Genomic DNA, 115343 nt, shown 5'->3' on the forward strand with positions numbered 1-115343 from the left:
ACGTGGCTGAGAAGCACAGGCTGCTGGTCGAACGGACTTACGCCGCGATGTGGCGGGGCATCAAGGCGGTGAAGCCAGGCCGTGAGATCAACGTGATCGGACGGGTGATCGAGGCGTACGCAAAGCGGTTCGGGTACTCCGTGGTCCGTGATTTCACCGGCCATGGCGTCGGCCCGACGTTCCACAACGGCCTGGTGGTACTGCACCACGATGAGCCCGCCTACGACACGGTTCTGGAGCCGGGGATGACGTTGACGATCGAGCCGATGCTGAATCTTGGCGATCTGCCCTACGACATCTGGGACGACGACTGGACCGTGCAGAATAAGGACGGCAAGTGGTCGGCGCAGTTTGAGCACACGATGGTCGTCACGGAGACCGGCGTGGACGTGCTGACTCTGCGCGAGGACGAGAAGGACCAGACCGTCAAGTAACGCGGTCTCATTTCCTGGGGACGAATTCGCTGAAGGGCGTCGCCGGGACAGGGGTCTCAGGTAGCGTGTTGGGGTATGAACGTATCTGGTTCGGAGTCAGCGTCCACCGAGGGGCCGACACGCATCGTGCGCCCCGGCGAGAAAGTGCCGGGGGTGCGGGAGCTGGGGGTGGTCAATCACCTCATCGCGCGTCTCGGCGCGCGGGTGCAGGGCACGGAGACGATGGGGGTCTTTTCCACGATCGGGCGCGCACGTCGCCTGTTTAAGGCGTGGCTGGTGTACTCGGCGGCGATGATGCCGTTCGGCTACCTGTCACGCAAGGAGACGGAACTGGTGATTCTCCGTGTGGCTCATCTGAAGGGGTCAGAGTATGAAGCGGCCCATCACCGGAAGTTAGGCGCGTCGGTGGGATTGACTGATACTCAGATTGAGGCGATGGAGGGGGAGTCGCACGGCCAGACCCGTCGTTGGGGCGTGATCTTGGATGCGGTGGATCAGATTGTGACAGCCGGTGAGGTGGATGAGTCGACATGGTCGGCTCTGGCCAGTTACTTGTCTGACCGCGAGCTCGTGGCTCTGGTGATGCTGGTGACGAACTATTCGGGCCTGGCGACGGCGTTGTCGGTGCTGGGTACTCCGGTAGACAGGAAGAGGGGGCGGTGACGGTAGTTTTGCCTCTGGACGTGACCGTGAATGTGGGTTACTGTGTGACTGTCTGACCCATTGGGGGTATGGGCGGGGGTCGTGGGGAACAGCGGCTGTCTGGATGTAGTGAAGGGGTGGGGTGGGGCCTATGGTCCACCAGGATTCTGTTGTGGGCGATGACGGTTCGCACCGGCTGTTGGTGGTGCCGTGTGCCCTGGTCGTGTTGGTGCTGGTGCTAATGGTCACGGCGTGTTCGGCGGTGAGGGACGAAGCTGGCGCCGGTGGTTCGGCCGGGAAAGAGTGGCCCGCTGAGACTGCGGCAACCCAGCCGGCGGAGGGCAGAGTCGCCGAGCCGGTGGTGACGGAGGATGGTCGAATGATTCAGCCGGCCGGGCATACAGGGATCTGGTTTGAGACGGAGCCTGATGATCCTCTGGAGAAGCTGGTCTACGAGTCGCAGCGGTTCGTCGGTCAGCCGGTTGCGCTGGAACCGATCGGGGAACGGGCACTGCTGCCGCAGTGGGAGGACATGCCCGATCCGTGCCATCCGGAGGTCATCCGGAGGATGGAGGAGCTGGGGTTCGGAACGAGCGTAGATGACGTTGGTCATGGTTATGCGCACTGTTCTGGAATTGGCTCTTACGGTTTCGGCGCTAATTCGGAGATTATCGCTTTTGAGTGGGGTTTTGTAGGTAGCATTGAAGAGTTTGCAAATCATTCCGCCGTCCGAGATTCGCACTTCCATGGTTTCAGCAGTGTGTCCGAAGGTGATATGGCTGACATTCTAGGTTGTATCGGGGTATTTGATACTCCGAGTATGGGATACCCCTACACGTCGATGTATATGAATGGAACTGGTGTTGGCACTTGTAGTGAAGCTTTTAGCTCACTTCAGATTGCTATTAATGTCAATGGGGGAAATGTCGATGTTTAGGTATGATCCAGAAAATCTGAATCAAGTTGTGAAGTCTATAGTTGACGCGAAGTTTAGCATTAGGAAGGTTGATAAGCGTGGGCTTGCTGCTACTGCCTTCACAACCTCACCCGCGCTCGGTGCGGTGGCCACGCAGTACTCGGCGTACCTCGGCGCGCATCCTGGATCGCTGACTGTCGCGACCCAGGCTGCTACCACGAACGTGCAGTGGCTGCACGATTCGCTCGTGCCTTTGATCGAGGCGTTGACGGAACAGGAATATCTGTCGGTGGACACATTCACCGGCATGCTCAGTTACACGGATGCGCCAGACAAGGAAGTTCACTTCGGAATGCCGCCCAGGCCGGAGATCCCTGTCCTTGACCTGGCTTACGTGCCGCCGGTCGCGGCAATTGAAGCAGCGACTCCGCTGAAGGCGCTCACCGTAATGTTCGCCGGAGACGACAGCGGAATCATCGCAGCGTCGGAATCCTGGGCTTCCGCCAGCCGCCGGATGCTCCAGGCGTCTGAATCACTGCAGAGTGCGGCCGTGTTGATAGCCGGGACCACCGAAGGCAGCGCCTTCTCCATGGCAGAGCAGGCGATATCGACCATTGCGCGCCAATGCGCGACAGTCGCCGCCAACTCCACTGCGATGGCAACCTCCATGCTCGAACTGCCGCCCATTAGAGCTGCAGCACACGCACAACTCATTGCCATGGAAGCCGAGATTGCGGCCGAAGCCACCGCAGCAGGTGCTGTCACCGGTGGGACAGGTGCAGCCGTTATCGCCGCCAAATCTCAGGCACAGGTCGCGGCATTCGTTTCCGGGTATCTGCAGCCCGCGCTCGACACAGCACGTCCTCTGGTGACTAACCTGTCTGTCCCTGTGGTCAACCACACTGGCTCGGGAGCTCTTCATTCCGGCGGCGCGGCGACCATGGCCGCCCAGGAGACCATTACCCAGGTGGCAGGCGGGGCCGCTGCCCCCGTTGTTGGTCAGGCTGCCGCCCAACCCAATCCCGCGGTGCCACAGACAGGGCATGTCTCCGCTACTCCGGCTGGGGCCTCTCAGGCAGCGACTGTCAGTCAGGCACCAGCGGGTCCGGCTGGCGGAATCAGCAACGCATCCGGTGGTATCCAGGCAGCGTCGCCTGCCTCCGCTACCGCGGCACATCCGGCGTCGACAGGTACCGGCCCCGGCCAGAACATGAATGGTAGCCGACCTGTAGCTACGAGCGTCGCGCCGCCCGCCAATCCCCGAAATGTCGCCGGTGGTGTGATGCAACCTCTGCTACCCAGGGGCGTCAGTGTCGCTACCCCTGGCTCGCCATCCACAGGTCACACCACCGGTGGCGGACCCCACACGGGGCCGGGGACTACCCAGAACGGCGCTGGTGCCCGAGGCGTGGCCCAGGGCACGGGCGGGGCAGCGCCTGCCGCCGGCAACGGCACTCACGGTCATCGTGCCAGTGGCGCCGGTACTGCGCCTGTCGGCGCAGCCGGGCAGAACGGGGCCAGAACGGGCCAAGGTAAAGGTGCTTCGACGGGGGCCCTCTTCGGTAACGGGCAGAATAGACGCCAGAAAACCCGTCGTATGACCACCGGCAGCTCCCTGCTCGACACATACTTCCGCCGCCAGTTCTTGGGGGAGAAGTCGACAACCGTGAAGAAAGTCATCCGGTAGCCCGTGAGGGTCGGTGTCCCTGAGCTGAGACCCCGGGGCTGTGTCGGTCTGATGGCGTCAGAACCAACATGACCCTGGGGTACTAGTCAGTGCAGTCTGGCGGGGCACCGTACAACAAGGGGCCTGGAGATCAGTGAATGATCTCCAGGCCCTGTCCATCGCAGTCCTGTAGTGCCGGGAGCACCGCGCACTACAGTGGTCCGCTATTCCGCGTCGACCGCGTCCTCGCCGTCGACGATCTCCAACTGGTCACGCACCTGCTCCAGCAGCCAGGCGTTGGACAGTGAGGACGGGATGTTCAACGCAGCCATGACGGCTTTGTTGTCCTCGATCACGGCACCGGATTCCACCTGCGGCAGCTGGTCGTAGCCGGCAATAGCACGGATCTTGTCCATGCCCTCTGTGGCGTACATGCCCATGAAGTTCGCCGCCAGATCCGACACCCGCTCATAGGAGATCTGCGCACGACCACCCTCGATCTTCAATGAACCGTCGGTGAACGACGCCGGCAGTGTCATGCCCAGTCGGGAGTAGAACTTGTTGGCGATGTTCTCCGGATCAGCGATCACGCCGAACTGACCACCACGGTCCTGCACGGTCAGCGCAGTCTTGCCTTCGAGACCCGGCAGCTCGTCGCGCACAGCAGCGAATGCCTTCTCATCGTCATCGATGACCTCCTGCGCCTTGTCTTCCAGGCCGTAGATCTCGGCGAGTGCCTGCAGCTGCGGTTCCCAGCTGGCGTCCTCGTCCATGCCGGGCAGAACATCGGTGACCTTGGACAGCTCGTCGTAGGCGTCTTCCTTGATGCGGTAGGTGTCGCCGACGACCAGGTCGGGGTTATGCGAGACGACCTCCTCGAGGGGGAAGTCCTCGGACATCGGGATGCGTTCGACACCCTCCAGCTGCGGATTCTTCCAGTCTGCGTCCGCGTCGTCGCCACGCTCGACGATGACATCCGGAGTGATGCCCAGTGCCAGGAGATTGTCCACGGCGGTGCCGATGGCCACGACGGTCTCAGGGTTGGTGTTGTAGGTCGCCTCACCGTACATGTTCTCGATGGTGACCTCGGACTCCTCGGCGCCCGCGCTGTCGGAAGAGGCGGTGTTGTCATCCGAGCTGTTGTCGGAGTCATCGGAGGAGCAGCCGGCGAGGACGAGGCCGCCAGCGAGGACGGTGGCGGTCAACGTCCGACGGACGGTTCGCGCGCGGGAGCGACGGGCGGTGTGCAGCATGAAGGATGTTCCTCTCCTGTGCCCGGCGAGGGTGTGCGGACGCCGTGGGTGGCGCCCAACCGGGCGGTTGTTCCGGTGAAACGTCGATAACCGTAGGCTACGTTTACTTGTAGCAGGCCGTACCGAACCTACTACAGGTGAAACAGCCCAGACAAGAGCCCGCCCGGGTATGCGTTACCCCCGTTCACGCACCCAGCAGTATGTCGAGGGTGGCCTTCGCCCCCACTCCGTGCAGGGAATTCAGCGCGGTTGTGTAGCCGGACGTGAACTCCGCGGAGTCCACCAGGTCGCCGAAGATCTCACGGTCCCGAAGGAACGCCAGGACGTCCTCCCTGTTCTGTGCGGCAGCGGTAGCCACCCGGTCCGCCATACGGTCGACGACGGTGATCGGTTCACCGTCTTCGTCGACGCCCTCGGCGTAGCGGGCCCATGACGCGACGATGGCGGCTGACAGTCGGACCGGCCGCCCTGCTGCGAGGTTCTCCCGGACGACCGGGAGCAGCCACTTAGGGATTCGGTCCGAGCTTTCTGCGCACAGGCGGGACACGGTGTCCTTGACCGCGGCGTTGCCGAAGCGACGGATGAGCGTCCGACGGTAGGCATCGATGTCCACGCCGGGTAGCGGTTGCAGCGTCGGTGTCGCCTCGTCGGTCATGTAGGCCAGCAGGAACTCGCCGAAGCGGGGGTCTGCCATGACGTCGTGCACCATCCGATGTCCGGCCAGATAGCCGAAATAGCACAGGCCCTGATGGGACGCATTGAGCAGCCGCAGTTTCATCAGCTCATAGGGGACGACGTCATCGACGAGCTGGACCCCTGCGTCCTCGTAGCAGGGACGTCCCGCAGTGAAACTGTCTTCCAGTACCCACTGGGTGAAGTCCTCGGAGACCACCGGCCAGGCATCGCTGTAGCCCAGGGAGGCGACGTCGGAGCGGTCGTCATCGGTGGTCTCGGGGGTGATGCGGTCGACCATGGAGTTGGGGAAGGCAACGGCGTCGTCGACCCAGGCGCCGAGGTCGGCGTCGACGGAGCGGGCAAATGCGACGAATGTGTCGTGGGCGACGTTCCCGTTGCCCTGGATGTTGTCGCAGCTCATAATCGTGAACGGCCGGTCCCCGGTACGTCGTCGCTCGGCCAGTGCAGCGGTGACCAGTCCGAAGAACGTGCGGAGACTGTCGTAGTCGCCGGCCTGCAGTGCGTCACGGTCGTGTGCAATGTGCTCGGAGTCGTCGACGAAAGTGCCGCTGACGTGGTCGATGTTGTAGCCGCCTTCGGTGACGGTGAGGCTGACGATGCGGATCCGGGGGTCTGCGAGCATCGTCACCGCGGCGGCGGGGTCGTCGGGGGCGAAGACGTAGTCGATGATGCTGCCGATGACGCGGATGTCCTCGGTGCCGTCCGGCGCTTTCGTCGTGAGGGTGTAGAGGTGGTCCTGGCTGGCCAGGGCGTCGCGCATGCGTACGTCGGACGGCATCACGCCGAGGCCGACGATGCCCCAGTCCAGCGCCTGGCCCTGATTCATCAGGCGGTCGAGGTACATCGCCTGGTGGGCGCGGTGGAATCCGCCGACGCCGATGTGCACGATGCCGGGGGACACCTGCGAGCGGTCGTAGGACGGGACGGCGGTACGGCCGTCGGTGATGTCGGCGAGGGCGGGGAGTAGGGAGGTGGTCAGGGGGTTGGTGGTCAAGGGACGAGGCATGGCGGTGGATCTCCTTCAGAGGTGTCGGGGTCAGTTCTTTTCGGCCGCGGCGGCGGCCTGCTCGGCAAGGGGTTCGGGGACGTTGTCAGGCACACCGTCGAACCCCGGCTGGTTCCCCCGCAGGGTCAGTGAGAGGTAGGCGGCGACGAGGTACAGCGCGATCATGATCAGGGTCAGTCCGGTGGCCCCGACCAGTGGCAGGAAGACCGCAACCAGCAGGGGGCCGACGGCGACGGCGGCACCGACACCGAGGTTGTAGGTGGACATCGCCGCACCCGGATGCTCGGGGTCGATGGCCACGGCGATGGCAGAGAGGGGGACGTAGCCGGCCAGGGAGACTCCGAACAGGGCACCGAAGAACAGCGTGACCCCGTAGACCACCGGGTCGGAGACCCCCAGGGAGCGCCCGATCAACGGCGTGAAGTACACCGCAGCAAGCGTGACGGCGCAGGCGACCGCCCCCGCCCAGAACATGGTGGTGGCCCAGCCGAGGCGGTCCCCGATGCGTCCGTAGAGCGGGTTGAACGGCAGGTTGACCGCGTAGATCACCGTGGTGAGGATGAGGAACCAACCGAGTTTCCAGCCGAGTTCGTCGGTGAAGTAGGCGGGGAAGTAGACGGCCATGGCGTAGGTCGGCACGGAGTTGATGGTGCGGATGTAGGTCACCCGTCGCGCCCGTTTGTCGGTGGCCAGCAGCTTGAACCCGCGGGAGAGTGTGGCGCTGACTTCCTCGGGGTTGTCGACTAGCGGACGACGCCCGACAGGTTCACGGATGCCGACCAGGGCGATGGCGGCACCGATGATGACCAGGGAGAGCGAGAGCCAGAGCGTCTGGTAAAAGTCCAGGTTTAGCAGGGACAGTGACAAAGTGGCGGTCAAGGCACCGAGGGTGGGCAGTCCGGCGGAGAAGCCGACGTAGAACCATCCCACGCCGGTGGCCCGGTCCTCGGCAGGGGCCACAGCGGTGATCCACACGAGGAAGCCGTACGCGAACAACGGGTAGCCGAAGCCGCGGAGTCCATAGGTAATGAAGATCAACCAGGGGTTCGAGGTGGTCAGGGCCAGACACAGGAAAGCCAGTTCCAGTGTGACCCACACCCCGACGCCGAGCATCATCACCCGCCGCGGCCCCCACAGGTCAGACAGTGCCGCGGCAAAGAAGGCGGCGATCGCGACGGCGATACCGTAGACGGTGACCAGGGTGCCGACCCGGGAGGTGGAGAATCCGTGGTCGTCGCGCAGGAAGGGTTCGAGGATGTTGGTCTCCACGCCGTCGCCGATCATGAAGATGGTGAGTCCGATGAAGCCCCAGATCAGGGCACGGGGGACGCCGAGTCGGTCGAGGAGCCCGGTGGCCCGGGGCTGGGTGGTGAGGGTAGTCATTCGTGCTCCTGGTGTGGGGAGGCATGGGATGCGGGTCACATGTCGTGAGCCACTGCGGTCAACCTACCGCCATGATGTTAGAAAGTCACCACTTACAACAGAAAAATGTTTAAAACGGGGGTTACCTCACAACGCCTCCGTGCTATCGTGGCCTCTATGTCAGAGCCAATACCTGCGACGGGACCGGAGAAGCGCCCCGACAAACGCCGCGAGAACATCGTGGCGTATGTCACCCGCCACGGCACGGCCCGGGTCGAGGAACTCGCCCGCCATTTCGACGTCAGCCAGATGACCGTGCACCGCGACCTCGACAGCCTCGCCGCCGACCACTTGCTGGAACGCGTCCGTGGCGGGGCGCGTTCGGTCACTCCGTCGATGAGTGAACTCGGAGTCGGCCAGCGGCGGCAACTGCACCGGGACATCAAGAGCGGACTGTGCGCCCTCGCCGCAGAACTCATCGAGGACGGGGCGGTCGTCGCCATCGACGACTCCACCACGCTCGAACCGCTTGTCACCGTGCTGCCACAGCGCAATCCGTCGGCACTGATCACCCACTCACTGGCGGCGATGAGCCTGCACCGTCAACGTACCGGCGCCGCGAGCATCCGGCTTATCGGGTGCGGCGGCCAGTACATCCCTGAGACCGACTCCTTCCTCGGGGCGATGACCTCCGAACAGCTGCGCCGGTTGTCGGCGGACATCACTTTCGTGTCGACGACCTCGCTGCGTCCGGCACCGGGAGCTGCCGGCGGTTCTTCTGGCATAGCACTGTTCCACCCCGACACCGAGGCCGCCGAGACCAAACGTGCGCTGCTGGACATTGCGCCGGTCAAGGTTCTCGTCGTGGATTCGACGAAGTTCGGCGCACCCGGGGTGTTCAAGGTCGCTGACGTAGAGGAGTTCGACCACGTGATCATCGACAACGATGTCAGCGACGCCGACCAGGCCCTGCTGGAGGGGACCGGTGCGACCCTCCACGTGCTCGCCACGACCGAAGGAGAGAACTGAGATGGCTCTGGTACTGGGGATCGACAGCTCCACGCAGTCCTGCAAAGCTCTGCTCGTGGACGCGCAGACAGGTGAGGTCGTCGACGAGGGACGTGCAAGTCATCCCGACGGAACCGAAGTCGACCCGCGCGCGTGGGTGACCGCCATGGCACAGGCAACCGAGGGACTGCTCGACCGGGCCGACGCAGTCTCTATCGCAGGACAGCAGCACGGCATGGTGGCGCTCGACGCTGAGGGTGACGTCGTCCGTGACGCCCTGCTGTGGAATGACACCCGCTCGGCGCGCGCCGCCGAGGACCTCATCGGTGAGATGGGTGGGGAGCGCGCCTGTGTGAACCTCACCGGCAGCCGGTACGTCGCCTCTATCACCGCGACGAAACTGCGCTGGATGCGCGACCACGAACCGCACAACGCCACGCGCACCGCCAGCGTGCTTCTCCCGCACGACTACCTCACCTGGCACCTCTCCGGCTACGGAGAAAAGACCACCGACCACGGGGAGGCATCGGGCACCGGGTACTACAGCACCCGGGAGCGGTGCTGGCTTCCTGAACTCGCCGAACGTGCGTTGGGCCACGCGGTGGAGCTGCCGCGTCTGGCCGCCCCGAACGAGAAGGTGGGGGTGGTGGCAGCCTCAGCGAACGCGGCTGCCGCCGAGCGTCGCACGGTGATCGCGCCGGGCACCGGCGACAACCAGGGCGCCGCACTCGGACTGGCCCTGCAGCCCGGCGACGTGTGTGTGTCGATCGGCACCTCGGGGGTGGCTTCGGCGGTCGTGCCTGACAGCGTGCACGATTCGGCAGGCATGGTCACCGGATTCGCCGATGCTTCAGGACGCTACCTTCCCTTGGTGGCCACACTGAATGCTGCTCGGGTACTGGACATGGGGCGCCGCCTGCTGGGCGTGGATTGGGAGGAGTTCGAGCGACTGGCCCTGGCGTCCACGCCGGGAGCCGGTGGGTTGGTGCTGCAGCCGTACCTCGATGGGGAACGCACCCCGAACCGTCCCGACGCGTCCGGGATCCTGCAGGGCATCACGACCGCGACCACCCGGGAGGATTTCGCCCGTGCCACCGTGGAGGGACTGCTGTGCTCGATGAAGGACGCGGTGGAGGCCCTGGTCGGCGCAACCGGGGTGGAAGCCACCCGCGTCCTGCTGATCGGTGGGGGAGCCCGGTCCGCGGCAGTGCGCGCCGTGGCACCGTCCATTTTCGGTGTTGACGTGCTGGTTCCGGACCCGGCCGAATACGTTGCCCTCGGCGCTGCCCGCCAGGCGGCCTGGGCACTGTCGGGGGACCCTCAGCCGCCGGAGTGGACGGTGGCGGGAACGTCTCCGGCCTCGGCGCCCTTCAACGGCAGGACGGTGCGCTCCTACGCCCACCTGCGCACTGCGACGAAGGATTGGAACTGGGGCTTGGCGTAGGGTGGTCGCCGGTTGTCAGCCCCCATGCCATCCGAGTCACCCCTCAGGTCAGAAAAACGGCCCTTCCGTGACCTGAGGGGTGACTCAGATGACCTGCCCGGCGGGGACGGGCTGATCTCCTCGGGGCTGCCGGGAAGTACAGCTAGGGGTATGTCCCGGTGAAGAACTCCCGGATCGCCCCGGGGCCGTCGTAGCGGGCGCCGTTGTCGTTACCCCAGCGTCCGGTCGTCGTGGGAAAGGAGTGCCCGCTGTGGTCGACGGAGATCAGGCGTACGGGAAACTCACCGTCCCAGGTGGTGATCTCCGCGTCGCCGTCGCGCACCCGGTCGGAAACCTCAGCGGACACCCCGTTGCGCTCGGCGAACCACTCCGCGCTGGCCTGGGCGGAACGGACCTCGCCGCGGCTCTCGGCGAAGATCCCTGCACCGACCACGACCTCGCCACCGTCGAAGGGATTCATCGGATCCTCACGGCTCTGAATGAAGATGACGGGCACCGGCTCGCCGGAGTCCGTGCAGGCGTTGTTGTCATCGACCGGGACGTTCGCGTTCACCGAGGCGATGCCTGAGACGAGGTCGGGAGCTTCGTAGGCCAACCGCTGCACCATGTGCCCTCCGCTGGAGAAACCTATTGCGAAGGTCCTGGAGACATCGACCGTGTCATGGCCGAGATCATGGTGGATACCGTCGACAACGTGGCGCATCAGCCCCACATCGTCGAGGTCCTTCTCCTTGGCCGGCCAGTCGCCGGCGACGCGGCACTCGTTCCAGTTGTTGTCGTGGCCGTCGATGTAGGCCACGATGAAGCCGTGCTCCTCGGCCTCGCGCTCCAGGTCGGGACCGATGCCGGAGCGGATCCCGTCGCCGGTGTCCCCGGTGCCGTGCACGACGAGGACGACGGGCATCGGGCCATCGGACGGCCCGGCGTCGGGGGTGTAGACGTTCCAGGTGCGTTCGATGCCGTCGAGGGTGGTGGCGTGGTGCGTGTAGGAACCTTGGGACACGGTGTCATTCCTTTCCGCCGTGACGGTGCCGCTGTCGGTGGTGGAGGGGACGCCCGACGTGCAGGCGCTGAGGAGGAGCGCCAGGGCCAAGCCGACACCGGCGCCGGTGACGGCACCTCGACGGCCCCGTGCCCGGTCGGTGCGCTTCATCGGTTACGCGCCGAAAAAGATGACCCGGTTACCGTCCGGATCGGTGAGCTGCAGAATCCGTGCGCCGCCACCTGGTTGCGGACCGTCGTGTTCGATTCCCAGCGAGGTCATCCGTGCGGCGACGGCGTCGATGTCGGTGTCCCCGAGCACCACGCTCGACGCTCCGGCGCGACCGGGTTCCGACCAGACCTGCAGGCCGGCGCTCTCCCCGATGTGCCATTCGATCAGCCCGGGCATCGGCGCGGCATCCGGCTCCCGCTCGAAGACACCGCTGTACCACCGGTGGGCCCGGTCAAGGTCGGAGACGGTGCAGTGGGCGAGCACGCGGGTGATCATGGCGGACTCCTGCCCTGGTGACGGTGGCTTCGGGCACCCTGCACCTCAACGATACGACAGCGGTGCGACGGCTGTCACCGGTCAGTTCTCCGCGTGGTAGGCCACCTGCGCCACGGCGAGGTCCTGCCACCCCATGCCCACGGTCTTGAGGAACACCGGCCCACCAGCCTCGACCGGGCCGTGATTCACCAGGTGTCCCAGCGTGTGCAGGTCAGTGGCGCTGATCGTGCCGTTGTCCACGGCGATACGGACGTCGCCGGCTTCCCGCAGGGCGGTGTCGACGTCCTCGACGTAGGTGGTGGCGCGGGAGAGGAGGGTGTCGTCGGTCTCCCGGGCGTCCGGTTCGTGCGATCCCATGGCGACGACGAGGGCATCGTCGTTGACGAGGGACCCGTCGAAGAGCGGCTCCCGGGCACTGGTGCAGCACAGCACCAGATCGGCGTCCCGGAGTTCGGCGGTGCGGTCAGTACTGGCGGTGGCGGTGACACCGTCCTCGGTCAGGCGGGCGACGAGGTCGGTGACCTTCTCCTCACGACGTCCGACGACGGTGACTGTACTGATCTGGCGCACGGCCGCTGCGGCATGGACGTGGTGGTAGGCCTGCGGTCCGGTTCCGAAGAGGACGACGTTCAGAGCCTTGTCCGCGGCCAGGTGCCGGATGCCCACGGCGGAGAGCGCCGGGGTGCGGATCTCGGTCAGTGAGCTGCCTTCCATCACCGCCGTCGGCTCGAGGGTGGTGCCGTCGAACAGCAGGTAGAGGCCCTGGATCTTCGGCAGGCCGACCGCCGGGTTGTCGGGGGCGACCGAGGCGACCTTCACTCCGGCGGTGCCGGCGATCTCGGCGGGCATGAGCAGGAAGCTGCCGTGGTCGAGGGGGACACTGCTGCGCGGGTGTGCGGACGAGGTGTCGAAGCCGTCGCGCAGCGTCTGCTCGATCGCGTCGACGGCGGCGGTCATCGGTACCCGTTCACGGACGGTGTCGGCGGAGATGAAGGGGATGTGCATGGTGGTCCTCGTACGTGTTACTCAGAATCGGTCGGGGGACAGGTCGGCGAGAGACTCGGCGGAGGTCTCCCCCGAGGCTAGTTCGGCGATGAGCCGGCCGGTGGTGGGGCCGAGACTTATTCCCAGCATCACATGGCCGGTGGCGACAAGGACCTCCGGGTGGTTGGCGAGCGGTCCGATCATCGGTACACCGTCCGGGGTGGTCGGACGCAGACCCGTCCACGGGTTGAGGGCCCGGCCGTTGTGGTCGAAGGCAGCGTCCTGGGCGCGGTGAATCCAGTCGGCGAAGTACTCACGGGATCCCGACAGGATCCCACCGGCACGTACCGCGTCGATCGTCTCGTCGATACCGGAGAAACCCATTGTCCCGGCCAGTCGGACACGGTCGTCGAGGGGGGTGATCGCCACCTTCGCCTCGGCGAGGTAGACCGGCGCGGTCGGACCGTCGTCGACGAGGGGCAGGTCGTAGCCGTAGCCTTTCCCCGCCTGGAGCGCGATACGCTCGCCGATCCCGGAGAGCAGCTCGTTGGTCCACGCTCCGGCCGCGACGACGACCTTGTCTGCCCGCAGCCGCCGGCCGCCGACCTGGACGGTGACTTCGACCCCGTCGCTCCCGCGCCCGGCGCTGGCGGGACTGGTGACCAGTGACGCAGTCTCGCCGAGTCGGAGCTCGACCCCGTCGCGTTCGCAGGCGGCCGCGAGCCCGCGGACGAAGGAGGCAGGATCCACCGACTGGTCACCCTCGGACTGGATACCGGCGACGACCTTGTCGGAGAGGGACGGGGCGTAGGTGCTGAGGTCGTCGCGGCTCATGTGACGCCAACTGAATCCGGGCAGTTTGCCGTCCAAGGTCTCGAGCTCGTGCACCCTGCCCTCGACTTTGTGAGGATCGGTGAAAAGCATGGTCAGCGGGTCGCTGTGCCGTTCGAACTCCACGCCGTCGGCGGTGAGGTCATCGAACAACGGCAGGGAGCCGGCGCTGAGACGGGCCAGTATCTGTGCACCACGGGAGAACCGGGATTCGGTGCAGTGCTGGAGCGTGCGCAGCAGGAAGGCGAGGAAGTGGGGGTCCGCCGACGGGCTGATGTAGAGCGGACTGTCCTTCCTGGTCATCCATTTCAGCGCCTGAGGGAGGATTCCGGGCGCCGGCACAGGCGTCGACATGCTGGGAATCAGCCACCCGGCATTGTGCCCGGATGCGCGGGCGGCGAGGGGTTCGGGGTCGATGACAGTGACGTCGAACCCGGTTTTCCTGAGGTAGTAGGCGCTGGAGAGGCCGATGGATCCGGCGCCGAGGACGATCGCGGTACGGGAGGTCATGAGGTGGCAACCTCTCTTTCGCTCGGGTCTGGGGCAGGGTCTGTGTCAGGGTCGGCGTCGCGGTCGACGGGCAGGGGAGGTGAGTTCGTCGCCCGGGCCCACAGGAGGCCGATGATTCCGCCGATGACCGCGGGCAGGATCCAGCCGGCGTCGTCGGAGAACAGGGGGAGGAAGGAGAACGTGTCGTTGATCTGGTCGGTGAGGATGCCGGCGGTCTTCACTGCGTCGAGCACGGCGACGATGCCCGCACCGATGACGGCGCCGACGTAGACGGGGCGGCGTCCGCCGAAGAAGCGGTCCAGCAGAGCCAGGACGATCAGTGTCATTCCCAGCGGGTAGAGCAGGAAGAGGATCGGCAGGGCGGTGTCGAGGACGGTCTGCAGACCGAAGTTTGCGATCACCAGGCCCAGTCCGGCGTGGACGAGCACCCACTGGTGGTAGGACAGCCAGGTGAACTGTCGGGAGAAGTAGTCCGCCACGGAGGTGATGCAGGCGACGTTGGTGGTCAGACCGGTCAGCAGGACGACCGTGCCGATCATCGCGAGTCCGGGCGTACCCAGCAGGGTGCGGGCGGACTCCGCGAGGACGGTGCCACCGTTGTCCGGACGTCCGATGGCGTCGACCCCGGAGCCGCCGAGCCAGGCGGTGGAGATGTGCAGCAGCGCCAGTCCGACGGCGGTGATGACGCCGGCCTTGAGGAAGACGGAGGTGGTGCCTCGGCGGGACGTCACGCCGAGGGTGGCGATCTGCTGGATGAAGACTCCGGCGAACACCAGTGCGGCGAGCACGTCCATGGTCAGGTAGCCCTCGGTGAGGCCGAGGAGGAAGCCACCGTCGTCGTATGGGGAAACTGGATCATGCAGGTCGCCCATCGGTGAGACCAGTGAGCGCACGATGATGATGACCAGCAGGGCCGAGAACACCGGGGTGAGGAACTTGCCGATCCTGTCGACGAGTTTTCCGGGGCTCAGTGACAGGTAGACCGACACCGCGGTGAACACCACGGAGAACACCGGCAGGATCCACGCACTTGTCGCGATGTCGGCGGGGAGGTTCGGTTTCACCGTGATCTCGTGCACCACCGAGGTGGTGCGGGGAATGACGTACAGCGGGCCGAGGGTGAGAAAGAGCAGGAAGCAGAAGACCGCGGCGAAGGCGGGGCTGATTCGGCTGGCGAGCCGGAAGACGTCCCCGCGCACGCTGGTCAAGGCGATGATGGCCAGCAGGACCAGGCCGACGCCGGTGATGAGGAAGCCGCTCATCGGCTCCCACATCGCGTTGCCCGCCGCCTGGCCGACCATGGGGGCGAAGATGATGTTGCCCGCTCCGAGGAACATCGCGAACAGCAGCAGGCCCAGGGCGAGTATCTGGAACCGTGAGAGTTGTCGGTCACCGGTCTGTCTCATGACGGTGGCATCCTTCCGGGGAGGTGTGTGGTGTCACTCATTCAAGCAGTGCGGGTGTGACACAGACTTCGTTGAATCATCTATGGTTGAGGCGGAATCTTTGGAAGGTTAGACAAGTCATGGTGGTCTGCCATGGAGTGAGGAGCAGCACCGTGCAGGGGAGCCGGAACGGTATGCCGTTGGGGCGCGTGGTTGCGGCGCTGGATCCCCTCGTGACGGCAGCGACGGGGACACCTGACTGCACGGCGGAATCGGGGACGCCAGGAGCTGCGGCGGCAGGATTGTCGAGCCGGGTGAACTCGGTCGCCATGGTCGACCCGGAGGACGTCAGTGCGCAGGTCGAGCTCCGTCAACCGGTGCTACCGGAGGTGGACCTCGTCGCCATGGTCGGTGTCACCGAAGAGCTGGCGGCGCAGTGGCTGGAATCCCTGCTGGACAGGCCGGTCGGGGTGTTGGTCAAAGAGAACATCGTCGGACGTCGGTTGTGCGACGCCGCAGCACGACTTTGTGTGGTGGTCATCGCGGTCGACCCCCGGGCACGCTGGGACGTCGTGCTCTCACGCCTTCGTCGACTACTGGACGAGGACCGTCCGGAGGAAGGGTCGGTCCGGGACTCCAGCGCGCGGGCATCGGTAAACACCCTGTCTGAACTGGCGAATCTTATCGCCGACGGCGTGCGGGGGATGGTCACCATCGAGGACCGCACGAACCGGGTGCTCGCCTATTCACCGTCGGAGAGCACCGCCGATGAAATGCGCACACGGGCGATCCTCGGACGGGCCGCCTCGCGGGAGGTTATGGAGATGTTCTCGCGCCGGGGTGTGCTCACCACATTGGCGGGTACCACCACCGTGGTGGAGCTGCCGGCCGAACCGTCGATCGGGATGAATCGACGCCTTATCACCGGGATCCACGGTCCTGACGGGGATCCGCTGGGATCGGTGTGGGTGCAGCAAGGAGAGCGGGAGTTCGCGGACGACGCTGAAACACTGCTACGTGGTGGCGCGGTGAGCGCCGCCGCGCTGATGGTGCAGGCGCGGTTGTCGGCTTCGTCGGCGGAGGAGGTGATGACCCGGCGCCTCTTCGGCGAGGACGGCGGGGTCGACGGCAGGACGGCAGGTTCGCTGTTGCAGTTCCCGCCGACGGGCAGCTACACGGTGATCGGCTTCGCTACCGGTGAGGCTGCAGGCTCTGCAAAGGCTGAAGACACGGCTGGTGTCGCAAGTGCCGCGGATGACGAAGCGACGAGAGGAGTGTCGCGTGGGGCCATGGAGTTCCTCGGACGGCGACTTCAGCTCCACGTGCAGGCGTACGCCGCCGGCGGCCGGGTGAGTCTCGTCGGACACCGTGCCTATGTACTGGTGCCCGAGGACGGCGACACCGGCGGCAGCCGGCTCATCGGTTGGGTGGAGCAATTGTTGCGACGGTTCGACGGCGATGAGACAGTGAGCACCCGTCGGGTACGCGCCGCGGTAGCCACGCCCGTGGACGGCCTCGACGCGGTGGCGGCAGCACGCTGTGAGGTCGACCGGGTGCTGGACTCACCGGCGGTTCACCGGCAGCGGGTGACGTCGCTGACGAAGTCCCGGACGACGGTGCTGCTGGGGGAGATCTTCCTACTGCTGTCTATGCGTCCGGAACTCGAGGATCCCCGGCTTACAGTGGTCAGGGAATACGACGAGACGCACGGGACATCGCTTATCGAAAGCCTGGTGGCGTATCTGCATGCTGGCATGAACGTCCGTGATGCGGCGAGGGCGCTGACCGTCCACCCGAACACCCTGCGGTACCGGATTGAACGGGCCGAACAGCTTTCCGGCCTGGACCTGCAGGATGCCGGCGACAGATTGTTGACGACCCTGCAGCTGGAGTTGCAGCGCTAGGCGGGGGCATTGAAGCTGAACCCCGTCCACGTGGTGAAGTCCGGCAGCGACACCTCGTCCGGCGGTGTGCTCGTGATGAGAGCCAGGAACTCTTCGGCGGCCGGGGAGAGCGAACGGGTGGTGTCCACCAGCACACCGATTCTGCGGGTGACTGGCTCTCCCCGGAACGGACGGAGCGCGACGCCTGGCACGCGGGTCATCGGGATGACGAAGCCGGGGACCGCAGAGATCCCGAGGTTCGCCGCGCACAGGCCTGTGACCGCGGAGATCGTCCCGGCGGTCACTGTCTGGGACGGGTGGATCCCCCGTGCCGCCAATTCGCGGTCGGTGATGCGTCGCACGGAGCTGGCCTCGGTGAAGGAGACGAAGGAGCGGCCCGCCAAATCGTCCCAGTCGATGCCGGGTTTCTGTGCCAGCGCATGGGTGGCGGGCAGGATGCAGGCGAAGCGCTCCTCGGCGATGGGGGAGAAGTCGAAGTGGTCCGGCAGGCTTCCGATGAGTTCCGGGTCCTCGGCGGTGATGGCGAGGTCCACGGAGCCGTAGCGGCATTCCTCGATGATGTTGGCCGCCATGAGGTCCTGGAGGTTGATGCTGACGTTGGGGAAAGAGCGTCGGAAACGGTCGATGAACGGGGGCAGGAGTGTCGCCGCCAGTGACGGCAGAGTCGCCAGCCGGAGATGGCCGTTGGGACCGCTGAGGTAACTGGCGACGTTGTTCATCTCACGGTCATAGGTCTGCAGGATCACCAGTGCGGCGCGGAGGAACTCGGTGCCGGCGTCGGTGAGGGCGAAGCTGCGTGTGGTTCGCTCGAACAGTCGGGTTCCGGTGGCTTTCTCCACCTGCGAGACGATCCTGCTCAAGGAGGACTGGGACTGGCTCAATCGTTCGGCGGCGGGGGTGAATCCGCCCTGGTCAGCGACGCAGGCGATGACCCGCATCTGGCCCACCGTGATGTCAGTTATCCGCATACTGCAAGAATCTATGCAATATTGTTGTTTGACGCAACTAAATGGCATTGTTCATACTGAGGTCGTCCACGCGATCCAGGTCACAGCCTGGCACCGGCTGCCGCAAGATCACCGGGTCGCAGTTACGTCGATAGGAGAGCCACGTGCTTGCTCTGTTCGGATTCCTCACGGTGGGGATCTTCCTGGCGCTGACCCTGTTCACCCGGACCTCGGTCCTGGTGGGCCTGGTGCTCGTGCCGATCATCTTCGCGGTCCTCGCCGGACGAGGCCGCGACCTCGGAGACTTCATCGGCGACGGCCTGCTGCAGGTCGCCCCCATCGCGGTGATGATGACCTTCGCCATCCTGTTCTTCGCCGTCATGATGGAGGCAGGCCTGTTCGACCCGCTGATCCGCCGGATGGTCAGCTGGGCCAAAGGCGATCCCGTCAAGATCGCCATCGGCACCGCAGTCGTGACGATGTGTGTCCACCTCGACGGCGACGGCGCGGCGACCTTCCTGATCACCCTGTCGGCCTTCCTGCCGATCTACCGGCGCATCGGTATGCGACCGCTGGCACTCACCGCCATCGTTGCCCTCGGCGCCGGCCTGATGAACATCCTGCCCTGGGGCGGTCCCACGCTGCGTGCCATGGCAGCGCTGGACATGACCGCGGCAGAAGTATTCACCCCGATGATCATCCCCATGATCGCCGGCGGGGTGTGGGTCCTTTTCGCCAGCTACCTCATCGGACGCATGGAGCGCAAGCGTCTCGGAACGATCTCGCTGGACGCTCCGGTGCCAGTGGCTGTGGGCTCTGGTGGCGACGAGATCCCCGCACAGGACGGGACCGTTGATGTTCCCGCGGAGCAGGATCACACTGACCATGCTGACCATGCCCGGCGCGACCACGGTGTCCCGCGGTGGCGTATGGCGGTCAACCTGATCCTCACCCTGACGCTGGTGGTCGTGCTGTTCACCCATGCGGTCCCGATGGAGGTCTGTTTCATCGTCGCCTTCACCATCGCTGCCTGCGTGAATATCCCGAAGTGGAAGGACCAGCAACAGCTGTTCCGTGAGCACGGAGCCAACGTGGTGCTGGTGACCTCCATGGTCTTCGCTGCCGGCGTGTTCACCGGCATCCTCGGTAACACCGGGATGATCGAGAACATGGCCCAGAGCCTGGCAGATGTCATCCCCGAGAGCTTCGGCGGAATCCTGCCCGTCCTTGTCTCGGTCGTGTCGATGCCGCTGAGCCTGGTGTTCACCCCCGACGCGTTCTACTTCGGCGTGCTCCCGGTATTCGCACACACCGCCGAGGTCATGGGCGTCGACCCGGCGATGATCGCCCGCGGTGCCATCGCCGGGCAGATGACCACCGGCTTCCCGCTCAGCCCGCTGACCGCCTCCACATTCATCCTGATCGGCATGGCGAAGGTGGAACTGGGCAAACACCAGCGCTTCACATTCCTCTGGGCATGGGGCACCACTCTGGTGATCACCGTGACCGCGATCATCACCGGCGCACTGACGTTCTAGCTTTCTAGGAGATATCTTCGATGCCAACCATCAGAATCGGATCCGGCGCAGGGTTCGCCGGTGACCGTCTCGACCCGGCCGTCAAACTCGCGAAAGACGGGGGCCTCGACTACCTCGTGTTCGAGTGCCTCGGGGAGCGCACCGTCGCAGCAGGGCAGCTCCGCCGGCTCAGTGACCCGGACACCGGGTACGACCCGCTGCTGGAGACCAGAATGCGCGCCGTCCTGCCACACACCGTGGCCCAGGGAACAACCGTGGTGACGAACTCGGGCGCCGCGAACCCTGAAGCCGCCGCCCGTCTGATCGCCCGCGTCGCCGCCGAGGTGGTGCCGGACCGGACGGTCACCGTGGCCTACCTGACCGGCGACAGCGTCCTGTCCGAGATTCGCTCCGCGGACCCGGACGTCTGGGAGACCGGCGAGCCGTTGTCGTCCGACGACACCGGACTGGTCTCCGCGCACGCCTACCTCGGCGTCGAGCACGTCCTGCCGGCCTTCGGAGCAGGTGCGGACGTCATCGTCACCGGACGGTTGGCCGACCCCTCCCTGTTCCTGGCACCGATGGTCCACGAATTCGGCTGGCAGCTCGACGACTGGGCGCGGCTGGGCGCCGGAACCTTCGTCGGCCACCTGCTGGAATGCGCCGGGCAGGTCACCGGAGGCTACTTCGCCGACCCGGTGACCAAACCCGTGCCCGGCATGGAAGACCTCGGGTTCCCCTTCGCCGACATCAGCGCTGACGGCACCGCGGTGCTGGGCAAACTCGCCGACACCGGCGGCATGCTCACCCGGCAGACGGTGCGTGAACAGACGCTTTACGAAGTAGCTGACCCATCGGCCTACCTCACCCCGGACGTGACCGCCGACTTCTCCGGCGTTCACCTCGACGAGGTGGGACCCGACGCCGTGCGGGTCAGTGGGGCGACTGGACGGGCCCGCACCGGGACACTGAAAGTCACTCTGGGTTTCCGGGGCGGCTGGCTCGGCGAAGGACAGATCACCTACGCCGGGCCCCGCGCCCGCCAGCGCGCGGAGATGGCCTGGGACATCGTCCGGCACCGGCTGCAGCACGTTCACGGCATCGACCCGGCGACCGTCAGCGTGGAGTTCATCGGCGACGGCGCAGCCTTCCGCGGCATGATGCCGACGGCGGACCGTCCCGACCCGCCGGAGGTCCGCCTGCGCGTGGCCGCACGCGTGGACACCGCCACCCAGGCCCGCGCGATCGGCTGGGAGGTTGAGGCGCTCTACTGCGCCGGACCCGCCGCCGGCGGGGGAGCACGTACCGCGAGCAGTGAAGTCCTCGCCATCCGCTCGGCACTGCTGCCGCGCGAACGAATCGCCGCCCAGGTCACCACCGTGAAAGGAGACCGCTGATGAACATGCTCGACGACTACGCCGACGCGCGCACCGGCGACAAGGGTGACACCCTCATCGTCGCCGTCCTGCCCCGCACCCCTCACAACTACCGGCAGCTGCGCGCACACCTCACCGCACAGGCCGTGGCAGAGCACTTCTGCTGCGATGTCCGGGACGTCACCGTCCGGGAGGTGGCCACCGTCGAATCCTTCGTCTGCGAACTGCGCGGCGTGCTCGGCGGCGGCGTTACCGGCTCACCGGTGCTCGACGGGCACGGAAAGACACTCAGCTACCACATGCTCACCCTCCCCATCCGTGAGCACGACGACCGAGAAGGAGAACAACGATGACGGATTCGCCTCACTCCACCCGCTCCACCCGTCCCACCAGCCTCGCAGCGAAAGTCGTCGCGACACCGGAGAAGGCCGTCCGCGACATCGCCGACGGCGCCCGGCTCGCCGTCGGCGGCTTTGGGCTCAACGGCATCCCCGAAAGCCTCATCGCCGCCCTCGTCGACACTGGTGTCAGCGACCTGGAGATCTACTCGAACAACTGCGGTGTCGACGACTGGGGCCTGGGCCTGCTGCTCAACAACCGCCAGGTCCGCCGTGTCGTCGCATCGTACGTGGGAGAGAACAAGGAGTTCGCCCGCCAGTACCTCGCCGGCGAACTCGAAGTTGAACTGACCCCGCAGGGAACCCTGGCCGAGAAGCTACGTGCCGCCGGTATCGGCGTCCCCGCCTTCTACACGCCCGCCGGGGTGGGCACACCCATCGCCGACGGCGGGCTGCCGTGGAAGTACCGGGAGGACGGCTCCGTCGCCGTCGCCTCCCCGCCCAAGGAGGTCCGCGAGTTCAGCGGACGCCGGTACGTCCTGGAAGAAGCACTGCCAGCGGACGTCGCCCTGATTCATGCCGAGATCGGCGACACCGAAGGCAACCTGGTGTTCGCGAAATCCGCGATGAACTTCAACCCGCTGTGCGCTATGGCGGGAAGGATCACCATCGCCGAGGTAGAGCGACTCGTGGAACCCGGCGAGATCGATCCGGCACAGGTCCACCTGCCCGGCATCTTCGTGCAACGCATCGTGGAGACCGGTCCGCAACACAAGAGGATCGAGAAAAGGACCGTGCGGGCAGAGAGCGCAGGGAGCGCAGACGGCGCAGATTCAGTGGAGGAGGAGAAGCGATGAGTTGGACGAAAGAACAGATGGCGGCACGCGCCGCGCAGGAACTCGAGGACGGGCAGTACGTGAACCTCGGCATCGGCATGCCCACGCTGATCCCGAACCATCTGCCCGACGGCGTGCACGTCGTCCTGCACAGCGAGAACGGCATCCTCGGCACCGGACCGTACCCCATTCCGACGGAACTGGACCCCGATCTCATCAACGCGGGCAAGGAGACGGTGACCGTCAACCCGGGCGCGGCCTTCTTCGACTCCTCCCTGTCCTTCGGCATGATCCGTGGGGGACACGTGGACGTCGCCGTGCTCGGCGGAATGGAGGTCTCCCGCCACGGGGATCTGGCCAACTGGATGGTGCCCGGCAAGATGGTCAAGGGCATGGGTGGGGCCATGGACCTGGTACACGGTGCGCGGAAGGTGATCGTGCTGATGAACCACGTCTCCAGGGACGGTTCGCCCAAGATCCTGCCTGAATGCACGCTGCCGCTGACCGGGCAGGGCGTGGTGGACCGCATCATCACGGACCTGGCGGTCATTGACGTGGTCCGCGACGGTGGAACAGGTGTGTCTGGGATCAGCGGGCGTCTGGTACTGCGGGAGGTCGCGCCGGGTGTGACGACGGATGATGTTGTGGCGGCGACGGGTGTGAAGTTGGAGCAGTAGCTGTCGCGATCCTACGGTATCGAGATACTGCGGAGCCGGGAAGTAAAGCTAGGTTTTATGAGGTCAGGTGATGCGGAGCGAGGAAGAAGCGCACCGTATAAAGTGTCACGCTGTGACAGCTCAGACAGGTGTTGGCCGTTATGACGGCTCTGACCGCTACCGCCATATGATCGCCACCATCCGCTCCGGCGGCCAGTCGGGTGTCGACAGGGGAGCACTCGATGCTGCCCGAGCTGCTGGTATTCCCGTCGCAGGCTGGTGCCCCGCCGGTGGATGGGCCGAGGACCGCTCGGAACCGCCGGGACTACTGACGGACTACCCGGAGTTGACGGAGACTCCGTCGTCGGAGACGAAGCAACGCACGGAGTGGAACGTCCGCGACAGTGACGCCACACTCATACTGACGGCCATGGGCGGGACGTCGCCGGGGACCGACCTGACGGTGGGATTTGCCCGCCATTGGCAGCGTCCCCACCTCGTTCTTGACGCCTTGGTCTGGCGTCAGAGCGACATGGCGGTAGTGGCACACGATGTGTCGGAGTGGCTGCGAGGACAGGGGAGCGGACTCGGGGTCAATGTCGCGGGACCGCGTGCCAGCGAATGGGCGAGGGCGTATGAGTCCAGCTACCGCCTGGTCGCGGCGCTCCTGGACGTCGGTGCCTAGTAAACCTCACCGCCACGATAGGCTGTGCATACTCTTATATTTTCGATACTAGGTGGGAGAACGCACTGTGACTGGCCCGGAATTCCAGAGCTCTCAAGGCTCCGATAATGCACGCTCTGCGGGTACCACCGGGGGACGGTGGTCCGGGGAGAATATCCAGGGGACCCCTTACGGTAACCCCACGGCGGCGGACCAGGCCCAGGCGTACAGCGCCCCTCAGGGACCCGGGAACGGCATGCCCGGGTACCCCGGCCAGTACGGCAACGCGGGCCAGCCCGGTCCCTACGCGGGTGCCGCAATGTACCCGGGGTATCCCACCCCGCCGCCGTCCACCAAGAAGAAGGTCGTGGCGGCGCTGCTGGCGTTCTTCCTGGGCGGCACCGGCGCCCACAACTTCTACATCGGCAATAAGGGCCGCGCGATCGCCCAGCTGATCTTCCTCATCGTCACCTGGGTGATCGTGATCGTGGGCTATTCGCTCATCATCGCCGGTACGGGTACCGAGATGGTCGCGACTTATTCCGGTGAGACCTACTACGTTGATGAGGACCCGGACATGATCATCGGTGGTGGACTTCTCGCGATCCTGGGCTACCTGATGATGGGAGCTCTCTGGATCTGGACGATGGTTGAATTCATCATGATCCTTACCAGCAGCGGCCGCTACGGGCGGGACCGCGAGGGTTACATGCTGGCGTAGCGGGTCCCGCCATGCGGTGGGGGAGCAGAGGGGCTGTACCGGGTGTTGTCCGCCGCGAACCCACTAGGTCAGTGTCGGCAATCCGTCCTTGTAGATCAATCCGTGCACTCCGGTGGTGATGTCGACCACCTGGGACAGCGCGAAGTCTGACGCAGCCGAGAGGTAGGCGTATGCCACCGCTCGCTCGATGCCGAGGTCGGTTTCCAGGAAGTCTAGGGCGTTGACGACCGCGCGGCGCATCGCCACGTTGAGGTCCCGGTCCGAGCCGTTGACTAGTCCGTCCGGGTCGGACAGGCCGATCGGTATCCAGGCGTCCTCGGTTTCCCCGAAAGGGTAGGAGAAGGCGACGGACGGGGTCGACCGGTCACCTCTCTTACACACCGTGAGTCGGAATGTGGTGCGCAGGGACCCCTCCATGGCTGTCAGTGCGACTTCCCCGTCGCCCATGCCGTGGTGCGGGTCTCCGGTGTAGAACAGTGCCCCGTCGGTGAAGACCGGCAGGTAGAGGGCCGACCCCACGGCGAGGTGCCGGATGTCGATGTTCCCGCCGCCCAGGGTCGGGGGAATGGAGTTGCGGCTCTCGGCGGTGGCGTCGCCGTCGTCGGTGGTGGCCACACCCATCATGCCCATGAACGGGCGCAGCGGGAAGCTCAGCTCCAGCTCGCCGGAGGTCATGATTCCCCGTCCGTCCTGCGCCCGGGTGAACACCGAGACGTTCTCTCCGCGGCCGTCGGCCCCCACCGGCGGCATGACCTCGTCCAGGTCGATGCCGTCCGGCGCCTTGCCGTCCGGCATCGCCCGGAGTGCGCCTTTGCCGTGCCGGCTGGACACCACGCCGTAGGGAACGCGGAGGGTCGTCTCCAACGTCTCGACCTTCAGCACGTCGCCGGGTTCGGCGCCCTCGACGAAGATCGGCCCGGTGACGATGTGCGGGCCGTCCTTGTCGAAGTCACGGGGCGTGCGGTCGTAGTTCGCCGCAATCTCGCGGGCGTCGTCGAGCACGTCAGCCCGGTCCACCCCCTTCTCTCCGAACCAGGAGTCCGGGTCGCGGCCCTGGTCCTCGAGGATCCCCTCATGACTGACGGTGTCCACCGTCACCGTCTCACCTGACTTCATCCGCAGCACTGGTTCGCTGTCGGTGGAGGGCAGGTAACCCCAGAGGACCATGTCGACCTCGGAGGCGAGGTAATGGTCTGCCTGCAGGGAGCCGGAACCGGGCTGAAGGATCTCGCCGGGGATGCCCGGACTGGTGGAGCTGGCCGCGGCGGCCGGGGCCCCGTCGTGACTGCAGCCGACGAGGGTGCTGCCTGCACCGGCGGCTCCGACGGCACTTGCGATCTGTAGGAAACGGCGGCGTCCGAAACTTCGGCTGAGTCGGTCGGCGGTGTCTGCGGGGGAGGGGACTCCTCGGGAAACGGTCATGGCCACCGACGGTATCGGCGGGCTGTTGTCTGGCTGTTTCGCGCCGGTGTCGCCGGTGTTGCACCGGATTCACCCCACCGGAACCCACGCCGCCGGCACGTGCTGGGCGTGGTAGACCAGGAAACTCTCGGTGGAACTCCCCGGTGCGGCGGGCCCCGAATAGGGAGACACGTACTCCCACACGATGCGTCCGGACGGGGTGACCTGGAAGATTCGCCCCTGCATTCCTTCGGTGACGAGAGTGTTTCCGTTGGGCAGGCGTTGGGCGTTGCTCACGAAGGCGCTGAAGAACTCCCACGGCTGACGGCCGGAGTCCTCGGCGGTGTACTGCCACACGATCTGCCTGGTCAGCGGGTCGATCTCGAGTACCCGCGATCCGGAGTAGATCCCCAGTGCCACAGGGGGGTACCCCGCACCTCCCTGGTTGTCGAAGACCAGGAGGTTGCCGGCACCGGGCAGGTCCTCGGCGATGATGTGGGGGTTGTGCTGTCCGGAGATCTGGTCGAGTGGGCGGGGGACCCGGCGTTGCAGGATGCGTTCGTGGTGGTCTCCCGGAGCGCTGTCGAAGGACGGCCCGAGGCGCCACAGGACGGCGTCGCTGCCGCTGACGCGGTCGACCACGGCGACGACGTTGGCCTTGCGTGAGCTGATGATCACGTTGCCGGGGGTGAACGGTGAGGTCGGGTCGTCGTCGTGCAGGCGGTTGGGGCCGATCACGCTGGCGGTGTTAATCTCCGCGTAACCCCAGGGGGTGTCGGCGTGTCGCCGGGACGTCGCTCGCAGGTCCTCCAGGCCTTCCTTGCTGAGTCCGAGTTCGTCGAGGTGGTCGCCGAGCAGCCACTGCCACACCAGCGTCCCCGAGGGGTCGACCTCGTAGAGTCCCTGGTCGCCGACGGTGTGGTCGCCGAGGAAGGGAACCACGCGGGGGACGGTGACCAGGTACAGCCGGTTGCCGTTGTCGAGCAGCGTCCAGTCGTGGTTCTGGCGGGCGGCCCCGCCAGGGGCCTCGGTGCCCCATTCCCAGCGCACCTCGCCGTCCCAGGAGAGTTCGCCGACGGTGCGGTTGGGGTAGATCCCGCCCCGGGGCTCGTCCACGGCGGGGAGGTCGGAGAGCTGCAGGCCGACCCGGCCCAACTCGCCGTCGACGAGGGCGGGGTCGATGATCCGGGACGGCACGCCGGGGTGCTCCCACCGGTGAACGACCTCACCGTGGTGGTCGATCAGCCGGGTGACCCCGTCGGGCGCGGCGAAGAGGACGTAGCCGTCCTCGACCTGGTCAGGCTCGTGGACGGTGACTCCGGTTGTTCTCAGGTGTGTCATGGGCCACGAAGCTACCCACCCTGACGCCGTCACGTGAATCGATTGGATCACGGTGAGTGAAAGGATTCACGCGCACCGCACCCGCGTCCTAGATTGATCGGCACCTGAGACCGGCAACAGAAAGGAACCGACTGTGCCGACAGTGCCGACCGAGCCGACACCTGCCTCCGGGGCACGACGCGTCACGCTGGCCGACGTCGCAGCACGTGCGGGCGCCTCGACCACCGCGGTGAGTTACGTCGTCAGCGGCAGCCACCGCCCGGTGTCCGATGCCCTGCGTGCACGCATCGAGGCCGCGCTCGTGGAACTGGACTACCGTCCCGACCTCGCGGCCCGTGCGCTACGCACCGGGGCGTCGACGCCCATGGTGGGCCTGCTCGTCCCCCACGTCACCATGCCCTTCTTTTCCCAGGTTGCCGACGCCGTCGAACGGGAGGCCGGACGGCACAACCATCTCGTGCTGTTCGCCAACACCGACTTCGACCCCGACAAGGAGGCGGAGGCGGCCGCCCGCCTGATCGCCGCCGGGGTCTCCGGACTCATCGTCCTGGGGGAGGGGGACGCCGACGCCACCGCCGCGGTCTGTGACCGTGCCCGTGTGCCGGTGGTGTGGGTGCACAACGACCGTGGGCTGACGGGACTGGGTACCGCGGAACGTCCCTCGCACGGCCATGTCGGTGCCGACCACGTCCACGCCGGTGCCGTCGCCACCGAGCACGTCCTGCGTGGCGGTGCCCGGCACCCCGTCTTCGTCGGCGGGTTTACCGTCGAGGAGACGGGCCTGGTGCGACGGGACACCGTCCGCCAGCGCTTCGAGGGGTTCCTCGCCGCGCAGGAGGCCGGTGACCCCACGGCACGCATCGTCACCGACCTTTCCGCCGGGGACGCCTACCGCGCGGTCTCCCGATACCTCGTCGACCACACGCCGGACGCCTTCGTCGTCGGCACCTTCGGTCAGGCGGAGGCCGTGGTGAAGGCTGTGGTCGACGCAGGTCACTCCGTGCCCGACGACATCGACGTGGTCACCTTCGACGGCGGACCGGTCACCGGTCACGAACTCTTCCCGTTGACCACCGTGCGCCAGGACCTCGACGCGGTCGCGGTCAACGCGTTCGCGTCGATCACCGGCACGCCCGGGTCCTCCCGGACCCCGGTGGGGTTCACCCTGGTGCAGGGTGCCAGCACGACAGCTCCGGCACGGTCGTCGGGAGGTGCCGAATGAGTCGTGCACGCAGAGACCAACTCGCCACCGTCGGCTGGCTGGTGACCTCACTGGTGCTGATGGTCGCCGTCTGGCAGGTCGTCGCCACCGTGGTCATCGCCGACGAGCAGATGTTCCCCGGCCCGGTCACCGTCCTGGCGGCGGCGCGGACGATGCTCGCCAACGGTTACATCGCCGCGAACGTCTGGCCGTCGCTGACCCGGGTGCTGGTGGGCTTCATCCTCGGCGCTGTGGGAGGGGTGGTCCTGGGCATCGCCACCGGACGGGTCCTGCTGCTGCGCCGCTTGCTCGGCCCGGTGCTGATCCTGCTGCGACCCGTGCCGGCGATCGCGCTGGTGCCCGTCGCGATCGTGTGGTTCGGGATCGGGGAGGAGTCCAAGTACGCCGTCATCGCCTACGCCGTGGGCCTGACCGTGTGGCTCAACACCCACGCCGGGGCCGAGGCCGTGCCCGAGACCTACCTGCGGGCCGCGCGCTCACTGGGGGTGTCCCGGCCTCGCCAGTTCCTGTCCGTGGTGGTCCCCGCCGCGTCGCCGTTCATCGTGACCGGGCTGCGGTTGGGCGCCTCGGTGGCGTTCATCAGCCTCATCGCCGCCGAGCTCACCGGAGCGTCCTCCGGCATCGGTTTCCAGCTCCAGGAGTCCCGCCAGTACCTGGCCACCGACGCCATGTTTGTCAGCCTGATCACCCTCGGCGTGCTCGGCGCCGCCGTCGACCTGGCGATCAGTACCGCAGGCCACCGCCTACTCAGATGGGAGAAGTCATGAGTGCACCGGGTGCGGTGGAGATCACCGCCGTGGAGAAGCTCTTCTCGCCGACCTCCGGGCTCGGCGAGACCACGTTGTCGCTGGAACCGGGCTCGTTCCACAGCCTCGTGGGCCCCAGCGGCTGCGGGAAGTCGACGTTGCTCAACATCGTCGCCGGGTTCACCTCGCCGGACACCGGTGACGTTCTGCTCGACGGCCGCCCGGTCACCGCCCCGACCCCGGAGGTGGGCGTGGTGTTCCAGCAGTACGCCCTGTTCCCGTGGCTGAGCGCCCGTGCCAACGTGGAGATCGCCCTGCAGCGGCTCGTGCCGGGAGCGGGGCTCCGGGCCCGGCGGCGACGTCGTGACCTTGCCCTGGACTACCTGGACAGCGTGCGCATGGCCGATCACGCCGACAGTTTCCCCGCCCAGCTCTCAGGTGGGATGCAGCAACGCGTCGCGCTGGCCAGGGCACTCGCCGCCGAGCCTGCCCTGCTGCTGATGGACGAACCCTTCGGCGCGCTGGACGCCACCACCCGTCGCCACACCCAGGAACTGCTCATGCGGGTGTGGGGGAAGCGGCGCACCACCGTCCTGTTCGTCACCCACGACGTCGACGAGGCACTGCTGCTCAGCGACACCGTGCATGTGATGTCTCCGTCACCCGGCGCGGTCGTCGACAGTCATACCGTGCATACCCCGCGCCCGCGCGACTCCACCCGTCCCGACAGCGAGCAGACCCGTTTGCGCGGCATGATCCTGCGCACCATAGACCACTCCATCGCTCAGTGAATATAAGGAAAAACGACGATGACCACCACCGCACTTCCTCGAGTCTCCCGAACAGCCGTGGCGCTGTTGGCGACTGCGTCCCTGCTCCTTTCCACCTCGGCCTGCTCCGGCGGGGACGGGCACGGCACCGGGGCGTCCGACGCCGCGATGTCGCTCAAGCTCGGTTGGTCGGAGGGGTGGACGGCACCACAGGTCGCCGTCGCCGCCGAGGAGGGCATGTGGGGTGACCATGACCTCGACGTCACCACCACACCCTTCGATAGTGGACGGGCCGCCCTCGAGGCTCTGCTCGGTGGTGGGGTAGACGCCGCCGTGCTTACCGAGTTCCCCCTCGTCGCGGCCGCTCTGCGCGACCAGGGCGTGACGGCGGTGGCGAACTTGAGTAGTTACGACAGCTACCGGATCATCGGTTCAAAGAAGGCCGGAGTCAGAGACGACGCAGGTGACGCAGACGTCGGGATCGCCTCGCTATACGGCAAGCGGGTCGGCGTGACCCTCGGCACAAACATGAACTTCATCCTCGACGAACTGCTCGAGTCCAACGACATCGAGGCCGAGATCGTCAACATCGGGCCTACGGACTTCGCCACGGCACTGCAGAAGGGTGACATCGACGCCGGTTTGATGTTCGATACCTTCTATGCGCCCACGAAAAAGGCGTTGGGCGATGACTACGTCGACATCGCGGTGCCCCCGGAGCTATACACCGGCACCATGCTTCTCGTGGTGAAGAACGACCTGGTCGAGGGTGGCCCTGACCGACTCCGCGCGCTCGTCGACGGTGTCCATGATGCCACCGGGTTCATCGGGGGCGAGCCGGATGCGGCACGCGAGATACTCACGAAGCGTCTCGTGGGCGGCGGAGCCACCGTCGATGAGGAGACTGTGCGTGAGCGATGGGACGAGTATGACTACACGCCTGGCCTCGACGACTCCGTGCGCGAACTGATGGTCCGGGAGGCGGAGTGGATCATCGACGAGGGGAACGGCGACGCGGGGCCCGACATCGGGACGAAGATCGACGGCGTGCTCGGCATCGACGCCGCCGACACGGTCTAGCGGGAACCGATAGTGGCCCTCGAGACGGTGTTCGCCTCGTGCTCCAGGTCGTCGATCTGCCGGTTGAGTTCCTCGGCGTGGACTGCGGCCTCCTGCTCGGTCTCCGCGGCGGGGTTGGACCCCCACATCGGCCGGCCGTTGCTCTCCGGCAGAAAGCGCAGTGCGACCAGTCCGATCACACCGGCGAGCATGAGGTAGAACCCGGGCCACATGAGGTTGCCGGTCGCGGCAATCAGCGCTTCCATCACCGTGGACGTCGTGCCACCGAACAGTGAGATCGAGACGTTGAAGGCGATGGCCAGCGCTCCGGCCCGGACCACGGTGGGGAACAGCGAGGGCAGGGTGGACGGCATGATCGAGCTGAAACAGATCAGAGACAGTCCCATGATCAGCAGTCCGATAAACACGCACGCCAGGTTGTCGACCCGGATAAGCAGGATCGAGGGCACCGACAGCAGGATCAGTGACAGGCAACCAGCCAGGACGACGGGACGGCGCCCGACCCGGTCAGAGAGCTTTCCGAAGACGGGGATCAGGACCAGGCACACCGCCATCACGGCGATCTCCAGGACGTTGGCGGTCAGGCTGGAGATCTCGTAGCCGCCTTGCCTGCTGCCGACCTCATCGAAGTAGGACGGCATGAAGGATGTCAGCATGTAGTTGGTGACATTCCAGGCAATCACCAGGCCGCAGCAGACCAGGATCGACGGCCACAGGGAGAGGATTTTCTTTGCCTCGTTGCCCTCGAAGTCCCGTGCTGCGTGGGACTGGCTCTCCGGGATGTTCTTCGCGGCTTCCTGTTGTTCGAAGGCGGGCGTGTCTTTGAGCTTGGTGCGCAGGTAGATGCCGACGAACCCGAGCGGCAGGGCGACGAAGAAGGGCAGGCGCCATCCCCAGGACTGCATTTGACCGTCGGACAGGACGGCTTCCAGGATGACGGCGACGGACGCTCCGAGGATGTAGCCGCCGAAGGTGCCGACTTCGAGCAGGCTACCGAAGTAGCCGCGCTTGCGGTCGGGCGCGTACTCGGAGATGAACGTCATCGCGTTGGAGTACTCGCCTCCGGTGGAGAAGCCCTGCAACAGGCGGCAGGCCAGCAGCAGGAACGGCGCCAGCATGCCGATGGCGGCGTAGGACGGGATGACACCGATGAGGAAGGTGCTGGTCGCCATCATGATCATCGTGATGGCGAGGACGCGGTTACGTCCGATCCTGTCGGACAGTGGACCGAACACCAGGCCACCGATGGGACGGACGAGGAAGGAAACGGCGAAGAGTCCGGCGACGATGATTTTGCCGGCGGGTCCGGAGTCCTCCGGAAGGAACACCCCCTCGATGGTGAGGGCGAGGTAGCCGTAGACGCCGAAGTCGTACCACTCGGTGACGTTTCCGATGGCGGCGGCATTGATGGCGCGTTTGACGGTGGCGGGTTCGGTGACGGTGACGTCATCTGCCTTCCACCGCCGGGCGGGGATCTGTGTCTTCGGGGGAGTTCCGAACATGGTCGGGTTCACTGTCCTTCCGGGGCCGGTGTGGGGGTTCGCGCGGGTGGGTCTGGGGCGTTTTCCTTTCCTTGGATCCTTGGATCCTTGGATCCTTGGATCCTTGGATCCTTGGATCCTTGGATCCTCGGATCCTTGGAGGCTTGGAGCGTCCGGGCACCGCTCAGGTGCCTGATCGTTATGACGGACGTCGAGACTATAGCGTGCTTACTTATGTAGTCAAGCTGGAGGAGTGGACTATGGTGTCATTTACGCAGTACACCTGAGGGAGGGGCTCGCGTCATTAAGGTCGGGAACGGAGCTGAGTCAATGAGGTCACGTGCCGGTCACTCGCGCTGTCACCTGTGCGAGGTACGCCGTAGCCCCGGGGGTACTATCGTTCACCGAAGGAAGGCGCGCTGCTGTACGAGGGTTTAAGCTCTGAGCCGAGACGCTGAAAGAATCAGCTCTCTCCGACTTTCCGAAAGGTAAATTCTCATGGATCTCAGCATCGTCAGCTCCCTCGGCGACGGCATCTCCACCCTCCTCCACGGCCTGTGGCAGGGCTTCAAGCGGTTGATCGACAACGTCGGCGGCAGTGCGGCGACGGCCGAAGGCATCATCAGCAGCGGCGAGCACAACCAGGATGTCGCCGGTTCCATCGCCGACGTCATCGGCAGCTCGGGATCTTCCGAGTAGTCCGGACAATCCGGGAACGGCACGCGAGGGGTGCACCCTTTTCTACCGGGTGCGCCCCTGTTCTGCGTCCGCGGCAGCCCAGCGAAACCCCCTGTTCAGCAATCGCATGACGCCGCGGTACGCCCAGGGGAGATTCACCTGTGCCCAGCGCCCCAATCGGATATCGCCGCTGGTGTAGAGCAGGTACCTGCCTTTCCGCGTCCCGTCGACGATCTTCTGCGCAGCCTCCACCGGCGTCGCAGCATGCCCCTGGAAGATCTTCTGGACCTTCTGTACCCGGTCGGCGGTCTGGTCTACCCCGTCAATATCGATGGTACGTACCAGGGGAGTGTCCACGGCTCCGGGAACCGCGACGTGCACGCTCACGCCGTGCGGGGCGAGATCAAAGCGTAGGACCTCGCACATGCCCAGCACCCCACCCTTGGACGCGGAATAGGCTGCGTGCCAGGGCAGTCCGATGATCCCGGCTGCCGAGGACACGCAGCACAGGCGGCGTGGTCGCGCCCGTCGGCCCGCCCCGACTTTCCCTGCCTCCGTCATCGCCGGGACAAGTGTTTCAACAATATGTACCGTACCCATCAGGTTCACGTCGATGACCTTCGCCCACTTCTCATGTGGCAAGGTGCGGGGGTCACCCCAGATCGCGATGCCGGCGACATGGAAGACCTCGTCCGGGGCTCCGAATTCGCCGGTGATCCGCGACGCCCAGGAGCGCACCTCCTCGAACTCGGTGATGTCCAGGACCTGGTCGTCCAACAACGCCCCCGGCCGGATGTCGGTGATGTCGCGCGCCGTCGCGTCCAAGCCGACTTCGTCCCGGTCGGTGATCATCACCTCGTGCCCCTCGCGCGCCAGGAGTAACGCCACCTCGCGTCCGATACCGGACGCCGCTCCCGTGACCACACACCGCATCGTCGTTCCCTTCCGGCGACCGGTGCCGGCCCGGCCCCACACTAGGTTCCCCTACAAACCTAGCGCAGATCCAACCCCAGGACGGCGTTCTCCACCAGTTCGCTCAAGGACGGGTGCGGCCAGTACTGCCTGGTGGCGAACTCGGCGAGATCCAGGTCGAACTCGATGGCGGTCACCAGCAGCTGAATCAGCGTTGCGGCCTGCGGGCCCATGATGTGGGCCCCCAGCAGGCGGTGCGAGTCAGCGTCCGCGATCAGCTTGCAGAATCCGGTCGTGTCCTCCATCGCCCACCCGTAGGCCACGTCGGCGTACTCCTGCACCTTCACGGTCACGGTACGGCCGTTCTCCTGCGCCCATGTACGGGCCTCGTCCTCGGTCATGCCGACGTAGCCGATCTGGGGATGGGTGAAGATTCCGCCCGGGACGTTGTCGTGCTTGAAGGCCTCCAGGCTGCTCTCTGACGTGGCGTCAGCGGCCACGTTGTGGAAGACCGCACGAGCCTCCTGGTTCGCCACATGCTTGAGCTGCAGCTCATTGGCGGCATCACCCAGAGCCCACACCCCCTCGGCGGTCGTCCGGCCGTAGTCGTCGACGAGGATTCTGCCGTCCTCGGCCAGGTCCACGCCCCCGGCCGAGGCATTCAACAGGTCGCCGTTGGGCACGCGCCCCTGGGCGAGCAGCACCTCGTCGCAGTCGATCTCCCGACCGTCGTCCAGCGTCAGAGTGACGAGGCCGCCGTCGGCGCGGGCACCGGTGACCGTGTGCCCCAGCAGGTTCGTCCACTGCGACCCCGCCAACTCGGTGAACCGCGAGGACACGGTCGAATCAAAACGGCGCAGCAGAGACTCCGACCGGTTGATGACAATCACCTCCACGCCCAGTGCCGAGAAGATGTGGGCGAACTCCACCGCGATGATCCCGCCACCCAGGATCACCAGCGTGCGCGGCAGCTCGTCCATCCTCATGATGTCGGCGTTCGTGCGGTAGGGGATACCTGATTCCCCGATCACCTCCGGCACCCACGTCCGGGTCCCTGTGGCCAGGACGATCTGGTCGCCGGTGATTGTCCGGGCGCCGGCTCCCTCGCCGATGCGTAGGGTGCGCTCGCCGACGAAGGACGCGATGTCACTGAACAGGGTGATATTCGGGGTCTCGTCGCCGCGTCGGTATTCCTCACCGCCCCGGGAGATCGGGTCGATGCGCTTTCCGAAGACCCGCTCCTTGAGGTCGTCCCAGTTCACCCGCCAGCCGGCCACCGGCATCGGCGCGGCCGCCGCCCCTCCGATCGGATACAGGTTGTAGCGGTCGGCGTCCGTCAGTTCACGGGCCACATCGGCGGCGTAGACGTACATCTTGGTCGGGATACAGCCGACGTTGATGCAGGTGCCGCCGAAGACACCTTTCTCGACAACGGCGATCTTCCGGTCGTTGAGGTCTTCGGGGATCGAATTGCCTGAGCCGGTGCCGACGATGATGAGGTCAAAGTGTTCGGGGGAGTCAGTCATGGCACCGATGGTACGTCCACCCACGCGTCGACGGCTGCAAAGGCCGCGGCCCTGACGTCGGGACGTGAGAGGAAGACGTCGTGCATCGCCCCGGGGATCACGCGTACCTCACAGTGCGGGTCCACCAGGTGTGCGGCCGACTGCATCTGTGACGGTTTCAACACGGTATCCGTCACGAAAGCCTGCCGCTCCGGGACCGTGGCACCGGTACCGTCAGGCACCATCTTCCCGGCGCTGTGGGCGTCCGAGCACAAGAGCAGCGTGGGGACACCGGTGGAGAAAGATCCGCTGTGCAGCTTATTGATCTCCCGGCTGACGCCCACCAGCCAGCTGACCTGTTTCGGACGGGGCAGCGGCGGCTTGAGTTCCAGGTCGTAGTCCCACTCGCCGTGCCTGGAGACATGCAGGCTCTGCCCGTAGGTCGGGTTGATCCCGCCCGGGACATGCCAGGTCGGCCAGAATCGGGCGACATGGGGGAAGACCCGGCGGATGATCAAGTTCGTAACCCGGTCGAACTGCAGGTCCAGCCACGGGCTGTTCAGGATCACCGCGTCGATGCTGTCGTATAACGCCGCGCGCGCGGTGTCACCGAGCTGAGTTGCGGTGTGCAGGCGGGAGACGAACATCGTCACATCCAGTCCGCCGGTCGAATGCCCGACCAGGGTGGTCGATCCGTGCCCGGCGCTGAGCAGTGACAGGGCGACGGCAAGGTCCTCGTCGTAGAGCGACTGGGAGGTCACATGGTGCCAGGTCTGCCCGTCGCGGTGCGACCGGCCGCACTTGCGCAGGTCAAGGCCGTAGACGGCGTAGCCCAGTTCGTGGAAGTGCTCGGCGACGTGGGTCTGGAAGAAGAAGTCGGTCATTCCATGGACGAACAGGACGGCGGGACGCTCCCCCCATTCCGGTGTGTCTGTCGGCCGGTAACGGACAAGCGTGCAGCACACCGTGCCCGGTGCGCCGTCGGGTTCATTGTCTGGGTCGATGCCGAATTCAATGGTGTGCCGCGTGTATCCGTCGCCCAGAATATCCGGCTCAAAGTCCAGTTCATGGACGCTTTGTCCCAGTGGGCGGGAAAGGACGGTGGCGACATTCTGGCGGCTGAGAGCATTCACGGGATGCCAGTGTAATGCCCCTGACCGCCTGCGTTCGCGCATCGGAACCGGTTCAGAAGAGGGCAGGACGGTCACACGCGCAGAGGGGCGGGTTGTACCAGTAGCCACAGTGGCACGTATCATCGCACCATTGTGGACGCCGCGTGTGGCTTATGGCAGTGCCCAGAGGGTCACCGGCTGCGGCGAACAAGCAGCGATGAAAAGGATTGAGCTTAACGTGTCACCTTCCCAGAATGATCACGTCGACGTCGCCCTCATCGGCGCCGGTGTCATCTCCACCACCCTGTCCGTGATGCTGCGTCAGCTCCAGCCTGACTGGAGCCAGCTGATCATCGAGCGTATGGACGTCCCCGGTGCAGAGTCCTCCTCGCCGTGGAACAACGCCGGCACCGGCCACTCGGCCCTGTGTGAGCTCAACTACACGCCCGAGGTCAACGGCAAGATCGACATCTCCAAGGCTGTCGGCATCAACGAGAAGTTCCAGGCCTCCCGCCAGTTCTGGTCCTACCTCGTGGAGAACGGCACCCTCGGTGAGCCCAGCGAGTGGATCAACCGCACCCCGCACATGTCGTTCGGCCACGGTACTGCGCAGGCGGACTACATCAAGGCCCGCTATGAAGCGTTGAAGGACCACCCGCTCTTCCCGGATATGCAGTACACCGACTCGGAAGAGGTCTTCAGCGAAAAACTTCCGCTGATGGCGGACGGCCGTGACTTCTCCGAGCCGGTTGCGATCTCCTGGACCGACGCGGGCACCGACATCAACTACGGGGCGCTGACCCGCCAGTACCTGGACGCCGTCACCGCCGAAGGTGTCGAGGTCCGGTACGGCAACAATGTCACCAACATCACCCGTGACGGCGCCGGCTGGAAGCTCGAGGTGAAGAACCTGCACAACGGCGACACCTCCACCGTGCGCGCGAATTTCGTGTTCGTCGGTGCCGGCGGTATGGCCCTGCCGCTGCTGCAGAAGGCCGGTATCCCGGAGATCCGCGGCTACGCCGGATTCCCGATCTCCGGTGAGTGGCTGCGGTGCACCAATGACGAGGTCATCGAGCAGCACTCCGCGAAGGTCTACGGCAAGGCTGCCAAGGGCGCTCCGCCGATGTCGGTGCCGCACCTGGACACCCGCATCATCGACGGTAAGAAGGGCCTGCTCTTCGGCCCGTACGCCGGCTGGACGCCGAAGTTCCTGAAGAACGGCTCCTTCCTGGACCTGTTCAAGTCCCTGCGCCCGGGCAACATCCCGTCCTACCTGGGCGTGGCTGTCCAGGAGATGGGTCTGACCAAGTACCTGGTCGAAGAGGTGCTCAAGGACCAGGCGGCCCGCGTGGAGTCGCTGCGTGAGTACATGCCCAACGTCAACGGCGATGACTGGGAGCTTGTCACCGCCGGGCAGCGCGTCCAGGTGATCAAGCCGATCGGTGCGCCGAAGTTCGGTTCGCTGGAGTTCGGTACCGCTCTGGTCAACTCCGGCGACGGCAGCATCGCCGGCCTGATGGGTGCGTCTCCGGGAGCGTCCATCGCCCCCTCGGCGATGATCGAGGTGTTGGAGCGTTGCTTCGGTAACCGGATGGCTGACTGGGCTCCGAAGCTCAAGGAGATGATCCCGTCCTACGGTGGTCGGATCTCCAAGGACACCGCGCTGTTCAACGAGCAGTGGGAGCGCAGCCAGAAGGCTCTGAAGCTCGACAAGTAGCAGGGGACTAGACTCCAAGCCCATGAGTCTTGTGTTGACCGGCGTGCCGGTGCTCGTGGTGGACGGACCGGACGCCGCCGTCGCAGCGGAGCTGCTTCGTGACCAGGGGGCCGTCCCCACCATCGGTACGGCCACAGGGGACACGCGTGTCGCTCTGGTGCGGGTGCCTGCGGGCACACCGCCCGCTGCTGCTGTCGAGGCTCTGGCCTGGGCGACGGCGCACGGCGTACCGGTCGATGACCGCCGTGGGGCAGCCGTGTCTGCGTTGGATGCGGAAGCACTCCCTGCACACAGCGTGCACAGTGCCGCGGAGAGCACTGCCGGCAGTGTCACTCTCGTCGGTGGAGGTCCGGGGGACGCTGAGTTGGTCACCGTTGCCGGGACCCGGGCGGTGCGGGCGGCCGACGTCGTCCTCACCGACCATCTCGGAGCTGTCGCACTCGCCGAGGAAGCCGCAGAGCGGGGTGCTGAGGTCATCGACGTCGCGAAGATCCCGTATTCCACCCAGGTTCCGCAGGAGCGCATCAACGCGCTCATGATCGACCGGGCGAAGGCCGGCAAGCACGTCGTGCGCCTCAAGGGCGGGGACGCGTACATCTTCGGTCGGGGCCACGAGGAGGTCCAGGCGTGTGCCGCGGCGGGGATCCCCGTACGCGTGATCCCCGGGGTGACCTCGGTGACGTCCGCACCGGCGGCGGCAGGGATCTCCCTGACACACCGCGGGCTGAACCACGACGTCACCGTGGTCTCCGGTCACGTCCCTCCGGGACATGCGAAATCACTGGTGAACTGGTCGGCTGTCGCCGGGCTCACCGGCACGCTGGTTCTGATCATGGCGATGCGCCATGCCGGGGCGATTGCCGCGGAACTCATCGACCGTGGACGGGACGGAGAAACCCCGGCGGTTGTCGTCGAGCAGGCGTCCACCCCGCAGCAGCGCGTCACGGAAGCAACGTTGGTTACCCTGGGTGAGACGATCGAGCGCGAGGGACTGGGCTCGCCGGCGATCATCATCGTCGGTGAGGCTGCGGCACGGCGGATCGACGTTACGGGACAGCTCAACTGATCCGTCGCACCGTCCCGCTTCCCCGGAGCCAATCGCCCAGGTAGGGCAGTGTGAACTGGACCTTGCCCCACCCGGCGGGAGAGATCAGGTCCCGGTCGATCAGCTTTGCCCGCGGGTCGCTGGCAGCACGTTGGGTCTTGCCCAGGCGTTCGGCGATCGCGGCGGTGGCGACCGGGTCGTCTGTGCCGCCGCGTCCGTGCGCCGCCAGTGCAGCCATTGCCTCGAGGTACTCCCGCTGAACGGTGGGTACCCCCTTCAGTGACGGGTGGTGCACCTGAGCACCCATTGTCGCCACCGCCTCCTCCCTGATCGAGTCAACCTGCTGTACGGAGATCGAGTCTGCGTCGGCGCGGCGAGCGACGTTCCACGCCAGGGAGCCGACGAGCTGCACAAGGTAGGGGTAGCCGGCGGCGAGGTGGACGGCAGAGGCGAGCCCGGTGGTATCGAATGCCAGGCCGGAGTCCCGCGATGAGGTTGCGAGTACGTCTGCGGCGTCCTCACTGGTGAGCGGTCCCAGATCGTAGCGGTGCGCCCGGCGCATGAAGGTCGTCCCCGGCAGGTTGAGCAGTGTTTCCACCCCGTGGGTGAGACCGGCCATGGCCAGGGAGATTTCCAGATCGTCGCGGATGAGGTTCTGGTAGGTCACGGCGAGCCTGCTCAGTGCGTCACGGTCGGCGTCCTGGATCTCGTCGACGGTGATCAGGACTCCCGTGCCGGAGACCATCGCGAGTAGGTCGCGGAGACGTGAATCTAGCGTGGGGCGCGGAAGATCACGCTCGTCGGGGCCGGTGACGGAGGTGGTCACCGTGCCGAGCCCGGTGATCCCCACACCGGTTACCCGGCGCGTCGTCGGTGGACTGAGCTCCTGGATTTTCGCCGGTATCACCGAGTCGGTGAGTTCGGCCACGATGTCCCCGCGGGCTGAGGCACGCAGGACCAGCCAACCCTGGGTGGCGGCGATATCCTCGAGCTCGTTGAGCAGGACAGTCTTGCCGATCCCGCGGGATCCGGTGATCACCAGTGTGCGTGCGGCGGCGCCGGGGCCGGAAGCCAGGGCCTCGGCGTAGTCGTCGAGGATGATCCGTCTGCCGGCCCAGTACTGCGGCGACGCTCCGAAGGTCGGACGGAAGGGGTTGGTCATGACACCGAGTGTAGCGTCGATGCATCTGCGGGTTGAGAATTTGAGAATTTGAGAACAATCGGTCGATTGAGAATTTGAGAATTCCCTGCCCTGATGGCCACTGATGAGGGGAAGTGTTACCACTTCAGGGTGGTAACACTTTTGGTGACCTGGGCTTTTGCAGGATATGGGACGCCGAAAGTGGTAACACTTCCTGGGTTCGGCCCGACGGCCACCAGTCGCCGCCTACACCACCAGCGTCAACGAGTCTTTCGCAGAGAGCCCCTCGTTGACCTCCACGGTCAACCCGGCACGTCGTGCGATGTCAGCCACCCCGGCCACGTCACCGGGGGTCGTCAAGTCCGTATCGGCGGAGGCCAGCTCCCGGGCCAGCAGACCCTTGTAGTGCTTGTTGAAGTGACTGACAACCTTGCGGGAGCCGTCCTCGCGCACAGACTCGACCCGCACGGTCACCGCCCCGGGCAGCCGCCCCAACTGCTGGTAGCCGCCGGACCGTAGGTCGACGACCGTGCCGGGAACCTGTTGCAGTGCCTCGGTGACGGCCGAACCCCAGCGGGCCTTCATCGTCGGCAGTGCGTCGACTGCCGCACCGGAGTACGGCAGTTTCGTCCCGGCGGACAACCGGTAGTGCGGCACCGGGTCGTCCGCCGCCAGTAGGCCGAACAACGCCGAACCCACCCCCAGTCGCGTGCGTGCGGAGGGGGCGAGGGTGGAGACGTCGAGGGCATCGTAGAGGACCCCCGTGTAGCGCATGATCGCCGGGACAGTCGGTGCTTCGCGCAATCGGGTGTTCGCTTCGGCCTCACTGCGGAGCTTCTCCGAGATCCCGAGAATCTGCAGCGCATCGTCGGGGTGGAGGACGCGGAGATCCTCGATGTTCCGCCGCCGGACCTTGTTGAGCGAGGGGAAGGAAAGTGCCTCGATGTCCAGCGCGGGGCCGTCGCCACCGGATGCCTTGGTTTCGGACGGGGGGAGCAGGATAAACATGCGCTACACCCTAGCGATACACACATAGTGCTTTGAACTAGAGTACCGGTCATGATCACCCGGATGTCGTCTCTTTTCCTGCGCACGCTGCGCGATGATCCCGCCGACGCGGAGGTCCCCAGCCACAAGCTTCTGGTTCGTGCGGGGTATATCCGGCGGGCGGCTCCGGGCGTGTACTCGTGGCTGCCGCTGGGGCTGCGGGTGCTGCGCAACGTAGAGAAGGTCGTGCGGGAGGAAATGGGTGCCATCGGCGCCCAGGAGATCAGCCTACCGGCCCTGCTGCCGCGGGAGCCCTATGAGACGACGGGGCGCTGGACGGAGTACGGCGACGCGCTGTTCCGTCTCAAGGACCGCAAGGGACAGGACTATCTCCTCGGCCCGACCCACGAGGAGTTGTTCACCTCGCTGGTGAAGGGGGAGTACAGCTCCTACAAGGATTTCCCTGTCACCCTCTTCCAGATCCAGACGAAGTACCGGGACGAGGAACGTCCCCGTGCGGGCATCCTGCGGGGCCGTGAGTTCATCATGAAGGACTCCTACTCCTTCACGATGGACGACGAGGGACTCGAGGAGGCTTACCAGGCACATCGCCGTGCCTACCAGGCCGTCTTTGACCGGCTCGGCGTAGAGTACGCGATCTGTGCGGCTACCTCCGGCGCGATGGGCGGGTCGGCGTCCGAGGAGTTCCTCGCGGTTTCCCCGAACGGTGAAGACACGTTCGTGCGTGCCTCCGACGGCGACTATGCCGCCAATGTCGAGGCCGTCGTCACCCCGCACCCCGAGACGCGGCCGGTGGAGGGTTTGCCGGAGGCGACGGTCTACGAGACTCCGGATGCGACGACAATGGACACGCTGGTTGAGTGGGCGCGGGCTGAGGGCATTACCGTGGACGGTCGCGACGTTAAGCTCGCGGACACGCTCAAGTGCCTGGTCGTCAAGGTGACCGAGCCCGGCGCGGAGCCGGAGCTGACCGGTATTCTGCTGCCGGGCGATCGCGACGCCGACATGAAGCGGTTGGAGGCGTCCCTGGAGCCGGCGACAGTGGAACTCGCCGAGGACAAGGATTTCGAGGTCAACCCGTTCCTCATCAAGGGATACGTGGGCCCCAAGGGGCTGGCAGACAATGGCGTGCGGGTGCTCGCGGATCCGCGCATCGTGACCGGCACGTCGTGGATCACGGGTGCGGACAAGAAGAACCACCATGTGGTCAACATGGTGGCGGGCCGGGACTTCACGCCCGACGGATACATCGAGGCGGCGAATGTCCGCGAAGGTGATGCCGCACCCGAGGGAATGGGCACGTTGACGTTGGAGCGTGGTATCGAGATCGGGCATATCTTCCAACTCGGCCGCAAGTACACCGAGGCCTTCGACATGCAGATCCTCGACGTCAACGGCAAGCGTTCGGTCCCCACCATGGGATCCTACGGGCTGGGTGTCTCGCGCCTCATTGCCGTGTTGGCCGAGCAGATGCACGACGAGAAGGGACTGCGGTGGCCCAGTGAGGTCGCCCCCTATGATGTCCACGTGGTCATCGCGAACAAGGATGCCGCCGCCGGCGAGGCCGCGGAGAACCTGGTCGACCGGTTGGCTGACGCGGGGCTGGAGGTTCTTTTCGATGACCGTCCGAAGGTGAGCCCCGGCGTGAAGTTCAAGGACGCTGAATTGCTGGGGGTCCCTCTGGTATTCGTGGTCGGGCGCGGGTTCGCCGACGGCACGGTGGAACTGCGGAACCGCCTGACGGGTGACGTCGACAACATCGCCTACAACACCGCTGTGGATCTCTTCCTGGAGCGTCGCGGGCGGTAGTGCTCGGAGGCGTGTTAGTCTGCGTCCTGCACCAGGGTGGTCCGTGAAGGACAGCCCGTGACAGGACGCGGGAGGTGAGAATCTCGGACCGCTCGACATGGAGGATGTCCCCGGGCCAGCTGCAGGAACACCTGAAGCTGCGTGCCAGGGCACGACGCATCCCCGACAAGAAGAAGCAGCACGATCGAAGGGCCTGCCGGAACACCCGGCGGGCCCTTCCCGCATGGTCGGCCCCCTCTACTCGCCCCGTCTATTCTCCCCGGACGCTGACGGCCAGCGGATCCTCGCCCAGCGCGTCCTCCAGGGCAGCCTCGGATCGCGCTGACACGGCACACAGCATGGCGACCAGCGCCCGGTCGTTGTCGCTGATCTCGTCGACCGCGCGTCGCAGCGATACCGTCACCGCGTGGACGGACTCGAGGAGGACAGACGCCGCAGTCGCGGCGTCAGTAGGCGGGGTGAAACCGTCAGGTGTGCTGTAACCGGCGTCGGCGGCGACACCGGAGGCAGGTGTCACGGTGTCGCGGATGGTACGCATCCGGGTGCTGACGGTCGTGACGGTGTCCCGGTTCGTCCCTGCGACGGGCAGCACGACCCCGGAGAGATACACCGCCTGGTTGACCAGTTCCGTGGTCGCGGCGAGTCCGGCAGCGGTGTCCTGGGAGTCGGTGTCGAATCCGGCGTCGATCATCTCCTGATCGATCGCGGGGCCACCGGCTGAGCTGTCGTCGACGGTGGCGAGCGCGGCATGCAGCCCGGTGAGTAGGACGGCGCGGTCGCGTTCCCCGTCGTCGTCAGGTGCAGTGTCACTGGCGGCGTCGTCGCCGTCGATGAGCTGGAGCATCCGTGACCGCACGTCCTCAACCGCAGGGGTGTCCGCAAGAGCCTCAAGGGTGCGTGCCCCGCAGTCTTCCGGGGGTTGGCCGTCCCGGTCTGTGCCGCACTGGCGCACGATCTCCCCGGAGATCGCCTCGGACTGGTCGGCGAAGATTCCCGTGCCTCCGGCGACAGGTGTGCCGTCGAGGGCGTCGAGCTGTTGGACGAGCGACTCCAGGTTCTCGTCCGGCCGGGGCGGTTCAGTCGAGCATGCGGTGAACGATACTGTCGCGACGGTGAGCGCCGCACTGGCGGCAAGTACCCGTCGGACGACGGGACGACGCCGCGGCATCGCGGAGGCGGGGGCGGGTGAGGAGACGTGCACGGTCCCATAGTGCCATCCCGGGTCGGTGATAGGGTTCACGGCATGGCTTTCCCTTCTGAACAGGACCTTGCCGAGGTCGTCGGCCCACTGGCCGCAACGCTCGGTCTCGACCTCGAATCGATCACCGTGACCAGGGCGGGGGCGAAATCCGCGGTCCGCGTCGCCGTCGACGCCGACGACCGGCCGGACCTCGACCAGCTCGAGGAACTCAGCAAGGCGGTGTCCGGGGAACTCGACGCCCGTGAGTCCTCGGGGACGTTGAACTTCGGACCGGGCTACACCTTCGAGGTGACCACACCGGGGCTGGAGACTCCGTTGACCGAACTGCGGCATTTCCGCCGGAATGCGGGCCGTCTGGTGAGTATCGACGGGACGCAGGCGCGTATCGCTGCGGTGGATGGGGACACCGGCGAGATCTGGCTGATTCGTCCCGGAGAGAAGAAGAAGGAAGCTCCGCAGGTCGAGGCCCGCGGATTGGCTTCGGCAGCGGGAGCTTTGGTAGAAGTTGAGTTTTCCGAACCCCCGGTCGATCAACGTGACCTGGTGGGCCTTGATCCCGAGAAGTACCGTGCGCTACGAGCGCAGAAGGACGACAAGTGAAAATTGACCTGAGTGCCCTGACCGCCCTGGAGAACATCGAGCACGTGCGCAGGAGTGCACTGCTGGGCGCGATCTCCGCGGCACTGCTGGACTCCTACCGCGAGCTGACCAAGGTGGACGGGCCTGCCCGCGTGGAGATCGACCGTACCGACGGGACGGTCACCGTCCTGCGCCTGGAGAAGGACGAGGACGGCAATACCACCGGTGAGTTCGACGACACTCCGGAGGATTTCGGTCGTGCCGCCGCGAAGGCGGTCCGGGACGCGATCCGTGGGCAGATCAATATCGCCCGGGCGGACACGACGTACACCAAGTACGCGGACCTGGAGGGCACCGTGGTCTCGGGTGTGGTGAACCGGGACGCGCGAGCCAACGACCGCGGTATCACCGTGGTCCACCTCGGCACCGAAGCCGACGGGCAGGACGGTCTGATCCTCGCCGCCGAGCACATGCCCGGTGAGAAGCTGGAGCACGGTGACCGGGTGAAGTGCTATGTCACCGCTGTGAACCGTGGCCAGCGTGGCGTACAGATCCTGCTGTCACGGACCCACCCGGAACTGGTGCGGGGACTGTTCGCGCTCGAGGTTCCTGAGGTTGCCGATGGCTCGGTGGACATCACCGCGATCGCACGGGAGGCTGGCCACCGGTCGAAGATCGCGGTGACTTCCACGGTCAACGGCCTCAACGCCAAGGGTGCCTGCATCGGCCCACGCGGCCAGCGGGTGACCGCCATCATGGAGGCACTCGGAGGCGAGAAGATCGACATCGTCGATCACTCCGCCAACCCGGCGGTGTACGTGGGCAATGCGCTGGCACCGGCGAAGGTTGTCCGCGTCGACGTCACCGATCATGACATGCAGGTCGCCCGGGCCGTCGTGCCGGACCACCAGCTGTCCCTGGCGATCGGCAAAGAGGGGCAGAACGCACGCCTGGCTGCACGGCTGACCGGATGGAAGATCGACATTCGCCCGGAATCTGCCCCTGACGACAGCACTGACAGCGTCGATGACGCTGACGACACCGCCGGGACCGACGACGCCCTGCCGCAGATCTGACAGCGTTGTAGTGGCGGTTGGCCCCGCGGGGCCGTCGCGCGTTAGACTGTGTATCGGTCTGACGACGAGGAGAAGGAGAACACGCATGTCTGATCGTGTTCCCGGTTTCTCGCCGGATGCGGGTCCGCAACGGACCTGCATCGCCACCCGCAAGGTTCACCCGGCGACGGCGCTGTTGCGCTGTGTTGCCGAGCGGACCGGCGAGGGTGGAGGATCGGGGTCGGTACGTGTCGTCCCAGATCCTGGACGGCGCCTGCCCGGTCGCGGCGCGTGGATTACCGCGACTGTCAGTGCGTACGAGACCGCCGTACAGCGACGTGCTTTTGCGCGGGCGTTGAAAGTGCCTGTTGAGGCGGACACGACTCCAGTCATGGAGTATCTCCGGATCCTCGGTGAGAACCGGGGGAGCGGAGCGTCGATGTCTCGGCAGGTACCGCATCTGACCACCAGCCCGGTGGCCGAGAAGGAAAAGGAAACCGATTACTGATGAGCGCACGATGAAGCAGCATCAGCGATGAGTGTCCAACTGACCTGGAGTCGTACGTAGTCGTCCTCGTGGACTGAAGAACCACGGGTGGCTGGCCTGCGACTCCACCATTACGAAGGAGAGCAGTGCCCGGAAAGCTACGTGTCCATGAGCTGGCTAAGCAGCTCGGAACGACAAGCAAGGAACTTCTCGCCACGCTCAAGGAGCAGGGTGAGTTCGTGAAGTCGGCGTCCTCGACGGTGGAACCGCCGGTCGTCAAGAAGATGAAGAATCACTACGGAGCGAGTGCGGAGTCCACGAAGGATGACGCCGCGCTCCCGAACCTGAGCGGTCAGCCGACTGCTCAGGCATCCAGCTCTGCCGCGACGGCGGCGGAGCCTACCGGTGCAGCCAAGCCGGGTCCGAAGCCCGGTACCGCCAAGCCGGGAGCTGCCAAGCCCGGGGCCTCGGCCAAACCTGGCCCCGCTAAGCCCTCGGCCAAGCCGGGTGCGTCCTCGCCTGCCGAGCCGGCACCCGCCGACGCGCGGCCGGCGACCCCCGCGGATGCAGCACCAGCAGCAACCGAAAAGACGGCGCCGAGCCCGAAGCCACAGGCTGACCGCCCGAAGCCGGGTGCGGCGAAGCCTGCCGCAAAGCCCACCCCGCAGGACGCATCGTCCTCGAAGCCGGGCCCCCGCCCCGGCCCGAAGCCCGGCGCTGCCCGTCCGGGTGCCAAACCGGGTCCGAAGCCCGGCGGTCGCGCGCCTCGTGTCGCCAACAACCCGTTCTCCTCCGGGACTGAACGGCCGTCACCCCGCTCGCAGGGGGGTCAGGGTGCCCAGGGCGGTAAAACGGATATGCCGCGCCCCGGCGGATCTACCGGGCGCCCGGCCCCGCGTCCGGGCGGCAGTGGAGCAGCGAAGCCGGGCGGACGTCGTCCGAGTCCTGCGTCGATGCCCAGCCACCCCAGCCCCGGGCAGATGCCGGCCAAGGCCAGCACCGGCGGCGGTGGCGGTCGTGGCCGTGGGGGCCAGGGTGGTCCCGGTACCGGTGGTCCGGGAGGACCGCGCGGTGGTCGCGGCGGACGTCGCGGCGGTACCGCAGGTGCCTTCGGTCGCCCCGGTGGCGCACCGCGCCGTGGACGTAAGTCGAAACGGCAGAAGCGTAACGAGTACGAGGCAATGCAGGCTCCGAGTGTCGTCGGCGGCGTCAAGCTGCCGAACGGCAAGGGTGCCAAGATCCGCCTGCGTCGCGGGGCGTCGCTGTCGGACTTCGCAGAGAAGATCAACGCCGATCCGGCTGCGCTGGTGCAGGCGATGTTCAATCTCGGCGAGATGGTCACCGCGACCGCCTCTGTTCCGGATGACACCTTGAAGCTGCTCGGCGACGAGATGGCTTACACCGTCGAGGTCGTCTCCCCGGAGGACGAGGACCGTGAGCTGCTCGAGTCGTTCGACCTGCAGTTCGGTGAGGACGTCGGCAGCCAGGATGACCTGCAGCACCGCCCGCCGGTGGTCACCGTCATGGGTCACGTCGACCACGGTAAGACCCGCCTGCTCGACACCATCCGCAAGACCAACGTCGGTGGTGGCGAGGCAGGTGGCATCACCCAGCACATCGGTGCCTACCAGGTTCCGGTCGAGGTCAACGAGGAAGAGCGTCTGCTGACCTTGCTCGACACCCCCGGTCACGAGGCGTTCACCGCCATGCGTGCCCGTGGTGCCAAGGCAACGGACATCGCGATCCTGGTTGTTGCCGCGGACGACGGCGTTATGCCGCAGACCGTGGAGGCCATCAACCACGCCAAGGCCGCCGATGTACCGGTCGTTGTCGCGGTGAACAAGATCGACAAGGAAGGCGCGTCTCCGGAGAAGATCCGTGGTCAGCTCACCGAGTACGGTCTGGTTCCCGAGGAGTACGGCGGCGAGACCATGTTTGTCGACATCTCGGCCAAGCAGGGCACGAACATCGAGAGCCTCCTCGAAGCCGTGGTGCTCACGGCCGATGCGTCGCTGGAGCTCGTGGCCAACCCCGACATGCCCGCCCAGGGTGTGGCGATCGAGGCTCACCTCGACCGCGGACGTGGCCCGGTGGCCAACGTCATCATCCAGCGCGGTACCCTGCGCGTCGGTGACTCGATTGTCGTCGGCGACGCTCACGGTCGTGTGCGCCGTATGGTCGACGAGCACGGTGCGGACGTCAAGGAGGCAGGCCCCTCGATGCCGGTACAGGTCCTCGGCCTCACCAGCGTCTCGGGTGCCGGCGACAACCTGCTCGCCGTGGATGACGACCGGACCGCCCGGCAGATCGCCGACCAGCGCAATGCGCGTCGTCGTAACGCCATGCAGGCCCGTTCCCGCAAGCGGATCAGCCTGGAGGACCTGGACAAGGTGCTCAAGGAGACCAGCCAGCTCAACCTCATCCTCAAGGGCGACAATGCCGGTACGGTCGAGGCACTTGAGGACTCCTTGCTGCAGATCGAGGTCGACGACGAGGTCAGCCTGAATATCATCGACCGCGGTGTGGGTGCTGTCACCCAGACGAACGTCGACCTGGCTGCGGCGTCCGACGCCATCATCATCGGCTTCAACGTTCGCGCAGAGGGCAAAGCTACCGAGGTCGCGAACTCCGAGGGAGTCGAGATCCGTTACTACTCGGTCATCTACGACGCCATCGACGAGGTCGAGCAGGCACTCAAGGGCATGCTCAAGCCCGTGTACGAGGAGCGGGAGATCGGCACCGCCGAGATCCGTCAGCTGTTCAAGGCTTCTGCTGTCGGTCTGATCGCCGGTTCGATGGTCCAGACCGGAAAGATGCGACGCAACGCGCAGATCCGTCTCATCCGGGACGGTAACGTCGTCACGGAGAAGGCGACCATCGAGTCGTTGCGACGTGAGAAGGATGACGTCACCGAGGTCAACCACGGCTATGAGTGCGGTATGGTCCTGTCCTACCCGGATATCCAGATCGGGGACACGATCCAGGCGTACGAACTGGTCGAGGTTCCGCGTGACCAGGTGAAGAAGGACAGTAAGGACAGCTAGGTCCTTTTCCGCCCGGCCTTGACACCCCCGTGCCGGGGGACGATGAACAGACGTCCCCCGGCACGGGGGTGTCGCCGTGTCTGCGACTAGAATCATCGTCGAGAAGATCGACCACACCAACAATCAGAAGGGGTGCCACCGATGGCAGACCACGCCCGCGCCGCCCGTATGGCCAAGCGCATCATGACCATTGTCGCATCGGCGATCGAGCGCGACGTGAAGGATCCCCGGCTGGAGTTCGTCACCGTGACGGACTGCCGGGTCACTGGGGACCTGCACGACGCCACGGTGTTCTACACTGTGCGCGGACGGACGGTGGAGGAGGAGCCCGACACCGATGCTGCGGCGGAGGCACTCCACCGTGCGCGCGGACAGCTCCGGAAGATCGTCGGTGACCAGCTTTCCGTGCGGTTCACGCCGACATTGCGATTCGATCTGGACACCGTTCCTGAAGCGTCTGCCCACCTGGAGGAGCTGCTCGCGAAAGCCCGCGACATCGATTCCCGGGTGCGTGCGCAGGCCGAAGGCGCCACCCCGGCGGGAGAGGCGGACCCGTACCGCGCGCCCGCGGACGAGACAGAGGAGTGAGTGCGGCACCTCCTGCCGGCGTGAGGGCGGACACCCGGACCATCCTCGGTCTGGCGTGGCCCGCCCTCGCGGTGTTAGCGGCCACTCCGCTGTATCTGCTGTGGGACACTGCGGTGGTCGGACGGCTTGGCGCCACGGACCTCGCCGCCTTGGCGACCGGCGCGACCGTGCTGGCCCAGGTCACCGTGCAGTTGACCTTCCTGTCGTACGGGACGACGGCCCGCGCGGCGCGTAGATACGGTGCCGGCGACAGCCCGGGGGCGGTCGCCGAGGGCATTCAGGCGTCCTGGGTCGCCCTCGGTGTGGGCGCGGTCCTCGCCGTCCTGGTCGCGGTCTTCGCTACTCCGGTGACCGGGTGGCTGACCGGTGGTTCCGCCGACGGAGGCTCCATGGTCGCCGATGAAGCGGCGTCTTGGCTGCGGGTGACGTCGCTGTCGGTGATTCCGGCGTTGCTGACGATGGCCGGCAACGGTTGGTTGCGTGGTGTGGCCAACACCCGTGCACCGCTGTACTTCACCCTGGCCGGTGTCGTCCCGATGGTGGTGACTGTCCCGTGGGCCGTGGACCGCTACGGTCTGGTCGGTTCGGCGTACGCTAACGTGCTCGGAGAGGTGATCACCGCGACGTGTTTCGTGGTGGCGGTCATCGTGACCTGGCGGAAGGTCGGGGACGGGCGGTCTGTGCGGCCCAGCTGGGCGGTCATCCGTCCCCAGTTGGCCATGGGCCGTGACCTCATCCTGAGGTCGATGAGTTTCCAGGTGGCGTTCGTCTCGGCTGCCGCTGTCGCAGGCAGGATGGGGGACTCCTCCCTTGCTGCCCACCAGGTGATGCTGCAGCTGTGGAACTTCCTGACCCTGGTGCTGGATTCGGTGGCCGTCGCGGCCCAGGCCCTGGTCGGGGCGGCGCTCGGTTCAGCGTCGGTACGGTCGGCCTGGCAGGTCGGCCACCGTGTCCTTCGGTTCTCCGTGGGGGCCGGGCTGGTCCTCGCCGCGCTGTTGGCGATCGGTGCATTCTTCATCCCGGGTGTGTTCACCGCCGATGAAGCGGTGTTGTCGACGATGTGGGGCCCGTGGTGGATCCTCGTCGCGATGGTCGGGCTTGGCGGTGTGGTCTTCGCGATCGACGGCGTTCTGCTGGGTGCGGGGGATGTAGCGTTCCTACGGACGGCCTCGATTGTCTCGGTACTGGCCGGTTTCCTTCCGGGTGTGTGGTTGTCCTGGATTTTCGATCTGGGGTTGACCGGGGTCTGGTGCGGTCTGCTGGCGTTCATCGTCATCCGGTTGGCGGCAGTGGTGTGGCGCTACAGGAGCGGACAATGGGTTCGCACCGGCGGATAATTTCTGTTTCAGAAGTGACTCATGTGATTGAAGTGACTAGAGTGGCGTAAATGGTGAGTGAGAGCGACGTGGACGAGAGCGCAGAGACAGACAACGGCGGCCGGCGTCGGACGCTGTGGGCTGTATCCGACCTCCATGTGGCGGCGCGGGGCAACCGGGATCTCGTCGACCTCACCGTACGCCCGGAGAATCCCGGCGACTGGCTGATCGTGGCCGGTGATGTCGCCGAACGCACCTCCACGATTCTCGACACACTGCGCTCGTTGTCAGAGAAGTTCGCCCAGGTGATCTGGGTCCCCGGAAACCATGAGTTGTTCTCCCGGTCGTCCGACGAGGTGCATGCAGCGCAGAAGTACGAGGAACTGGTCAAAGGCTGCCAGTCGATGGGGGTGCTCACCCCCGAAGACCCGTATCCGCGGTTCGCCGGGCGCACCATCGTGCCGATGTTCACGCTGTATGACCATTCGTGGCGTGACCCGCTCGTCACCGTGGAGCGCGCCCTCTCCGCGGCAGAAGGCAATGGTGTGGTGTTCACCGACCAGGTCGCGATCGCCCCCTATGTCGACGTTCCGCTCTGGTGTCAACGACGTCTGGGATACACTGTGCGTCGACTGTCGACGGTGTCGGGGCCGACGGTGCTGGTCAACCACTGGCCGCTGGTGCGTGAAGTCACTGCACGGCTCCGGCTGCCGGAAGTTGCGTTGTGGTCGGGGAGCCGACATACACAGGACTGGCCGGTGCGCTTCGGTGCGGAGACGGTGATTTACGGGCACCTGCATATCCCGGTTGTGACCGAGGTGGAGGGTGTCCGTCATGTCGAGGTGTCGCTGGGTTACCCGCGGGAGCGCGAGCGAACCCTCGAGCAGCGCCGTGAACGGAACCTCTGGCCGTACCCGGTGCTGACGGAGTCAGCCGGAGAGGAAGCGGGATGATCATCTCAGCACCCTATGTTGCCGTGGGCTTCGACGACAGTGATCGGATTCCGGTTGTTCCCCGCGATCTTATCCCCGCTGATGCCGGCCTGGTGGAGTACCACCCGGGGCGGATCATCGATCTTGCTCACTATGACGAGCTCGACGAGGAGGAGCGACGCATCGTCGGTGCGGCGGTGGATTCACGCAAGGCCGAGTTCGGAGACGGCCGGTGGTGTGCCCACCGCGCGCTGCGCGGTCTCGGGGTAGACGGTCCGATCCTGCGTGGCGACAAGGGGCGGCCCCTGTTTCCGGGGCCGGTCACCGGAACCATTTCGCACACCCGGGGACTGCGGGTTGCGCTCGTAGGTAGAACGGACCGGTGGCGCAGCCTGGGACTGGATGTAGAGGTCGCACAGCGACTGCCGGACGGTGTGCTGTCGGCCGTCAGTTCCCCGCTGGAGCGTCGGTCGCTCCAGCGTGCGGCGCAACGGGCGCCGGGACGCTCACTGGGCACCGTGCTGTTCAGCGCGAAGGAGGCGGTCTACAAGGCATGGTTCCCTCTGGTGGGGCGGTTCCTCGACTTTGATGAGGTCGAGCTTCACCTCGACGTGAGCCCGCGGGACGATGCAGCCTCCGCCGACGAGGTCGGCGGAGGCTGGCATGCCCGGGTGCTGTCCCAGCCGAGCCCGGTACCCACCATCGAGGGACACTGGGTGATCCGCGACGGTTTCGTGGTGACCGTCTGTGCGATCCCGGGGTGATCTCAGGACATGCTGAGTGGTTCAGCAGGGTGTCTCAGTAGTACCCGCCCTGGCGGAAGTCCCAGGAGTTGAACTGCTCGGCAAGGATCAGGACGATCTCGTCGTTGTAGATACCCTTGCGGATGAGGGTGGGGCAGGGGGTGATGCCGCGCTGGCCGTTCTGCTCAGGGACCAGCGTGCCGTCGTCATCGACCATGGAGACCATGACGCCCTGTTCGTAGCGGGTGTCGATGTTCTTGTCCGGCTGGATGGAGGCGACGTAGTCGTTGCCCTCGATGATCAGGTCGGCTTCCCCGGCGATCTCGTCGCCGATGCCTTCGATCAGTCCGCGATTTCCCTGGCCGGAGGGGTTCGCCGATGACGCGAAGACCAGGCGGCGGTCTTTCTCCCACAGTTCGCGAGCGATGTTCTCGCCAGGGGTGCCGAACTTCAGCACGAAGCAGCTGGTGTTGCGGGTGTCGGAGGCGAGCTCACCGGCGCCTTCCGGCATGTACTTGTCCTGGGCGCCGTCCTTCCACGGGAGGATGCAGCCCATCAGGATGTCGCGGTCCACGCAGGTCTGGTAGAACTTTTCGATCTCGGGGGTCAGTTGAGCGAGTTCCTTGAGCTGCTCGATCGATCCGCACAGCACGACGCCGGGTTTGTTGCGCTTGCGGTGCTTGACAGCGAACTTGCGCTCCAGGCCCTCGCGGTCACTCGTGGCGATGATGTAGCCGACCTTGGTCGGGGTGACCACGATATGTCCCGGGGTACGGAGCAGGTCGACGGCCTCCTGCTGCAGTCCACCATTCCACTGGATCTGGCGGGAGTTCTCGTTCTCTGCCATGTGTTCCTCTCTGAAGTCCAACTGTTGTTCTGGTGCATCTCGGGGTGACAGCGTCTCACTGGTCGGGAGAAGCTATCTCACGTTCTGGCATTCTAGTGCACCGTTGCGGCGCCTGCTGAATCGGGGCAGGGGTGCACCGTTGCGGCATCGATGCCCGGGTGCGATATGTCACAAAGGGTTGAACTCGGCGCTATGAAGTCCAGTATGGGAGGTGAGGCAAGCCTAATGGGCAATCTGGTCCATTCCGGGATGCCTCAGAAGAAAGGAGCAGGTGATGACAGAAGTACAGGAACTCGCCACTTTCGTGGAGAAGGCACGTCTCAGTGACCTCAGCCCGGAAGCTCTTGAACAACTCAAGATCCGGGTGCTTGACACACTCGGAGTTGCTGTCGGTGCGCTCGACGCTGAACCAGTCAACGCGATCAGGGGACTCCTGGAGGACCTCGGTGGGACTGAACAGGCGACATTGATCGGCGGGGGAAAGACCTCGCCGGAGAAGGCGGCCTTCTTCAACAGTGCGCTCAGCCGCTACCTCGACTTCATGGATGCCTATCTCGCGAAAGGCGAGACCAACCACCCCTCAGACAACTTCGGGGCAGTCCTCGCCGCAGCCGAGAGCGTTGATGCCAGTGGGGCGGAGCTGCTCACCGCTTTCGCGGTGGCGTACCAGGTCCATACCCGCCTGTCGGACGTCGCGCCGGTCCGCGCCCTCGGATTCGACCACACCACCCAGGGAGCTTTCGCCGCAGCGTGTTCGGCCGCCAAGGCACTCGGTCTCGATGCTGACCAGATCGCGAATGCCGCCGCCATGGCCGGCACGGCGAATGTGGCCCTGCGTGTCACGCGCACCGGCAACCTCAGCCACTGGAAGGGGCTGGCGTACCCGCATGTCGCCAAGGAGGGGGTGTGGTCGGCGCTGTTGGCGTCCCGAGGCATCACCGGGCCCGGAGAGGTGTTCGAGGGCAACAAGGGGTTCAAGGATCTCGCGGGCGACTACACGCTGGACTGGTCGTCCGAGGACCTCGAGAGTGTCACCCGGACAATCATCAAGAAGTACAACGCCGAGATACATTCGCAGTCTGCCCTGGAGGCTGTCCTGGATATCCGCTCCCGGGAGGGCTTCGACCCGTCGCATATCGACACTGTCAGGCTGTCCACGTTCGACGTCGCGTACTCGATCATCGGCGGCGGCGAGGAGGGGGACAAGCAAACCATCCGCACCAAGGAGGAGGCGGACCATTCGCTCCCGTGGATGCTGGCCGTCGCTCTCCTCGACGGCGAACTCAATCCCGGTCAGTATGATCCGGCGCGCATTGTCGCCGATGACGTCCAGGAGCTCATGGCCAAGGTTACGATCACCCCGGACGATGCGTTGTCCGACCGTTTCCCGGAGGAGATGCCTGCGGAAGTCACCGTCACGCTCGATGACGGCACGGAGTTCAGCGCTGAGAAATCCGCCTACGACGGATTCTTCACCTGCCCCTTGGACTGGGACGCGGCCCGCGTGAAGTTCAACGTCCTCACCGCGCCTTTCGCTGACCAGGCGCTACGCGACGAGATCAGTGACATCGTCCATGACCTCGACAACCGTCAGGTCACCGAGTTGACCGCCGCTCTGGCGAAAGTCTCCACCACGCGCGCGGACGGACAGTCATGACTGCCGTCGCCACCGGCACGACCGGCCGGCGGAGTGGTGTGTCGAGAACGACGGTGACGAGACCACCGTGCTCGCGGACCACTCGCAGATCCTGCAGTTGGAGGGTCTGCGTCAGAATGTCCGGGGCGACTCAGTCCATCCCCGCCGGACGTGCCACGAACACACTGGCTGCGCGCGCGCCTTTCTCCTCGAGAAGGGCCACGGCCCTGCCGTCAGGTGTGACGGCGGCATAGACGCCACGCATGCCGACCGGGGAGAGCCACTTACCCAACGACAGTGCGTCCCCCTCGGCGTCGGAGACCCCACGGACCGGGAAGCAGGTCGACATCGCCTCATCCAGGGACATCGTCAGTTCGGGCGAGGTGTCGGTGTTGTCGCGCACGGCGAAGAGCTCATCGAGTGTTCGCGCCTCGCTCACGGCGAACGGGCCTGCGCTCGTACGTCGCAGGGCGCTCAGATGACCGCCGACGCCCAAGGCTTCGCCGGCATCCCGTGCGATCGACCGGATGTAAGTCCCTGAGGAGCAGTGCACGCTGATATCGGCCTCAGCGACCGTCTCCGGGCCCTCACCGCTGATGCGGATATCCGCCACACTGAGTTCGTGGACGGTCACGGGACGCTCGGGCAGTATGACATCCACCCCCTCCCGGACGAGTTCGTGGGCCCGACGGCCGTTGACTTTGATTGAGCTGACGCTGCTGGGACGCTGCATGATCTCGCCGGACTGTGCGGCGAAGGCCGCCCGGACACCGTCGATCGTTAGGGAGGCCATCGCCTGGGCAGGTGCCGTGGAGATGACATCGCCCTCGATATCGTCGGTGACGGTCGCGGACCCGAAGCGGACCGTGGCGTCGTACCGTTTGTCGTGGGTCACCACGTGCGCGAGGAACTTGGTGCCCCGTTCGATCCCGACGACGAGCACCCCGGTGGCCATCGGGTCCAAGGTTCCGGAGTGTCCGACCCGACGTGTACCGAAGATACGTCGACACCGTGAGACGACGTCGTGACTGGTCATTCCGGCGGGTTTGTCGACAATGACAAGACCGGACCGGGCGATGATCCCGTCGGCTGATTCTCTTCCAGGCATGGAGCACAGTCTAGGTGGTGACAGGAAGTGTCGTAGTGTGGTGTCCGTGGATATCTGGAACGGACTGGACGAGGTTCCCTCGGACCTCCAGGGAAGCGTGGTGACGATCGGTGTCTTTGACGGAGTGCACCGCGGACACCAGACGTTGATCGACACGGCGGTCACCAAGGCGCGGGAGCTCGGTGTGCCGGCGGTGATGATGACTTTTGACCCTCACCCGACGGTGATCTTCCTCCCGAAGAGTGTTCCGCCGTTGCTTGCCACGGTTGAACAACGCGCGGTGAGTGCTGCCCGGTACGGTATCGACGCAATGCTCGTGGTCGCCTTTGACGACGAGATCATCTCCTGGAGTCCGGAAGAGTACTTCCGACGGGTCATCGTCGATCTCTTCAAAGCGAAAGCTGTTGTCGTGGGGGACAATTTCACGTTCGGAAGCCAGGCGTCGGGTACCTCCGAGACGATGAGGGAACTGGGGGAGCGTTATGGTGTGCAGGTCACCGTCCACGGTCTGCTGCGCGACGGCGGCAGTGCTGACGGACACACGGTCTGCTCGTCCTGGATCCGTGAGCAGCTCGCCGTCGGAAATGTCGCGGGTGCCGCGGGTGCCCTGGGGCGGAACTTCACCGTCCGTGGCGTCGTGACCCGAGGTGCAGGCAGGGGAGGTGCCGCCCTGGGGTTCCCGACCGCGAACCTGTATTTCCCGGACAGCCAGGCGCTGCCGGCGGACGGAGTCTACGCTGGGGACCTCCGCATCCTGCCGACCCAGAAAGATCCCGTCGGTGCCCTGGTCGGTGACATGCCGGTCGACGTCCACCTCCCTGCGGCGATCTCGGTCGGTACGAACCCCACCTTCGGGGACGAGACCCGCAGCGTGGAGGCGTTCGTCCTGGACCATGACGCCGACCTCTACGGCCGAAAAGTCACCGTCAGCTTCATCGACCATATCCGTGGAATGGAGAGCTACGACGGGCTCGATGAACTCGTCGAGGCCATCGGTAGTGACGTCGAAGCCACCCGGAGGTTGGTGCCCCGCGAGCGGGGATGATAGTGTCATCCGGTCTGTGACTGTGGTTCGCGGTAGTCACAACGGCGCTCGCCTCCGGGCGGTACGTCCTCTTTTCGCGCGGACTGAAACAACCATCAGGAGAATTCCCATGGCTTTGACCAAGGACCAGAAGGCCGAGACTCTCAAGGAGTTCGGCGTTCACGAGACCGACACCGGTTCGCCTGAGGCGCAGGTCGCGCTGATGACGGTGCGCATCCGTCAGCTGACCGAGCACCTCAAGTTCCACAAGCACGACCACCACTCCCGCCGCGGACTGCTGCTGTTGGTCGGTCGTCGCAAGAGGCTGCTGAAGTACCTGCAGGAGAACAACGTCGAGCGTTACCGTTCCCTGATTGAGCGCCTGGGCCTGCGTCGCTAGACGTCCCCAGCGCTGGCACTGACCCCGTACACCGTCGCCGACGGTGTACGGGGTTTCGTGGTTTCCGTGGTCGGACAGCGCAGTTCGACCAGTGGTGGTGTAGGATGATCTGCGGTAATTGTCCAGAGCATGAGAATCCGTACCCGAGGCCGGCACCGACGACCGGCACAGGGACCGAAGAAGACGCAGAAGGTATACACATCAACGTGACATCGCAGAACGAGAACGACACCCAGCCGAAGAAGGCCTCGACGAAGAAGGCACCGGCCAAGAAGACCGCAGCGAAGAAGGCGCCCGCAAAGAAGACGGCCGCTGCGGGAGCAACGGGAGCTGCCAAGGCTCCAGCGAAGAAGGCGCCCGCAAAGAAGACGCAGGCGAAGAAGGCTCCGGCGAAGGCTGCTCCGGAGAAGAAGGCGCCGGCGGCCAAGACACCGGTCGCCCCGACCCACAAGGCTGAACTCATCGATGCCGAGTCCGGTATCTGGGAATCCACCGCCACCATCGACAACGGTGACTTCGGCACCCGGACGGTCTCCTTTGAGACCGGCCTGCTGGCACGCCAGGCGGACGGCGCCGTCACCGCCTATCTCGATGACGACACGATGATGCTGTCGACGACCACCGCGTCGAAGAAGCCGAAGGAGAACCTCGACTTCTTCCCGCTGACGGTTGACGTCGAAGAGCGTATGTACGCCGCAGGGCGTATCCCCGGCAGTTTCTTCCGGCGCGAGGGCCGGCCTGGCACCGAAGCGATCCTGGCCTGCCGTCTGATTGACCGGCCGCTGCGCCCGACCTTCGCCAAGGGAATCCGCAACGAGGTTCAGGTCGTCGTCACGGTCATGTCCATGGACCCCGACGACATGTACGATGTGGTCGCCATCAATGCCGCCTCAGCATCAACGCAGCTGTCCGGCCTGCCGGTCTCCGGCCCCGTCGGTGGTGTGCGGATGGCACTCGTCGTCGACGAGGATCATGCTGAGGGGCAGTGGGTCGCTTTCCCGACACGTCAGCAGCAGGAACAGGCGGTCTTCGAGCTCGTCGTCGCCGGCCGCGTCGTCGAGCCGGTTCGTAGGGGACGCGGCCGCCGTAAGCCCGTCCCCGGCGAGAACGTCGCCATCATGATGGTCGAAGCGGGGGCCACCGACACTGTCGTCCAGCGCGTCGCCGAGGGCGCCCCGGCACCGACGGAGGCAGTCGTCGCCCAGGGCATTGACGCCGCACGCCCCTTCATCGCTGAGCTTTGTGGTGCTCAGGCGGCGCTGGCCACGGCAGTCGACGCCCAGGCGCGTGCTTTCGAGCTGTTCCCGCCCTTCGGCGAGGATGTGTTCGCCGCCGTCGAGTCCGAGTCCGCCGACAAGCTCTCCGGCATCATGTCCATCGCCGACAAGGCCGAGCGCGATGAAGCGCTGTCCGAGGATATGGCCGCGACGGTCGAGGCGCTGGAGGCCCAGTTCGAGGGGCGCACCACCGAGATCCGCAACGCCCACAACGAGGTCACCCGCCAGCTGGTCCGTACCCGTATTCTCACTGACGGCTTCCGCATCGATGGCCGTGACGCCACGGCCATCCGCGATCTCGGCGTGATGATCGACCTGGTGCCGCGTGCACACGGCTCCGCTCTCTTCGAGCGTGGTGAGACCCAGATCCTGGGTGTAACCACACTCGACATGCTCAAGATGGAGCAGAGCATTGACAGCCTCGGACCGGTGGACTCCAAGCGGTACATCCACCACTACAACTTCCCGCCGTACTCCACCGGTGAGACCGGACGTGTCGGATCCCCGAAGCGTCGCGAGATCGGTCACGGTGCCTTGGCCGAGCGTGCCCTGTTGCCGGTGATTCCGTCCCGCGAGGAGTTCCCCTATGCGATCCGGCAGGTGTCCGAGGCGCTGAGCTCGAACGGATCGACGTCCATGGGCTCGGTCTGTGCCTCTACGCTGTCGCTCTACAACGCCGGCGTGCCCCTCAAGGCCCCGGTGGCAGGTATCGCCATGGGCCTGGTCACCGGAGAGGTCGACGGCAAGGAGAGCTACGTGACCCTCACCGACATCCTCGGTGCCGAGGACGCGTTCGGCGACATGGACTTCAAGGTCGCCGGTACCGCCGACTATGTCACCGCGCTGCAGTTGGACACGAAGGTCGACGGTATCCCGTCCGATGTTCTCGTCGCCGCACTGGCTCAGGCTCGCAGTGCACGCCTGGAGATCCTGTCCACCATGGGTGAAGCCGTGGCCGGACCGGAGGAGATGAGCGAGTTCGCCCCGCGTATCACCACCGTCAGCGTCCCCCAGAACAAGATCGGCGAGCTGATCGGCCCGAAGGGTAAGACGATCAACCAGATCACCGAGGAGACCGGCGCCAACATCTCCATCGAGGATGACGGAACCGTCTTCATCTCCGCTTCCGACGGCAAGGCCGCCGACGCAGCCGTCGACAAGGTGAACTCGATCGCCAACCCGCAGTTGCCGAAGGTCGGCGACCGGTACCTGGGCACCGTGGTGAAAACCACCGCCTTCGGCGCCTTCGTCTCCCTGCTTCCGGGCAAGGACGGTCTGATCCACATCTCGAACCTCGGTGGCGACCGCCGGGTCGAGAAGGTCGAGGACGAGGTCTCGGTCGGTCAGGCACTCGAGGTTGAGATCGCCGACATCGATAACCGGGGGAAGATTTCCCTGGTCCTCGTTGACGCCAACTAACCTGACCGGACGTCAACTGCCAGCCACACACCACCGGAATTATTCAGGAGTAGAAGTACATGACGAAGGTCGGAGTTCTCGGAGCACACGGCAGGGTCGGCACTGCAGTCGTCGCCGCCGTGGAAAAGACGGACGGTCTCGAGCTGTCTGCGGCCCTGGACCACGGGGATGACCTCGCGGCTCTGGTCGACAACGGTACCGAGGTCGTCGTCGACTTCACGGTTCCGGACGCCGTCATGGGCAACCTGGAGTTCTGTGTCGCGAACGGCATCCACGCCGTCGTCGGGACGACCGGTTGGACGCCGGAGCGCTATGACACCCTCCGGGAGTGGCTGGACGACTCGCCGGCGACCGGAGTTCTGGTCGCCCCGAACTTCGCCATCTCAGCGGTACTGACGATGAAGCTCGCGGAGATCGCCGCACCGTACTTCGACTCTGCCGAGGTCATCGAATTGCACCACCCCAATAAGAAGGACGCGCCGTCCGGTACGGCCGTGCACACCGCGGAAGGCGTTGCACGCGCCCGGCGGGCGGCCGGCTTGGGACCGCAGCCCGATGCCACCGACCAGACGATGGACGGCGCCCGCGGTGCCGATGTCGACGGTGTTCCGGTCCACGCGGTGCGTATGACAGGTATGGTCGCTCACGAGCAGGTCATCCTGGGCGCTGCCGGACAGACCCTGACCATCAAGCAGGATTCCTATGACCGGGAGTCTTTCGTCCCGGGCGTGCTCCTGGGTGTTGACAAGGTCCCGTCGCATCCAGGGCTGACCGTCGGTCTGGAAAAGTTCCTCGGGCTCGATTCTCTCGGCGTTCCCGCCGAGTAGATCGCCCCTGCCCCAGACACCTTCTAACAACAGGGAAGTGTACACAGGCGATGCCCACCACCTCGGAGTTTTCCGCCAGGCTGATTTCACAGACGACGTTCCTGCCTCCAGAGGACGTCCCCTGGGAACCCTCGGCGGCGGGCGGGGACGCCTCGAACCTCGTCGAGTTCGCCGGTCGTGCGTGCTACGAGACGTGGGACCGTCCCAATCCGCACACCGCGGAGAACGACGCCTACATCCGGCACATCCTTGACGTCGGCCACCTGAGCCTGCTGGAACATGCCTCGGCCGGGGTGTACCTGCGCGGAGTGTCACGGTCATGTGCGCACGAGATCATGCGTCACCGCCACTTCTCCTTCAGTCAGCTGTCACAGCGGTACGTGCCGCCGGAGCAATCGGAGATCGTGGTCCCCGACACGATCGCCGCCGACCCCGACATCGCCGAACTGCTGCTCCATGCCACCGACGTCGCCAGGGACGCCTACGAGGAACTACTGGACGCCCTGGAGGCGCGGTCCACGACGGAGACGAACTCGGTGCTGCGGGCCAAGCAGGCCCGACAGGCAGCTCGCGCGGTCCTGCCGAATGCGACTGAGACCCGTTTCGTGATGACGGGGAACATGCGTTCATGGCGCCACTTCATCGGGATGCGTGCGGCAGAGCACGCTGACCCTGAGATCCGGCGCGTCGCGGTGGCGTGTCTCAGACTGTTGCGGGGGGTCAGCCCCGAGATCTTCGATGATTTCACGATCACCGAACTACGGGACGGCACGTTGATGGCGACCAGCCCATACGTCGCCGACATCTGACGGCTCCGGCGCGTCGGCGGGGGTCCTGGTACACATCACGGGCTGTGGGCGGTAACCTATGCTGACATGAGCACAGGTATGACAGCGACAAGAGGAGCCGAGTTCTTCGGCACGGTCTCTGTGGCGATGGTGACGCCCTTCGCGAAGGACGGCAGCATCGACCTGGACGCCGGTGTATCCCTGGCGGGACACCTGGTGGACCAGGGTTGCGACGCTCTTGTTCTGAGCGGCACCACGGGTGAGTCACCCACGGTCCGCCCCTCGGAGAAGATCGACCTGCTCAAGGCGGTTCGCGCTGAGCTCGGTGACCGGGTGAAACTCGTCGCCGGCAGCGGTACCTACAGCACCGCGGACTCCGTGGAGCTGTCGAAGGCATCGGCGGCTGCCGGTGCGGACGGCCTGCTCGTGGTCACTCCCTACTACTCCCGACCGAGTCAGGAAGGGCTCTACCGGCATTTCACCGCTGTGGCGGACGCGGTAGATACCCCGATCTGTCTCTATGACATTCCGTCCCGGTCCGTGGTCCCTATCGAGTCCGACACGCTTCGTCGGCTCTCCGACCACCCGAACATCCGGGCGGTCAAGGACGCCAAGGGCGATCTTCCGGCAGCGATGCAGTTGCTGGAGGAGACGGAACTGGCGTGGTATTCCGGAGATGACCCGTTGAATGTGCCGTGGCTCGCGGTCGGCGCTACCGGCATGATTTCCGTCATCGGACATGTCGCCGCCCCGCAGCTGCGCGCACTCCGCGACGCCGTCGACGCCGGTGACATTACCGGCGCCCGGTCGATCGCCAACCGCCTGATCCCACTGACCCGAGCCCAGGCCCGGCTCGGTGGGGTGGCATTCGCCAAGGCGGCACTCACACTTCATGGAATTGAGGTGGGCGCACCGCGCCTGCCCATCATCGAACCCACGTCGGCGGACATCGACCGACTGGCAGAAGACCTGCGGAACGCAGGGGTATAAGGACACTATGACTGAGAACCGTTCCCGGGCACGCAAGGTGACCCGGAAGGCCGCTCCGCCGAGCGCTGACACCAGTGCTGCGGATGTGACCACCACGTTCAATGACGGCGGACAGGCCAGCACCTCCGCTCCGGAGGCGAACAGCAACGTCGGCAATGCCGGCGGATCCACTGACGACGGCGCGTCCACGTCCGACCCGGACACGAGCTCCGGCAACAACTCCGGTGGTGGAAACCGCTCCCGCTCACGCCGCTCCAGGGGCCGCGGTAACAACGGCGGAAGCAACGCCAACAACAGCGGGAACAACCAGGGCGGCAACAACCGCAACCGTGGAGGCCGTAACCAGGGGGGCCAGGGCAACCAGGGCAACCAGGGCAACAACAACCGCAACCGTGGTAACCGGAATAACCAGGGCGGCGGTGACCGTCGCCGCAATGCCGTGCAGACGATGCAGGGAGCTGACCTGACTCAGCGGCTGCCGAAGCCACCGAAGGCCCCGAAGGACGGTCTGCGGATTATCGCCTTGGGCGGTATCTCGGAGATCGGCCGCAACATGACTGTCTTCGAGTACCACAACCGCATCATCATCATCGACTGTGGTGTGCTCTTCCCCTCGTCGGGGGAACCGGGCGTGGACCTGATCCTGCCGGATTTCTCCTACCTCGACGACAAATGGGACCGCGTGGAGGCACTCGTGGTCACGCACGGCCACGAGGACCACATCGGGGCGATCCCGTGGCTGCTGAAGCAGCGTGCGGACATTCCGATCATCGGTTCGCGGTTCACCTGCGCGCTGATCGCCGCAAAGTGCCAGGAGCACCGGCTGCGTCCGAAGCTGATCGAGGTCGACGACACCTCCCACGAGAGTCGGGGCCCCTTCGACCTCCGCTTCTTCAACGTCGGTCACTCCATCCCGGAGTGCCTCGGCATCGCGTTGAAGACGGGTGCGGGACTGGTTGTCCACACCGGCGACGTGAAGCTGGACCAGACTCCTGCTGACGGCCGTCCGACGGATCTGCCGGCCCTGTCCCGGTTCGGTGACGAGGGTATTGACCTGTTCCTCTGCGACTCCACCAACGCCACCACTCCGGGTGTTTCGCCTTCGGAGGCGGCTATCGGACCGAATCTGCGACGTATCGTCACCGAGGCGAAGCAGCGCGTGATCATCGCGTCGTTCGCCTCCAACGTCGCCCGCGTGCAGATGGCTGTCGACGCGGCCGTGGCTGCTGGACGCAAGGTCGCGTTCAACGGTCGCTCAATGATCCGCAACATGGAGATCGCGGAGCGCCTGGGCCTGCTGACGGCCCCGCGGGGCACCATCGTCTCGATGGACGAGGCCAGCCGTATGGCTCCGCACAAGGTCGTGCTGATCACCACCGGCACCCAGGGGGAGCCGATGGCCGCCCTGTCGCGCATGGCGCGTCGTGAGCACAGGCAGATCACCGTGCGTCCGGGCGACCTGATCGTCCTGTCCTCCTCACTGGTCCCCGGTAACGAGGAGGCGGTCTTCGGTGTGATCAATATGCTGTCTCAGATCGGTGCCGAAGTCATCACGGGCAAGGACGCCATGGTGCATACCTCGGGCCACGGCTACTCCGGCGAGCTGCTGTTCCTGTACAACGCCGCACGCCCGCGCAACGCCATGCCCGTTCACGGTGAGTGGCGCCACCTCCGTGCCAACCGTGAACTCGCCATCTCCACCGGTGTGGCCCGCGACCACACCGTCCTGGCGCAGAATGGTGTCGTCGTCGACCTCGTCAACGGTCAGGCATCGGTGGTGGGACAGATTCCTGTCGGCAACCTCTACGTCGACGGCGTCACCATGGGTGACGTGGGAGCTGAGGAACTTGAGGACCGTACCGCAATGTCGGAGGGCGGTCTGATCTCGGTGACCGTGGTCATCGACAACCGCACCGGACGGCCGCTGGAGGATCCGCAGGTCCAGGCCCGTGGTTTCTCGGACGCGTCCAAGGACATGATGCGACAGGTCGCCGAACTCGTCGACAACGTCATGCTGGACCTCTCCGGCCAGGGTGAGAATGACCCCTACCGGATGGCGCAGACCCTGCGCCGCAAGGTGGGCAAGTTCGTCAAGGACAAGTGGAAGCGTGAGCCCTTCATTGTTCCGACGGTTGTGCCGATGACGAGCGAGATCGTCGAGGAACTCGACCCGGAGGATCACGTGCCGTCTCTGTAAGCACCTGCCTCGGAGCATGACGGTCCGCCAGAAGCCCGCGTAGCATCGGGAGACATGACAGTCTCCCATGATGAACGCCAGGCACTGGCGGACCTTCTGTTGTCCCGGGGGCCCGACCAGCCCACGCTGTGTGAAGGGTGGATGACCCGCGACATGGCGGTCCACCTCGTGTTGCGTGAGTATCGTCCGGACGCGATGGCGGGAATGTTCCTGCGCCCGCTGGCAGGGCACCTGGCGTCGCTGAGTCGGCAGTATGAGAGCAGGGACTTCGAGGAACTGGTCGAGCTCTACCGTGCGGGACCACCGGTGTGGAATCCGATGCGTCTCGGGGACCGGTTCATCAATCTCGGCGAGAATTTCGTCCACCATGAGGACGTACGTCGCGGGGGAGGGGAGTGGTCGCCTCGCGACCTGCCACGACAGACCAGGGACACGCTGTGGGGAGCGGTCAAACAGATCTCCCGGGGCCTGATCCGGAGCTCCGGTGTATCGGTGACTCTGGTGCGCACCGACGGTGCGGGGGAGTCCGTCAGGGTGGGTAGCAGTTCGTCCGAGGTCACCGTGACGGGCGAAACGGGAGAGCTTCTGCTGTGGATTTACGGAAGGATCAAGGCCTGTGACGTGACTGTCGTCGGAGACGAGGATGCGGTCCGCAGGGTCAGTCTCTAAGCGATGATGTTATATGTGTCACTGGTGTGACGCGTGTTGCGACTGTTAAAGGTGGTGTAGTCGGGCTAAACTGGCGCGCATGTCAACGACCAGTCGCACGCGTACCTCTCCCGGGAACTCTTCCCGGCGCTCCACTGGGCGATCTTCCCGTCCGTCGGCCAAAGCGTCGCCCGCCACCGCGCGTACCCGACGGACTCCTTCCTATGACACCGCCGACTTCGAACGGACCGGCGGTGCCTTCGGTGCCGTGGGGTCGTCGGTCGGCTCGATGGTGGGGGGAATGTCCCGTGGCCTCGGTGGTCTTGCACGCAAGCTCTCGGTGAGGGTTCCGGACGCGCCTGACGCAGGCCTGGTGGACCACGACGCGCCCGACGAGTTGCCGACCACCGTGCTGGACCGTGCCAGCGCCTCGAAGAAGAAGAAGAAAGACGCCCGTACCCGGTCGAAAGGAGCGAATGACGACGTGGATGCCCAGGCCACCCCAGATGATGCTGAACAACCGGCGTCGGAGCACGACGACAGTCAGGCAGCCCGGGTTCGGGTGGGAGGCCACTCCGACGGTGCTGCCCTGGGGGCCCTCGCGCTGGCGCTGATCATCGCGGGCACCTCATGGTTCGGAGTCGGCGGCACGGTGGGAAGCGGTATTGACTTCGTGCTGACGTACCTCATCGGCGCAGCAGCGCTGCTTGTCCCGGTGCTGCTCGCCGGAACGGCCTGGGTGCTCATGGTGGGTGTCGAAACCACGCAGCGTTCGCGACTGCGTCTCGGTCTCGGTATCGGTATTATCGTGCTCGCTGTCCTCGGGACGATCCACATCCTCGCCGGGCAACCGTCGGAGATCGAGGGGCGGGCGTCCGCCGGCGGGATCGCCGGTCAGTTCGTCGGCACTCCCATGGCCGTCGGATTCAGTGAGTACGTCGCCGTTCCGCTGCTGCTGATGGTGATCGTCTACGGTGCTCTCCAGCTGACGGGCATGACGGTTCGGCAACTGGTCGGTTCTCTCGCGGGGTGGTTGGGGTACCGCGCACGTGGCCGTGGTGGCGACGATCCGTACGACTCGTACGGCTCGTACGGCGAGTCCGACTACGATGAGGACGACGAATACGCGTCCGTGGACCGTGAGCTGGACGACGCTGTGCGGCAGGACCGCGCACCCCGGGCGACGTCGCGTGACCGCCGCGGCCCGTCCGTCGGCTCCCCGCAACGACCGCGGGCCCGTCCTCGCCCGTCGCGTGCGACGACACCGATGGACAACTACCCCGTGGATCCCGGAGCCGGCGACCAGGCGACCCTGGTGTTTCGCAGTGATGCAGCCACGGCTCCTGCCGAGGACGATCTCGAGGCACCTACCGTGGACGATGCCGTCTCCTCGGAACGGCGGCAGTCGCCGGCACCCCGATCACCGCGGACAGCCCGTCCTGCTGTCGAGTCAACGCCGACCATTGACGACGACCTGCTCGCCTCTCCGGTCGCGTCTACTGCATCCACGGCAGCCGAAGGAGCGGCGCAGACCAACCCCGCCGCCCCGGCAAGACCAGCGTCGGCGGCTGCGACGGAGCAGCCGACGGCCGATGCGCGCTCAGCCGCCGACGAACGGGAGGAGACCCGACGACGCATCCTGGCACGTTCAGGTGCTGACGTCGCCGCGACGAACGCCACCGGTAGTGCGCAGAACGCGGCGGCAGACAGCGACGGGGAAGCCGTCGGCCGGGTCACGGACGTCACCTCTGCGGAGTACCTCCTGCCGTCCACGGAACTGCTCGTTCCGGGAGAAACAGCAAAGACCCACAGTGCCGCAAATGACCGCATGATCGAGGCGATCACTGACGTCTTCGAGGAGTTCAAGATCGATGCGCAGGTCACCGGATTCTCCCGCGGGCCGACAGTGACGCGCTACGAGATCGAGCTCGGGCCGGGCGTGAAGGTGTCCAAGATCACCAACCTGCAGTCGAATCTGGCGTACGCAGCGGCGACGGACAACGTCCGACTGCTGACCCCGATCCCCGGCAAGTCCGCTGTGGGTATTGAGGTACCGAACTCCGACCGGGAGATGGTGCGTCTCGGCGACGTGCTCACTGCCCAGCATGTCAACGCTGACCCTGACCCGATGCTCATCGGTCTGGGCAAGGACATCGAAGGCACCTTCGTGGCCCATTCGATCCAGAAGATGCCCCACCTGCTGGTCGCAGGTTCCACAGGGTCCGGCAAGTCGGCATTCGTCAACTCGCTCCTGGTTTCCTTGTTGACGAGGGCCACCCCGGAAGATGTGCGGCTGATTCTGATCGACCCGAAGATGGTCGAGTTGACTCCGTACGAGGGCATTCCTCACCTGGTTACGCCGATCATCACCCAGCCGAAGAAGGCTGCTGCGGCATTGACCTGGTTGGTCGAGGAGATGGAGCAGCGGTACATGGACATGAAGTCCACCCGCGTGCGTCACATCAAGGACTTCAACCGCAAGGTGAAGTCAGGGGAGATCACGACGCCGGCCGGGTCGGAGCGTGAGTACCGTCCGTACCCGTACATCGTGTGTGTGGTCGACGAGCTCGCCGACCTGATGATGACTGCCCCGAAGGAGATCGAAGACGCGATTGTCCGGATCACCCAGAAAGCACGGGCGGCAGGCATCCACCTCGTCCTGGCCACGCAGCGGCCATCGGTGGACGTGGTCACGGGGCTGATCAAGACGAATGTGCCGTCCCGCCTGGCTTTTGCGACCTCCTCGTTGACCGACTCTCGGGTGATCCTCGACCAGGGTGGAGCGGAGAAGCTCATCGGCATGGGTGACGGCCTGTTCATTCCCCAGGGTGCGGGTAAACCGTTGCGCATGCAGGGCGCTTTCGTGACTGACGAGGAAGTCCAGGCCGTGGTCGACGCAGCCAAGGACCAGGCGGAACCCGACTACACCGACGGAGTGACAGAGGACAAGGCAGCTGAGGCGAAGAAGGACATCGATCCGGACATCGGCAATGACCTTGAGGACCTGCTGCAGGCAGTGGAACTCGTCGTCACCAGTCAGTTCGGGTCCACCTCGATGCTGCAGCGCAAGCTGCGAATCGGATTCGCCAAGGCAGGGCGGTTGATGGATCTCATGGAGACCCACGGTGTCGTGGGGCCGTCCGAAGGATCCAAGGCCCGGGATGTGCTGGTGAAGCCGGAGGAGTTGGACACCATCATCTGGATGCTCAAGGGAGCCGATCCTGCTGATGCGCCCAGGGATGCACAGGGAGGTGCGGACGATGCGGCGCAGGGTGAGCCCGGCGAGGACTACGATGCAGAATACGATGCATCTGCTGCAGCCCCGCGTGGTTACGCTGGCCAGGACGGTGATCCCACGGGCGAAATTCCCGTGGTCGATGATGGGCAGACCAGAGTTGTCCGGGCGGATTCCTCTCACACGACGGGTGCTTTCTAGCAGACTTCTGGTAGGATTCGAATCTGTCAGGAGGGGAGTACCCCGCCCGCGGCACTGATCGTCAACACGGCGACCGCCTTCGGTCCCCGGTCGTGCCGGCCACCAGCACTCGTTTGCGGTGGTGGGGGAGACCTCCGGTCCACCTAGCCGACCGGAGGTTTCGACCAGTCATGGAAGTCAACGCACTCACCTGGATCATCACCATTGCGGTGATCGCCGGGTTCTTCATTTTCGATTTCTACGCCCACGTGCGCACGCCGCACGCCCCGTCCATCAAGGAATCTGCCTGGTGGAGCCTGTTCTACGTTGCGCTGGCCTGTGTTTTCGGCGTCTTCCTGTGGTTCACCTGGGGTGAACCAGGTGACCCGCACGCGCACGGCGTCGAGTTCTTCACCGGGTATGTGACCGAGAAGGCCTTGAGCGTGGACAACCTGTTCATCTTCGCCCTCATCATGGGCACGTTCAAGGTCCCCCGCGAGTACCAGCAGAAGGTGCTGCTGATCGGCATCGCCCTGGCCCTGGTGTTCCGCGGTATCTTCATCGCTTTCGGCGCCGCAGCCATCGAAGCCTGGTCCGATGTGTTCTATATCTTCGGGATCTGGCTGCTGTGGACGGCCTACACCGTGGTCCGTGACGAGCTGTCGGACCAACCGGCCCGTGATCCCAGCGACATGAAGCTGATCAAGGTCCTCAACAAGGCGGTCCCTGTCGCTGACGACTACAGCGGCGACAAGCTGCTGGTGCGCCGGCTCGGCAAGCGTGCGGTAACCCCCCTGTTGGTCTGCCTGGTTGCCATCGGCATGACGGACCTGATGTTCGCCCTCGACTCCATCCCGGCGATCTACGGCATCACCCAGGAACCGTACATCGTCTTTACCACCAACGCTTTCGCGCTGCTGGGGCTGCGGCAGATGTACTTCCTGCTGGACGGGCTCCTCGACCGGTTGGTGTACCTGCCCTACGGGCTGGGGATCATCCTGGCCTTCATCGGTGTGAAGCTCGTGCTGCATGCCCTGCACGAGAACGGTCTTCCTTTCATCAACGGGGGCGAACCCGTGCTGAACGCGCCGGAAGTTGAGACGGTGGTCTCTCTGATTGTCATCGTCGGGGTGCTGGCTGTGACCGTGGTCGCCAGCCTTGTGAAGTCGAAACACGACGCGGCGAAAGAATCCGCCGCGGCGGACTCTGCTGTCGAAAGCGCCGCACGCGACTGACACCCGTTACTGCCGGTGCACCAACTTCCGCGTGCACTGGGTAGGATGTGAAGGGTGCAAGAGACGCAGCACGAGATGCAGAACAGTGACGAGAACGACAACAGCGGCCACCACGGGGCACCGGTCGGTGCCGGTAGGTCGCAGTTCGGTCGCGCCGTCCACCGGTTCAACCTCCCGAATGTCCTGACCACGGTCCGGATCGTCCTGATTCCGGTCTTCGTCTGGCTGTTGATCGCGGCCGGGCCATTGGCGGGGGAACGGGACCTTGACAGCGCGCTGCGCTGGTGGGCCCTGTTGTCCTTCTGTGTGCTCATGGCCACTGATCAGCTGGACGGCTTCCTCGCCCGTCGTTACGAGGTGATCACCGACTACGGGAAGCTCGCTGACCCGATCGCCGACAAGGCGCTGATGATCTCGGCGATGGTGTCGCTCAATATTCTGGGCGACTTGTGGTGGCCCGTCACCGTTGTCATCGTCTTCCGGGAACTCGGCATCACGGTATGGCGGATGATACTGGCGCGTAAGGGCAAAGTTGTTCCGGCGTCGAAGGGCGGAAAGCTCAAGACCGTGTTGCAGACGCTGGCCGTTGCCATGGTGATCGCGCCGCTGCCGGACTGGACCAACTGGCTCACCTACCCACTGGTCGCTGTGGCGGTCCTGGTGACCGTGGTAACCGGCGTGCAGTATCTCCTGGATTCCCGGAACCGCGCCGATGCCTGATCCGTCGGGCCCGCTCCTTCCCACGATTCTCGCGCGCCGCCTCGTATCTTCCGCGACGTCGGCGGGGGTCACGGTCGCGACCGCGGAGTCGTTGACTGCCGGCGACATTGCCTCGACCATTGCCGGCGTCGCCGGTGCGTCGGCCGTGCTTCGGGGCGGACTCGTCGTGTACGCGACGGACCTCAAGGCGACGCTCGCGGGCGTCGATGAGTCATTGTTGTCGGCCCGGGGGCCCGTCGATCCCGATGTCGCCCGGGCCTTAGCGAGAGGCGCGGTGAGCCGGTGTGGCGCTGACATCGGTCTCGGTGTCACTGGCGTCGCCGGCCCCGACAGTCAGGACGGTCACCCCGTGGGTGAGGTCTATGTTGCGGTGTGGTCCCCGTCCCGCCATGGGGAAGGAGCGATTGACCACGTGGTGTCTCTCGACGACGCCGAGCTCAGTTCGCCACGGCAGCCGGGTCAGGACCGGCGGGGGGTGATCCGGTCAGCGGCGACCGCTCGCGCACTGTCACTGGCCGTGGATGCCGTCGACGCCCTGGATGCTCTTACCGCGGCCGCGGATGACGGGTAGGAGTTCCCGAGTCGCGGTTACCGCGACGCCGGTAGAGACGGTGGACTAGACTTGAACGGGAACAAAATGGGATCCCCAACCGTTGGAGACGGTGATGGCAAAGCACACTTCGGTACTCGAGAAAGAACGACCCGACGTCGACTTGGCGGGAGTTGACGCGGTCTCAACGACCCTCGCCGAACCACTCCTGCGCGAGGCCCTAGGAGCGACGCTCCGCGGCTTCCGCGAGGATTCCCACCGCACCCTCCGCGAGCTTGCCGTTGCCGCGAACGTGAGCCCGGGCTACCTCTCGGAACTGGAGCGTGGCCGCAAGGAAGTGTCCTCGGAACTCCTGGCCAGCGTCTGCATGGCGCTGGGGATCCGGGTGTCGCAGGTCATCATCGAGGCTGCTGCGATGATGGCGTTCGATGCTGCTGCGGCGGAACTTACCGCGGCAACGCCGGTCGAGCCGGTGTCCGTGGCCTCCCACTGATATACTTTCCTGGTTCACAACAACCCTGCGACTGCCCCGCCCCGTCCGAAGGAGACGTTCAGACTCATGGCAAACCCGTTCTCTAAGGCCTGGAAGTACCTTATGGCGCTGTTCGACTCGAAGATCGAGGAGAATGCCGACCCGAAGGTGCAGATTGAACAGGCCATCCGCGAGGCGCAGAACCAGCACCGGCAGTTGTCGCAGCAGGCGGCCGCCGTCATCGGTAACCAGCGGCAGCTCGAGATGAAGCTGAACCGCCAGCTGGCGGAGATCGAAAAGCTCCAGGCCAACACTAAACAGGCACTGACGTTGTCCGATAAGGCGCGTTCTGAAGGGGACAACCAGAAGGCTGTCGAGTACGAGAATGCGGCGGAGGCTTTCGCCGCTCAGCTGGTGACGGCAGAGCAGTCTGTGGAGGACATGAAGCAGCTCCACGACCAGTCGCTGCAGCAGGCAGACCAGGCGAAGAAGGCCGTCGAGCGCAACTCCATGCAGCTTCAGCAGAAGGTGTCTGAGCGTACAAAGCTGTTGAGTCAGCTGGAGCAGGCGAAGATGCAGGAGAAGGTTGCGGAGTCGCTGCAGTCGATGGACCGTGCCGCCAGCGCGGATTCACCGAACCTGGACCAGGTCCGCGAGAAGATCGAGCGGCGGTACTCCAATGCGCTGGGACAGGCTGAACTGGCGGAGAACTCCGTCCAGGGCCGTATGGCTGAGGTCGAGCAGGCGGGTGTGCAGATGGCCGGTCATTCCCGTCTAGAGCAGCTACGTGCGGAGATGGGCTCGGGAAACTCGGGCCAGAACGCCGTGGCGGGCGGCGACAACCCCCAGCAGGCGATCAATCAGGCACAGCCCCAGGCACAGGCAGTCAACAGTGATGCCGTCGCCCAGAAGATGCGGGAGCTTCGGGGCGAGTAGCATCGGGCCAGCTGTCGGGAACTGAGACGGTGGGCCAGGGTGGGGTAGTGTACGTCACATGGCGACACCGAGTGACCGTAGTTCCGGGACTGACGGGGAGCGTTCTCTGCGTGCAACAACGGCAGACAGGGAGCGCGTCCTGGCGGAGTTGTCTGATGCGACAGGCCGCGGACAGATCGACCTGGGGGAGTTCGAGGAGCGATCGGCAGTGGCCTGGAGTGCGCCCTCCCGTACATGCCTCGCCGACCTTCTGGACGATATAGTCGTTGACCCGATGGCGGTCGTACTTGGAGACAGGAGCGGCGTGGCCCTGCCGCGGGCAGAACGACGGTCCACCGGTCTGGCTCCTGCCCATGGACTGACGACCGCCGGGCCAGTAGATGCCCGCATTACCGGTTCGCCGGGTTCTGCCTGGACCGTAGCGGTGTTCTCAGGTGCCGAGAAGAAGGGGGAATGGGCCTGCGCGCACTCGCACCGGGTGATGGCGGTCATGGGTGGAGCTCTCGTTGATCTTCGCGATGCTGTTTTTGAGGCGCCGGAGACAGTGATCACCGTGACCGCGGTGATGGGCGGGGTCCAGGTACTCGTGCCGGAGGACGTGCGCGTCATCGAGCACGGCGTCGGTCTGATGGGCGGTTTCGGCAGTGCGCGCGCGAAGTCGGTGACACGGAGTTCGCGTGACCTGCCGACGGATGCCCCCGTGGTCCGGGTGCGCGGTGTCGCCGTCATGGGAGGCGTGGAAGTCAAACGTGTGCCTCGCCGCAGGAGAGAGATCCCAGCCTCCTGAAAACATGGCTGCGTTTGTCGTCAGCCGGGGTTGCGCGCGGGCACGGGATTCAGTCTGCTGCGCCGCGGGCCCGCAGAGCATCGGCGATCGCCCGGGCACGGAGAATCGTTCTGACGATCACAGGTACCCCGAACGCGGTCAGCGACAGTCCGACTGAGGGGTTTCCCCGGGCGCGCCGTGCATCCAGGACGTCATTAACCGCCTGGACCTGCAGCGGAATGAGTCTGATTGTCAGCGTGAGTGCCAGACTGACCTGCTCGACCGGAACTCCGATACGTGCACAGGGGGCCAGGAGGCGGTCGAAAGTATCCATCAGTTCTGAGACACGGGTCGTCAGCGTGAGTGTGACAGCTCCAGTGACAGCAGCGAACAGGACCAGCACCATGGTGACGGCTTGGTAGCCGTCGGCTCTCCACCAGAGCATGAGCCCGAGGAAAATCAGGAGGGGCAGTGCGCCGGCTACCTGACGCATCAACAGTCGGGGAGGAAGGCGGCCTACGAGTGCAGCGAGGGCCACGAAAGCGACACTTACTGCTCCGCCGACCCACGAGTCCACGGCGACTGCAGACACGACCAGGAAGACGCTGAGTACGGCCAGCTTGGTTCCGGGCGTGGCGCGGTGGAGGAGAGAGGTACCGGGATGGTAGACACCGAGTGGTACACGTGAGGGGCTAATCATGATGTGCTGGCCTCGTTCATCCGCCGGACATAGGCGGATATGACTTTCTCCGGACTCCCGTCGTCAATGACACGGCCGTTCCCGACACAGATCGTGCGTTCCGCATCGGCCGCAAGCTCCAGGTCGTGGGTGACCGTGATGACTTGTTGTGAGAGAGAATCCAGGGTCTTTCTGAGCCGGTTGCGGTTGACGAGGTCGAGGAGACAGGATGGTTCATCGGCGACGATGACCTGTGGAGTGAGAGCGGTGATCGACGCCAGCGCCAACATCTGCTTCTCACCTCCGGAGAGCAGGTGAGGAGACTGCTCCTCCTTGCCTGCCAGGCCCGCCATGGTCAATGACGCAGTGACCCGTTCAGCGACCTGATCACGTGTCAGACCCGCTCCACGGAGCGAGAAGGCGATGTCTTCGGCGACGCTGGGCATGATGATCTGATTGTCCGGGTCAGAGAACAGGAAGCCGACAACCCCGCGCACCTTCCTCCCCCGACGGCCGACGGGAACGCCGTTGACGGCCACGGAGCCGGACGTCGCCGCCGTCAGTCCGTTGATCATCCGGATCAGAGTTGACTTACCTGACCCGTTTGCGCCGATGATGCTGATGCGCTGCTCCGTGAGCTCCAGGCTGACCGGGTGCAGGATGGTTGTGCCGTCAACGGTGACCGACGCATCACGGAAGCTGACAGTCACTGCACCGCTCCGGTGTGCCGGGGTGAGGGGAGAAGGTCGGGGACCGCACGGACGACCGCAGCGGCGATGACGGCAGCGACAAGCACCTTGATGATGTCACCGGGAATGAACGGCGTGTTCGACACGAGCGCACCGGTGAAGTCCATGCCGGTGCGGAGCACCAGCCCTACACTGCCGCAGAGGTACTGTACACAGACTCCGACGATCCCCGCGACGATGAAAACGACGACACGTCCGAGGTGACGGTGTGGCGCATACTGGGCGATCGCCCCGATGACGAGGGCCGACACGATGTACCCGAGGACGTATCCGACCGTCGGCCCTGCCACGGCAGCGAGAGCAGGTTTCCAACCGGCCATGTTCGGGACGCCGACGAAGCCGACGGCAATGAACAGTGCCACGGCAAGTCCGCCACGCTTCCATCCGAGGATCATGGCTGTCAGAGCCACCCCCATATTCTGCAGGACGATGGGTACACCGAGTGCGCCGACGGGAATTGTCACGGCTCCGAGCACGATGATCAGTGCGGCGAAGGTCGCCATGAGAGCGATGTCCGCGGCAGGGGACCGGCGCGCGGGTAACGCCCGGGGACGGGTCGATGAATTCACCATGTGAAGAACTCTAGACCCAAACTTGTACGCCGTTCAAGATCGTGGTGCCCGTAGCGCGTCTGTTAGCGTGGTGGCCATGCGACGTACCGAGTTCGACCGACTTGTCCACGGGGAGTTCGGGGACTCTTTCGGTAGCTGGATTGCCGGGAGCCACGTCCTGGCGGAGCTGGGGGCGACACCCGGGGAGTTGATCGAACAGGGGCGCGACCTGAGAGATGTGTGGTTGGCGTTGTGTGATGACTTTGACGTACCGCCGGAACGTCGTCTCGGTGAGGACATCTGACCGCGCGACCCGCCCGTCCGCCGCGCGCCATCTGTTATCGAACACAGGTTCGTGTATTGTCTGGTGTGTCCACTCGGCACGGTAGATGTATTCTTCGATGCCGACAGCCCCTTGGAGGGAACCTCCGGGGAGCCCGGAGAGTCTCTCTGCACTGAGGGAACAACGGCCGCTGCTTACCGGCAGTGTCGAGAACGAGAACGGAAATGAGGGCACATGGCCACCAAGAAGAAGAGTACCTCCGGTAACGCCGGTGCTGATCGTCAGAAGGCACTTGATCTGGCGATGTCGCAGATCGAGAAAGATTTCGGCAAAGGGGCGGTGATGCGTCTGGGCGACGACAACCGCCCTCCGATCCAGGTTATCTCGTCGGGAAATATCGCGATCAACGTGGCACTCGGCCTCGGTGGCTTCCCCCGCGGGCGTGTCGTCGAGATCTACGGCCCGGAGTCCTCCGGTAAGACAACGGTGGCCCTGCATGCGATCGCGGAAGCGCAGAAAGCGGGAGGAATTGCCGCCTTTGTTGACGCTGAACACGCACTGGATCCGGATTACGCCAAGAAGCTGGGCGTCGATACCGACAACCTCCTGGTGTCGCAGCCCGATACCGGCGAGCAGGCGCTGGAGATCGCCGACATGCTCGTGCGATCAGGCGCCATCGACATCATCGTGGTCGACTCGGTGGCTGCGTTGACTCCGAAGGCCGAGATCGACGGCGACATGGGTGACAGCCACGTCGGCCTCCAGGCACGTCTGATGAGCCAGGCATTGCGCAAGATGACCGGTGCCCTGCACCAGACCGGCACCACCGCGATCTTCATCAACCAGCTCCGCGAGAAGATCGGTGTCATGTTCGGCTCCCCGGAGACCACCACCGGTGGTAAGGCGCTGAAGTTCTACGCCTCCGTGCGCTGTGACGTCCGACGGATCCAGACGCTGAAGGACGGGCAGGATGCGGTCGGTAACCGCACCAAGATGAAGATCGTGAAGAACAAGGTCTCCCCGCCGTTCAAGATCGCCGAGTTCGACATCCTCTACGGGGAGGGCGTCTCCCGCGAAGGGTCGATCATCGACCTCGGTGTGGATAACGGTCTGGTGAAGAAGTCCGGGTCCTGGTACACCTACAAGGGCGACCAGCTGGGCCAGGGCAAGGAAAAGGCACGCGAGTTCCTCAAGAGCAACCCTGACTTGTCTGCCGAGATCGAGGACAGCATCATGCGTACCCTGCAGGTCGGGCCGTATGCTGCCGGCAATTCGGACGCTCCGGTAGCGGCGGAGGACGAGGGAACCATGGACGTGCCTGGCATCGAGGACCCCGACAATGTTCCGATCAGCGTGGTCCCCACCTTCGACGATGAGGATGACGACTAGGTCGGGCGGGTCGGATGTCTCAGACTGATGGCGACGCTGCGTTCACCATTGAACAGCTTCAGGCTGCTATCGCAGCAGTCCAGCGAGGTGAGGGCAATGGTGACATCATCGACGAGCGGTTGGAGGAGCATCTTGCCCCGTTGAAAAGTAAGGCGACCCGTCTTATCAGCCACCGGGACCGGTCGGTGGAGGAGCTCCGCCGCCGGCTGTCCGACACCACGGGCGCGGACGGTGAAACTGTTGATCCCGACCTGGTGGACTTGGTGATCGAACGATGCATCGCCAACGGGATGCTCGACGACGCACGTTTCGCCCACGAGTGGGTCAGGCAGCGTCAGCAGAACCAACGAAAGTCTGTGTCCGTTCTTCGACGTGAGCTGGTTGACAAGGGGGTCCCTGCTCCGGTCATTGAAGGGGCGCTCGACCAGATTGACGAGAATGACCAGGACGCCATCCTACGGGAGGTGGTCACCAAGAAAGCGGGCACCGTGTCCCAGGTGCCCGCTGACCGACGAGAATACGACAAGGCTCTCCGCCGCATCGTGGGGGTAGCGGCGAGGCGAGGCTTTCCGGAGGGGCGGAGCCTCAAGGTGGCCCGGGAAGCCCTCGAGCTCAGAATCGAAGAACTCGGCGGATGCCCCTCGCGGTAGCGCACCTAGTCAGCTGTTGATCTGAGGTCCTTGTGTCCCTCCGCATGCCAGTCGACATTCACCGTGTCCTTCGTGTCGATGCCCTGATCTTTCTGGTGCGGGACCTTCGCCGCAATATTCCGACGGGCACGACCGGCGCGCAGCTGCTGTTCGATACGTTCAGCCAGCTTGGAGAGCCCGAAGTTGATCAGGATCATGATCGCTGCGGTGACCAGCAGGGCAGGAAGCATCGCTCCGTAGAATTCACCGAGCTGGCGTCCGGACCGGACGACCTCGACGAATCCGATCATGTAACCCAAGGCAGAATCCTTCAAGGCGATGACCATCTGCGAGACGATAGCCGGGAGCATGGCAGCAACCGCCTGCGGCAGAAGAATCTTACGCATCGTCTGGCCCCAGGAGAGACCAAGCGCCGAGGCCGCTTCAGACTGTCCCTTCGGCAGAGACTCGATACCGGAGCGCAGGACCTCGGCGATCACCGATCCGTTGTACATCGTCAAGGCGAAGACCACCGCCGCGAAGCCCATCATCGACGACGGAAACACCGCGTAAAGACCGAAGAGTGCGTAGGCGAACAGCATCAGCACCAGGACCGGGATAGCACGGAAGAATTCGACGATGATGCCGCAGATCCATCGGACTGCGCGGACAGTGGAGAGGCGGCCGATGCCCAGCACTGCTCCGATGAGGAGGGCCAGGATGATGGAGAATACTGCCGCGACAATGGTGTTGAGGAGGCCGGGAAGGATGTAGGTCGTCCATGTGGTGGAGTAGAAGAAGATCTCCCACTTGTCCTTGTCCAGCTGGCCTCCGTCTCCGAGTTTCCACAGCACAGAGGCCAGGATCAGGAGCAGGACAACGACTGTCGCCACGGTGAGGATACGGTTGAATTTCACGGCCTTGGGGCCGGGAGTGTCGTACAGGACTGTCGCACGTGTAGACATCAGCGCTTCACCGCCCAACGCTTGCCGGCCCAACCGAACAGCAGCCCGGTAGGCAGGGTGAGGATGATGAATCCTGCGGCGATGATTGCGAAGATGACGAGCAGGTCACTGGCATAGTTCTCCGTCATGGTCTTCATCAACAGGGACGCTTCCCCCACGCCGATGACTGAGGCGATCGTCGTGTTCTTGATCAGGGCGATCAGCGTATTACCCAAGGGGACGATGGCGCCACGGAAGGCTTGGGGGAAGACGACGTACCGGAAATTCTGTGTGAAGTTCAGCCCAAGGGACCGCGCGGCCTCTGCCTGGCCGAAAGGCACGGTATTGATGCCCGACCGGAGAGACTCCGCCACAAAGGTTGAGGTGTAGAGGATGAACGCCAATACCGCGAGTCGGAAGTTCTGCTGCTCGATGAAACTCTCGCTGGAGTTCGACGCGAGCAGTAGGTTCAGCTGGTAGTAGAGCCCCAGCGCCATCAACAAGGCGATGAGGGTCAGGGGAGTGTTGCGGACGGTATTGATGTAGACGGTCGCGACCGTGCGCAGGATGCCGACAGGGCAGACACGCATCGCAGTGAGGATCGTGCCGAGGATGAGCGCGCCAACGGCCGACCAGAGGGTGAGCTTGATGGTGACCCAGAACACCGGTAACAGCTGCGGGCCCATCTCGGCCCAGAGATCGGGATTCATGTCGGTACCTCCTTCCTTTCAGTGGTGGATTCAGTCTTCCGTGAACGAGAGGTCACCGATGTCAGGCTTGGGCCCGATCTCGAAGTCCTCCCCGAGGTTGTCCTTGACGATCTCTTCAAATGCACCGGAGTCGTACATCTCCTCCAGCGCCTCATTGACGGCCTCCCGGTCAGTGCCGTCTCCCTTGGGGAGACCGATGCCGTAGTGCTCGTCCGTCCAGAAGGAACCGTCCGGATTCTGCAGTTGGATGACGCGGAAGTCGTCGTTGTAGCGTTCCTTGTATCGTTCCGCGAAACCCGCGAGGATCGTCGCGTCCGTCGTCAGCGCATCTACGACGCCTTGCTTGACGCCTTCTGCGCAGGCTGCGTAGGTGTCGAACTCCTGCAGCTGGACTCCGGGGAGGGCTTCCTTGACTTTCTGGGCCGGGGTGGAACCGGACACCGAGCACAGGCGCATGCCGTCCTTGACGTCGGCGAGTCCTGTGATGCCTGTATCGGCTTCGATGAGAAGGCCCTGGTGGGTGACCATGTACGGGCCGGCGAAATCAACGGCGGCAAGACGTCCCGCATTGATGGAATAGCTCGCGGTGATCATATTGACCTCGCCGTTGTTGATCAGTGTCTCACGCTGGGATGACGGGGTCTCCCTCCATTCCATGTCAGGCACGTCCCAGCCGTGCTTGTCCGCGATGTACGTGATGACGTACCGCGAGACATCGACGTCCATACCTACGAATTCTTTCTCCGGGGTGCGTTCGCCCAGCCCCGGCTGATCGAACTTCGTGCCGAGAGTGACGCTGCCGTTCTCGATGTCATTGAGCAGCGAGCGTGGTTCTGAGTTGCCGCAGGCCGCCATGCTGATCGCTCCGGCGGCAATGACGACGGTGGCGGTGACACGTCGCAGCAAGCTGTTGTGGGTCTTCATGGATGTCACCACCTCCTAGTGTCCGACGATCTTCGCCAGGAAGTCCTTGGCACGGTCAGAGGACGGGTTGGTGAAGAAGGTCTCCGGGTCGGTGTCCTCGACGATGGCGCCGTCGGCCATGAACAGGATGCGGTCGGCGGCGCGTCGGGCGAAGCCCATTTCGTGGGTGACCACGACCATCGTCATACCGCCGGCGGCGAGATCAGCCATGACGTCGAGGACCTCGTTGATCATCTCGGGGTCCAGCGCTGATGTCGGCTCGTCGAAGAGCATCACCTTCGGCTCCATCGCCAGGGCACGGGCGATGGCGACGCGTTGTTGCTGACCACCGGACAACTGTGCGGGGTACTTGTCGGCCTGCACGGCGATGCCGACGCGATCGAGGAGGCGGTCGGCGGTCTTCGCGGCATCGGCCTTGGATGTCTTCCGGACCTTCATCGGAGCCAGGGTGACGTTGTCCCGGATGGTCATGTGGCTGAAGAGGTTGAAGGACTGGAACACCATGCCGACGTCCGATCGCAGCCGGGCGAGGTCTTTGCCTTCCTCGGGGAGAAGCTCGCCGTCGATGTAGATCTCGCCGGTGTCAATGGTTTCGAGCCGGTTGATCGTTCGGCACAGGGTGGACTTGCCGGAACCGGACGGGCCCAGGACCACCACCACCTGACCTGAGGGGATGTCCAGGTCGATGTCCTTCAATGCCTGGAAGTCGCCAAAGTACTTGTTCACCCCGGTAAGGGTGATCATGCTTGATGCATTCTCTTGAACAGTCATAGGTGGAGTCTAATGTTATCTCTGCCATTTCGGGGAACTCGGTGAGGTCTGAGTCACGTTACAATCTGGTAAACATCGGGTATACGCAGTTCCGGCCTGGTATGTAAAGGGTGTCTGTTCGGTCTCCCCGGGGGTGCTGGACTACACTCGGGGACCGTGGTTGAATCCCGTAGTACTGCAGAAATGACCCGGCCTGGCCGCCGGAGCACCCGAACGTACGAGGTCCGCACCTTCGGGTGTCAGATGAATGTCCATGATTCCGAGCGATTGTCGGGGCTGCTGGAAGACTCCGGTTATGTTCCTGTCGCCGGCGAAGCGACTCCCGACGTCGTGGTGTTCAATACCTGTGCAGTGCGGGAGAACGCCGATAACCGTCTGTACGGGACGCTCGGCCAGCTCAAGGAAGTCAAGGACCAGAACCCTGGCATGCAGATCGCTGTCGGTGGGTGCATGGCGCAGAAGGACAAGGACGTCGTCGTCGACAAGGCTCCGTGGGTCGATGTCGTCTTCGGCACGCACAACATGGGGTCGCTGCCGGCTCTGCTCTCGCGCAGTGCACACAACAACCGTGCTGAAGTGGAGATCGCCGACTCGCTCGAACAGTTCCCGTCCGTCCTCCCGGCGAAGCGCGAGTCCGCTTACGCGGGGTGGGTGAGTGTGTCGGTCGGCTGCAACAATACGTGCACCTTCTGCATCGTTCCCTCGCTCCGTGGTGAGGAACAGGACCGGCGTCCCGGCGATATCCTCGCCGAGGTAAAGGCGCTGGTCGATCAGGGCGTCACCGAGGTCACGTTGCTCGGGCAGAATGTCAACGCCTATGGCGTGCATTTCTCCGATCCGTCATTGGACCGTGACCGGACGGCGTTTTCGAAGCTACTCCGGGCCTGTGGGGAGATCGAGGGGCTGGAGCGACTGCGATTCACCAGCCCTCACCCTGCCGAGTTCACCGATGATGTGATTGACGCGATGGTGGAGACCCCGGCAGTGTGCCCGCAGCTGCACATGCCTCTGCAGTCCGGGTCCGACCGGATCCTCAAGGCCATGCGACGGTCCTACCGGTCGAAGAAATTCCTGGGAATTCTGGAGAAGGTCCGCCAGAAGATGCCGGAGGCCGCCATCACCACCGACATCATCGTGGGCTTCCCCGGTGAGACAGAGGAGGACTTCCAGGAGACACTGCGCGTTGTCGAGCAGTCACGTTTCGCCAGTGCCTACACGTTCCAGTACTCCCCGCGCCCCGGGACACCGGCGGCATCGCTGTCCGACCAGATCCCCAAAGCTGTGGTCCAGGACCGCTACGAGCGTCTGGAACAACTACAGGAACGCATCAGCGGCGAGGACAATGCCGCCCAGGTGGGCCGGCGAGTCGAACTCCTCGTCCAGGACGGTGGCGGTCGGAAGAACGCGCAGACGCGGCGTATGTCCGGGCGTGCGCGCGACGGTCGCCTGGTGCACTTCTCTCCGGGGGAGACGACGGTGCGTCCCGGTGACGTTGTGGAGGTGACCGTGACGGGCTCGGCACCACACTTCCTTCTGGCGGATTCTGCTGTCCACGCCCATCGGAGGACGGTCGCCGGCGACATGTCTGAGGCGGGCGTTGCACCCACCACCGGTCCGGTGGGTGCTGGCGTCGGTCTGGGGCTCCCCGGTATTGGACGACCTGCCATGCCGTTGACGCAGAGTGGAGGCTGTGGTTGTGAGTAAAGCCGTGAACAAGAGCGGGGAAAGCCGTGAGGCGATCAACCGGCGGCGTGTCGAGGCGCTGAACAAGCACCTCGAAGAACTTGAACGCGATGCCGGAGGCGACCTCGCCAAGGCCGAACGGCGCGCCGCGGGGACGATGGTCCTGGGATCCTCGTTGCCGGTCCTGATGTGCGGGATGATCGTCGTTCTCGTGTCGATCTTCATGCCACATTCCGGTGAGGTGCACGGATACGACGTCCTGTTCTATTCAGACACGGCACAGACGTTCGTCACGACACTGCCTGAGCGCGTGTACGTGTGGCTTGCCCTGGTCGGCGGAGTTCTGCTGACACTGGGGACCGCGATCTCTCGCTCGTCGCTGGTGGCATGGCTCAACTGGACCTTGACGGGAATCGGATGGGTCTATGCGGTGCTTGCAATCGGTATGCGTCAGTCACGTCCGCCGACAGAGCCAGGTGACGGCCCGTCCTTCGGCCTCGTCATGGGGTTCGTGGGTATGCTGGTGATCTTCGTCGCCCTGTCGAGCAGACTGTTGCGACGTGGCGCCGTGCAGAAGGCGATCGCCGCCAAGCGGCGTGCTGAAGCGGGGAAGGACGAAGAGTCGAGAGCCGCCCAACTGGTCCTGCGCACCGGTCTCGCACCACGGCAGGATACCGAGCTCGTTGACGACCGCAGGGACAAGGTCCGCGCCCGCCGGCACCGGGCTGAGCACACCGATGACGCCGCGAGTGGCGATGAAACTCCGGACCAGCCGGAGGACCGAGAAGACAGAAACTAGTCGCGGGCGGCCTCGGCCGCTGTTTGTGCCCAGGAGCGCCACTGTTCTGCCTGGCCACGTAGGTCCGTGGCTTTGGCGTGACGGCCCTTTGCCTCGGCTGCGTCCGCCTCCGCGGTCAACTGGTCGACTTTCGCCTGGAACTGCGCGACCCGTGCTTCGACCTCGGGATCGGTCCTACGCCACTGCTGCTCGGCATAGTCACTGACCCGAGACTCCAACGCTCCGATCTTGTCCTCAAACTCCTGGACCCGGGCCCGGGGGACGAAACCGATCCCGTCCCATTTCTCCTGGAGTTCCCGCAGGAGGTCACGGGCACGGTCCTGATCAGCGGCGGGGTCGATACGTGCGTCGTACTCGTCCAGGAGAGCCTGCTTGGCGTGAGCATTCTGCTCGAACTCAGCATCCTTGCGGCGATTGTCTTCGTCCCGAGCGCCGAAGAAGACATCCTGCGCATGTCGGAACTCAGCCCACAGCCGGTCGTCGTCCGCACGACGGGCGCGTCCTGCCGCCTTCCACTCCGTCATCAGGTCGCGGTAGGCCCGGGCAGTCTCGTTCCAGTTCGTCGAGTCCTGCAAGGCAGCGGCCTGCGCAACGAGTTTCTCTTTCGCTCGACGGGCAGCGTCTCGTTGTTTATCGAGATCGGCGAAGTGGCTGCCCCGTCGACTGTTGAATGTCTCGCGGGCCGCGCGGAAGCGCGCCGACAGGGCTTTTCCGGCCGCGCGGTCTCCGCCGGCGGAGTTCCAACGGTCACCGATCTCCTTGATACGGTCACCGTCTGCTTTCCAGTCTGAACCGGAATCGGCGATGCGTTCCGCCTCTACCACCAGTTCGACACGGTGCTCCGCTACCCGGGCCTCCACCTGGTCGGCCGTGGTCAGCAGTTCTGAGAGTCGTCGGTCGAGCCGTGCGACATCGCCGAGGACTGCGGCGTCGGGTAGCCCTTCCCGCAGCCGTCGCGCATCATTGCGAACACGTGCGACGTCTTCCGGGTGGGTGCCCAGCCGTGCGACCAGGACCTCCACCTCGGTGGCGAGATCGGCGAAGCGACGCGCGTAGTGGGCGAGACCTTCGGCGACCGTGCCTGCCTTCCACTCACCGACGCGACGTTCCGCGGACGGGCCGTCTCCGTCCGTGGCGGAGACCGTGAGCCACACCACACCGGCATCGTCGATGCGGCCGTGGGCGGCGGCGTCCTCCACGGAGGGAGCGACGGTCGTGCTGACAGGGGCAGCGGCGGCCTGCGGCCCGGGACGTGCTCCGGGACGGGGGCCGGGCTTCGGGGCGTTCATCGATGGTCCTTCGGTCGGCTGATGGTTCTACCTGACATTATGGCAGACCCCGTCGGGTACCATTACCGCGCTGTCGGTACCGGCCGTAGACTCAGGCGGCATGACAGAACACCAGCGACTGTGCCGACCGGTAGCAGTGGTCGGGCCGACGGGGTCAGGGAAGTCCGACACCGCACTCGCCGTGGCAGAGGCACTTGACGGTGAGGTCGTCAACATCGACTCCATGCAGTTGTACCGGGGAATGGACATCGGCACAGCGAAACTTCTGCCCGAACACCGACGCGGGATACCCCATCATCAGCTTGACGTGCTCGATGTCACCGAGACCGCCTCAGTTGCCCGCTACCGCAACGCCGCTATCGCCGATGTGGAGGCCATCCGGGGCCGTGGAAGGACACCGGTGGTCGTTGGAGGGTCGATGATGTACGTCCAGGCTCTCCTCGATGACTGGGACCTCCCCCCTACGGACGCGGGAGTACGGAGCCGGTGGGAGCAGGAGTGCGACCGTCTCGGCGTAGAGCAACTCCACGCCGTACTGGCGCAGAGGGATCCGGAGGCGGCGGCGGTCATCGAGAGTCGGGACCAGCGGCGCACAGTGCGGGCGTTGGAGGTCATTGAACTCACCGGCCGACCATTCTCCGCCTCCCAGCCACCGAAGAATCGCCCGACACGGTGGGATACAGCCATTGTCGGCCTCTCCGCAACGGCGGAATGGTTGAACCCGCGGTTGGAGATCCGGGTGAACCGCATGTTTGAGCAAGGACTCGTCCAGGAGGTCCGCACGCTGGTGGACCAGGGGCTGCGACGGGCGTCAACAGCGGGCCAGGCCATCGGTTACGCACAGGTTCTCGACTACCTTGCTGGGGAGCTGACCCTTGCCCAGGCCGTCGAACGCACAGTGACGGGGACCCGTCGGTACGCCCGTCGTCAACGGGCGTGGTTCCGGCGCGATCCTCGGATCACCTGGTTCGACGCATCCGCTCCTGATATCTCCAGCCAGGTGGTGGACGCCCTGCTCGCGAGAGTGGACGAGGCGGCGGGGGAGTCGGGGAGCTAGACTCTCGATCATGAATGAGAGCACTCAGTTTGAGGTAATCAAGGGACACGGGACTGGTAATGACTTTCTCCTGATTCCTGACCCTGAGGCGGCAGTGAACCTCACGGATGACCTTGTGCGCTCATTGGCTGACCGCCATCGCGGGATCGGTGCCGACGGTGTGATCAGGATTGCCACGGCAGGTGTCCTCGTCCGCAAGGGCGTCCTGGCATGTCTGCCCGACGGAGTCGGGGACGAGGACTGGTTCATGGACTACCGCAACGCTGACGGGTCAGTGGCGGAGATGTGCGGTAACGGCGTCCGCGTTTTCGCGCATGCTCTCAGCGCATTGTCTCTGACGACACCGGCTTACCGGAACGCCGATGGAACCTGGGCTGTCGGTACCCGGGCCGGGCGCCGCGACGTGAGGATCCACTCCGCCACCGCCACCGACGCCGAGGTCAGTGTGGACATGGGTGTGCCGGAGATCATGGGCCGCTCGGGTGGGGCACTGGACGGTGTCTGGTACGACGGTGTCGGGGTCGACATGGGAAATCCTCACCTGGCCTGTGTCGTTCCCGGGCTCACCCCTGCGGGACTTGCGGAGCTCAGGGTTGATCTGCGTCCAGACTATGACCGGACGTTCTTCCCGGCGGGAGTGAATCTGGAGATACTGACCGCGCTGGACAACGGACGTGTGCACATGCGGGTGCACGAGCGCGGAGTCGGCGAAACATTGTCCTGCGGTACCGGTACTGTCGCAGCCGCTGTCGCTGCGTTGTCCGACCGGTTCAACGATCAGGCACGCGTGCGGGAGGCGTGGCAGGAAACCGTTCACGTCGCCGTACCCGGAGGGGACGTGGCCGTCACGGTGGGCGCGGACGAGGACGGACAGCAGATCCCCGCCACGCTCAGAGGGCCGTCACGCCTGGTGTTCACCACAACGGTCACGGGTGCAGCGCTCTGAGACCTAGCGGGTAGTCAGTGATGGCGTGAATTGGCGGAGTCCTGGCGGGCGCGGTCCCACAGCCGTTGCAGGCTCAGCGCACGTTGATCTGTCTCATGCAGGAGTTCTGTCAGGGTCGTGACCGTCGACAAGGACGTCGTCCGTTCTGGAAGGTGTCGGAGGAACCGCTCACATGATCCGGCGGCCGCATGGAATCGCGACACGCTGGAAATCCCGGAGCGGGCGTCGCAGAGCTCCGGACGGTGCAGCTGGCGGTCACGGACCCGGGCGGGGTCACTGGAGTACCGGAATTCATCCCAGTCGTCGAGAATCGCAGCGATATCGGTAGCTGACAGATCGATGGACCGTTTCAACGCCGTGATCTCGCGCTCGGAATCCTGCCTGATGACAGTGACCGCAGCGGTGATCACCAGGATGACAGCGATGAGTATGCCGAGCCGGCCGAGGGAACTGATCACGACCCATGACAGCACGATCACGAACGCGGCCACGATCAGGGTCTTGGGGACGCTCCTAGCCACAGGACCCTCCGCAACCTCCTGACCCGCAACCACATCCGCCCGAGGAACAGGATGCAGGATCCACAGCAGTGGCTGTGAACTGGACGGATCCGGCGAGGATAGTGCCGGGCGGGAGGTCGTCACCGCCGTCGTCTGGGATGACCACGGTGAATTCGAACGGGGCAGTCACCGTGCATACCCAGAATGACTGGCCGGTCAGGGCTGCCGTCCGACGCTCGGCGGTGGCGATCTCCACGGCCACCGAGGCAGTGGCATGGGGCGTCACTGCCCCGGAGTTCAGCTCGGTGAGACCTGTGGACTCCACGGAGCCGACCCTCAGGACGCCCGATCGGGCGGCGTCGTCCCGCGTGCGGTAGACGGACACATCAGCCGCGAGCGCGGTGACCTGCATCGGCTGGTAGGTCAACGTCCCCTCGTCCGACAGTAGGGGTCCCTGTGCAACGGTGGCGGTCAACGAGGCGATCACCGGTGCTCCCTCGGCCCGGACCTGCAGGAGCGGAGAATCCGCCACGATGTCGAGTACACCGACGATATCGTCGACCATGCTGAGGTGAGCCGAGGTTTCCACACCGCCGCTGAAGCTGGCGAAAGAACCGTACGGTGGGACCGCAAGGATCACCAGGCGTGCACCACTGGGGTCGTCATACTGCAGTACCTGTCCATCGCGGACTTCTCCGGTGACCCGTAATGCCCCTGTCCCGTACGCTGCCTCGAGGGCATCCTGCCAGCGGCCGAAATCCAACCCCACACTCTTCAGTTCCGGAATCATGGGAGTGACTCTACTCTGTGGCCGCGACTCGTGGAAAGATGGTGGGTAATGACAAGCATGAACCAGAACCCTGAAGAGATCCACGCGGAGACCACAGTCGGAGAGCTGGACCTCGAACAGCGGTCGAGCCTCCGGAGGCTCAGCCGTGGGACGAATGTCCACTCCACTGAACAGGACGACGGCTACGACGTCGAGTACCGCAAGCTCCGGCTTGAGAAGGTTGTCCTCGTCGGCGTGTGGACCGAGGGTAGTCTCGAACAGATTGAGGCCCGTCTCGCCGAATTGGCGGCGCTGGCGGAAACCGCGGGTTCCGAGATCGCCGACATGCTCTATCAACGACGGGACAAACCGGATGCGGGTACCTACATCGGGTCGGGAAAGGTTGAGGAACTCCGCCAGATCGTCCTGGAGACCAACGCGGACACTGTCGTGGCCGACGGCGAACTCAGCCCGGGGCAGATGATCGCCCTCGAGAAGGCCCTCGACGTCAAGGTCATCGACCGGACGATGCTCATCCTCGATATTTTTGCCCAACATGCCAAGTCCAAGGAGGGCAAGGCGCAAGTCGCTCTCGCACAACTGGAGTATCTCATTACGCGCGTGCGTGGTTGGGGCGGCGCTCTGTCCCGACAGGCGGGTGGCCGTGCGGGGTCCAACGGTGGCGTCGGACTGCGTGGCCCTGGAGAGACCAAGATCGAAGCCGACCGTCGGCGACTGCGTAGCGAGATGGCCCGTCTACGCCGCGAGATCCAGGGCATGAAGAAGTCGCGTGACATCAAACGTGGGCGCCGTGACGCGTCCGCGATCGCCAAGGTCGCCATCGCCGGTTACACCAACGCAGGTAAGTCGTCCTTGCTGAACTCACTGACCGGCGCCGGAGTTCTGGTGGAGGATGCGTTGTTCGCGACCCTCGACCCCACGACCCGTCGTGCCGAACTTGCCGACGGGCGCGCGGTGGTCTTTTCGGACACTGTAGGTTTTATCCGCTTCCTGCCGACGCAACTGGTTGAGGCGTTTCGTTCGACCTTGGAGGAGGTCATGGCCGCCGATGTCGTCCTGCACGTCGTCGACGGATCCGATCCTTTCCCGATGGAGCAGATTGCCGCGGTGAATAAAGTCATCGGCGAAATCGCCGAGGAGACCGGGGAACCCGCACCACCGGAGATTCTCGTGATCAACAAAGTAGATGCCGCGGACCCGCTGGTTCTCGCTGAGCTTCGCAGCAGACTGGATGATGTGCTGTTCGTTTCGGCTGCCACCGGCGAAGGCATTCCGGTTCTCGAGAGCAGATTGGAGCTCTTTCTCAACTCTCTCGACGATCATGTGGTGTTGCAGGTGCCGTTCGATCGGGGAGACGTTGTGTCGCGCCTGCACGAGTACGGGACCGTGCTGAGCCAGGAGTACACCGAGGACGGCACCCGGGTGGAGGTACGCCTGCCCGGGATCATCGCGGCAGAACTGTCGGACCTGCGAATCGCGGTCGACGAGGGGACAGAATAAGCTCGTCCGAATGGACGAAATGAACACGCAGACTGACTGCGCCCCTGCAGGGTCCCCCCGCGGGTCATTCTTCGGGTGGACACTGCACGGAGACGGTAAAAACATCAGGCCCGGTGCAGTGGTTGCCCCGGAGGAACGACTGACATGGCCGAGGACCGTCGGCATCGGGATGCAGCACGTCATTGCGATGTTCGGCGCCACACTTCTTGTTCCGGCACTCACTGGATTCCCGGTCAACACGACCCTGCTGTTCTCCGGGATTGGGACGATCCTTTTCCTGCTGATCACGAGGAACCGCGTTCCGTCGTACCTCGGCAGCTCTTTCGCTTTCATCGCGCCGTTGACGGCAACGCAGGCAGAAGGTTTCCCTGCCCAGCTCGGCGGTGTGCTCGTTGCCGGGCTTGTGCTGATTCTCGTCGGGGTCCTGGTCAAGTCTGCCGGTCGTCGCGTCCTGGATGCCGTCATGCCGCCGGCGGTCACAGGTGCCATCGTTGCGTTGATCGGGTTGAACCTTGCCCCGGCAGCGACCTCGAACTTCGCGGAACAACCATTGGTCGCTGCGGTGACAATGTGCGCGGTGCTCGTCGTCACAGTTGCTGGACGAGGGATGATTGGTCGTCTCGGCATCCTCATCGGTGTCGTCATCGGATGGGGATTCGCGGTGCTCACCGGGAACATCGCCGGCGATGCAGGTGACGTCATCGGCGATGCCGCGTGGTTCGGTCTGCCTGAGTTCCACACGCCGGAGTTCCACGCCAGCGCGATTCTGCTGACGTTACCCGTCGTGGTGGTTCTCATCGCGGAGAACGTGGGACATGTGAAAGCCGTTGCCGGGATGACCAAACGGAACCTTGACGACCAGGCAGGACCGGCACTCATCGGTGACGGGCTGGCGACCACCCTGGCTGGCGGGTTCGGCGGATCAGGTACGACGACATACGCGGAGAACATCGGGGTGATGGCTGCGACGAAAGTTTACTCGACGGCCGCCTACTGGGTCGCCGCAGCGACCGCGATGATCCTGGCTTTCGTGCCGAAATTTGGAGCGGTGATCAACACCATTCCGGCAGGGGTTCTGGGAGGGGCGACGATGGTCCTCTACGGGATGATCGGTCTCCTGGGAATACGGATCTGGCAGGACAACAACGTGAACCTGACCAACCCGGTGAATCTCTCGGCAGCGGCCGTGGCGTTGACAGCGGGAATCGGGAATCTCACCCTGCAGATCGGCTCACTGGAGCTCGAAGGCATCGCCTGGGGCTCCGTGGGCATCATCGTCGGTTACCCGATCCTGAGGTGGTTGTTCGAGAACATCGGCGAAGGCCGCGACCTGTCCGTCCGGGATTACCACCTGAAGTCTTGACGGGCTGTCTACTCCTCGTCGAGGTTCTTGGTGATGAGCGCGGCGATGGCCTCGACGGCCTCAGCATTGTCGGAGGAGACGGTGACCTCGTCACCGTGCTCGGCACCGAGCGCCATGATCATCAGCGAGGATGATGCGTCCGACGGCTCGTCGTCGTCTTCCCCCGGGAGGGAGAGCAGGATCTCATCGTCGTAGTTGGCCGCGGCCTCCGCGATGATGGTGGCGGGACGGGCATGCAGACCGACGGTGGAGCCGACGGTGACAGTGGTAGAGGCCATGGTTCTCAGGTCCTTTTCGAGTCGTCGTATCGTGTCATCGAAAATGAGGGCACGCCAAGTGTGGAGCGCCTCACTCTCTTCCAGACAGCGTAGCCGAACCTCCGGGAGTTGTGCTGCACCCGGCTGCACCCGCCGGGGGCACCTCGGCCGTTACAGTCGTCACGCGGTGACAACAGTGACATCTTCGGCTGTGAATGCCTCGAGATACTGGTGCGGAGCTGCATCATCAGTCACCAGAACGTCAATCTCTGGGACATTTGCGAAGCTGACGAGGTAATCCCGCCCGAACTTCGTGGAGTCGCACATGGCGACGACCCGGTCCGAGTTTGCGATCATCGCGCGCTTCACCGCGGCCTCCTCGGCGTCCGCAGTCGACAGGCCGTGGTCCATGGACAGGGCATTGGTGCCGATGAACGCGATGTCAGCATGGTGGACACCGATGGTCCGCAATGCGATGTCGCCGACGACGGCCTGGGTGATGGGGCGGATGTGCCCGCCGATCAACTGGACATCAGATAGTCCCGCTGCCGACAAGCGGACGGCGAGAGGGAGGAAGTTCGTCAGTACCGTCAGGTTCCGGTACGGGTTGTCGTCGGGGCGGCCTGCCTCTGCGATGGCGTGTGCGAGCATGGCGGTGGTGGTGCCGGCGTCGAGGAACACAGTCCCGGTCCGCGGCAGAAGTTCTGTCGCCGCTCTCCCGATCCGGATCTTCGCCTCGGTCGAGGTGGTGCTGCGTAGCTCGATCGGCGTCTCGCGGGTCTGGAACGTATTGGTGGGTACCGCCCCGCCGTGGACCCGGTGCAAGGCACCGTCATTGTCGAGTACGGTCAGGTCACGCCGGATGGTCTCCGGGGTGACGGCAAAACGCTCCGCAAGTTCGACCACGGTGACACGCCCGTTGACTGCGGTCAGTGACGCGATCTGGCGGCGACGTTCCTCTGAGTTCATGATGTGCATTGTATGGGGTCGAGGGGGTGCGAACCTCGATTCGGGGGTGGGGAGTCCGACGGGGGTGGCCCCGGCGGGCCCCGAAAAGAGGGGGAGAAGAGGGTACTGTGGACGTCAACCTAATACGTCAACCGATGTCCTTTCAGATGTCCATTCTGAATATTTGTGGGAGACCAGACACTATGGCAGACACGAAATCCTCCGCACCTTCCACCGACGGTGAGCCCGTCATCCTGAAGGGAAAATCAGTGGTTCCCGGCACGGTCTTCGCGCCGGTGACCTGGGTAACGGACCGTCCGGAGCTGCCGGGGCCGGATAAGACGGTCGCCGAGGGGGAACGAGAGGCAGAGTTCGAGGCGTTCACCCGGGCCGTCGACACCGTCTCGGGGCGCCTCAGTGCACGTGCTGCGACAGTCGAGGGCAATGCACGCCAGGTGCTTGAAGCCACGGTCGCCATTGCAAAGGACCGCGCATGGGCCAAGAAGGTCCGAAAATCCGTCAATGCGGGTCAGACCAACGTCTACGCGGTCAAACAGGCTACGGATGACTTTGTCGAGATGTTCCTCAAGGCGGGTGGTGTGATGGCCGAGAGGGTCACTGACCTGATGGACGTCCGCGACCGCGTCATCGCCGAGCTCCGAGGAGAACCCGAACCGGGCATCCCCGACGTCGATTCTCCCCATGTCCTGTTCGCCGATGACCTTGCCCCAGCCGATACCGCTACTCTTGACCCTGAACTGATCGTTGCCGTGGTCACAGAGAAAGGCGGAGCGACGAGCCATACCGCGATCATTGCCCGTCAGCTGGATATCCCCTGCATTGTGGCTATTGGTGTCAACCTGCGCTCCATCGCAGCGGAAACCGAGGTACTGGTTGACGCCGCCGTGGGAACCGTGGAGACCGGGGTGGACCCGGCTGATGTCGAGAAAAGGGTAGCTGCAGCTGCAGAACTCGCCTCGAAGGTACGCGGATGGCACGGACCGGCTGAAACTGCGGACGGTCACCGGGTTCAACTGCTCGCCAATGTGCAGGACGGTGCCGCCGCCAGGCAGGCAGCGGAATCGGTCGCAGAAGGCATCGGGCTGTTCCGGACCGAACTCGGCTTCCTCAGCGAAACGACAGAACCGTCCGTCGAGGAACAGGCGGATCGGTATGCGGAAGTGTTGAGCGCCTTCCCAGAGGGCAAGGTGGTCATCCGCACGTTGGATGCAGGGTCGGACAAGCCGGTGCCCTATGTGATGGCGGAGAGTGAGGAGAACCCGGCACTCGGTGTTCGCGGCCTGCGTATCGCACGCACGAATCAGGAGCTGCTGGAGCGTCAGCTCGACGGAATCGCACTGGCGCTGAAGAAATCCGGCAGGGAGGAATCGTCGGCGCAGACCTGGGTCATGGCGCCGATGGTGGCAACGGTGTATGAGGCGCAGTGGTTTGCTGCATTGTGCCATGAGCGGGGACTTGTCGCGGGTGCGATGATCGAGGTTCCCGCTGCGGCGTTGATGGCAGACAAGATGATGCCCTATCTGGACTTCGTCTCCATCGGTACGAATGACCTGACCCAGTACACGATGGCAGCTGACCGTATGTCGGCGTCCCTTGCCCATCTGACAGATCCGTGGCAGCCAGCGGTGCTGAGGTTGGTACACACGACCTGTCGTGCTGGTGCAGTGACTCGCACCGCGGTCGGGGTCTGCGGTGAAGCAGCTGCCGACCCGATACTCGCGTGCGTTCTGGCGGGGCTCGGGGTTACGTCCCTGTCAGCCGCTCCACCGGCATTGGCGGCGGTGGGCGCTCAGCTTGGTGAGATCGACTTCGCGGTCTGCCGGGAAATGGCGGCGGCGGCGCTCGATGCCGATGGGGCCGAAGAGGCGAAGACTGCCGCTGCGGCGGTCCTCGGCCTCTAGTTTCACTCCGACGGATGTCGGGCCCCGACACCGGAGCTCCGATATCCGTCGTCAGGCGATCGCAGGGGAGCGCGGTCAGATCTTTCGGAGTACGGCGACGACGCGGCCGAGGATGTCAGCATTGTCACCGGGGATCGGTTCGAAGAGATCATTGTGGGGGAGTAGCCAGACACCGTTGCCGTCCTTCTGGAATTCCTTGACCGTCGCCTCGCCGTCGATCATCGCTGCGACGAAGTCGCCGAGTTCGGCGACTTTCTGCGACCGCACCGCCACCCAGTCGCCATTGAAGATACCTGCGTCGCGCATGGATTCTCCCACGACTTGCAGAAGGAACAGTTCGCCGCTGCCCACGAGCTCCTGCGGCAGTGGAAAGTGAGCTTCTACGTGTTCCTCAGCCAGGATCGGTGAACCGGCAGCGATCTGTCCCACCACGGGAACGAACGAAGGGGAGGGCATCCCGTCCGGGCCGGTCGTGGCCGCAGGTTTAGGGCCCGGCCGGGAAGCCGGCTCATCCTCGAAATCCCGGATGTCTACGGCGCGGGGCTTATTGTCCTCCCGTCGGAGATAACCTTTCCTCTCCAACTCCCGCAGGTGGTACGACACTGATGACGTGGAGTTCAGGCCAACAGCGTCACAGATCTCGCGGATGCTCGGCGGATACCCTCGGAACCGCGTGGCGTCTTTGATGACGTCCATGATGCGACGCTGGCGGTCGGAGAGCTTCTCCCTGCCCTTGTCGTCGCCACTTGCTCCCGCGCTTGCTAGGGCGGCACGTTTCTTGCTTCCCGGAGCTACCCCCGTGGAGGACTTCTGTTTCTCTGCCATCTGACCTACTCCTGGTCTCGTTGTACCGATCGTGGGTTCGACAGTACATCACCGAACCGACATTGTTCATCAGGGTGTTCGAAAGTGTCGCGGAAGTTGTGGACTTCTTCGAACACCCGTGCTACCGTCTGGCACATAGAGCGAAGTTCGAACACATGGACGAAGATACTGACCGTCATGCGAGACGATGTCCGGCTGCGGTGCTGTCATGGTCCTGTCAGATTCCGCAAGTCAGGTTCGTTTTCACGGAAAGAGGGTTGTCATGAACACGATATCGGTACGTAATCCCCGGGGCGTTGACCGTCGTCCTGTCTACCGTCGTCCGGAGTGGACACGTGTGGTCGAGACGGGGCGATCGAACACGTGGGGGCATGGTGCGGTGCGACATCCGTCAGCGGCTCAGGTGGAGCGTCGGCGGTTCCGCGCGACCGGTGAAGAACGTCCGTTCGAGACAGGTTCTCGGGCGCGCCGAGTACGTCGCCGTATGTCTTCTGTCCTCGGTTCTCCGGGCGTTACGTTGGTGTCTCTCGCGTCGCTGGTGGTGATGCTCGCCGCGTCACCGGTTTTGACCGGTCCGAATGAGGAGGCTGTCACACCTGCCAGGACTGCGACGGTCACGGTCGGGGACAACGCCAGCTTGGCGGATATCGCCAGAGAGCACGTCCCGGGTGCATCGGTGGGTGACGCGGTGGCGAGAATTGCGTCCCTCAACGACATCGACAAGATCGGCGCGGATGACGGTCACCACGCCGGTGCGGAGTCCACGCGACAGGTTGTGATCCCGGTCTACTGACCGGGCAACGGCAGGGGAAGGCTCCAGGGGTAGCATATGGGTCCGTCCCGTTCCACTGATCTCTGTAAGGGAGAACGCCGTGCTCTGTCCCGCGTGCCGCTCCGAAGACTCCCGGGTGGTGGATTCGCGTACGGTCGAATCTGGCTCAGCTATCCGTCGTCGACGAGAATGCCTGACATGCAAAACCAGGTTCACGACACTCGAACGCTCAGTGCTCCTGGTGACCAAACGGAGCGGCGTGACCGAAGAGTTTCGCCGCGACAAGGTCATCAGGGGTGTGGGGCGTGCTTGTCAGGGACTCGAGGTCTCCGGGGACGACCTCAAGATACTCGCACACGACGTCGAGCAGTCGCTTCGTGCGTCCTACGGTTCGCAGGTGGCCGCGGATGATATCGGCCTGGCGATTCTCGAGCCGCTGCGTAACCTCAACGAAGTTGCGTACCTGAGGTTTGCCTCGGTGTACAAGTCCTTCCGGTCCACCGAGGACTTCGAGACGGAGATCCGGGCCCTCCGTCAGCGTCGAGAAGACGCCGCTGAATAAGTCAGCGGATCTTCGCGAGCGCCTTCTTCACCCGCGCTGCGCTGGCAGGTCGCGAGGTTCCCAGGTTCTGGGCGAACAATGACACCCGGAACTCCTCGACCAACCACTCAACGTCCTTGAACTGGGGAGACGCTGCGCGCGCGGCAGGGAGTCGCTTCCGGGTCTCGGCAATGGCCTCCGTGCACTCCCTGACCTGGTCATCAAGCGCCGCTTCACGGTCCGGGTCAGACTCCATCATTGAAAGCCGGGACTTCATCGCGGCCACATAGCGCGGCACATGGCGTAGATTCTCTACTCCGTTCTTCGCGACACGATGGGGGCCGAGATAGAAATCCAACTGCCCCCTCATCTCGTCGATCGCCGCGCCGTCCCAGCCCTCCAGTTCCTGCGACATATCAGAGACAGCCAGGACTGCGGGGGAGATCGCCACGAAGATCTGCCGGACCAGCCCCGGTCCTTTCTCGCGTGCTGCCGTCACAGCTTCTGCGCAGCGTTCCGGGTCGCGGATCACCGGGCCGAAGCGGTTCATCAACTCGCGGCACGCGAGGACACGGCAATCATCGACCAGAGCATCGGGACCGCCGTGAGGATAAGTATCGACCGCGACGCGCTGCCGCAGCGGCAGCCCCTTGACCGTCTGTTTCGTGGACACCTGGCACGCGTCCACCATCATCTCGAGGACAGTCGAGAACTGTTGTCCGGCGGCCGCCTGGGGTGTCGGGAATGCCTTGAGAACAACACCGTCCCGGCTCCCCGGGGTGGCTGCAACGAGCGCAGGGTAGGCGGACGTCGTCTGACCGTCCACCACCGTTTCCACGGACTCGGGTATCGTTCCGATTCCCTCGGCTGTCCAGTTCTCCGATCGGGCGAGTATTCCGCCTCCCCCTGCAGAACTCCGCTGGTCCTTCTTCCTCTTTCCCGACTGCTGATGGGCAGCGGAATCACGGGGACTGGGGTTGGACGGGCCGTGCCCGTGCGATGAGCGCGCGGTAGCTGACGCGATCGACTGGGTGATCTCGCCGGAGAGTCTCTCCTGGAGATCACCGAGATCCTTGGACGCCGCAATGACCTTGCCGCGCCGGTCCACCGCCGCATATGTCATGCGCAGGTGTGCCGGCACCCGGTCCCAGTCGAAGTCGGCGGCGCCGATCCCGGTGCCTCCCAAAGAGCGGAGTGCGTCAGCAAGCGCCTGGTCGACCGGGCCGTCATAGGGGGCCATGCGATCCAGCGCAGCACGGGCGAACTGGGCCGCCGGGACTACAGATGTCCGTAATGGTTTCGGCAGGGTCCTGATCAGAGCGACGCAAAGCTCCTCGCGCATACCGGAGACCAACCACTTGGTGTCGCGGTCGGTCACGCCTGCCAGCAAGGGAAGTGGAATGCGCATCGTGATCCCGTCCGCCGGGTCTCCCGGACGGAAGACGTACGTCAGGTCGAACTCCATTGACCCTTGACGCCACGTGTCGGGGAACTCACGGGCCTGGGCGGCTCCGCCATCCGAACCGATGAGGGCCTCAGGAGTCATGTCCAGCAGGTGCGGATTCTTCTGCCGGGCCTTCTTCCACCAGGAGTCGAAGTGTCGGGCCGAGACGATGTTCGCCGGAAGACGCTCATCGTAGAAGCTGTAGATTGTCTCATCGTCAACGACGATGTCCCGACGACGTGCCTTGTCCTCCAGTTGGCCGGCTTCGTCCAGGAGTTCACGGTTATGCCGGAAGAAGCGGTGGTTGGTGCGCCAGTCACCTTCGACGAGCGCATTCCGGATGAACATGTCCCGGGCGCCTTCAGGATCGGTCTTGGACAGGTTCACCCGCCGGTCGCTGATGACGGGAAGCCCGAGCATCGATGCCTTCTCGACCGCTAGGGCGGCTCCTTGCTTACTGGACCAGAACGGCTCAGCGTAGGAGTACCGCATCAGCTGTGGTGCTATTTCCTCGATCCATTCCGGCACCACAGGTGCCACGGTCCGGGCGAAGACCTGTGACGTTTCGACGAGCTCAGCGGCCATCACCCACTGGGGCGGCTTCTTCGCCAGATGCGAGGACGGATGGATCACGAAGGACGTGTTGCGGGTCCCCGTGAACTGACGGGAGTTTCCCTGTCGCATGCCGACGTTGGTGACGAGACCGGCCAGCAAAGATTTATGGATTCCGGTCTCGTCGGGGGAAACGGGTGAGCCCTGGTCCCCTCCGAGGTCGAAGGTCAGCTCGCGGAAATGACGGACATTGGGGATCGACCACCTAAGCTCCTGGATCACGGTGAAGAGCTGTCGGACGAGGTCCATCCACTCGAGTACGCGGACATAATGGATGAATTCGTCACGACACAATCTGCGGAACTTGTTGCCCGAGAGCTCCTGGCGGCGTGCCTGCAGATAGTTCCACAACGTAAGCACGGAAATGAAGTCAGAGTTCGCGGAGAACCTCGCGTGGAGCTGGTCTGCACGGGCCTGGTGTTCCGCAGGACGTTCGCGGACGTCCTGGATACTCAACGCCGCGACTATGACGGCGATCTGCTCGAGCACCCCGTTGTCATGAGCCGAAGAGAGCATCTTCGCCAGGCGGGGGTCCGTCGGGATGCGCGCCATGTCTCGACCGGTGTCGGTCAGGGACGGGGTTGACGTCGATTTACCGGCTGTGTCGAGCGCTCCAAGCTCCTGGAGAAGTTGCACGCCGTCACGGACCGACTTGGAGTCCGGCGGCTGGAGGAACGGGAACTTCCGGATGTCGCCGAGGTCGAGTGCTGCCATCGACAGGATGACGCTGGCGAGGTGCGTACGAAGGATCTCCGGATCAGTGAATTCCGGTCGTGCTTCGAAGTTTTCCTCGGAGTACAGACGTATCGCGATACCGTCGGATGTACGGCCGCACCGGCCGGAGCGTTGTTTCGCAGAGGCCTGGCTGATCTCCTCCACGGGCAGACGTTGGACCTTCGTGCGGTGTGAGTACCGCGAGATACGCGCATAACCGGTATCGATCACGTACTTGATACCAGGGACCGTGAGTGAGGTCTCAGCGATGTTCGTCGCCAGCACGATTCGGCGACGACTACCGGGGGAGAAGACACGGTGTTGTTCCGCTGCCGACAGACGACCGAAAAGCGGAAGGACGTCCACGCCACGGAACTTCTCGTCCTGCAGTGCATCTGCTGCGTCGCGAATCTCGCGCTCACCGGAGAAGAAACAGAGGATATCTCCCGGCCCTTCGGCGATGAGCTCACGGGTGGCTTCGAGCAGACCCTCGAGCGGATCGGTCTCGACCTCACGGAATGCCGTGGTGTCCGCGCCACTCCTGTGCTCTTCCACCAGGCGGGTCAGCGGACGATAACGCACTTCCACCGGGTAGGTACGGCCAGAGACCTCGATCACCGGTGCGGGGGTGCCGTGTGCGTCGGCGAAGTGTGTGGCGAACGACTCCGGGTCGATCGTCGCCGAGGTGATGATGACTTTCAGATCGGGGCGTCGAGGGAGAAGTTCCCGCAGGTAGCCGAGGAGGAAGTCGATGTTCAGGCTGCGCTCGTGTGCTTCATCGACAATGATCGTGTCGTAGGCTTTCAGCAGCCGGTCACGTTGGATCTCGGCCAGGAGGATGCCGTCGGTCATCAGCTTGACCGCCGTCGACCGGTGGATGTGATCGTCGAAGCGGATCTTGTAACCGACACGGCTACCGGGCTCGCCGGCCTTCTCACCGAGTTCATCGGCGATACGGTCGGCGACGCTGCGCGCGGCGATACGCCGGGGCTGGGTGTGGCCGATCCTCTTGTCCGCACCGCGTCCGAGTTCGAGACACATCTTCGGTATCTGTGTCGTTTTCCCGGATCCGGTTTCTCCGGCGACGATGACGACCTGGTTGTCCCTGATCGCCGTCATGATCTCGTCCCTGCGGGCCGACACGGGAAGGGATTCGGGGAACGAGAGGTTCTCGGTGAGGTTCAACCGCATGCTCCGTCGGGGAGCGTTTCCTGTTTTCGAGCCTCGCTGGCGCCCCCGACCCCTCTTGCGGCCCTTCGGCCTGCTGCCACCTGGATTGTCTTCGTCGGAAACCACCCGACGATTCTACCACTGGAGCTGGAAAAACCCGCCGCACACCAGTGTGCGACGGGCAGACAGCGACGCTCTAGCGTGCGTCCTCGATGTCGATTGTCTGGGCGACGCCCTGGACAACGGCAGCGATCTTGACGGCTTCGAAGACCTGCTCCTTGGTCAGGCCTTCATCGCGCACGGTTTTCTCGTGGGCGATGGTGCAGTGGTCGCAACCGTTGATGGTCGACACGGCCAGCGAGAAGAGTTCGAAGTCGACCTTCTCGATTCCCGGCTTGCTGATGACGTTCATCCGCAGTCCCATACGGACCTGCGCGTAGTCGTCCCCGAGCCAGCCGCGGGCTCGGTAGGCGACGTTGTTCATCGCCATGATCGACGCTGCAGCGAGTGCAGCTTCGTAGGCCTCGTCGGACAGGTGTGACTTGGCCTCGTCGGAGATCTCTGACAGAACCTGGTCGTTGCGGGATGCCGCCGCGGAGGCGACGAAGGTACCCCACAACTGCTGCTCGGTCAGCTCCGTGGAGCGTGCGAGGCTGCTGAGGTTGAGCTTCAGGTCCTTGGCGTACTCGGGCAGACCGGACTTCAGGTTGTCGATCGACATATTACTTCAGCGCCTCCTGGACGACGTCCATCTTGTTGATGTTCTTGGTCGGGTCGTTGGCCTGCCAGTTGCAGGCACAGACCTCTTCGGACTGCAGTGCATCGAGGACACGCAGGACCTCGTCGACATTGCGGCCGACAGCATCCGGGGTCACCGAGACGAACTGGATGACGTTGTCGGGGTCGACGATGTAGGTGGCACGGTCCGCGACGCCGTCGGCGTTCTCGACACCCAAGGCGCGGATGAGGTCGTGACGCACATCAGCGAACATGGGGAACGGGACACCCTTGAGCTCGGGGTGGGTTGCACGCCAGTTGAAGTGAGCGAACTCGTTGTCGGTGGACCCGCCGAGGATCTGCGTGTCGCGATCCTGGAACTCGTCATCCAGTTTGCCGAAGGCCGCGATCTCGGTGGGGCAGACGAAGGTGAAGTCCTTCGGGTAGAAGAAGACGACCTTCCACTTGCCCTGGTACTTGTCGAGGCTCACGTTTTCGAAGTAGTCGTCCGGCTGCTGGGCGTTCGCCTCATGCAGGTCGCCGCCCTTGAGCGCGGTGAGATTGAACTCGGGGAACTGGTCACCGACGGTGAGTATGGACATGGGTCATGCCTCCTGGGGTCGTGAAATTCGGACGCTCGTTGTTGTCTTGAGCACGGTCGATTATGCCATGAATCCAGAACTTGTGCAAAGGTATAACTGATTGATGCGGAGGGATCAATAGCGAACGCCTATCGAGATTCGTGGATAGGTTTACCTTTCGCAGATAATGTAAAGTCATAGGCATGGTCAATAAGGATTACCGGCCGACGATCGCGCAACTCAGGACCTTCGCCACCGTTGCCGAACACGGACATTTCGGCGCCGCAGCCCAGCAGCTGGGGATCTCCCAGCCCTCGTTGTCGCAGGGCCTGGCCGCCCTGGAGAACGGTCTGGGGGTCCAGCTGATTGAGAGGTCCACCCGGAAGGTCATCGTCACCGACGTCGGACGGGATCTGCTGCCGTATGCGCAGGCAACCCTCGATAGTCTTGACACGTTCATCAGCCATGCGCGGGGAGCTCACGGTGGGCTCGCCGGTTCCATGGCGCTGGGGATCATTCCCACCATTGCTCCCTTCATCCTGCCGGCGCTCCTCCAGTCGCTCCCGTCGGTGGCGCCGGAACTCGAGCCGAAGATCGTCGAGGAAAAGACGAGTAGCCTGGTCGATTCTCTTCGCCAGGGCGGGCTGGATGCTGTAGTTGTCGCATCTCCTGTAGCAGGCGCCGGCATCGAACAGATTGAGCTCTACCGCGAAGAGTTTGTCCTTGTGCTTCCGGAAAACCACCGCCTTGCAGGCCGACGTGACCTGGCCCTTGATGAGCTGGACGCCCTCGATCTGCTGTTGCTGGATGACGGGCACTGTCTCCGCGACCAGGTGCTGGACTTGTGCCGCTCAGCGTCGCTCACCGTCGATCCAGCCAGGGCCGTCACCAGGGCGGCGAGCCTGTCGACCGTGGTTCAGTGTGTCATCGGAGGTCTGGGCTGCACACTGGTACCGATCAGTGCGGTTGCAGCCGAGTGCGATCGCCCCGGTGTCGCTTTGGCGACCTTCGACGGTGGTGCCGCGACAGCGGGAAGGACAGTTAACCTGAGCTACCGTTCCAGCTCCAACCGGGACGATGCCTTCAGAACCATCGGAAGTATCGTGACCGACGCGTTCGGATCGGGTATGGGAGCAAATCAGAGCGTTCTGGAGACCCGTCTCAGCCCTGGACCACCCGGAGCTCACTGAGTCGGACCTCTCCGGCCTCGTCCGAGCCGTCCAGGTCTACGACGCCTTCAAACGCCCAACCGTGGTCGCCATCGGGGTCGTCGAGGATCTGTCGAACTCTCCATTGTTGTGGTTCTTCAGTGATGATGACCATGTCAGGAGAACGTGCCCCGGCGTCGACCCCGATATCGGCGTATTCGTCGAAGTAGGCATCCATCGCTCCAGGCCAGTCCGGGGGATCGGCGAGGTAGTCGTCCATTGCCGCCAGCTCCTTCTCCTTCTCAAAGGCGAACAGCTCCACATGCCGGAAGAAATAATTCTTCACCATACGACGTAGGGCCCGGGGGTTCGAGCTGAGTTTGGTCGGATCGTCGACGCCGAAGGCGTGCTCCGCCACCTGTTCTTCGGTGACCGGCTTGTCCGGGTCCGCCATCGCAGACCACTCGTCAACCAACGATGAGTCAACCTGGCGGATGAGTTCGCCGAGCCAGACGATGATGTCCTCGAGCTCATCGCTGCGATGCTCCGGCGGAACGGTGTGCGAGAGAGTCCGCCAGGCATCCGTGAGGTACCGCAGCACCACACCTTCTGACCGTGCCAACGAGTAGGTGGCGACCAGGTCGGAGAATGTCATGGCTTTCTCAATCATGTCCCGGACCACCGATTTCGGTGCCAGATCGAACTCTGCCGCCCAGGGATTGGACTCGCAGAAGATGTCGTAGGCCTGTTCGAGCTCTTCTTCCAGTGGTTTCGGCCAGGTAATGTCTTCGACGATGGCCATTCGTTCGGTGTAGTCGACCCCTTCGGCCTTCAACGCCGCAATTTCCTGTCCACGTCGCTCTCGCTGCTGCGCGGTCAGCACCTGATTCGGATTATCAAGGATGGCCTCGACGGTGCTGATTACGTCGAGCGTATAGGTGTCGGATTCCGGGTCGAGGAGATCGAAAGCGGCGAGAGCGAAAGGCGACAGGGGCTGGTTGAGGGCAAAATCCCGCTGGAGTTCCCGGGTCAGCCGTGCGTCCTTCCCAGACGGGGTATCAGCCTCGAACTCTTCGACGATCTCGGTACGCAGCAGCCCGCGGTACAGGTCAATGGTTGTCAGAATGTCCCGGTTCTGTTTGGTACGGGTGTCGTGATTGTCCCGTAGGAGCCCCTTCAATGCAGTGTAGGTCCATTCGTCTCGCGCGACGACGTTAATCAACATCGAATGTGACATCTGGAACTGGCTGACGAGTTCTTCGGGCTCCGCCGTGGTGAGCCTGTCGAACGTCGACTTCGTCCACGTAGCCCGTCCTTCCGGAGCTGACTTTTTCCGGAGTTTCTTCAGCTTCTTCGGATCCGATCCGGCACGCTCACGGAGACGGTAGTTCTCGATCTCGTGTTCCGGTGCTTCCACCACCACGGTGCCTTCAGTGTCATAGCCGGCGCGCCCCGCGCGTCCTGCTATCTGGTGGAATTCGCGGGATTTGAGGATTCGGTGTTTGATTCCGTCATACTTGGCCAACCCGGTCATCAACACCGTGCGGATCGGTACATTGATGCCCACGCCGAGAGTGTCAGTTCCGGATATTACGCTGAGCAGCCCCTGCTGGGCGAGCTTCTCGACCAGTCTCCGGTACTTCGGCAGCATCCCTGCATGATGGATGCCGATCCCTTTGCGCAGAAGTCCGGACAGTGTCTTGCCGAAGGCGGAGGTAAAGCGGAAGTTACCGATGGCAGAGGCGATCTCTGCTTTCCGCTCTTTGTCGACGAAAGTCATGCTGGTCAGCGCTTGTGCGCGTTCAACAGCGTCACGCTGGGAGAAATGGACGATATACACCGGCGCTTTTCCCGCGTCGACAAGTTCCTGCAGTGTTTCGTGAACCGGTGAGTAGACGAAGTCGAAGTCCAGCGGCACCGGGCGGACGGTTCCGGTTACCGGTGTTGTCGCGCGACCCGTGCGGCGAGTGAGGTCTTCTTCCAACCACGCCGTGTCGCCCAGAGTCGCGCTCATGAGGAGAAACTGCGCCCGAGGAAGGCTCAGAAGCGGCACCTGCCAGGCCCATCCCCGATCCGGCTCCGAATAGTAGTGGAACTCATCCATCACCACCTGGTCGATATCCGCTGCAGCGCCGTCGCGGAGCGCGATGTTGGCGACCACCTCTGCTGTCGCACAGATGACGGGAGCGTTACCGTTGACTGTGGCGTCACCGGTCATCATGCCGACATGCGCGGGTCCGAAGATCTCGCAGAGAGAAAAAAACTTCTCGCTGACCAAGGCCTTGATCGGTGCAGTGTAGAACGTACGTTGGCCGTGTGCCAGAGCAATGAAGTGCGCTGCAGTGGCCACCAACGACTTGCCGGACCCGGTCGGGGTCGCCAGGATCACGTTGTCGCCGGAGGCAAGAGCTACCGACGCCTCCTCCTGGGCGGGATACAGAGAGAGCCCGCGGTCGCGGGCCCACGCCAGAAAGGACTCGAGCACCGCGTCGTCGACCAGACTCTCCGGTACTTCATCGAGGTCGGGCAGGAGCGCGGAGAGCGTGGAGTCAGTTGCGGGTGTCGTCACCTGTGTTGTTACCTGTCGCGGTTGTCGGGGTCTTCGTCTGTAGGGTGCTGGCCGTCTTCGGTATCGCTCTCAGAACCATTGCCGTCGACCTCGTTGTCGATGTCCTCGGGCGAGTCGACGGCGCTGGCAAGGAAACGCTCGACTTCGGCGCTGATCTCCTCACCCGACGGTACCTCTTGACCGGGAGCAAGGAGTGCATTGTCCTTCCGCTTGCGTTGGCGGGACTGGTCTTCATCGTACTGCCGCTCGAGAGCACCGACGACCGAGGCGATCTCCGCCGAGTCATCGACCTGGTCCGCCAGCTGTTGGCGAACCTTGTCCATGTCAGCTTCCAGGGCACGCAAGGGCAGGTTGAGATCGGCGACGGACTCGAGAGTGTGAAGTAGGCCGTAGGCGGCTTCCGGGTAGTCGGATGCCGCAATGTAGTGGGGTACGTGGGCGGTTAGCCCCAGAGTGGAGAGACCCCCGCGCGACAACAACAGTTCGACGTCCAGCATCGCGGCGCCTGGAATGATCATCCGTGATTCCCAGGTGCGCAGATCCCGGGTCAGGGAGGAGTCCGACCCATGCGCCGTAACGATCAGCGGCCGAGTGTGAGGCACGGTCATCGGTGCGGCGTAGAACGTAACGACGCGGTCGACTCCGGAGCGTGAAGCGAGTTCGGCGACAGCCCTGCTGAAAGCCTCCCATCGCAGATCCGGTTCAGGTCCGGCGAGCAGCATGAACGGCTGGCCGTCTGAATCCTCCATGCGGTACAGGGTCAGTGCCAGGTTTTCCCGGTCCACGACCCGTCCGCGGTCGAGAGTGACACCGGGACGACGTGACCTGTAGTCGATCAGCTCGTCGACATTGAAAGTGGCGACCGCTGAGTGGTCGAGTGCCTGAAGGAGGTGCTGGCTTGCCTGACGCACTCCTTGGCCGGCGTCGGCGTACCCCTGGAGAGCGATGACCATTGACAGACCTTCTTCACCGTCGGCGGACTGAGCCGAGGGGCCGGGGTATTCAAGTTCGTACATACGATTGCTGTCGGACATGTGCGTGTGCTCCCTTCACTGACGTGCGACGCAGTGGATCTACTCTACCAGTCGCCGTTCCCGCACCAGGGGATCTCCACAGGGTGCGGATTGTCCACATGCTCCTGGCTGAACCATCGGAGCAGAAGAATCGCGGACGGTTCTCCGGTGGAGGATGTCACCATGACTTCCACACAGCACAACAGATCGCGCGGTCCTGGAATTCCCGGCGCCGGAGGCCGTCGCGAATCCCGGGTCTCCCGCACGCCCGTCGTCATAGACAGCGGCCCTGGCGGGCTCATCGCGGCAGTGCCGGGCCTCCTCGGTTTCACTCCGACGACCAGTGTTGTTCTCATCGGCCTGACCTACTATCAGGAGCGCCTCGAGTCTGTCGGACCCGTCGTCCGGACCGATCTTGTCCCGGAGGCTGCAGCTGCCGGCACCGACGCATTGTGCGGGGCGGTTTACGATATGCCCGGCGCAAAAGCAGCGATCATTGTCGTCGCTTCCGATGCATGGCCGTTTCGCGGTCCTACTTCGGATGTACTCGACACGGTACTGTGCGAGTTGTACGACAACGCGGTCGATGTGAGCGGAGTATATGTCACCGAATCACTCCGTAACGGTGGGATGTGGCGCCATGTTGTTCCGGCAGAGCAGGAGGGTGGATGGCGGATTCACTGCCGAGGCAGTATCGATGATCCGCAGGTCAGTCCGATCTTGTCGGCAGGGGAGACGACGGTGCACGATTCACAGGCGACATCGGAATCGATGGACAGGGAACTCGACCCGGTCGACGACGCGTCTGTTCGACCGCTGCTCCCGGCGAGTTGGACTACCGGTGTCGCTGCTCCGGGATACAGCGGGTCGTGGTCTCCGGCCGACGTTTGTGGACTGGTGGCAGCCGTCCGTAGAGAGGTGGAGTCGCAGAACACGGGTGATACGGCGATGCTCATCAGTGCACGTCGTGAGGTACGCCGGGTACTCGGCCGTGGAGCCAGGGCCGAACAGGTCTTCACATTCTGTACCCGCGTCAGCCTGTTCCCGTCGTTGGTCGCTCTGGCAGCGGGCGGGAACGCGACCGTGGTGATGGCGCTACTCCTGGAGACAGCAGCGTTGGGACGACGCTCCCTCCGGAGTCGCGCACTCCTCCTGATCTCAGTCCTGGGCTGGTGCGGAAATCACGGTGCATTGGGGCATCGTGCAGCGCGGCGGTGTCTTCAGGAAATGGAGGAGGGGCGTGGCGCGGGGATGGTGCCCGCGGTCATAGATAATACGGAACAGCTCGGGGATGACCTGCTCACGATGTCCCTGGCAGGCGTCATATGGGACGGCGTATCAGACGGCTCAGCCGCTATGGCCGTCAAAAGCATCCTTGACCAGGGGATCGCCCAGATCGAAGCCGAGGCGAAACGAGATTCAGTAGCGGTCGACCGTGACTACGGGGAGCAACTGGATTCGATCCTGGACCGTAGGGCGGTCACCGTCGTGCGAAATGCGCTCGATCGCCGAGCCGGGAGGTGAACGCCCATGCGTCCGAGACTATGGTATGCAGATCACTGCGGGTGGGGGCCCAGCCGAGCTCGTTGATCGCACGAGCTGAAGAGGCGATCAGTGTCGCAGGATCACCAGCCCGGCGGGGCGCAGTGACCGCGGGAATGGCGTGCCCGGTGACGTCCCTGCAGGTGTCGATGACCTGCTGGACACTGTAGCCGTCGCCCGAGCCGAGATTGAAGATGCGGTGAGTGCCGGGGGAGTTTGAACGCGCGGCGAGCAGGTGTGCATCAGCAAGATCTCGGATGTGGATGTAGTCTCTGACACACGTGCCGTCGGGGGTCGGCCAGTCGTCACCGAAGACCATGATCTGCTCACGGGCGTCAAGCGCGACCTGGAGAACCAGCGGGATCAGGTGCGTTTCCACCACCCGGTTCTCACCGGTGGCTCCGTACGCCCCGGCTACGTTGAAGTAGCGCAAACTCGTCGCTCCGAGCCCGTAGGCGTGGGCGTATGAGGTGATGATCTGGTCAATCGACAGTTTGGAGGCGCCATAAGGGTTCGTCGGGGCGGTGGGCATCTCCTCGGTGATCGGCACCTCCTCGGGCTCGCCGTAACAGGCCGCAGTAGAGGAGAAAACAAGGTTGTCTACCCCGTGGGCACGCATTAAGTCGAGAAGTTGCAGCGAGGTGACCACGTTGCCGTGCCAGTAGATGTCAGGAGACTCGACGGACTCACCGACAAGGGATTTCGCGGCAAAGTGGAAAACTGCGGCGCAATCGTCCGCAAGAGCCTCCGGAGCCCGGTCCAGGACATCGCCCTCCAGGAAAGCGGCGGCGGAGGGGACCGCCTCACGGTTACCGGTGGAAAGGTCATCGATCACCGTCACCCGGTAGCCCTGTTCACAGAGCACCGCGGCGCATACGCTCCCGACGTACCCAGCGCCACCGGTGACGAGGACGTGGCCTCCTTCAACGAGCCCCATCAGCGACTAGTTCCCCTCGACGACGATACGGATGGCATGGCCCAGTTCCTCAGGGACGACCACGCTGTCGCCGTCGGGTGTCTGCAGGGTAAGGCCCTCCGGGGTGTCCTGGATCGTCACCGTGGTCCCGGGTCGGATCCCGTGCTGCCCCAGCTTGCCGATGACCTTGTGCTCAACCTGGACAATCTCATTGAAGCTGACGATCGTGGCCTTGCGAGGGGAACTAAGGTCAATATCCGAGGCGCGGTGGGAATTGTCCGGGTTCCCGACCGAAGACTCACCGAGCTTCTCAAGTCCCGGCACCGGGTTACCGAACGGCGAGGTGTTGTGGTCGTCGAGGACGGCGAGGAGACGCTTCTCGACCTCGTCACCCATGACGTGCTCCCACCGGCAGGCTTCATCATGGACGGACTCCCACGGCAGTCCGATCACGTCGACGAGCAGGCGCTCAGCCAGACGGTGCTTACGCATCACCGCGGTAGCGTGCTCCCGACCTTCTTCCGTCAACTTGAGGGAGCGGTCGTCTGCGATCCAGAGCAGGTTGTCCCGTTCCATGCGGGCCACCGTCTGGCTCACAGTTGGACCGGACTGCTCAAGACGCTCGGCGATTCGCGCGCGGAGCGGAGGAATGCCCTCCTCCTCCAGTTCATAGATCGTCCGGAGGTACATCTCGGTGGTATCGACGAGGTCCTTCACTCGACCATGGCCTTTCTCTGACACATGCGACCAGAGAGATTCACGGTCGCATTCACGGGTTTATTCACACAGTGGTGACCTACAACGTACACGGTTAACGACGCACATGGTTGAGCGGTCCGACCCACCCGGCCCGGCGGTCGGGTGGAGATCACGTCCCTCCCCGTCAGACCGCGTATTCGCGTAGCCGGGCCGCCCGGTCACCTTCGCGGAGTTTCGTCATGACCTCACGCTCGATCTGTCGCACACGTTCCCGTGACAGACCGAAACTCCGACCAATCTGATCGAGCGTACGGGGCATTCCGTCGTCGAGGCCGTAACGCAGTTTGATCACATCCTGTTCCCGTTCCTCGAGGGTGTCGAGCACGGCCCGGACATCCGAGTGGCGCAGAGAGGCGACGACCGCGGCCTCGGCGTCGGTGGCCTCGGAATCCTCGATGAAGTCACCCAACGGTGCCTCTTCGTCGGAACCGACAGGCATGTCGAGGCTCACAGGATCGCGGGACTGTTTGAGTAGCATCTCGATCTTCGACTCGTCGATCCCTGACTCATCGGCAAGTTCCTCATTGGTCGCTTCACGGCCCAGGTGCTGGTACATCTCCCTCTTAATCCGGGAAAGCTTGTTGACCTGCTCAACGAGGTGCACAGGCAACCGGATGGTGCGGGACTGGTCAGCCATGCCCCGCGTGATCGCCTGGCGGATCCACCAGGTGGCGTACGTGGAGAACTTGAAGCCCTTGGCGTAGTCGAACTTCTCCATCGCCCGGATGAGCCCGAGATTCCCTTCCTGGATCAGATCGAGCAGTGGCATGCCACGTCCGGTGTAGCGCTTCGCCAGGGAGACGACGAGCCGGAGGTTCGCTTCCAGGAGATGGGTGCGTGCCGCACGGCCCTCGCGGGCAAGAACCTTCATATCGCGCTTAGCCGCACGAGTCAGCTTGTCACCGCTCTCAAGCAGGTGCTCGGCGTACAGACCGACCTCGATGCGCTTAGACAACTCCACCTCGTCATCGGCGGTCAGCAGTGCCGTCTTCCCGATGCCGTTGAGGTATACACGGACCAGGTCCGCTGAGGGGTTCTCGTTATTGCCCCGGCGGCGGCCCTTGTCCTCGGAGACCTCCTCGTCCGATGCGTTCTCGGTGACGTTGTCGACGTTGTCTGAGGTGTCCTCGTCTGACGGCGTGACAGTCGCCGGCCCGAGCTCGTCGATTTCTGCCGGGGTATCCGCGCTGTCTCGGGTGGTCTCCAGGATGTCGTTCTCGTCCGGTGTGCCGGAGTTCTTCGTCGTGCGGGTGCCCATCTGGTTGACCTCCTGGGTTTGGTGTCGGAAGCTCTGATCAGTCCAACGGGTCGCGGTCAGAAATTGTTCCGGGCCTAAGTGTCTCGCAGGATAGCGGAAGGAATTCGCAGGTGAAGGAGGCGTAAATGCACTTTCGACTCCCCTATTGTGGGGGGTGTCGCAGAAGTACGGTTACCCCCGTCCTTAGGGAGCTTCGACGATTACCGTGTAGGGGCCGAGATTAGTCGAGCTGACCTCCATCATGGCGCCGAAAGTCCCGGTCTCGACTCGGAGACCCCGGTTGCGGAGATCCTCGGTGATCCGGGAGATCACTTCTTCTGCGACGTCCCCCGGGGCGGCATCAGACCATGACGGGCGACGTCCCTTGGCGGTGGCACCCATCAGTGTGAACTGACTGACGATGAGGATCTCGGCACCGTTGTCCTGGGCGCCGACACCGCGACCTTCCTCCCACGGTGCTGCGACGGGTGGGAGGATCCGTAGCTCCGCGATCTTCCTGGCCATGGTCCGCCAGGCATCGGGCCTGTCGTTACGCCCGACGCCGACCAGGGCCAGCAGGGCGCCGCGGCCTTCACCGTCCCGGTTGCTGTCGACAGAGCCGACGATCACGCCGCCGACTGTCACCTCTGCCGTGCCGACCGTACTGACGACCGCCTTCATCAGGCGCCCTCGAGGAGAGTCGTGGGAAGGACCATACCGTGACGTACAAGATCGACGATCAACGGAACAAGCGCCTCGGTGAACTCGTCCTCGTCAAGGTCGTTAACGGCGCAGTACAGGCCGGCGACATCCCGAAGATTAAGGCCGTGCGGAGACAGGCCGGCAAGCACCGAGGAGAGGGCTTCGTCGATCTCGTGGCTGAAGCCGGGGCCGTCGGTCCGGGTGATCCTGATGATCTCAGGTCGGAAGCCAGGCTCGGTAGCCGGGTCACCGGTCAGTCCGGACCGTGAGACCTCCACGTTCTCACGTGCGAGTCCGGGACGTAGCTGGAACCGGTTGTCTAGAATCCCATCGGCATCCTGGTGGGCTAGCCATTGTGCGCGTGCGAAGTATTCTGCGACCTCGTCACCGAAATACCCGAGGTCCGGCGTATCGACGACCTCGAAGGTGACCTCGGACGGGCCGTCGATGCGTTGGAGATGGACGTACCCCAGGCCGATTCTGGTGATGTCCCGACTGCCGAGGTAGTCGAGCCACCGCCTGACATGTGCCTGGCCCGCATCCGTTCGCGGATCAACGGACCCATCGGCTGTCCAGGTACGGACATAGAACGACGGGGTGACTTCATCACGCTGGACAATCCACGCTCGGATTCCCTCCGCAGGTACCCAACCGGCGACGCGATCGGCTGCGGACTCCGAGAGGGACGTCGCCCACGCCCCGAGAAGATGAGCAGTGCCGCCGGGGGAGAGGTGCTTGACCGCACCCTCCACCACGGTGCGGGTCGCGTCATCGAGCTCCAGGCCGGAATCGCGGTAGATCTGGCCGTCTGCGGGTGGGCCGACGACGAACGGTGGATTGGAGACGATCCGGTCGAACTCTTCTCCCGAAACGGGTTCGAACCAGCTTCCCGCACGCCAGTCAATGGTTCGGTCAACCACCGACCGCTGGGAAGCCCGGGCGAATCCCAGTGCGCGGTCGTGGATATCTGTGGCTACGGTTTCATCCGCATCCACAATCATTGCCAAGACACCGGAGCCGGTGCCGAGGTCGAGCAGCCGACCGGCAGGTGTCGACGGGACCTGGTTCAGTAGCGTCAGTGGAGCGTGCCCGACGCCCGGTACGTGGTCGGGGCGAGGAGTTCTCGCTTCGAGTGAGGAATCCGGGTCCGATACAACAAGTGCCTCGGTCCCGTCGGCCCGGTGCGCGCTGTGTGCCACCGGCCGTACGTCGACCTGCGAGCGGACCAGGGTTCGCCCGCTGACCTCCGACTCGGTGGACAGCGCATCGGCAGTGAGGAGTTCATCGACCAGGGTCGCTCCTATGACCTGTGCGAGTTCACCACGGTCGACGGGTCTCCGGAGGAAAAAGGCACGCGTGAGCAGAACGTCCCGGGGGAAGACACTTCCCGCCTCTGCAGTGACACGGTTGTCGAGGTGCCACTCGGCACCTCCGGGATTGCCGGAGAGGGCTTCGGTGTGTCCTTGTCTTCCGAGACACCGGAGAAGTAGCGGTGTGCCGTAGTCCATGGCTGTGAGCGCGAGGACGAGGTCTCCGAGACACGGAGCATCGGCGTCAACGGCCATTGTCGTCGGAGGGGTCGGAGCGGTCGGCGTCGTCATGTCTCTCCCATGCGGAGGTATCGGAGGTAGTGAAGGTATCGGGGTTGCCGGGGGAATCAGGGTCGTCCAACCGGCCAGTTTCCGCGTCGATGACGGTGTACCCGGTCTCTTCACGCGGTGCTTCAAGTTGTCCGCTGGCGGAACCGCCCAACTGAGGATTGTTGATGCTGTCGCGGTACTGGCGCGCGAGCGCCGGTTTGTACACCTTGGGCTGACCTTTTTCCCGGTCATCCGTTTTTTCATTGGCCAGCAGGACCGCTGCCCAGGGGAGTGGCAGGGATATCACCGCGAAGACTGCGGCGAGGGCGGGACTGTGCAGCCAGGCGTATGCCGCGACCGCGGCGCCCAGCAACGGAATGCGTGCCAGCTGCAGCGCCGCGTACAGGTGGCGCCGATGGCGCCAGTCGTCCAAGGGCGATCGTCGGGCATCGGTGATGACCGAGACATCGTCACCTCGACGACGGCGGGACTGGTGCTGGGACATGGCCACAACCGTAGTCCCGTACGTGCCGACCACAACCCTCGGGACCGCCCACCGAAAGTATTCGTCGACCGGCACGGGTGGAAAACGCGGGCGGGGGAGGGCATCATGGGGACGTGACTACTCCTGGAACGACAACGATTGAGCGGCCCGACGTCCGGACCGAAGACAAGACCTCGGACGACACCCCGAAGTTCTTCCACTACGTCAAGAAGGACAAGATCGTCGACTCCGCGATCAACGGGAAGATGGTTGTCGCCCTCTGTGGCGAAACCTTCCCCGTGACCAAACAGGCGAAACCCGGATCCCCGGTCTGTCCTGACTGCGAGAGCATCTACCAGGGGCTCCGGAAGAAGTGAGTCAGGCCACCGCATACGGCACACTCCGTGCCTGGCAGCAGGCCGCACTCCGACGTTACATCGACTCTGCTCCGCAGGATTATCTCGCGGTGGCAACCCCCGGTGCGGGAAAAACGACGTTCGCGCTGACGGTGGCCCGCATGCTGCTCGACAGTCGGGTCGTGCAGCGCCTGGTTATCGTCGTGCCGACCGAGCACCTCA

The 115343-nt window shown here is 64.5% G+C and carries 106 protein-coding genes (2 of these 106 running past the window's edge); 62 read left to right on the plus strand and 44 right to left on the minus strand.

Going from position 1 to position 115343, the window contains the following annotated elements:
• The 4 genes from map to CGLY_RS07515 all read left to right on the plus strand — a co-directional run.
• Positions 1-434, plus strand: the 3' portion of a protein-coding gene (gene map, locus CGLY_RS07500; RefSeq protein WP_038548126.1) for a type I methionyl aminopeptidase. It extends 451 nt beyond the left edge of the window; 434 of the gene's 885 nt are visible here — the last part of the coding sequence; its start codon lies off the left edge, out of view; the stop codon is at positions 432-434.
• A 75-nt stretch (positions 435-509) separates the two neighbouring features.
• Positions 510-1097 (plus strand): carboxymuconolactone decarboxylase family protein, encoded by a 588-nt coding sequence (locus CGLY_RS07505; RefSeq protein WP_038548129.1) that lies wholly within the window; start codon positions 510-512, stop codon positions 1095-1097.
• Positions 1098-1227: 130 nt separating this feature from the next.
• Complete coding sequence (locus CGLY_RS16735; protein ID WP_052539855.1) at positions 1228-2013, plus strand: hypothetical protein; 786 nt, start codon at positions 1228-1230, stop codon at positions 2011-2013.
• Positions 2014-2137: 124 nt separating this feature from the next.
• Positions 2138-3679 (plus strand): hypothetical protein, encoded by a 1542-nt coding sequence (locus tag CGLY_RS07515; RefSeq protein WP_038548131.1) that lies wholly within the window; start codon positions 2138-2140, stop codon positions 3677-3679.
• Between the two features lie 203 nt (positions 3680-3882).
• Here CGLY_RS07515 and CGLY_RS07520 read toward each other — a convergent pair whose 3' ends face one another.
• From CGLY_RS07520 to CGLY_RS07530, 3 genes are all read right to left on the minus strand, one after another.
• A complete protein-coding gene (locus CGLY_RS07520) occupies positions 3883-4911 on the minus strand; it encodes an ABC transporter substrate-binding protein (protein WP_052539857.1) in 1029 nt (342 codons plus the stop codon).
• Positions 4912-5095: 184 nt separating this feature from the next.
• Positions 5096-6613: a mannitol dehydrogenase family protein gene (locus tag CGLY_RS07525; protein ID WP_038548134.1), complete on the minus strand. Its 1518-nt coding sequence runs from the start codon at positions 6611-6613 to the stop codon at positions 5096-5098.
• 30 nt (positions 6614-6643) lie between these two features.
• On the minus strand, positions 6644-7996 hold the full coding sequence (locus CGLY_RS07530) for an RbtT/DalT/CsbX family MFS transporter (RefSeq protein WP_038548137.1): 1353 nt from the start codon (positions 7994-7996) through the stop codon (positions 6644-6646).
• Between the two features lie 156 nt (positions 7997-8152).
• Between CGLY_RS07530 and CGLY_RS07535 the strand changes: the two genes are divergently transcribed.
• Positions 8153-9004, plus strand: coding sequence for a DeoR/GlpR family DNA-binding transcription regulator (locus CGLY_RS07535; protein WP_038548140.1), 852 nt, complete (start codon positions 8153-8155; stop codon positions 9002-9004).
• A gap of 1 nt (position 9005) precedes the next feature.
• Positions 9006-10427, plus strand: coding sequence for a xylulokinase (xylB, locus tag CGLY_RS07540; RefSeq protein WP_038548143.1), 1422 nt, complete (start codon positions 9006-9008; stop codon positions 10425-10427).
• A 142-nt stretch (positions 10428-10569) separates the two neighbouring features.
• On the opposite strand, the gene CGLY_RS07545 is transcribed toward xylB, so the two are convergent.
• From CGLY_RS07545 to brnQ, 5 genes are all read right to left on the minus strand, one after another.
• On the minus strand, positions 10570-11580 hold the full coding sequence (locus CGLY_RS07545; RefSeq protein WP_038548146.1) for an alpha/beta hydrolase family esterase: 1011 nt from the start codon (positions 11578-11580) through the stop codon (positions 10570-10572).
• Between the two features lie 3 nt (positions 11581-11583).
• Complete coding sequence (locus CGLY_RS07550; protein WP_038548149.1) at positions 11584-11916, minus strand: VOC family protein; 333 nt, start codon at positions 11914-11916, stop codon at positions 11584-11586.
• Positions 11917-11997: 81 nt separating this feature from the next.
• Complete coding sequence (locus CGLY_RS07555) at positions 11998-12921, minus strand: ornithine cyclodeaminase family protein (RefSeq protein ID WP_038548152.1); 924 nt, start codon at positions 12919-12921, stop codon at positions 11998-12000.
• 21 nt (positions 12922-12942) lie between these two features.
• The gene (locus CGLY_RS07560; RefSeq protein WP_052539859.1) at positions 12943-14241 is read right to left on the minus strand and encodes an FAD-dependent oxidoreductase; all 1299 of its coding nucleotides are present in this window, start codon (positions 14239-14241) and stop codon (positions 12943-12945) included.
• On the minus strand, positions 14238-15647 hold the full coding sequence (gene brnQ / locus CGLY_RS07565) for a branched-chain amino acid transport system II carrier protein (protein ID WP_081803822.1): 1410 nt from the start codon (positions 15645-15647) through the stop codon (positions 14238-14240). The genes CGLY_RS07560 and brnQ overlap by 4 nt, the downstream gene beginning before the upstream one ends.
• 152 nt (positions 15648-15799) lie before the next feature.
• Between brnQ and CGLY_RS07570 the strand changes: the two genes are divergently transcribed.
• On the plus strand, positions 15800-17530 hold the full coding sequence (locus CGLY_RS07570) for a PucR family transcriptional regulator (RefSeq protein WP_158407379.1): 1731 nt from the start codon (positions 15800-15802) through the stop codon (positions 17528-17530).
• Here the strand turns inward: CGLY_RS07570 and CGLY_RS07575 are convergent.
• On the minus strand, positions 17527-18498 hold the full coding sequence (locus tag CGLY_RS07575) for a LysR family transcriptional regulator (RefSeq protein ID WP_158407380.1): 972 nt from the start codon (positions 18496-18498) through the stop codon (positions 17527-17529). The genes CGLY_RS07570 and CGLY_RS07575 overlap by 4 nt on opposite strands.
• Before the next feature lie 143 nt (positions 18499-18641).
• Between CGLY_RS07575 and CGLY_RS07580 the strand changes: the two genes are divergently transcribed.
• The 7 genes from CGLY_RS07580 to CGLY_RS07610 all read left to right on the plus strand — a co-directional run bounded on the left by CGLY_RS07580 (position 18642) and on the right by CGLY_RS07610 (position 24585).
• Complete coding sequence (locus tag CGLY_RS07580; RefSeq protein WP_038548158.1) at positions 18642-20015, plus strand: CitMHS family transporter; 1374 nt, start codon at positions 18642-18644, stop codon at positions 20013-20015.
• Between the two features lie 20 nt (positions 20016-20035).
• The gene (locus tag CGLY_RS07585; RefSeq protein ID WP_038548161.1) at positions 20036-21391 is read left to right on the plus strand and encodes an acyclic terpene utilization AtuA family protein; all 1356 of its coding nucleotides are present in this window, start codon (positions 20036-20038) and stop codon (positions 21389-21391) included.
• The gene (locus CGLY_RS07590) at positions 21391-21723 is read left to right on the plus strand and encodes an AtuA-related protein (RefSeq protein ID WP_038548164.1); all 333 of its coding nucleotides are present in this window, start codon (positions 21391-21393) and stop codon (positions 21721-21723) included. Before CGLY_RS07585 ends, CGLY_RS07590 begins: the two co-directional genes overlap by 1 nt.
• Positions 21720-22565: a CoA transferase subunit A gene (locus CGLY_RS07595; protein WP_052539863.1), complete on the plus strand. Its 846-nt coding sequence runs from the start codon at positions 21720-21722 to the stop codon at positions 22563-22565. The genes CGLY_RS07590 and CGLY_RS07595 overlap by 4 nt, the downstream gene beginning before the upstream one ends.
• On the plus strand, positions 22562-23221 hold the full coding sequence (locus tag CGLY_RS07600; RefSeq protein ID WP_038548167.1) for a CoA transferase subunit B: 660 nt from the start codon (positions 22562-22564) through the stop codon (positions 23219-23221). Before CGLY_RS07595 ends, CGLY_RS07600 begins: the two co-directional genes overlap by 4 nt.
• Before the next feature lie 112 nt (positions 23222-23333).
• The gene (locus CGLY_RS07605; protein WP_052539866.1) at positions 23334-23885 is read left to right on the plus strand and encodes a putative molybdenum carrier protein; all 552 of its coding nucleotides are present in this window, start codon (positions 23334-23336) and stop codon (positions 23883-23885) included.
• A 67-nt stretch (positions 23886-23952) separates the two neighbouring features.
• Complete coding sequence (locus CGLY_RS07610; RefSeq protein WP_227590422.1) at positions 23953-24585, plus strand: TM2 domain-containing protein; 633 nt, start codon at positions 23953-23955, stop codon at positions 24583-24585.
• A 63-nt stretch (positions 24586-24648) separates the two neighbouring features.
• On the opposite strand, the gene CGLY_RS07615 is transcribed toward CGLY_RS07610, so the two are convergent.
• Both CGLY_RS07615 and CGLY_RS07620 read right to left on the minus strand, forming a co-directional pair.
• Complete coding sequence (locus CGLY_RS07615) at positions 24649-26007, minus strand: acetamidase/formamidase family protein (RefSeq protein WP_038548171.1); 1359 nt, start codon at positions 26005-26007, stop codon at positions 24649-24651.
• A 69-nt stretch (positions 26008-26076) separates the two neighbouring features.
• Complete coding sequence (locus CGLY_RS07620) at positions 26077-27327, minus strand: aryl-sulfate sulfotransferase (RefSeq protein WP_052539870.1); 1251 nt, start codon at positions 27325-27327, stop codon at positions 26077-26079.
• Between the two features lie 133 nt (positions 27328-27460).
• Between CGLY_RS07620 and CGLY_RS07625 the strand changes: the two genes are divergently transcribed.
• From CGLY_RS07625 to CGLY_RS07640, 4 genes are read left to right on the plus strand one after another with little or no spacing between them, the layout of a single operon-like run.
• Positions 27461-28549, plus strand: coding sequence for a LacI family DNA-binding transcriptional regulator (locus CGLY_RS07625; protein ID WP_052539872.1), 1089 nt, complete (start codon positions 27461-27463; stop codon positions 28547-28549).
• Positions 28546-29316 carry an ABC transporter permease gene (locus CGLY_RS07630; protein ID WP_052539874.1) on the plus strand — a complete coding sequence of 257 codons (771 nt, stop codon included), beginning with the start codon at positions 28546-28548 and terminating at the stop codon, positions 29314-29316. The genes CGLY_RS07625 and CGLY_RS07630 overlap by 4 nt, the downstream gene beginning before the upstream one ends.
• On the plus strand, positions 29313-30086 hold the full coding sequence (locus tag CGLY_RS07635; protein WP_038548174.1) for an ABC transporter ATP-binding protein: 774 nt from the start codon (positions 29313-29315) through the stop codon (positions 30084-30086). Before CGLY_RS07630 ends, CGLY_RS07635 begins: the two co-directional genes overlap by 4 nt.
• 18 nt (positions 30087-30104) lie before the next feature.
• Positions 30105-31145: an ABC transporter substrate-binding protein gene (locus tag CGLY_RS07640; protein ID WP_038548178.1), complete on the plus strand. Its 1041-nt coding sequence runs from the start codon at positions 30105-30107 to the stop codon at positions 31143-31145.
• Here the strand turns inward: CGLY_RS07640 and CGLY_RS07645 are convergent.
• Positions 31142-32647, minus strand: coding sequence for an MFS transporter (locus CGLY_RS07645; protein ID WP_038548181.1), 1506 nt, complete (start codon positions 32645-32647; stop codon positions 31142-31144). The genes CGLY_RS07640 and CGLY_RS07645 overlap by 4 nt on opposite strands.
• Before the next feature lie 477 nt (positions 32648-33124).
• Between CGLY_RS07645 and CGLY_RS07650 the strand changes: the two genes are divergently transcribed.
• Positions 33125-33325, plus strand: a complete 201-nt coding sequence (locus tag CGLY_RS07650; protein WP_038548184.1) for a hypothetical protein — start codon at positions 33125-33127, stop codon at positions 33323-33325.
• Positions 33326-33367: 42 nt separating this feature from the next.
• On the opposite strand, the gene CGLY_RS07655 is transcribed toward CGLY_RS07650, so the two are convergent.
• Genes CGLY_RS07655 through CGLY_RS07665 form a run of 3 tightly spaced genes read right to left on the minus strand, consistent with a single transcriptional unit; the run spans position 33368 to position 36896 of the window.
• Positions 33368-34237, minus strand: a complete 870-nt coding sequence (locus CGLY_RS07655) for an SDR family oxidoreductase (protein ID WP_038548187.1) — start codon at positions 34235-34237, stop codon at positions 33368-33370.
• Positions 34238-34296: 59 nt separating this feature from the next.
• Positions 34297-35742, minus strand: coding sequence for a mycothione reductase (gene mtr, locus CGLY_RS07660; protein WP_038548190.1), 1446 nt, complete (start codon positions 35740-35742; stop codon positions 34297-34299).
• Positions 35739-36896: an alpha/beta hydrolase gene (locus CGLY_RS07665; protein ID WP_052540782.1), complete on the minus strand. Its 1158-nt coding sequence runs from the start codon at positions 36894-36896 to the stop codon at positions 35739-35741. Before CGLY_RS07665 ends, mtr begins: the two co-directional genes overlap by 4 nt.
• 154 nt (positions 36897-37050) lie before the next feature.
• On the opposite strand from CGLY_RS07665, the gene mqo reads away from it, so the two are divergent.
• Positions 37051-38553, plus strand: coding sequence for a malate dehydrogenase (quinone) (mqo, locus tag CGLY_RS07670; RefSeq protein ID WP_169736920.1), 1503 nt, complete (start codon positions 37051-37053; stop codon positions 38551-38553).
• A gap of 22 nt (positions 38554-38575) precedes the next feature.
• Positions 38576-39619 (plus strand): uroporphyrinogen-III C-methyltransferase, encoded by a 1044-nt coding sequence (gene cobA, locus CGLY_RS07675; protein WP_038548196.1) that lies wholly within the window; start codon positions 38576-38578, stop codon positions 39617-39619.
• Here cobA and CGLY_RS07680 read toward each other — a convergent pair.
• Both CGLY_RS07680 and yaaA read right to left on the minus strand, forming a co-directional pair.
• Positions 39612-40760 carry an ATP-binding protein gene (locus CGLY_RS07680; protein ID WP_038548199.1) on the minus strand — a complete coding sequence of 383 codons (1149 nt, stop codon included), beginning with the start codon at positions 40758-40760 and terminating at the stop codon, positions 39612-39614. The two genes, cobA and CGLY_RS07680, sit on opposite strands and share 8 nt — an antisense overlap.
• A gap of 225 nt (positions 40761-40985) precedes the next feature.
• A complete protein-coding gene (gene yaaA / locus CGLY_RS07685) occupies positions 40986-41747 on the minus strand; it encodes a peroxide stress protein YaaA (RefSeq protein ID WP_038548202.1) in 762 nt (253 codons plus the stop codon).
• A 51-nt stretch (positions 41748-41798) separates the two neighbouring features.
• On the opposite strand from yaaA, the gene CGLY_RS07690 reads away from it, so the two are divergent.
• Positions 41799-43556: a proline--tRNA ligase gene (locus tag CGLY_RS07690; protein ID WP_038548205.1), complete on the plus strand. Its 1758-nt coding sequence runs from the start codon at positions 41799-41801 to the stop codon at positions 43554-43556.
• 250 nt (positions 43557-43806) lie between these two features.
• Here the strand turns inward: CGLY_RS07690 and CGLY_RS17550 are convergent, their stop codons facing one another.
• The gene (locus tag CGLY_RS17550) at positions 43807-44796 is read right to left on the minus strand and encodes a hypothetical protein (RefSeq protein WP_052539878.1); all 990 of its coding nucleotides are present in this window, start codon (positions 44794-44796) and stop codon (positions 43807-43809) included.
• 3 nt (positions 44797-44799) lie between these two features.
• Between CGLY_RS17550 and rimP the strand changes: the two genes are divergently transcribed.
• From rimP to CGLY_RS07735, 8 genes are all read left to right on the plus strand, one after another.
• Positions 44800-45357 carry a ribosome maturation factor RimP gene (rimP, locus tag CGLY_RS07700; RefSeq protein WP_038548208.1) on the plus strand — a complete coding sequence of 186 codons (558 nt, stop codon included), beginning with the start codon at positions 44800-44802 and terminating at the stop codon, positions 45355-45357.
• Complete coding sequence (gene nusA / locus CGLY_RS07705) at positions 45354-46412, plus strand: transcription termination factor NusA (protein ID WP_052539880.1); 1059 nt, start codon at positions 45354-45356, stop codon at positions 46410-46412. Before rimP ends, nusA begins: the two co-directional genes overlap by 4 nt.
• Positions 46413-46497: 85 nt before the next feature.
• On the plus strand, positions 46498-46899 hold the full coding sequence (locus CGLY_RS07710) for a YlxR family protein (RefSeq protein WP_081803826.1): 402 nt from the start codon (positions 46498-46500) through the stop codon (positions 46897-46899).
• Between the two features lie 125 nt (positions 46900-47024).
• Entirely contained in the window at positions 47025-49922 is a 2898-nt protein-coding gene (infB, locus tag CGLY_RS07715) for a translation initiation factor IF-2 (protein ID WP_038548213.1), read from the plus strand.
• Between the two features lie 141 nt (positions 49923-50063).
• Positions 50064-50510: a 30S ribosome-binding factor RbfA gene (gene rbfA / locus CGLY_RS07720; protein ID WP_038548216.1), complete on the plus strand. Its 447-nt coding sequence runs from the start codon at positions 50064-50066 to the stop codon at positions 50508-50510.
• On the plus strand, positions 50507-51847 hold the full coding sequence (locus CGLY_RS07725; RefSeq protein WP_227590423.1) for an MATE family efflux transporter: 1341 nt from the start codon (positions 50507-50509) through the stop codon (positions 51845-51847). Before rbfA ends, CGLY_RS07725 begins: the two co-directional genes overlap by 4 nt.
• Positions 51848-51897: 50 nt before the next feature.
• A complete protein-coding gene (locus CGLY_RS07730) occupies positions 51898-52779 on the plus strand; it encodes a metallophosphoesterase family protein (protein WP_052539882.1) in 882 nt (293 codons plus the stop codon).
• Entirely contained in the window at positions 52776-53522 is a 747-nt protein-coding gene (locus CGLY_RS07735; protein ID WP_038548221.1) for a 4'-phosphopantetheinyl transferase family protein, read from the plus strand. The genes CGLY_RS07730 and CGLY_RS07735 overlap by 4 nt, the downstream gene beginning before the upstream one ends.
• 34 nt (positions 53523-53556) lie before the next feature.
• Here the strand turns inward: CGLY_RS07735 and CGLY_RS07740 are convergent, their stop codons facing one another.
• On the minus strand, positions 53557-54348 hold the full coding sequence (locus CGLY_RS07740; RefSeq protein ID WP_038548224.1) for an L-threonylcarbamoyladenylate synthase: 792 nt from the start codon (positions 54346-54348) through the stop codon (positions 53557-53559).
• A 274-nt stretch (positions 54349-54622) separates the two neighbouring features.
• Between CGLY_RS07740 and CGLY_RS07745 the strand changes: the two genes are divergently transcribed.
• Entirely contained in the window at positions 54623-56005 is a 1383-nt protein-coding gene (locus tag CGLY_RS07745) for an MmgE/PrpD family protein (RefSeq protein WP_038548228.1), read from the plus strand.
• Positions 56006-56135: 130 nt separating this feature from the next.
• Here the strand turns inward: CGLY_RS07745 and truB are convergent, their stop codons facing one another.
• Positions 56136-57092 carry a tRNA pseudouridine(55) synthase TruB gene (truB, locus tag CGLY_RS07750; protein ID WP_038548230.1) on the minus strand — a complete coding sequence of 319 codons (957 nt, stop codon included), beginning with the start codon at positions 57090-57092 and terminating at the stop codon, positions 56136-56138.
• A gap of 46 nt (positions 57093-57138) precedes the next feature.
• On the opposite strand from truB, the gene CGLY_RS07755 reads away from it, so the two are divergent.
• The 15 genes from CGLY_RS07755 (at position 57139) to CGLY_RS07825 (ending at position 74777) form a co-directional block, all read left to right on the plus strand.
• A complete protein-coding gene (locus CGLY_RS07755; RefSeq protein ID WP_038551976.1) occupies positions 57139-58137 on the plus strand; it encodes a bifunctional riboflavin kinase/FAD synthetase in 999 nt (332 codons plus the stop codon).
• A gap of 109 nt (positions 58138-58246) precedes the next feature.
• Entirely contained in the window at positions 58247-58516 is a 270-nt protein-coding gene (gene rpsO / locus CGLY_RS07760) for a 30S ribosomal protein S15 (protein ID WP_038548233.1), read from the plus strand.
• Between the two features lie 461 nt (positions 58517-58977).
• Complete coding sequence (locus tag CGLY_RS07765) at positions 58978-61212, plus strand: polyribonucleotide nucleotidyltransferase (RefSeq protein WP_038551979.1); 2235 nt, start codon at positions 58978-58980, stop codon at positions 61210-61212.
• A gap of 59 nt (positions 61213-61271) precedes the next feature.
• Positions 61272-62039 carry a 4-hydroxy-tetrahydrodipicolinate reductase gene (gene dapB / locus CGLY_RS07770; protein ID WP_038548236.1) on the plus strand — a complete coding sequence of 256 codons (768 nt, stop codon included), beginning with the start codon at positions 61272-61274 and terminating at the stop codon, positions 62037-62039.
• A gap of 50 nt (positions 62040-62089) precedes the next feature.
• Positions 62090-62848, plus strand: coding sequence for an FAD-dependent thymidylate synthase (gene thyX, locus CGLY_RS07775; protein ID WP_038548238.1), 759 nt, complete (start codon positions 62090-62092; stop codon positions 62846-62848).
• Positions 62849-62914: 66 nt separating this feature from the next.
• Positions 62915-63817, plus strand: coding sequence for a 4-hydroxy-tetrahydrodipicolinate synthase (gene dapA, locus CGLY_RS07780; protein WP_038548241.1), 903 nt, complete (start codon positions 62915-62917; stop codon positions 63815-63817).
• A 7-nt stretch (positions 63818-63824) separates the two neighbouring features.
• The gene (locus CGLY_RS07785) at positions 63825-66014 is read left to right on the plus strand and encodes a ribonuclease J (protein WP_038548244.1); all 2190 of its coding nucleotides are present in this window, start codon (positions 63825-63827) and stop codon (positions 66012-66014) included.
• A gap of 54 nt (positions 66015-66068) precedes the next feature.
• Positions 66069-66683 (plus strand): TIGR03085 family metal-binding protein, encoded by a 615-nt coding sequence (locus CGLY_RS07790; protein ID WP_038548247.1) that lies wholly within the window; start codon positions 66069-66071, stop codon positions 66681-66683.
• A 79-nt stretch (positions 66684-66762) separates the two neighbouring features.
• Positions 66763-70098 carry a DNA translocase FtsK gene (locus CGLY_RS07795; RefSeq protein WP_081803828.1) on the plus strand — a complete coding sequence of 1112 codons (3336 nt, stop codon included), beginning with the start codon at positions 66763-66765 and terminating at the stop codon, positions 70096-70098.
• A 170-nt stretch (positions 70099-70268) separates the two neighbouring features.
• Positions 70269-71312: a TerC family protein gene (locus CGLY_RS07800; protein ID WP_052539883.1), complete on the plus strand. Its 1044-nt coding sequence runs from the start codon at positions 70269-70271 to the stop codon at positions 71310-71312.
• Between the two features lie 75 nt (positions 71313-71387).
• Positions 71388-72032: a CDP-diacylglycerol--glycerol-3-phosphate 3-phosphatidyltransferase gene (pgsA, locus tag CGLY_RS07805; RefSeq protein ID WP_038548254.1), complete on the plus strand. Its 645-nt coding sequence runs from the start codon at positions 71388-71390 to the stop codon at positions 72030-72032.
• On the plus strand, positions 72025-72603 hold the full coding sequence (locus CGLY_RS07810) for a CinA family protein (RefSeq protein ID WP_052539884.1): 579 nt from the start codon (positions 72025-72027) through the stop codon (positions 72601-72603). Before pgsA ends, CGLY_RS07810 begins: the two co-directional genes overlap by 8 nt.
• A 94-nt stretch (positions 72604-72697) precedes the next feature.
• Positions 72698-73075: a helix-turn-helix domain-containing protein gene (locus CGLY_RS07815; protein ID WP_038548257.1), complete on the plus strand. Its 378-nt coding sequence runs from the start codon at positions 72698-72700 to the stop codon at positions 73073-73075.
• A gap of 66 nt (positions 73076-73141) precedes the next feature.
• Positions 73142-73990 carry a PspA/IM30 family protein gene (locus tag CGLY_RS07820; protein ID WP_038548260.1) on the plus strand — a complete coding sequence of 283 codons (849 nt, stop codon included), beginning with the start codon at positions 73142-73144 and terminating at the stop codon, positions 73988-73990.
• Positions 73991-74048: 58 nt separating this feature from the next.
• Positions 74049-74777: a DUF1707 SHOCT-like domain-containing protein gene (locus tag CGLY_RS07825; RefSeq protein WP_038548263.1), complete on the plus strand. Its 729-nt coding sequence runs from the start codon at positions 74049-74051 to the stop codon at positions 74775-74777.
• 49 nt (positions 74778-74826) lie between these two features.
• On the opposite strand, the gene CGLY_RS07830 is transcribed toward CGLY_RS07825, so the two are convergent.
• The 3 genes from CGLY_RS07830 to CGLY_RS07840 are packed head-to-tail and all read right to left on the minus strand — an operon-like array spanning position 74827 to position 76756.
• Positions 74827-75456, minus strand: coding sequence for an energy-coupling factor transporter transmembrane component T family protein (locus CGLY_RS07830; protein WP_038548264.1), 630 nt, complete (start codon positions 75454-75456; stop codon positions 74827-74829).
• Positions 75453-76145 carry an energy-coupling factor ABC transporter ATP-binding protein gene (locus CGLY_RS07835; RefSeq protein ID WP_038548267.1) on the minus strand — a complete coding sequence of 231 codons (693 nt, stop codon included), beginning with the start codon at positions 76143-76145 and terminating at the stop codon, positions 75453-75455. The genes CGLY_RS07830 and CGLY_RS07835 overlap by 4 nt, the downstream gene beginning before the upstream one ends.
• Complete coding sequence (locus tag CGLY_RS07840) at positions 76142-76756, minus strand: biotin transporter BioY (protein ID WP_038548270.1); 615 nt, start codon at positions 76754-76756, stop codon at positions 76142-76144. The genes CGLY_RS07835 and CGLY_RS07840 overlap by 4 nt, the downstream gene beginning before the upstream one ends.
• A gap of 76 nt (positions 76757-76832) precedes the next feature.
• Here CGLY_RS07840 and CGLY_RS07845 point away from each other — a divergent pair, with 76 nt between their 5' ends.
• The 3 genes from CGLY_RS07845 to CGLY_RS07855 all read left to right on the plus strand — a co-directional run bounded on the left by CGLY_RS07845 (position 76833) and on the right by CGLY_RS07855 (position 79057).
• Positions 76833-77039 carry a DUF3046 domain-containing protein gene (locus CGLY_RS07845; RefSeq protein ID WP_038548273.1) on the plus strand — a complete coding sequence of 69 codons (207 nt, stop codon included), beginning with the start codon at positions 76833-76835 and terminating at the stop codon, positions 77037-77039.
• 213 nt (positions 77040-77252) lie between these two features.
• Positions 77253-78407: a recombinase RecA gene (recA, locus tag CGLY_RS07850; protein ID WP_038548276.1), complete on the plus strand. Its 1155-nt coding sequence runs from the start codon at positions 77253-77255 to the stop codon at positions 78405-78407.
• 14 nt (positions 78408-78421) lie between these two features.
• Positions 78422-79057 (plus strand): regulatory protein RecX, encoded by a 636-nt coding sequence (locus tag CGLY_RS07855; protein WP_038548278.1) that lies wholly within the window; start codon positions 78422-78424, stop codon positions 79055-79057.
• 5 nt (positions 79058-79062) lie between these two features.
• Here CGLY_RS07855 and CGLY_RS07860 read toward each other — a convergent pair whose 3' ends face one another.
• Genes CGLY_RS07860 through gluA form a run of 4 tightly spaced genes read right to left on the minus strand, consistent with a single transcriptional unit; the run spans position 79063 to position 82358 of the window.
• Positions 79063-80001: an amino acid ABC transporter permease gene (locus CGLY_RS07860; protein WP_038548281.1), complete on the minus strand. Its 939-nt coding sequence runs from the start codon at positions 79999-80001 to the stop codon at positions 79063-79065.
• On the minus strand, positions 80001-80690 hold the full coding sequence (locus CGLY_RS07865) for an amino acid ABC transporter permease (protein WP_038548283.1): 690 nt from the start codon (positions 80688-80690) through the stop codon (positions 80001-80003). The genes CGLY_RS07860 and CGLY_RS07865 overlap by 1 nt, the downstream gene beginning before the upstream one ends.
• Before the next feature lie 30 nt (positions 80691-80720).
• Entirely contained in the window at positions 80721-81614 is an 894-nt protein-coding gene (locus CGLY_RS07870; protein WP_038548286.1) for a transporter substrate-binding domain-containing protein, read from the minus strand.
• A gap of 15 nt (positions 81615-81629) precedes the next feature.
• Positions 81630-82358 (minus strand): glutamate ABC transporter ATP-binding protein GluA, encoded by a 729-nt coding sequence (gene gluA / locus CGLY_RS07875; protein ID WP_038548288.1) that lies wholly within the window; start codon positions 82356-82358, stop codon positions 81630-81632.
• 210 nt (positions 82359-82568) lie between these two features.
• Here gluA and miaB point away from each other — a divergent pair, with 210 nt between their 5' ends.
• Together miaB and CGLY_RS07885 are read left to right on the plus strand one after the other, a co-directional pair.
• On the plus strand, positions 82569-84089 hold the full coding sequence (miaB, locus tag CGLY_RS07880; protein ID WP_038548291.1) for a tRNA (N6-isopentenyl adenosine(37)-C2)-methylthiotransferase MiaB: 1521 nt from the start codon (positions 82569-82571) through the stop codon (positions 84087-84089).
• Complete coding sequence (locus CGLY_RS07885; RefSeq protein ID WP_144313654.1) at positions 84082-84867, plus strand: Rv2732c family membrane protein; 786 nt, start codon at positions 84082-84084, stop codon at positions 84865-84867. Before miaB ends, CGLY_RS07885 begins: the two co-directional genes overlap by 8 nt.
• Here CGLY_RS07885 and CGLY_RS07890 read toward each other — a convergent pair.
• On the minus strand, positions 84864-86156 hold the full coding sequence (locus CGLY_RS07890; RefSeq protein WP_038548294.1) for a DUF349 domain-containing protein: 1293 nt from the start codon (positions 86154-86156) through the stop codon (positions 84864-84866). The two genes, CGLY_RS07885 and CGLY_RS07890, sit on opposite strands and share 4 nt — an antisense overlap.
• A gap of 118 nt (positions 86157-86274) precedes the next feature.
• On the opposite strand from CGLY_RS07890, the gene miaA reads away from it, so the two are divergent.
• On the plus strand, positions 86275-87213 hold the full coding sequence (gene miaA, locus CGLY_RS07895; RefSeq protein ID WP_407080809.1) for a tRNA (adenosine(37)-N6)-dimethylallyltransferase MiaA: 939 nt from the start codon (positions 86275-86277) through the stop codon (positions 87211-87213).
• A gap of 10 nt (positions 87214-87223) precedes the next feature.
• Complete coding sequence (gene dapF, locus CGLY_RS07900; protein ID WP_038548299.1) at positions 87224-88159, plus strand: diaminopimelate epimerase; 936 nt, start codon at positions 87224-87226, stop codon at positions 88157-88159.
• A 14-nt stretch (positions 88160-88173) separates the two neighbouring features.
• Here the strand turns inward: dapF and CGLY_RS07905 are convergent, their stop codons facing one another.
• Both CGLY_RS07905 and CGLY_RS07910 read right to left on the minus strand, forming a co-directional pair.
• Positions 88174-88680 (minus strand): hypothetical protein, encoded by a 507-nt coding sequence (locus tag CGLY_RS07905; RefSeq protein ID WP_052539885.1) that lies wholly within the window; start codon positions 88678-88680, stop codon positions 88174-88176.
• A complete protein-coding gene (locus CGLY_RS07910; RefSeq protein WP_038548302.1) occupies positions 88673-89449 on the minus strand; it encodes a hypothetical protein in 777 nt (258 codons plus the stop codon). Before CGLY_RS07910 ends, CGLY_RS07905 begins: the two co-directional genes overlap by 8 nt.
• 48 nt (positions 89450-89497) lie before the next feature.
• Here CGLY_RS07910 and hflX point away from each other — a divergent pair, with 48 nt between their 5' ends.
• Positions 89498-90949, plus strand: a complete 1452-nt coding sequence (gene hflX, locus CGLY_RS07915) for a GTPase HflX (protein ID WP_038548305.1) — start codon at positions 89498-89500, stop codon at positions 90947-90949.
• A 10-nt stretch (positions 90950-90959) separates the two neighbouring features.
• A complete protein-coding gene (locus CGLY_RS07920) occupies positions 90960-92312 on the plus strand; it encodes a uracil-xanthine permease family protein (protein WP_081803829.1) in 1353 nt (450 codons plus the stop codon).
• 8 nt (positions 92313-92320) lie between these two features.
• Here the strand turns inward: CGLY_RS07920 and CGLY_RS07925 are convergent, their stop codons facing one another.
• Positions 92321-92590 carry an HPr family phosphocarrier protein gene (locus CGLY_RS07925; RefSeq protein ID WP_038548319.1) on the minus strand — a complete coding sequence of 90 codons (270 nt, stop codon included), beginning with the start codon at positions 92588-92590 and terminating at the stop codon, positions 92321-92323.
• Between the two features lie 159 nt (positions 92591-92749).
• Positions 92750-93538: a DeoR/GlpR family DNA-binding transcription regulator gene (locus CGLY_RS07930; protein ID WP_038551994.1), complete on the minus strand. Its 789-nt coding sequence runs from the start codon at positions 93536-93538 to the stop codon at positions 92750-92752.
• Between the two features lie 182 nt (positions 93539-93720).
• On the opposite strand from CGLY_RS07930, the gene ptsP reads away from it, so the two are divergent.
• A complete protein-coding gene (ptsP, locus tag CGLY_RS07935) occupies positions 93721-95439 on the plus strand; it encodes a phosphoenolpyruvate--protein phosphotransferase (protein WP_052539886.1) in 1719 nt (572 codons plus the stop codon).
• Positions 95440-95514: 75 nt separating this feature from the next.
• Here the strand turns inward: ptsP and lexA are convergent, their stop codons facing one another.
• Positions 95515-96264 (minus strand): transcriptional repressor LexA, encoded by a 750-nt coding sequence (lexA, locus tag CGLY_RS07940; RefSeq protein ID WP_038548321.1) that lies wholly within the window; start codon positions 96262-96264, stop codon positions 95515-95517.
• Positions 96265-96526: 262 nt separating this feature from the next.
• On the opposite strand from lexA, the gene CGLY_RS17375 reads away from it, so the two are divergent.
• Complete coding sequence (locus tag CGLY_RS17375; protein WP_144313655.1) at positions 96527-97057, plus strand: hypothetical protein; 531 nt, start codon at positions 96527-96529, stop codon at positions 97055-97057.
• A gap of 79 nt (positions 97058-97136) precedes the next feature.
• Positions 97137-97598 (plus strand): transcriptional regulator NrdR, encoded by a 462-nt coding sequence (gene nrdR / locus CGLY_RS07950; protein ID WP_038548327.1) that lies wholly within the window; start codon positions 97137-97139, stop codon positions 97596-97598.
• A 1-nt stretch (position 97599) separates the two neighbouring features.
• Here the strand turns inward: nrdR and hrpA are convergent, their stop codons facing one another.
• The 3 genes from hrpA to CGLY_RS07965 all read right to left on the minus strand — a co-directional run bounded on the left by hrpA (position 97600) and on the right by CGLY_RS07965 (position 102836).
• A complete protein-coding gene (gene hrpA / locus CGLY_RS07955; RefSeq protein WP_081803830.1) occupies positions 97600-101538 on the minus strand; it encodes an ATP-dependent RNA helicase HrpA in 3939 nt (1312 codons plus the stop codon).
• Between the two features lie 175 nt (positions 101539-101713).
• Entirely contained in the window at positions 101714-102238 is a 525-nt protein-coding gene (locus CGLY_RS07960) for a carboxymuconolactone decarboxylase family protein (protein WP_038548339.1), read from the minus strand.
• A 1-nt stretch (position 102239) separates the two neighbouring features.
• Entirely contained in the window at positions 102240-102836 is a 597-nt protein-coding gene (locus tag CGLY_RS07965; protein ID WP_038548342.1) for a peroxiredoxin, read from the minus strand.
• Positions 102837-103018: 182 nt separating this feature from the next.
• Between CGLY_RS07965 and CGLY_RS07970 the strand changes: the two genes are divergently transcribed.
• The gene (locus CGLY_RS07970; RefSeq protein ID WP_038548345.1) at positions 103019-104005 is read left to right on the plus strand and encodes a hydrogen peroxide-inducible genes activator; all 987 of its coding nucleotides are present in this window, start codon (positions 103019-103021) and stop codon (positions 104003-104005) included.
• Here CGLY_RS07970 and CGLY_RS07975 read toward each other — a convergent pair.
• Both CGLY_RS07975 and CGLY_RS07980 read right to left on the minus strand, forming a co-directional pair.
• Positions 103977-106532: a DEAD/DEAH box helicase gene (locus CGLY_RS07975; protein WP_038548348.1), complete on the minus strand. Its 2556-nt coding sequence runs from the start codon at positions 106530-106532 to the stop codon at positions 103977-103979. The genes CGLY_RS07970 and CGLY_RS07975 overlap by 29 nt on opposite strands.
• 8 nt (positions 106533-106540) lie before the next feature.
• Complete coding sequence (locus CGLY_RS07980; protein WP_081803831.1) at positions 106541-107566, minus strand: PAC2 family protein; 1026 nt, start codon at positions 107564-107566, stop codon at positions 106541-106543.
• Between the two features lie 162 nt (positions 107567-107728).
• Between CGLY_RS07980 and CGLY_RS07985 the strand changes: the two genes are divergently transcribed.
• Positions 107729-109069, plus strand: a complete 1341-nt coding sequence (locus CGLY_RS07985) for a DUF4192 family protein (RefSeq protein WP_038548350.1) — start codon at positions 107729-107731, stop codon at positions 109067-109069.
• Here CGLY_RS07985 and galE read toward each other — a convergent pair.
• From galE to CGLY_RS16740, 6 genes are all read right to left on the minus strand, one after another.
• The gene (galE, locus tag CGLY_RS07990) at positions 109026-110024 is read right to left on the minus strand and encodes a UDP-glucose 4-epimerase GalE (protein ID WP_038548353.1); all 999 of its coding nucleotides are present in this window, start codon (positions 110022-110024) and stop codon (positions 109026-109028) included. The two genes, CGLY_RS07985 and galE, sit on opposite strands and share 44 nt — an antisense overlap.
• A gap of 6 nt (positions 110025-110030) precedes the next feature.
• Positions 110031-110720, minus strand: coding sequence for a metal-dependent transcriptional regulator (locus tag CGLY_RS07995; RefSeq protein WP_038548356.1), 690 nt, complete (start codon positions 110718-110720; stop codon positions 110031-110033).
• Between the two features lie 166 nt (positions 110721-110886).
• On the minus strand, positions 110887-112020 hold the full coding sequence (locus CGLY_RS08000; RefSeq protein ID WP_038548358.1) for a sigma-70 family RNA polymerase sigma factor: 1134 nt from the start codon (positions 112018-112020) through the stop codon (positions 110887-110889).
• A gap of 183 nt (positions 112021-112203) precedes the next feature.
• Positions 112204-112680 carry a D-aminoacyl-tRNA deacylase gene (dtd, locus tag CGLY_RS08005; RefSeq protein WP_038548360.1) on the minus strand — a complete coding sequence of 159 codons (477 nt, stop codon included), beginning with the start codon at positions 112678-112680 and terminating at the stop codon, positions 112204-112206.
• Positions 112680-114302 carry a DUF7782 domain-containing protein gene (locus CGLY_RS08010; RefSeq protein ID WP_081803832.1) on the minus strand — a complete coding sequence of 541 codons (1623 nt, stop codon included), beginning with the start codon at positions 114300-114302 and terminating at the stop codon, positions 112680-112682. Before CGLY_RS08010 ends, dtd begins: the two co-directional genes overlap by 1 nt.
• On the minus strand, positions 114256-114786 hold the full coding sequence (locus CGLY_RS16740; RefSeq protein ID WP_052539888.1) for a DUF3099 domain-containing protein: 531 nt from the start codon (positions 114784-114786) through the stop codon (positions 114256-114258). Before CGLY_RS16740 ends, CGLY_RS08010 begins: the two co-directional genes overlap by 47 nt.
• A gap of 113 nt (positions 114787-114899) precedes the next feature.
• Between CGLY_RS16740 and CGLY_RS08020 the strand changes: the two genes are divergently transcribed.
• Positions 114900-115142: a DUF3039 domain-containing protein gene (locus CGLY_RS08020; protein ID WP_038548366.1), complete on the plus strand. Its 243-nt coding sequence runs from the start codon at positions 114900-114902 to the stop codon at positions 115140-115142.
• Positions 115139-115343: the 5' portion of a DEAD/DEAH box helicase gene (locus CGLY_RS08025; protein ID WP_038548369.1), read on the plus strand. 1526 nt of this gene lie beyond the right edge of the window; only the first 205 of its 1731 coding nucleotides appear in the window; it begins with the start codon at positions 115139-115141; the stop codon falls past the right edge of the window. The genes CGLY_RS08020 and CGLY_RS08025 overlap by 4 nt, the downstream gene beginning before the upstream one ends.

It is taken from the genome of Corynebacterium glyciniphilum AJ 3170 (assembly GCF_000626675.1).
GTDB lineage: Bacteria > Actinomycetota > Actinomycetes > Mycobacteriales > Mycobacteriaceae > Corynebacterium > Corynebacterium glyciniphilum.

Coding starts and splice junctions, on each gene's coding strand:
- CGLY_RS07505 (WP_038548129.1), top strand. CDS start 510: ATGAACGTATCTGGTTCGGAGTCAGCGTCCACCGAGGGGCCGACACGC.
- CGLY_RS16735 (WP_052539855.1), top strand. CDS start 1,228: ATGGTCCACCAGGATTCTGTTGTGGGCGATGACGGTTCGCACCGGCTG.
- CGLY_RS07520 (WP_052539857.1), bottom strand. CDS start 4,911: ATGCTGCACACCGCCCGTCGCTCCCGCGCGCGAACCGTCCGTCGGACG.
- CGLY_RS07525 (WP_038548134.1), bottom strand. CDS start 6,613: ATGCCTCGTCCCTTGACCACCAACCCCCTGACCACCTCCCTACTCCCC.
- CGLY_RS07530 (WP_038548137.1), bottom strand. CDS start 7,996: ATGACTACCCTCACCACCCAGCCCCGGGCCACCGGGCTCCTCGACCGA.
- CGLY_RS07535 (WP_038548140.1), top strand. CDS start 8,153: ATGTCAGAGCCAATACCTGCGACGGGACCGGAGAAGCGCCCCGACAAA.
- xylB (WP_038548143.1), top strand. CDS start 9,006: ATGGCTCTGGTACTGGGGATCGACAGCTCCACGCAGTCCTGCAAAGCT.
- CGLY_RS07545 (WP_038548146.1), bottom strand. CDS start 11,580: ATGAAGCGCACCGACCGGGCACGGGGCCGTCGAGGTGCCGTCACCGGC.
- CGLY_RS07550 (WP_038548149.1), bottom strand. CDS start 11,916: ATGATCACCCGCGTGCTCGCCCACTGCACCGTCTCCGACCTTGACCGG.
- CGLY_RS07555 (WP_038548152.1), bottom strand. CDS start 12,921: ATGCACATCCCCTTCATCTCCGCCGACACCGTCCGTGAACGGGTACCG.
- CGLY_RS07560 (WP_052539859.1), bottom strand. CDS start 14,241: ATGACCTCCCGTACCGCGATCGTCCTCGGCGCCGGATCCATCGGCCTC.
- brnQ (WP_081803822.1), bottom strand. CDS start 15,647: ATGAGACAGACCGGTGACCGACAACTCTCACGGTTCCAGATACTCGCC.
- CGLY_RS07575 (WP_158407380.1), bottom strand. CDS start 18,498: ATGCGGATAACTGACATCACGGTGGGCCAGATGCGGGTCATCGCCTGC.
- CGLY_RS07585 (WP_038548161.1), top strand. CDS start 20,036: ATGCCAACCATCAGAATCGGATCCGGCGCAGGGTTCGCCGGTGACCGT.
- CGLY_RS07590 (WP_038548164.1), top strand. CDS start 21,391: ATGAACATGCTCGACGACTACGCCGACGCGCGCACCGGCGACAAGGGT.
- CGLY_RS07595 (WP_052539863.1), top strand. CDS start 21,720: ATGACGGATTCGCCTCACTCCACCCGCTCCACCCGTCCCACCAGCCTC.
- CGLY_RS07600 (WP_038548167.1), top strand. CDS start 22,562: ATGAGTTGGACGAAAGAACAGATGGCGGCACGCGCCGCGCAGGAACTC.
- CGLY_RS07615 (WP_038548171.1), bottom strand. CDS start 26,007: ATGACCGTTTCCCGAGGAGTCCCCTCCCCCGCAGACACCGCCGACCGA.
- CGLY_RS07620 (WP_052539870.1), bottom strand. CDS start 27,327: ATGACACACCTGAGAACAACCGGAGTCACCGTCCACGAGCCTGACCAG.
- CGLY_RS07630 (WP_052539874.1), top strand. CDS start 28,546: ATGAGTCGTGCACGCAGAGACCAACTCGCCACCGTCGGCTGGCTGGTG.
- CGLY_RS07635 (WP_038548174.1), top strand. CDS start 29,313: ATGAGTGCACCGGGTGCGGTGGAGATCACCGCCGTGGAGAAGCTCTTC.
- CGLY_RS07640 (WP_038548178.1), top strand. CDS start 30,105: ATGACCACCACCGCACTTCCTCGAGTCTCCCGAACAGCCGTGGCGCTG.
- CGLY_RS07645 (WP_038548181.1), bottom strand. CDS start 32,647: ATGTTCGGAACTCCCCCGAAGACACAGATCCCCGCCCGGCGGTGGAAG.
- CGLY_RS07650 (WP_038548184.1), top strand. CDS start 33,125: ATGGATCTCAGCATCGTCAGCTCCCTCGGCGACGGCATCTCCACCCTC.
- CGLY_RS07655 (WP_038548187.1), bottom strand. CDS start 34,237: ATGCGGTGTGTGGTCACGGGAGCGGCGTCCGGTATCGGACGCGAGGTG.
- mtr (WP_038548190.1), bottom strand. CDS start 35,742: ATGACTGACTCCCCCGAACACTTTGACCTCATCATCGTCGGCACCGGC.
- CGLY_RS07665 (WP_052540782.1), bottom strand. CDS start 36,896: ATGCGCGAACGCAGGCGGTCAGGGGCATTACACTGGCATCCCGTGAAT.
- mqo (WP_169736920.1), top strand. CDS start 37,051: ATGAAAAGGATTGAGCTTAACGTGTCACCTTCCCAGAATGATCACGTC.
- cobA (WP_038548196.1), top strand. CDS start 38,576: ATGAGTCTTGTGTTGACCGGCGTGCCGGTGCTCGTGGTGGACGGACCG.
- CGLY_RS07680 (WP_038548199.1), bottom strand. CDS start 40,760: ATGACCAACCCCTTCCGTCCGACCTTCGGAGCGTCGCCGCAGTACTGG.
- yaaA (WP_038548202.1), bottom strand. CDS start 41,747: ATGTTTATCCTGCTCCCCCCGTCCGAAACCAAGGCATCCGGTGGCGAC.
- CGLY_RS07690 (WP_038548205.1), top strand. CDS start 41,799: ATGATCACCCGGATGTCGTCTCTTTTCCTGCGCACGCTGCGCGATGAT.
- rimP (WP_038548208.1), top strand. CDS start 44,800: ATGGCTTTCCCTTCTGAACAGGACCTTGCCGAGGTCGTCGGCCCACTG.
- CGLY_RS07710 (WP_081803826.1), top strand. CDS start 46,498: ATGTCTGATCGTGTTCCCGGTTTCTCGCCGGATGCGGGTCCGCAACGG.
- rbfA (WP_038548216.1), top strand. CDS start 50,064: ATGGCAGACCACGCCCGCGCCGCCCGTATGGCCAAGCGCATCATGACC.
- CGLY_RS07730 (WP_052539882.1), top strand. CDS start 51,898: ATGGTGAGTGAGAGCGACGTGGACGAGAGCGCAGAGACAGACAACGGC.
- CGLY_RS07735 (WP_038548221.1), top strand. CDS start 52,776: ATGATCATCTCAGCACCCTATGTTGCCGTGGGCTTCGACGACAGTGAT.
- CGLY_RS07740 (WP_038548224.1), bottom strand. CDS start 54,348: ATGGCAGAGAACGAGAACTCCCGCCAGATCCAGTGGAATGGTGGACTG.
- CGLY_RS07745 (WP_038548228.1), top strand. CDS start 54,623: ATGACAGAAGTACAGGAACTCGCCACTTTCGTGGAGAAGGCACGTCTC.
- truB (WP_038548230.1), bottom strand. CDS start 57,092: ATGCCTGGAAGAGAATCAGCCGACGGGATCATCGCCCGGTCCGGTCTT.
- rpsO (WP_038548233.1), top strand. CDS start 58,247: ATGGCTTTGACCAAGGACCAGAAGGCCGAGACTCTCAAGGAGTTCGGC.
- dapB (WP_038548236.1), top strand. CDS start 61,272: ATGACGAAGGTCGGAGTTCTCGGAGCACACGGCAGGGTCGGCACTGCA.
- thyX (WP_038548238.1), top strand. CDS start 62,090: ATGCCCACCACCTCGGAGTTTTCCGCCAGGCTGATTTCACAGACGACG.
- dapA (WP_038548241.1), top strand. CDS start 62,915: ATGAGCACAGGTATGACAGCGACAAGAGGAGCCGAGTTCTTCGGCACG.
- CGLY_RS07785 (WP_038548244.1), top strand. CDS start 63,825: ATGACTGAGAACCGTTCCCGGGCACGCAAGGTGACCCGGAAGGCCGCT.
- CGLY_RS07790 (WP_038548247.1), top strand. CDS start 66,069: ATGACAGTCTCCCATGATGAACGCCAGGCACTGGCGGACCTTCTGTTG.
- CGLY_RS07795 (WP_081803828.1), top strand. CDS start 66,763: ATGTCAACGACCAGTCGCACGCGTACCTCTCCCGGGAACTCTTCCCGG.
- CGLY_RS07800 (WP_052539883.1), top strand. CDS start 70,269: ATGGAAGTCAACGCACTCACCTGGATCATCACCATTGCGGTGATCGCC.
- pgsA (WP_038548254.1), top strand. CDS start 71,388: ATGCAGAACAGTGACGAGAACGACAACAGCGGCCACCACGGGGCACCG.
- CGLY_RS07810 (WP_052539884.1), top strand. CDS start 72,025: ATGCCTGATCCGTCGGGCCCGCTCCTTCCCACGATTCTCGCGCGCCGC.
- CGLY_RS07815 (WP_038548257.1), top strand. CDS start 72,698: ATGGCAAAGCACACTTCGGTACTCGAGAAAGAACGACCCGACGTCGAC.
- CGLY_RS07820 (WP_038548260.1), top strand. CDS start 73,142: ATGGCAAACCCGTTCTCTAAGGCCTGGAAGTACCTTATGGCGCTGTTC.
- CGLY_RS07825 (WP_038548263.1), top strand. CDS start 74,049: ATGGCGACACCGAGTGACCGTAGTTCCGGGACTGACGGGGAGCGTTCT.
- CGLY_RS07830 (WP_038548264.1), bottom strand. CDS start 75,456: ATGATTAGCCCCTCACGTGTACCACTCGGTGTCTACCATCCCGGTACC.
- CGLY_RS07840 (WP_038548270.1), bottom strand. CDS start 76,756: ATGGTGAATTCATCGACCCGTCCCCGGGCGTTACCCGCGCGCCGGTCC.
- CGLY_RS07845 (WP_038548273.1), top strand. CDS start 76,833: ATGCGACGTACCGAGTTCGACCGACTTGTCCACGGGGAGTTCGGGGAC.
- recA (WP_038548276.1), top strand. CDS start 77,253: ATGGCCACCAAGAAGAAGAGTACCTCCGGTAACGCCGGTGCTGATCGT.
- CGLY_RS07855 (WP_038548278.1), top strand. CDS start 78,422: ATGTCTCAGACTGATGGCGACGCTGCGTTCACCATTGAACAGCTTCAG.
- CGLY_RS07860 (WP_038548281.1), bottom strand. CDS start 80,001: ATGTCTACACGTGCGACAGTCCTGTACGACACTCCCGGCCCCAAGGCC.
- CGLY_RS07865 (WP_038548283.1), bottom strand. CDS start 80,690: ATGAATCCCGATCTCTGGGCCGAGATGGGCCCGCAGCTGTTACCGGTG.
- CGLY_RS07870 (WP_038548286.1), bottom strand. CDS start 81,614: ATGAAGACCCACAACAGCTTGCTGCGACGTGTCACCGCCACCGTCGTC.
- gluA (WP_038548288.1), bottom strand. CDS start 82,358: ATGATCACCCTTACCGGGGTGAACAAGTACTTTGGCGACTTCCAGGCA.
- miaB (WP_038548291.1), top strand. CDS start 82,569: ATGACCCGGCCTGGCCGCCGGAGCACCCGAACGTACGAGGTCCGCACC.
- CGLY_RS07890 (WP_038548294.1), bottom strand. CDS start 86,156: ATGAACGCCCCGAAGCCCGGCCCCCGTCCCGGAGCACGTCCCGGGCCG.
- dapF (WP_038548299.1), top strand. CDS start 87,224: ATGAATGAGAGCACTCAGTTTGAGGTAATCAAGGGACACGGGACTGGT.
- CGLY_RS07910 (WP_038548302.1), bottom strand. CDS start 89,449: ATGATTCCGGAACTGAAGAGTGTGGGGTTGGATTTCGGCCGCTGGCAG.
- hflX (WP_038548305.1), top strand. CDS start 89,498: ATGACAAGCATGAACCAGAACCCTGAAGAGATCCACGCGGAGACCACA.
- CGLY_RS07920 (WP_081803829.1), top strand. CDS start 90,960: ATGGACGAAATGAACACGCAGACTGACTGCGCCCCTGCAGGGTCCCCC.
- CGLY_RS07925 (WP_038548319.1), bottom strand. CDS start 92,590: ATGGCCTCTACCACTGTCACCGTCGGCTCCACCGTCGGTCTGCATGCC.
- CGLY_RS07930 (WP_038551994.1), bottom strand. CDS start 93,538: ATGAACTCAGAGGAACGTCGCCGCCAGATCGCGTCACTGACCGCAGTC.
- ptsP (WP_052539886.1), top strand. CDS start 93,721: ATGGCAGACACGAAATCCTCCGCACCTTCCACCGACGGTGAGCCCGTC.
- lexA (WP_038548321.1), bottom strand. CDS start 96,264: ATGGCAGAGAAACAGAAGTCCTCCACGGGGGTAGCTCCGGGAAGCAAG.
- CGLY_RS17375 (WP_144313655.1), top strand. CDS start 96,527: ATGAACACGATATCGGTACGTAATCCCCGGGGCGTTGACCGTCGTCCT.
- hrpA (WP_081803830.1), bottom strand. CDS start 101,538: ATGCGGTTGAACCTCACCGAGAACCTCTCGTTCCCCGAATCCCTTCCC.
- CGLY_RS07960 (WP_038548339.1), bottom strand. CDS start 102,238: ATGTCGATCGACAACCTGAAGTCCGGTCTGCCCGAGTACGCCAAGGAC.
- CGLY_RS07965 (WP_038548342.1), bottom strand. CDS start 102,836: ATGTCCATACTCACCGTCGGTGACCAGTTCCCCGAGTTCAATCTCACC.
- CGLY_RS07970 (WP_038548345.1), top strand. CDS start 103,019: ATGGTCAATAAGGATTACCGGCCGACGATCGCGCAACTCAGGACCTTC.
- CGLY_RS07980 (WP_081803831.1), bottom strand. CDS start 107,566: ATGTCCGACAGCAATCGTATGTACGAACTTGAATACCCCGGCCCCTCG.
- CGLY_RS07985 (WP_038548350.1), top strand. CDS start 107,729: ATGACTTCCACACAGCACAACAGATCGCGCGGTCCTGGAATTCCCGGC.
- galE (WP_038548353.1), bottom strand. CDS start 110,024: ATGGGGCTCGTTGAAGGAGGCCACGTCCTCGTCACCGGTGGCGCTGGG.
- CGLY_RS08000 (WP_038548358.1), bottom strand. CDS start 112,020: ATGGGCACCCGCACGACGAAGAACTCCGGCACACCGGACGAGAACGAC.
- dtd (WP_038548360.1), bottom strand. CDS start 112,680: ATGAAGGCGGTCGTCAGTACGGTCGGCACGGCAGAGGTGACAGTCGGC.
- CGLY_RS08010 (WP_081803832.1), bottom strand. CDS start 114,302: ATGACGACGCCGACCGCTCCGACCCCTCCGACGACAATGGCCGTTGAC.
- CGLY_RS16740 (WP_052539888.1), bottom strand. CDS start 114,786: ATGTCCCAGCACCAGTCCCGCCGTCGTCGAGGTGACGATGTCTCGGTC.